The 104003-nt window shown below is 68.2% G+C and carries 94 protein-coding genes (1 of these 94 running past the window's edge); 54 read left to right on the forward strand and 40 right to left on the reverse strand.

All coding sequences use genetic code 11. The features are described from left to right. On the reverse strand, positions 1-948 hold the 5' portion of the coding sequence (locus OMP43_RS15750; protein ID WP_280280474.1) for a serine hydrolase. Its footprint begins 639 nt before the window's first position; 948 of the gene's 1587 nt are visible here — the first part of the coding sequence; its start codon is at positions 946-948; the stop codon falls past the left edge of the window. 160 nt (positions 949-1108) lie between these two features. Beyond that, on the reverse strand, positions 1109-1675 hold the full coding sequence (locus OMP43_RS15755) for an HNH endonuclease (RefSeq protein ID WP_280280475.1): 567 nt from the start codon (positions 1673-1675) through the stop codon (positions 1109-1111). A gap of 98 nt (positions 1676-1773) precedes the next feature. Between OMP43_RS15755 and gluQRS the strand changes: the two genes are divergently transcribed. From gluQRS to egtD, 6 genes are read left to right on the forward strand one after another with little or no spacing between them, the layout of a single operon-like run. Then, a complete protein-coding gene (gene gluQRS, locus OMP43_RS15760; RefSeq protein ID WP_280280476.1) occupies positions 1774-2625 on the forward strand; it encodes a tRNA glutamyl-Q(34) synthetase GluQRS in 852 nt (283 codons plus the stop codon). A 9-nt stretch (positions 2626-2634) separates the two neighbouring features. Continuing rightward, the gene (locus OMP43_RS15765; RefSeq protein WP_086127450.1) at positions 2635-2868 is read left to right on the forward strand and encodes a twin transmembrane helix small protein; all 234 of its coding nucleotides are present in this window, start codon (positions 2635-2637) and stop codon (positions 2866-2868) included. A gap of 55 nt (positions 2869-2923) precedes the next feature. Next, the gene (locus OMP43_RS15770; protein WP_280280477.1) at positions 2924-3559 is read left to right on the forward strand and encodes a LysE family translocator; all 636 of its coding nucleotides are present in this window, start codon (positions 2924-2926) and stop codon (positions 3557-3559) included. A gap of 33 nt (positions 3560-3592) precedes the next feature. After that, complete coding sequence (locus tag OMP43_RS15775; RefSeq protein ID WP_280280478.1) at positions 3593-4138, forward strand: cob(I)yrinic acid a,c-diamide adenosyltransferase; 546 nt, start codon at positions 3593-3595, stop codon at positions 4136-4138. Between the two features lie 52 nt (positions 4139-4190). Continuing rightward, positions 4191-5477 (forward strand): ergothioneine biosynthesis protein EgtB, encoded by a 1287-nt coding sequence (egtB, locus tag OMP43_RS15780; protein WP_280280479.1) that lies wholly within the window; start codon positions 4191-4193, stop codon positions 5475-5477. Between the two features lie 49 nt (positions 5478-5526). Beyond that, the gene (gene egtD / locus OMP43_RS15785) at positions 5527-6504 is read left to right on the forward strand and encodes an L-histidine N(alpha)-methyltransferase (protein ID WP_280280481.1); all 978 of its coding nucleotides are present in this window, start codon (positions 5527-5529) and stop codon (positions 6502-6504) included. A gap of 138 nt (positions 6505-6642) precedes the next feature. Here the strand turns inward: egtD and OMP43_RS15790 are convergent, their stop codons facing one another. Next, on the reverse strand, positions 6643-7320 hold the full coding sequence (locus tag OMP43_RS15790; RefSeq protein ID WP_280280482.1) for a queuosine precursor transporter: 678 nt from the start codon (positions 7318-7320) through the stop codon (positions 6643-6645). Between the two features lie 329 nt (positions 7321-7649). Here OMP43_RS15790 and OMP43_RS15795 point away from each other — a divergent pair, with 329 nt between their 5' ends. Next, on the forward strand, positions 7650-8945 hold the full coding sequence (locus OMP43_RS15795; protein WP_280280483.1) for a nucleoside transporter C-terminal domain-containing protein: 1296 nt from the start codon (positions 7650-7652) through the stop codon (positions 8943-8945). 507 nt (positions 8946-9452) lie between these two features. Continuing rightward, on the forward strand, positions 9453-10055 hold the full coding sequence (locus tag OMP43_RS15800; RefSeq protein ID WP_280280484.1) for a PilZ domain-containing protein: 603 nt from the start codon (positions 9453-9455) through the stop codon (positions 10053-10055). 77 nt (positions 10056-10132) lie between these two features. On the opposite strand, the gene OMP43_RS15805 is transcribed toward OMP43_RS15800, so the two are convergent. Continuing rightward, on the reverse strand, positions 10133-11002 hold the full coding sequence (locus OMP43_RS15805; protein WP_280280485.1) for a 3-hydroxyacyl-CoA dehydrogenase NAD-binding domain-containing protein: 870 nt from the start codon (positions 11000-11002) through the stop codon (positions 10133-10135). A gap of 32 nt (positions 11003-11034) precedes the next feature. On the opposite strand from OMP43_RS15805, the gene OMP43_RS15810 reads away from it, so the two are divergent. From OMP43_RS15810 to OMP43_RS15840, 7 genes are all read left to right on the forward strand, one after another. Next, entirely contained in the window at positions 11035-12060 is a 1026-nt protein-coding gene (locus OMP43_RS15810) for a DUF1176 domain-containing protein (protein WP_280280486.1), read from the forward strand. Positions 12061-12099: 39 nt separating this feature from the next. Then, the gene (gene argB / locus OMP43_RS15815; RefSeq protein WP_280280487.1) at positions 12100-12996 is read left to right on the forward strand and encodes an acetylglutamate kinase; all 897 of its coding nucleotides are present in this window, start codon (positions 12100-12102) and stop codon (positions 12994-12996) included. Between the two features lie 148 nt (positions 12997-13144). Next, positions 13145-13441 (forward strand): YggT family protein, encoded by a 297-nt coding sequence (locus OMP43_RS15820; RefSeq protein ID WP_280280558.1) that lies wholly within the window; start codon positions 13145-13147, stop codon positions 13439-13441. A 7-nt stretch (positions 13442-13448) separates the two neighbouring features. Further along, complete coding sequence (locus OMP43_RS15825; RefSeq protein WP_280280488.1) at positions 13449-13757, forward strand: DUF167 domain-containing protein; 309 nt, start codon at positions 13449-13451, stop codon at positions 13755-13757. Then, positions 13747-14622 (forward strand): bifunctional methylenetetrahydrofolate dehydrogenase/methenyltetrahydrofolate cyclohydrolase FolD, encoded by an 876-nt coding sequence (folD, locus tag OMP43_RS15830; protein WP_280280489.1) that lies wholly within the window; start codon positions 13747-13749, stop codon positions 14620-14622. Before OMP43_RS15825 ends, folD begins: the two co-directional genes overlap by 11 nt. Further along, positions 14619-15233 carry a hypothetical protein gene (locus OMP43_RS15835; RefSeq protein WP_280280490.1) on the forward strand — a complete coding sequence of 205 codons (615 nt, stop codon included), beginning with the start codon at positions 14619-14621 and terminating at the stop codon, positions 15231-15233. Before folD ends, OMP43_RS15835 begins: the two co-directional genes overlap by 4 nt. Further along, the gene (locus tag OMP43_RS15840; protein WP_280280491.1) at positions 15230-15871 is read left to right on the forward strand and encodes a MarC family protein; all 642 of its coding nucleotides are present in this window, start codon (positions 15230-15232) and stop codon (positions 15869-15871) included. Before OMP43_RS15835 ends, OMP43_RS15840 begins: the two co-directional genes overlap by 4 nt. A 15-nt stretch (positions 15872-15886) precedes the next feature. Here OMP43_RS15840 and OMP43_RS15845 read toward each other — a convergent pair whose 3' ends face one another. Next, a complete protein-coding gene (locus OMP43_RS15845) occupies positions 15887-17725 on the reverse strand; it encodes an AcrB/AcrD/AcrF family protein (RefSeq protein WP_280280559.1) in 1839 nt (612 codons plus the stop codon). Between the two features lie 172 nt (positions 17726-17897). On the opposite strand from OMP43_RS15845, the gene OMP43_RS15850 reads away from it, so the two are divergent. Both OMP43_RS15850 and OMP43_RS15855 read left to right on the forward strand, forming a co-directional pair. Continuing rightward, positions 17898-18269 carry a GtrA family protein gene (locus OMP43_RS15850; protein WP_280280492.1) on the forward strand — a complete coding sequence of 124 codons (372 nt, stop codon included), beginning with the start codon at positions 17898-17900 and terminating at the stop codon, positions 18267-18269. A gap of 1 nt (position 18270) precedes the next feature. Beyond that, the gene (locus tag OMP43_RS15855; RefSeq protein WP_280280493.1) at positions 18271-18999 is read left to right on the forward strand and encodes a class I SAM-dependent methyltransferase; all 729 of its coding nucleotides are present in this window, start codon (positions 18271-18273) and stop codon (positions 18997-18999) included. A gap of 79 nt (positions 19000-19078) precedes the next feature. Here the strand turns inward: OMP43_RS15855 and OMP43_RS15860 are convergent, their stop codons facing one another. Continuing rightward, on the reverse strand, positions 19079-20101 hold the full coding sequence (locus tag OMP43_RS15860; RefSeq protein WP_280280494.1) for a glycosyltransferase family 2 protein: 1023 nt from the start codon (positions 20099-20101) through the stop codon (positions 19079-19081). 177 nt (positions 20102-20278) lie between these two features. Here OMP43_RS15860 and OMP43_RS15865 point away from each other — a divergent pair, with 177 nt between their 5' ends. Together OMP43_RS15865 and OMP43_RS15870 are read left to right on the forward strand one after the other, a co-directional pair. Continuing rightward, positions 20279-22504 carry a TonB-dependent hemoglobin/transferrin/lactoferrin family receptor gene (locus OMP43_RS15865; RefSeq protein ID WP_280280495.1) on the forward strand — a complete coding sequence of 742 codons (2226 nt, stop codon included), beginning with the start codon at positions 20279-20281 and terminating at the stop codon, positions 22502-22504. Positions 22505-22525: 21 nt separating this feature from the next. After that, positions 22526-23488, forward strand: coding sequence for a DUF6607 family protein (locus tag OMP43_RS15870; protein ID WP_280280496.1), 963 nt, complete (start codon positions 22526-22528; stop codon positions 23486-23488). Positions 23489-23841: 353 nt separating this feature from the next. Here the strand turns inward: OMP43_RS15870 and OMP43_RS15875 are convergent, their stop codons facing one another. Next, the gene (locus OMP43_RS15875; RefSeq protein WP_280280497.1) at positions 23842-25878 is read right to left on the reverse strand and encodes a hypothetical protein; all 2037 of its coding nucleotides are present in this window, start codon (positions 25876-25878) and stop codon (positions 23842-23844) included. 351 nt (positions 25879-26229) lie between these two features. Here OMP43_RS15875 and OMP43_RS15880 point away from each other — a divergent pair, with 351 nt between their 5' ends. Together OMP43_RS15880 and OMP43_RS15885 are read left to right on the forward strand one after the other, a co-directional pair. After that, positions 26230-27651, forward strand: coding sequence for a radical SAM protein (locus OMP43_RS15880; RefSeq protein ID WP_280280498.1), 1422 nt, complete (start codon positions 26230-26232; stop codon positions 27649-27651). A 127-nt stretch (positions 27652-27778) separates the two neighbouring features. Beyond that, positions 27779-28825, forward strand: a complete 1047-nt coding sequence (locus OMP43_RS15885; RefSeq protein WP_280280499.1) for a hypothetical protein — start codon at positions 27779-27781, stop codon at positions 28823-28825. 101 nt (positions 28826-28926) lie between these two features. Here the strand turns inward: OMP43_RS15885 and OMP43_RS15890 are convergent, their stop codons facing one another. From OMP43_RS15890 to OMP43_RS15900, 3 genes are all read right to left on the reverse strand, one after another. Further along, the gene (locus OMP43_RS15890) at positions 28927-29121 is read right to left on the reverse strand and encodes a hypothetical protein (RefSeq protein ID WP_280280500.1); all 195 of its coding nucleotides are present in this window, start codon (positions 29119-29121) and stop codon (positions 28927-28929) included. Between the two features lie 156 nt (positions 29122-29277). Then, positions 29278-31368 carry a bifunctional (p)ppGpp synthetase/guanosine-3',5'-bis(diphosphate) 3'-pyrophosphohydrolase gene (locus OMP43_RS15895; RefSeq protein WP_280280501.1) on the reverse strand — a complete coding sequence of 697 codons (2091 nt, stop codon included), beginning with the start codon at positions 31366-31368 and terminating at the stop codon, positions 29278-29280. A gap of 111 nt (positions 31369-31479) precedes the next feature. Next, positions 31480-31791 (reverse strand): hypothetical protein, encoded by a 312-nt coding sequence (locus tag OMP43_RS15900; protein ID WP_280280502.1) that lies wholly within the window; start codon positions 31789-31791, stop codon positions 31480-31482. A gap of 149 nt (positions 31792-31940) precedes the next feature. Here OMP43_RS15900 and OMP43_RS15905 point away from each other — a divergent pair, with 149 nt between their 5' ends. Further along, a complete protein-coding gene (locus OMP43_RS15905) occupies positions 31941-32441 on the forward strand; it encodes a helix-turn-helix domain-containing protein (protein WP_280280503.1) in 501 nt (166 codons plus the stop codon). Positions 32442-32507: 66 nt separating this feature from the next. Beyond that, on the forward strand, positions 32508-33248 hold the full coding sequence (locus OMP43_RS15910) for a hypothetical protein (protein ID WP_280280504.1): 741 nt from the start codon (positions 32508-32510) through the stop codon (positions 33246-33248). On the opposite strand, the gene OMP43_RS15915 is transcribed toward OMP43_RS15910, so the two are convergent. The 3 genes from OMP43_RS15915 to OMP43_RS15925 all read right to left on the reverse strand — a co-directional run bounded on the left by OMP43_RS15915 (position 33245) and on the right by OMP43_RS15925 (position 35958). Then, positions 33245-33766 carry a thioesterase family protein gene (locus tag OMP43_RS15915; protein WP_348538607.1) on the reverse strand — a complete coding sequence of 174 codons (522 nt, stop codon included), beginning with the start codon at positions 33764-33766 and terminating at the stop codon, positions 33245-33247. The genes OMP43_RS15910 and OMP43_RS15915 overlap by 4 nt on opposite strands. 196 nt (positions 33767-33962) lie before the next feature. Then, the gene (locus OMP43_RS15920; RefSeq protein WP_280280561.1) at positions 33963-34739 is read right to left on the reverse strand and encodes a sulfite exporter TauE/SafE family protein; all 777 of its coding nucleotides are present in this window, start codon (positions 34737-34739) and stop codon (positions 33963-33965) included. Positions 34740-34752: 13 nt separating this feature from the next. Next, positions 34753-35958: an LL-diaminopimelate aminotransferase gene (locus OMP43_RS15925; RefSeq protein WP_280280505.1), complete on the reverse strand. Its 1206-nt coding sequence runs from the start codon at positions 35956-35958 to the stop codon at positions 34753-34755. Positions 35959-36086: 128 nt separating this feature from the next. On the opposite strand from OMP43_RS15925, the gene phaC reads away from it, so the two are divergent. The 3 genes from phaC (at position 36087) to clpS (ending at position 39266) form a co-directional block, all read left to right on the forward strand. Further along, the gene (gene phaC, locus OMP43_RS15930) at positions 36087-37829 is read left to right on the forward strand and encodes a class I poly(R)-hydroxyalkanoic acid synthase (RefSeq protein ID WP_280280506.1); all 1743 of its coding nucleotides are present in this window, start codon (positions 36087-36089) and stop codon (positions 37827-37829) included. 120 nt (positions 37830-37949) lie between these two features. After that, positions 37950-38702: a TIGR01841 family phasin gene (gene phaP / locus OMP43_RS15935; RefSeq protein ID WP_280280507.1), complete on the forward strand. Its 753-nt coding sequence runs from the start codon at positions 37950-37952 to the stop codon at positions 38700-38702. Positions 38703-38933: 231 nt separating this feature from the next. Then, a complete protein-coding gene (gene clpS, locus OMP43_RS15940) occupies positions 38934-39266 on the forward strand; it encodes an ATP-dependent Clp protease adapter ClpS (protein ID WP_086128377.1) in 333 nt (110 codons plus the stop codon). Here clpS and OMP43_RS15945 read toward each other — a convergent pair. Beyond that, positions 39263-39748, reverse strand: coding sequence for a hypothetical protein (locus OMP43_RS15945; protein WP_280280508.1), 486 nt, complete (start codon positions 39746-39748; stop codon positions 39263-39265). The genes clpS and OMP43_RS15945 overlap by 4 nt on opposite strands. Before the next feature lie 167 nt (positions 39749-39915). After that, the gene (locus OMP43_RS15950; RefSeq protein ID WP_280280509.1) at positions 39916-40650 is read right to left on the reverse strand and encodes a Crp/Fnr family transcriptional regulator; all 735 of its coding nucleotides are present in this window, start codon (positions 40648-40650) and stop codon (positions 39916-39918) included. A gap of 121 nt (positions 40651-40771) precedes the next feature. On the opposite strand from OMP43_RS15950, the gene murA reads away from it, so the two are divergent. Further along, positions 40772-42055, forward strand: a complete 1284-nt coding sequence (murA, locus tag OMP43_RS15955) for a UDP-N-acetylglucosamine 1-carboxyvinyltransferase (protein ID WP_280280510.1) — start codon at positions 40772-40774, stop codon at positions 42053-42055. A 29-nt stretch (positions 42056-42084) separates the two neighbouring features. Further along, the gene (locus tag OMP43_RS15960; protein ID WP_280280511.1) at positions 42085-42939 is read left to right on the forward strand and encodes an alpha/beta fold hydrolase; all 855 of its coding nucleotides are present in this window, start codon (positions 42085-42087) and stop codon (positions 42937-42939) included. On the opposite strand, the gene OMP43_RS15965 is transcribed toward OMP43_RS15960, so the two are convergent. After that, positions 42936-45302 carry a GH92 family glycosyl hydrolase gene (locus tag OMP43_RS15965; RefSeq protein ID WP_280280512.1) on the reverse strand — a complete coding sequence of 789 codons (2367 nt, stop codon included), beginning with the start codon at positions 45300-45302 and terminating at the stop codon, positions 42936-42938. The genes OMP43_RS15960 and OMP43_RS15965 overlap by 4 nt on opposite strands. 117 nt (positions 45303-45419) lie before the next feature. Between OMP43_RS15965 and OMP43_RS15970 the strand changes: the two genes are divergently transcribed. Continuing rightward, on the forward strand, positions 45420-46439 hold the full coding sequence (locus OMP43_RS15970) for an SGNH/GDSL hydrolase family protein (RefSeq protein WP_280280513.1): 1020 nt from the start codon (positions 45420-45422) through the stop codon (positions 46437-46439). Here the strand turns inward: OMP43_RS15970 and OMP43_RS15975 are convergent. Together OMP43_RS15975 and OMP43_RS15980 are read right to left on the reverse strand one after the other, a co-directional pair. Then, complete coding sequence (locus OMP43_RS15975) at positions 46419-48140, reverse strand: hypothetical protein (protein WP_280280514.1); 1722 nt, start codon at positions 48138-48140, stop codon at positions 46419-46421. The genes OMP43_RS15970 and OMP43_RS15975 overlap by 21 nt on opposite strands. Positions 48141-48325: 185 nt before the next feature. Then, the gene (locus OMP43_RS15980) at positions 48326-49636 is read right to left on the reverse strand and encodes a cystathionine gamma-synthase family protein (protein ID WP_167300424.1); all 1311 of its coding nucleotides are present in this window, start codon (positions 49634-49636) and stop codon (positions 48326-48328) included. A 191-nt stretch (positions 49637-49827) separates the two neighbouring features. Between OMP43_RS15980 and OMP43_RS15985 the strand changes: the two genes are divergently transcribed. Further along, the gene (locus OMP43_RS15985) at positions 49828-50967 is read left to right on the forward strand and encodes an N-acetylmuramoyl-L-alanine amidase (protein ID WP_280280515.1); all 1140 of its coding nucleotides are present in this window, start codon (positions 49828-49830) and stop codon (positions 50965-50967) included. 15 nt (positions 50968-50982) lie between these two features. Here OMP43_RS15985 and pgeF read toward each other — a convergent pair whose 3' ends face one another. From pgeF to lgt, 4 genes are all read right to left on the reverse strand, one after another. Further along, the gene (gene pgeF, locus OMP43_RS15990) at positions 50983-51750 is read right to left on the reverse strand and encodes a peptidoglycan editing factor PgeF (protein ID WP_280280516.1); all 768 of its coding nucleotides are present in this window, start codon (positions 51748-51750) and stop codon (positions 50983-50985) included. Further along, a complete protein-coding gene (locus OMP43_RS15995; protein ID WP_280280517.1) occupies positions 51747-52250 on the reverse strand; it encodes a GNAT family N-acetyltransferase in 504 nt (167 codons plus the stop codon). The genes pgeF and OMP43_RS15995 overlap by 4 nt, the downstream gene beginning before the upstream one ends. Beyond that, positions 52247-53248 carry an SAM-dependent methyltransferase gene (locus OMP43_RS16000; RefSeq protein ID WP_280280518.1) on the reverse strand — a complete coding sequence of 334 codons (1002 nt, stop codon included), beginning with the start codon at positions 53246-53248 and terminating at the stop codon, positions 52247-52249. Before OMP43_RS16000 ends, OMP43_RS15995 begins: the two co-directional genes overlap by 4 nt. Before the next feature lie 92 nt (positions 53249-53340). Next, entirely contained in the window at positions 53341-54210 is an 870-nt protein-coding gene (lgt, locus tag OMP43_RS16005) for a prolipoprotein diacylglyceryl transferase (protein ID WP_280280519.1), read from the reverse strand. A gap of 110 nt (positions 54211-54320) precedes the next feature. Between lgt and OMP43_RS16010 the strand changes: the two genes are divergently transcribed. The 5 genes from OMP43_RS16010 (at position 54321) to OMP43_RS16030 (ending at position 60012) form a co-directional block, all read left to right on the forward strand. Beyond that, the gene (locus OMP43_RS16010; protein ID WP_280280520.1) at positions 54321-56561 is read left to right on the forward strand and encodes a molybdopterin cofactor-binding domain-containing protein; all 2241 of its coding nucleotides are present in this window, start codon (positions 54321-54323) and stop codon (positions 56559-56561) included. Beyond that, a complete protein-coding gene (hemH, locus tag OMP43_RS16015) occupies positions 56558-57583 on the forward strand; it encodes a ferrochelatase (protein WP_280280521.1) in 1026 nt (341 codons plus the stop codon). The genes OMP43_RS16010 and hemH overlap by 4 nt, the downstream gene beginning before the upstream one ends. A gap of 32 nt (positions 57584-57615) precedes the next feature. Further along, positions 57616-58338 carry an acetoacetyl-CoA reductase gene (gene phbB, locus OMP43_RS16020; RefSeq protein ID WP_280280522.1) on the forward strand — a complete coding sequence of 241 codons (723 nt, stop codon included), beginning with the start codon at positions 57616-57618 and terminating at the stop codon, positions 58336-58338. Between the two features lie 188 nt (positions 58339-58526). Continuing rightward, the gene (locus OMP43_RS16025; RefSeq protein ID WP_280280523.1) at positions 58527-59525 is read left to right on the forward strand and encodes an esterase-like activity of phytase family protein; all 999 of its coding nucleotides are present in this window, start codon (positions 58527-58529) and stop codon (positions 59523-59525) included. Between the two features lie 37 nt (positions 59526-59562). Next, positions 59563-60012, forward strand: a complete 450-nt coding sequence (locus OMP43_RS16030; RefSeq protein ID WP_280280525.1) for a hypothetical protein — start codon at positions 59563-59565, stop codon at positions 60010-60012. Between the two features lie 96 nt (positions 60013-60108). On the opposite strand, the gene rpmB is transcribed toward OMP43_RS16030, so the two are convergent. After that, positions 60109-60405 (reverse strand): 50S ribosomal protein L28, encoded by a 297-nt coding sequence (gene rpmB, locus OMP43_RS16035; protein WP_086127409.1) that lies wholly within the window; start codon positions 60403-60405, stop codon positions 60109-60111. Positions 60406-60578: 173 nt separating this feature from the next. On the opposite strand from rpmB, the gene OMP43_RS16040 reads away from it, so the two are divergent. The 4 genes from OMP43_RS16040 to OMP43_RS16055 all read left to right on the forward strand — a co-directional run bounded on the left by OMP43_RS16040 (position 60579) and on the right by OMP43_RS16055 (position 63584). Beyond that, on the forward strand, positions 60579-60875 hold the full coding sequence (locus OMP43_RS16040) for a hypothetical protein (protein ID WP_137861594.1): 297 nt from the start codon (positions 60579-60581) through the stop codon (positions 60873-60875). 223 nt (positions 60876-61098) lie between these two features. After that, positions 61099-61530 carry a nucleoside deaminase gene (locus tag OMP43_RS16045; protein ID WP_280280562.1) on the forward strand — a complete coding sequence of 144 codons (432 nt, stop codon included), beginning with the start codon at positions 61099-61101 and terminating at the stop codon, positions 61528-61530. Between the two features lie 252 nt (positions 61531-61782). Next, on the forward strand, positions 61783-63090 hold the full coding sequence (locus OMP43_RS16050; RefSeq protein WP_280280526.1) for a hemolysin family protein: 1308 nt from the start codon (positions 61783-61785) through the stop codon (positions 63088-63090). Next, on the forward strand, positions 63087-63584 hold the full coding sequence (locus tag OMP43_RS16055) for an STM3941 family protein (RefSeq protein ID WP_280280527.1): 498 nt from the start codon (positions 63087-63089) through the stop codon (positions 63582-63584). Before OMP43_RS16050 ends, OMP43_RS16055 begins: the two co-directional genes overlap by 4 nt. Before the next feature lie 340 nt (positions 63585-63924). Here OMP43_RS16055 and OMP43_RS16060 read toward each other — a convergent pair whose 3' ends face one another. Beyond that, positions 63925-64734: a helix-hairpin-helix domain-containing protein gene (locus OMP43_RS16060; RefSeq protein WP_280280528.1), complete on the reverse strand. Its 810-nt coding sequence runs from the start codon at positions 64732-64734 to the stop codon at positions 63925-63927. Between the two features lie 241 nt (positions 64735-64975). Further along, positions 64976-66238 (reverse strand): phosphoribosylamine--glycine ligase, encoded by a 1263-nt coding sequence (purD, locus tag OMP43_RS16065; RefSeq protein WP_280280529.1) that lies wholly within the window; start codon positions 66236-66238, stop codon positions 64976-64978. On the opposite strand from purD, the gene xseA reads away from it, so the two are divergent. From xseA to OMP43_RS16085, 4 genes are all read left to right on the forward strand, one after another. Next, complete coding sequence (xseA, locus tag OMP43_RS16070) at positions 66237-67613, forward strand: exodeoxyribonuclease VII large subunit (RefSeq protein ID WP_280280530.1); 1377 nt, start codon at positions 66237-66239, stop codon at positions 67611-67613. The two genes, purD and xseA, sit on opposite strands and share 2 nt — an antisense overlap. A 58-nt stretch (positions 67614-67671) precedes the next feature. Beyond that, positions 67672-67872 (forward strand): DUF2093 domain-containing protein, encoded by a 201-nt coding sequence (locus tag OMP43_RS16075; RefSeq protein ID WP_167300438.1) that lies wholly within the window; start codon positions 67672-67674, stop codon positions 67870-67872. After that, positions 67872-68774 (forward strand): M23 family metallopeptidase, encoded by a 903-nt coding sequence (locus tag OMP43_RS16080; protein ID WP_280280531.1) that lies wholly within the window; start codon positions 67872-67874, stop codon positions 68772-68774. Before OMP43_RS16075 ends, OMP43_RS16080 begins: the two co-directional genes overlap by 1 nt. Before the next feature lie 267 nt (positions 68775-69041). Beyond that, entirely contained in the window at positions 69042-72194 is a 3153-nt protein-coding gene (locus OMP43_RS16085) for a TonB-dependent receptor (RefSeq protein WP_280280532.1), read from the forward strand. Between the two features lie 105 nt (positions 72195-72299). On the opposite strand, the gene clpB is transcribed toward OMP43_RS16085, so the two are convergent. The 4 genes from clpB to OMP43_RS16105 form a co-directional block, all read right to left on the reverse strand. Next, entirely contained in the window at positions 72300-74879 is a 2580-nt protein-coding gene (gene clpB, locus OMP43_RS16090) for an ATP-dependent chaperone ClpB (RefSeq protein ID WP_280280533.1), read from the reverse strand. A gap of 89 nt (positions 74880-74968) precedes the next feature. Beyond that, positions 74969-76933 carry a DUF4157 domain-containing protein gene (locus OMP43_RS16095; protein WP_280280534.1) on the reverse strand — a complete coding sequence of 655 codons (1965 nt, stop codon included), beginning with the start codon at positions 76931-76933 and terminating at the stop codon, positions 74969-74971. Between the two features lie 35 nt (positions 76934-76968). Further along, a complete protein-coding gene (locus tag OMP43_RS16100; protein ID WP_280280535.1) occupies positions 76969-78456 on the reverse strand; it encodes a DUF4157 domain-containing protein in 1488 nt (495 codons plus the stop codon). A gap of 50 nt (positions 78457-78506) precedes the next feature. Next, positions 78507-80333, reverse strand: a complete 1827-nt coding sequence (locus OMP43_RS16105; RefSeq protein WP_280280536.1) for a DUF4157 domain-containing protein — start codon at positions 80331-80333, stop codon at positions 78507-78509. Between the two features lie 239 nt (positions 80334-80572). Here OMP43_RS16105 and OMP43_RS16110 point away from each other — a divergent pair, with 239 nt between their 5' ends. After that, complete coding sequence (locus OMP43_RS16110; protein WP_280280537.1) at positions 80573-82918, forward strand: TonB-dependent receptor; 2346 nt, start codon at positions 80573-80575, stop codon at positions 82916-82918. A gap of 101 nt (positions 82919-83019) precedes the next feature. On the opposite strand, the gene OMP43_RS16115 is transcribed toward OMP43_RS16110, so the two are convergent. Next, positions 83020-84843, reverse strand: a complete 1824-nt coding sequence (locus OMP43_RS16115; protein ID WP_280280538.1) for a DUF4157 domain-containing protein — start codon at positions 84841-84843, stop codon at positions 83020-83022. 76 nt (positions 84844-84919) lie between these two features. Continuing rightward, entirely contained in the window at positions 84920-86605 is a 1686-nt protein-coding gene (locus OMP43_RS16120) for a M20/M25/M40 family metallo-hydrolase (RefSeq protein WP_280280539.1), read from the reverse strand. 130 nt (positions 86606-86735) lie between these two features. Between OMP43_RS16120 and OMP43_RS16125 the strand changes: the two genes are divergently transcribed. From OMP43_RS16125 to OMP43_RS16135, 3 genes are all read left to right on the forward strand, one after another. Further along, entirely contained in the window at positions 86736-89606 is a 2871-nt protein-coding gene (locus OMP43_RS16125) for a pitrilysin family protein (protein ID WP_280280540.1), read from the forward strand. Positions 89607-89620: 14 nt separating this feature from the next. Continuing rightward, entirely contained in the window at positions 89621-89920 is a 300-nt protein-coding gene (locus OMP43_RS16130; RefSeq protein ID WP_280280541.1) for a hypothetical protein, read from the forward strand. A 327-nt stretch (positions 89921-90247) separates the two neighbouring features. Continuing rightward, positions 90248-91186 (forward strand): DUF808 domain-containing protein, encoded by a 939-nt coding sequence (locus OMP43_RS16135; protein ID WP_280280542.1) that lies wholly within the window; start codon positions 90248-90250, stop codon positions 91184-91186. A gap of 36 nt (positions 91187-91222) precedes the next feature. Here the strand turns inward: OMP43_RS16135 and OMP43_RS16140 are convergent, their stop codons facing one another. Together OMP43_RS16140 and purE are read right to left on the reverse strand one after the other, a co-directional pair. After that, the gene (locus tag OMP43_RS16140; RefSeq protein WP_280280543.1) at positions 91223-92299 is read right to left on the reverse strand and encodes a 5-(carboxyamino)imidazole ribonucleotide synthase; all 1077 of its coding nucleotides are present in this window, start codon (positions 92297-92299) and stop codon (positions 91223-91225) included. Then, on the reverse strand, positions 92296-92751 hold the full coding sequence (purE, locus tag OMP43_RS16145; RefSeq protein WP_280280563.1) for a 5-(carboxyamino)imidazole ribonucleotide mutase: 456 nt from the start codon (positions 92749-92751) through the stop codon (positions 92296-92298). The genes OMP43_RS16140 and purE overlap by 4 nt, the downstream gene beginning before the upstream one ends. A gap of 145 nt (positions 92752-92896) precedes the next feature. Between purE and OMP43_RS16150 the strand changes: the two genes are divergently transcribed. Then, entirely contained in the window at positions 92897-93226 is a 330-nt protein-coding gene (locus OMP43_RS16150; protein ID WP_280280544.1) for a hypothetical protein, read from the forward strand. A 4-nt stretch (positions 93227-93230) separates the two neighbouring features. Here the strand turns inward: OMP43_RS16150 and gpmA are convergent, their stop codons facing one another. After that, on the reverse strand, positions 93231-93917 hold the full coding sequence (gene gpmA, locus OMP43_RS16155) for a 2,3-diphosphoglycerate-dependent phosphoglycerate mutase (protein ID WP_280280545.1): 687 nt from the start codon (positions 93915-93917) through the stop codon (positions 93231-93233). Positions 93918-93985: 68 nt separating this feature from the next. Here gpmA and OMP43_RS16160 point away from each other — a divergent pair, with 68 nt between their 5' ends. The 3 genes from OMP43_RS16160 to OMP43_RS16170 all read left to right on the forward strand — a co-directional run bounded on the left by OMP43_RS16160 (position 93986) and on the right by OMP43_RS16170 (position 96969). Continuing rightward, complete coding sequence (locus OMP43_RS16160) at positions 93986-94708, forward strand: dienelactone hydrolase family protein (RefSeq protein ID WP_280280546.1); 723 nt, start codon at positions 93986-93988, stop codon at positions 94706-94708. A gap of 7 nt (positions 94709-94715) precedes the next feature. Next, a complete protein-coding gene (locus OMP43_RS16165) occupies positions 94716-95804 on the forward strand; it encodes an FUSC family protein (RefSeq protein WP_280280547.1) in 1089 nt (362 codons plus the stop codon). 175 nt (positions 95805-95979) lie between these two features. Then, the gene (locus tag OMP43_RS16170) at positions 95980-96969 is read left to right on the forward strand and encodes a sigma factor (RefSeq protein WP_280280548.1); all 990 of its coding nucleotides are present in this window, start codon (positions 95980-95982) and stop codon (positions 96967-96969) included. Positions 96970-96996: 27 nt separating this feature from the next. On the opposite strand, the gene OMP43_RS16175 is transcribed toward OMP43_RS16170, so the two are convergent. Genes OMP43_RS16175 through OMP43_RS16190 form a run of 4 tightly spaced genes read right to left on the reverse strand, consistent with a single transcriptional unit; the run spans position 96997 to position 100249 of the window. Further along, positions 96997-97455 (reverse strand): GNAT family N-acetyltransferase, encoded by a 459-nt coding sequence (locus tag OMP43_RS16175; RefSeq protein ID WP_280280549.1) that lies wholly within the window; start codon positions 97453-97455, stop codon positions 96997-96999. Then, entirely contained in the window at positions 97452-98510 is a 1059-nt protein-coding gene (locus OMP43_RS16180; protein WP_280280550.1) for a hypothetical protein, read from the reverse strand. The genes OMP43_RS16175 and OMP43_RS16180 overlap by 4 nt, the downstream gene beginning before the upstream one ends. 24 nt (positions 98511-98534) lie before the next feature. Further along, a complete protein-coding gene (locus OMP43_RS16185; RefSeq protein WP_280280551.1) occupies positions 98535-99653 on the reverse strand; it encodes a M14-type cytosolic carboxypeptidase in 1119 nt (372 codons plus the stop codon). Further along, entirely contained in the window at positions 99650-100249 is a 600-nt protein-coding gene (locus OMP43_RS16190; RefSeq protein WP_280280552.1) for a DUF4136 domain-containing protein, read from the reverse strand. The genes OMP43_RS16185 and OMP43_RS16190 overlap by 4 nt, the downstream gene beginning before the upstream one ends. 172 nt (positions 100250-100421) lie before the next feature. Between OMP43_RS16190 and ykgO the strand changes: the two genes are divergently transcribed. Then, positions 100422-100547, forward strand: coding sequence for a type B 50S ribosomal protein L36 (ykgO, locus tag OMP43_RS16195; RefSeq protein ID WP_086130464.1), 126 nt, complete (start codon positions 100422-100424; stop codon positions 100545-100547). Between the two features lie 5 nt (positions 100548-100552). Continuing rightward, on the forward strand, positions 100553-101164 hold the full coding sequence (locus OMP43_RS16200) for an HAD-IA family hydrolase (protein ID WP_280280553.1): 612 nt from the start codon (positions 100553-100555) through the stop codon (positions 101162-101164). Positions 101165-101419: 255 nt separating this feature from the next. On the opposite strand, the gene pyk is transcribed toward OMP43_RS16200, so the two are convergent. Continuing rightward, positions 101420-102898 (reverse strand): pyruvate kinase, encoded by a 1479-nt coding sequence (gene pyk / locus OMP43_RS16205; protein ID WP_280280554.1) that lies wholly within the window; start codon positions 102896-102898, stop codon positions 101420-101422. A gap of 76 nt (positions 102899-102974) precedes the next feature. Between pyk and OMP43_RS16210 the strand changes: the two genes are divergently transcribed. After that, positions 102975-103352 carry a DUF1244 domain-containing protein gene (locus OMP43_RS16210; protein WP_280280555.1) on the forward strand — a complete coding sequence of 126 codons (378 nt, stop codon included), beginning with the start codon at positions 102975-102977 and terminating at the stop codon, positions 103350-103352. Here the strand turns inward: OMP43_RS16210 and OMP43_RS16215 are convergent. Next, the coding region (locus tag OMP43_RS16215; RefSeq protein WP_280280556.1) for an SGNH/GDSL hydrolase family protein at positions 103315-104003 on the reverse strand (689 nt) is incomplete at its 5' end. The two genes, OMP43_RS16210 and OMP43_RS16215, sit on opposite strands and share 38 nt — an antisense overlap.

A 104003-nucleotide genomic window follows, 5' to 3' on the forward strand; every position in this document is an offset into this window, starting at 1 on the left:
CGGCCCGTCGCTCGCCGCGGTGATGGTCTGCGGCTTCCACATCTCCTTGGCCTGTTCGGGCGACCAGAGCTGCTTGCCGTCGGGCAGCTTGCCCTGGGCCAGCTGCACCTGCAGCCATTTCGCCATGTCGCTGATGCTGGCGTTGATCCCGCCCGCGGCGTCGACCATCGGGCCCTCGTCGGGCTGGACCACTTCGAGCTTGCCGATCCCGCGCACCGGCGGCCCCAGCCGGGCGTGCCGGCCGGCGACATTGTCGGTCCGGAGCGACTGGCGCGATCCCACCGCGTCGGCCATGCCGAGCGGCACGAACAGCCGCGCCTCGACGAACTTGTCCCAGGCCATGCCCGCCACCCGCTCGATCAGCAGGCCGGCGACGATGTAGAGGATGTTGTCATAGTCATAGCCGGCCCGGAAGCCGCGCGCCGGCTTCAGATAGGGCAGCGCCTTGAGCACGTCCGCGGCGACATGGGTGCCGGCGGGGAAGAACATCAGGTCGCCGGCGCCCAGGGGCAGTCCGGAGCGGTGCACGAGCAGGTCGCGCACCGTCATCATCCCGGTGACGGCGGGATCGGACATGCGGAACTCCGGCAGGTGCTGCACCACCGGGTCTTCCCAGCCGAGCTTGCCCGCGTCGACGAGCAGCGCCAGCGCGGCGGCGGTGAAGGCCTTGGAGTGCGAGGCGATGCCGAAGCGGGTATGCGCGTCCACCGCGCCGGGCTTGCCGAGCGTGCGCACGCCATAGCCCTTCACGAACGCGGGCGCGCCGGGGCGGACGATCGCCACGGCGATGCCCGGCGTCTCGAACGCGGCCATGAAGGGCCGGACGATCGCGTCGACCGCCGCCTCGTCGAGCGCGGCGGCAAGGGCCAGCCGCGGAAAGGCGACCGTGGCGGCGCCGCCCAGCGAAAGCGCCAGCGCCGTGCGCCGGTCGATGGTGAAGCCGCTCATATCTCTATTCCCCGCAAGACCTTGTTGCGGGAATGCTAGCGTGCCCCACCAACTTCGTCACCCCGGCCTTGAGCCGGGGTCCCGCTGCCTTGCCCGCGAAAGAAGAAGCGGGATCCCGGCGCAAGGCCGGGGTGACGAAGGAAGAATATGAGTCCTCAACCTAGGCCAGCAGCTCCACGTCCCAGTAGAGCCAGTCGCGCCAGGTGTCGTGCAGGTAGTTGGGCGGGAAGCGCCGGCCATGCTCCTGGAGCTGCCAGCTGGTCGGCCGGATCGGCTGGAGATAGAGGGGCATCGCGGCCTGCTGGGGAGTGCGCCCGCCCTTTTTGAGGTTGCACGGCGCGCAGGCGGTGGCGACATTTTCCCAGGTGGTGCGCCCGCCCTGGGCGCGGGGAATGACATGGTCGAAGGTGAGGTCGCGATGGCTGCCGCAATATTGGCAGGAGAATTTGTCGCGAAGGAAGAGATTGAAGCGCGTGAAGGCGGGGAATTGCGAAGGCTTCACATATTGTTTGAGCGCGATGACCGAAGGGAGCTTCAGCCTCGCGCTGGGACTTCGCACTTCCCGTTCGTAATAGGAGACGACGTCCACCCGTTCGAGGAACAGCGCCTTGACCGCCGTCTGCCAGGGCCACACGCTCAGCGGATAATAGCTCAGGGGCGTATAGTCCGCATTGAGCACAAGGGCGGGGCAGCTGTCCGGATGGCGGATCAGATCGGGATGATACATGCGCTCCCTCGCCCAAACTATGGTGCCCCGCCTCTCGCCGAGAAGCGTGACGCGCTGATGACAGCATATGCCGCGACTCGCGGTCAAGGGCCGGTTTGATGGTTATCCACACGCGTTTCGCGCCGAGCCCGACGGGGCGGCTGCATCTCGGCCATGCCTGGTCGGCGATCCAGGCGCACGACTATGCGCGGCAACATGGCGGGCGCTTCACGCTGCGCATCGAGGATATCGACGGCACCCGCTCGCGGCCCGAGCATGTCGACGCGATATTGCGGGACCTGGAATGGCTCGGCCTGGGCTGGGACGGCGAGCTGACCTGGCAGTCCCGGCGGCTGCATCTCTATGCGGAAGCGCTCGACCGGTTGCGCGCGGCGGGCCTGCTCTATCCCTGTTTCTGCACCCGCGCCGACATCGCCGCCAGCGCATCGGCGCCGCACGGGCCGGAAGGCGCGCTCTATCCCGGCACCTGCCGCGGGCTGGAAGCGCCGGACCTCTCCCGGCCGCATTGCTGGCGGCTCGACATGGCGAGGGCCATCGGGATCCTCCCCGACGGAGAGGCTCTCTGGTGGCACGATGCCCATGCCGGCCGCGTCCGCGCCGATCCCGCCGCCGCGGGCGACGTCGTCCTCGCCCGCAAGGACGCGCCCGCCAGCTATCATCTCGCCGTCACCGTCGACGACGCCGCCCAGGGCATCACCCATGTCGTGCGCGGCGTGGACCTGTTCGCGGCCACCCATGTCCACCGCCTGCTCCAGGCGCTGCTCGGCCTGCCGACGCCCGAATATCGCCATCACCCGCTCCTGGCCGGCCCCGACGGCACTCGCCTGGCCAAGCGGCACGGCGCGCCGAGCCTGGAGGCGATGCGGCTGGCCGGCGAGGACGGCCGCGCGCTCGCCGAGCGATTGCGCGCGGGGCAACTGCCGGTTGGCATCGCCGCCGCGGGGGCGTAAGCTGGCGGGATGTTCTTCCTCGCCATCCTGCTCGTCGCCGCGATGTTCGCGACTCTGTTCGTCCTCATCAAGGGGCTGGTGAACATGGCGGGCACCACCAGCCAGGACCTGGAGGGGCATGGCGACGGCCCGAGCCCGCGCGCGCTCAAGTCGCAGAAGCTGATGCAGCAACGCATCCTGCTCCAGGCGGTGGCGATCGCGGTGGCCGCGATCATCCTGTTCGTCATGTCGGCCAAGGGCTGACGCGCCGGGGCCGGCGGGCCCCTTTCCAAGACCCCCGATCGCGAAGGCTTCCGCGATGACTCTCCAGACCTGGTGGCTGTTCGTCATGGCCGTGTTCCTGCTCTCGGGAACGCCCGGCCCCAACATGCTCCATATCCTCCAGCGCAGCGTCGATTTCGGCGTGCGGCGGACCGTGGCGGCGATGGCCGGCTGCCTGGCCGGGCTGATGACGATCCTCACCGCTTCCGCCGCCGGCCTCACCGCGCTGCTGCTCGCCATCCCCGGCGCGTTCGAGGTGCTGCGCTGGCTCGGCACCGCCTATCTCGTCTGGCTCGGCATCAAGGCCTGGCGGGCCGATCCGACCCCGCTCGATATCGGCGACGACGCCGCGCTCGCCGACAGGCGCCTCGGCCCGGCCCAGCTCTTCCGCGGCGGCTTCGCGATCAGCATCTCCAATCCCAAGGCGCTGCTGTTCGCGGCCGCCTTCTTCCCCCAGTTCGTCAGCGCCGCCGCGCCCAAGCCGCCCCAGTTCGCGATCCTGGTGCTCACCTTCGCGGTGGTCGAGTGCTTCTGGTACGCCGTCTATGCGCTGGGCGGGCGGGGTCTCGCCCGCCATCTTGCCCGGCCCGCGCTCAAGAAATGGTTCAACCGGCTGACCGGCACGATCTTCATCGGCTTCGGCGTGCTGCTGCTGAAGTCGAAGGCAGCGTAGAATTCGGCCGGCGCGCGGCGTAAACCCCGCCCCATGGTCAAGCTCAACAAGATCTACACCCGCACCGGCGACGACGGCACCACCGGCCTGGTCGACGGCTCGCGCATTTCCAAGGCCGATGCGCGCATGGCGGCGATCGGCGATGTCGACGAGGCGAATTGCGCGATCGGCGTCGCCCGCGCCACGCTCGGCCATCATGCGTTCGGCGGCATGCTCGCGCATATCCAGAACGACCTGTTCGACCTCGGCGCCGATCTCGCCACCCCGGACGGGATCGAGGGCGCGCTGCGCATCACCCCGGCCCAGGTGACCTGGCTCGAGGAGCGGATCGACCACATCAACTCGGCGCTCGCGCCGCTGACCAGCTTCGTGCTGCCCGCCGGCGCCCCGGGCGCGCCCGAGCTCCACCTCGCCCGCGCCGTCACTCGCCGGGCCGAGCGCGCCGCGGTCGCCGCCGGCGCGGGCGGGCTGCCGCTTTCCTATCTCAACCGCCTGTCCGACCTGCTCTTCGTCGCCGCCCGCGCAGTGAACCAAAGCGAGGCCGGCGACGTTCTATGGGTACCGGGGGCGTCCCGCTGACCTATATCTTCTCCGGTTGACGGGCGGAGGCCAGTTGGACTAGGAGAACATAATGCGAACGGAAACGGGATCCGCGCCGGCTTCCAGCGCCCTGGGCGCGAAGTTCCTCCGCACCCGCGCGCTGAGCGAGGCGCTGGTCCGGCCGCTCTCCGATGCCGATGCGACGATCCAGTCGATGGACGATGCCTCGCCCGCCAAATGGCACCTCGCGCATACCAGCTGGTTCTTCGAGACCTTCGTGCTGCGCGACCATGTGCCCGGCTATGCGCTGTTCGACGCGCGCTGGCCCTTCCTGTTCAACAGCTATTACGAGGCGGAGGGCCGGCGCCATGCGCGCCCGCGCCGCGGCATGCTGTCGCGCCCCACGCTGGACGAGATCCGCGCCTGGCGCGCCCATGTCGATGCCGCGCTCGCCGATGCGCTGCCCGATCTTCCGCCGGCGGCCCGGGCCCTGGTGCTGCTCGGCTGCCATCACGAGGAGCAGCATCAGGAGCTGCTGCTCACCGACATCCTCCACCATTTCTCGGTCAACCCGCTCGAGCCCGCCATCTGGCAGGGCGCGCCCAAGGTGCCGGTGGCGATGCCCGGCCCGATCGGCTGGATCGCGGGGCTGGAGGGGCTGGTCGCGGTGGGAGTCGATCCGGCCGGGCCGATGGCCGCTGCCGCGGACGGCGGCTTCGCCTTCGATTGCGAGGGGCCCCGCCACCAGGTGCTGCTCGCGCCCCATGCCATTGCCGATCGCACCGTCACCAATGGCGAATGGGCGGCCTTCATCGCCGATGGCGGCTATCGCGATCCGCGCCACTGGCTGTCCGATGGCTGGGCCTGGGTGCAGCAGGAAGGCGTGGAGGCGCCGCTCTACTGGCGGCGGGAGGGGGATGTGTGGACCCGGTTCGGGCTCGACGGCCGCCGCCCGGTCGATCCCGCCGCGCCGGTCACCCATGTCAGCTTCTTCGAGGCGGATGCCTATGCCAGCTGGGCGGGCGCGCGCCTGCCCACCGAGTTCGAATGGGAAGCGGCCGCCGCGGCGCATGATCCGGCCGGCGGCAACCAGCTCGACGCCGCCGGCCCGGTCGAGCCGCGTCCTTCGGCGGGCGGCCCCGCCTTTTTCGGCGATGTCTGGGAATGGACCGGCAGCGCCTATCGCCCCTATCCCGGCTTCCGGCCGGCGGCGGGCGCGGTGGGCGAGTATAACGGCAAGTTCATGAGCGGCCAGTTCGTGCTGCGCGGATCCTCCTGCGCCACGCCGCGCGGCCATTCCCGCGCGAGCTACCGCAATTTCTTCTACCCCCATCAGCGCTGGCAGTTCACCGGCGTGCGCCTGGCGAAGGACCTGTGATTCCCCTTCGCCACCTCTATTCCGAACCGCTTGGAAAGGCCGGCCAATCATGCTGAAGCAGGAACTTGAAGACGGCCAGACCAGCCTGGCCGATCCGCATTTCCGCGCCGACGTGTTGAGCGGCCTCGCGGCGCGGCCGCGCGCCATTCCCGCGCGCTGGTTCTATGATCGCCGCGGTTCCGAGCTGTTCGAGGAAATCACCCGGCTCCCCGAATATTATCCCACGCGCACCGAGACGGCGCTGCTGCGCGAGACCGGGCCCGAGCTCGGCGCGCTCGCGGCGCGGGGGGCGGCGGTGGTCGAGTTCGGCTCGGGCTCCTCGGTGAAGACGCCGCTGCTGCTGCGCGCCATCGATCCGGCCGCCTATGTGCCGATCGACATTTCGGGCGATTTCCTCCGCCAGTCCGCCGCCGAGCTGGGCCAGGCCTTTCCGGGCCTGCCGGTCTATCCGGTCGAGGCCAATTTCCTGCGCCCCGTGCCGCTGCCCGGGCAAGTGGCCGGCATGCCCAAGCTCGGCTTCTTCCCGGGCTCGACGATCGGCAACATGCAGGCCTTTCACGCGGTCGACCTGCTGCGCGCGATGCGCGACTGGCTGGGCGAGGGCGCCCGGCTGCTGATCGGGATGGACCGGGTGAAGCCGGCGGAGGTGCTGGTCCCGGCTTATGACGATGCCCAGGGCGTCACCGCGGCGTTCAACCGCAACCTGCTCGCGCGGATCAACCGCGAGCTGGGCGGCACGATCCCGGTCGAGGCGTTTCGCCATGTCGCCTTGTGGAACGACGATGCCGCCCGGATCGAGATGCACCTGGAGGCGGTGCGCGACGTGGAGTTCACTGTCGAGGGGCGCGGCTTCGCGATGGCCGCGGGCGAGACGATCCATACCGAGAACAGCCACAAATATGGCCGCAACGGCGCCCGCATGCTGCTGCGCGCCGGCGGCTGGACGCCGATCCGCGAATGGACCGATCCGAACGACTGGTTCGCGCTGATCCTCTGCGAGGCCCAGCCGCTGCGGATGGCGCCTTAGGTCGGGGTCAGCGCAGGAAGAAGCGGGATCCCGGCGCAGGGCCGGGATGACGGTAGAAAATCAGATACTTGTCCGCGTTCTCGGCTTGAGCTTCCAAATTCCTCCCCGAGCAAGCTGGGGGAGGAATTGCAAAGGCCCTCAGTTCAGCCCGCGCCGCCCGTCGAGCATCCGGCCCAGCGCCACGAACAGGTAGATGGCCGGCGGCACCAGCACGACGCTCAGCACCACCTTGGTGAGCATCTGGCCGACCAGCAGCTCGCCGATCGGGAACACGCCGTAAAAGGCGACGGAGATGAAGATCAGCGTGTCGGCGATCTGGCTCAGCACCGAAGCGATCGCGGCGCGGAGCCAGAGCAGCCGGCCGCCGCCGCTCTTGAGCGCCGAGAAGATGGTGACGTTGAGGATCTGCGAGATGCCATAGGCGATGATCCCGCCCAGCCAGATGCGCGGCGTGCCCGCCATCATCAGCTCGAAGGCGTGGAGCCGGTCGGGCTCCATGCTCGGCGAGGCGGGCAGGCCGAGGACGAGGATCGACAGCAGGACCGACGTGACCAGCGGCACGAAGCCGAGCAGCACCAGCCGCCGCGCGGTGTCCGGCCCGTGCAGCTCGGCGACCGCGCTGGAGACCGAGACGAGCAGCAGGAAGGCGAAGATGCCGGCCTCCACCGCGAGCGGGCCCACGCCCACCCAGTTGCCGATCTGCGAGATCGGCCCGAGCGAGACCTGCTTGTTGCCGAGCACGCCGGCGATGCAGACCATGCCGCCATAGAAGATCGATAGGAAGAAGAGCGAACGCGGGATGCGGATAGTGTCCATGGCCGGACGCTAGCGGGAAATGTCCGCGCCGCAAGTCCCCGGCACCGGCGCGCGATGAATTCGGCTTGACATTGTTCTATATTTGTTCTAATCCGGGTCCGGACGTCCGCTCATCTCGATTCCGCAATCTCCTGCCGGCTGCTCGCGCCGCGCGGGGACGCGAAGCATATGCGAGCGCGGGCGCGGGGGTGCGCCCACGCGAGAGGTTCCGAACTTTGTGACCTTCCGTGGCAAGGCGCTTGCGGGGAATGGAATCGGCTGCCTCTGGCCATGCCGTATCGAGCGTGTATGCTGGGAGACTTGGGCGTACGCCTTGGGGGAATAAGCAGTTGAATCAGTTTCCGATCGGCATCTTCGGCGTGGTCGCGATCCTCGGCATCGCCTTCCTGCTCTCGTCGGACAAGCGCGCGATCAACCTGCGCATCGTCGGTGCCGCCTTCCTGCTGCAGGCGGGAATCGCCGCGCTGGTGCTGCGCACGAGCTGGGGCCAGGCGGCGCTGCACGGCCTGTCCAACGGCGTTTCCGCGCTGCTCGGCTATGCGGGCGCCGGCACCAGTTTCCTGTTCGGGCCGCTCGCCAAGCCCGAGCTGGGCGGGCAGAGCTTCGCGATCGCCGCGCTGCCGGTGATCATCTTCTTCGCCGCGCTCGTGTCGATCCTCTATCATCTCGGCGTGATGCAGTTCGTGATCCGCTGGATCGGCGGCGCGATCGAGAAAGTGGTGGGCACCACCAAGGTGGAATCGCTGTGCGCGGCGGCGAACATCTTCGTCGGCCAGAGCGAATCGCCGCTGGTCATCCGCCCCTATCTCGCCCGGCTCACGCCCTCGCAGCTCTTCGCGGTGATGAGCGTCGGCATGGCGGGCGTCGCCGGCACGATCCTCGCCGCCTATGCCAGCCTGTTGGGGCCGACGGCGCTCCCCTATCTGCTGGCCGCCTCGTTCATGGCGGCCCCGGGCGGCCTGCTGATGGCCAAGATCATCATGCCCGATGCGCCGGCCAAGGATGGCGAGCTGCCGCTCGGCGACCAGGCCGAGGACGAGGCGATCCGGATCGCCGAGCACGATATCGAGGAAGAGCGCGCGGCCAATATCATCATGGCCGCGGCGACCGGCGCCTCGACCGGCGTGAAGATCGCCGTGGCGGTGGGGGCGATGGTGCTCGCCTTCGTCGCGCTGGTGGCGCTGGCCAACGGCCTGCTCGCCGGCGCGGGCAACTGGATCTACGAGCTGAGCGGCCATGCCGCCTGGGCGGAGGTTTTCCAGAATCTCAGCTTCCAGAAGATCATCGGCACGGTGTTCGCGCCGGTGATGTACCTGCTCGGCATCTCGTGGCACGAGGCGACGGCGGCGGGCGGGCTGTTCGGCACCAAGGTCGTGCTCAACGAGTTCGTCGCCTTCATCGATCTGGGCGCGATGACCGATCTCGCCCCGCGCACCCGGGCGATCATCACCTTCGCGCTGTGCGGCTTCGCCAATTTCAGCTCGATCGCGATCCAGATGGCGGCGACGGGCAGCCTGGCGCCGAACCAGCGGCCGATGATCGCCAAGCTCGGCATCCGCGCGCTGATCGCGGGCAGCCTGGCGAACCTGATGAGCGCGGCGCTGGCGGGGCTGCTGCTTCCGTGATCCGGGCCGGCCGCGTTAACCTTTTGGTTACCGGCCGCTCGGTAGAGATCGGGTAAATCCGCGGGAACAACGCTGCGCCGGGGGCGCGCTGGGCCCGCGATAACAACCGACATCGGATGGAGAGCGGGTCGCGCGCCATCGAACGTTCGTGCCGCGTGCTTCGTCGCGGAACGATCGCCCGATATGCGTTCTCCAGGCATCCTGCTGGAGTGCTGCGTGACCAGTTTGCTTGCTTCGGGCCCGGACGTTCGTCCGCTGCGTATCCTGCGACGATCCCCGCCGACGCCCGGCGAGGAAGCGCTCGGCCGGGTGGGGAGCTGCCTGCAAATCGCCTTCCCGCAGGCCGATGCCGCCGGAAGGCCGGCGCGCCCGCATTTACCACGGATCGTTGTGGCTTCGAAACGTTACAGACATCTGCCGGACGCATGTTCTCCGCGGGTCACCATCATCACGCCGTCGGAGGCAGACATCCGCACTGAAATCTCCTTCCAGCCCGAAGTGCCCGTCATGGAACGTCGAATCGACGATCGCTCGAAAATCTCGGTCTATCGGTCCGCGATGCTGCGGTGGGGCGGCTATGAGGCGCTCTGCCTGATCCGCAACATCTCGCCCGGCGGCCTGATGGGCAAGCTCCATACCGACCTGCCGCCCGGCGAGCCGGTGACGGTGGAGATCCGCTCGGGCAACAGGATCTCCGGGCGCATCGCCTGGTCGGCGGACGGGATGATCGGCGTGCAGTTCGACGAGCGCATCGACGTGCTCGAAGTGCTCCACGCGCCGGTGCATGGCGAGCCGGGGCTGACCCAGCGCATGCCGCGGCTGCGCATCGCCTGCCCGGTGAGCCTGGTGGCCGAGGGCATGCGGGTGAGCGTCACGCTGATCGACGTGTCGCAGGGCGGCGTGAAGGTCGAGGCCGATTTCCTCCGCGAGGGCGACGCGGTGACCGTGGGGGTCCATGGGCTCGATCCGCGGCGCGGCGTGGTGCGCTGGGCGCATGACGGCCGGGCGGGGATCGGCTTCCTCGCCGCGATCCCCTTCGACACGCTCGCCAGATGGGCGCTCGATCGCCAGGCCGAACTGGCCGCCGCCGAGGTCGAGGCCCAGATTTAGGACGATGTCCTTCCTTCGTCACCCCGGCCTTGCGCCGGGATGACGGTGGAGAACGGATACTTGTCCGGGTTCCCAGCCTAGCGCGTCGGCACCGGCTCCGCGCCCGTATAGTCGTAGAAGCCGCGCTTGGTCTTGCGGCCATACCAGCCGGCTTCGACATATTTCACCAGCAGCGGCGCCGGGCGGAACTTGGGATCGCCCGTGCCCTCGAACAGCACGCGGGTGATCTCGAGACAGGTATCGAGCCCGATGAAGTCGGCGAGGGTGAAGGGGCCCATCGGATGGTTGAGGCCGAGCTGGCAGGCGGCGTCGATGTCCGGGATCGTCGCCACGCCTTCGCCCAGCGCGAAACAGGCTTCGTTGAGCATCGGCATCAGCACCCGGTTGACGATGAAGCCCGGCGCGTCATTGGCATGGACGATGCGCTTGCCGAGCGACTGGCCAAAGGCCTCGACCGCCGCGACGGTGCCGTCCGATGTCGCCAGGCCGCGGATCAGCTCGATCAGGCCCATCACCGGCACCGGGTTGAAGAAATGCACCCCCATGAACCGGCCGGCATCGGGCGCGGCCTGGGCGAGGCGAGTGATCGGGATCGATGAGGTGTTGCTGGCCAGGATCGCCTGCGGGCCCAGCACCTTGCCGACATTCTCGAAGATCTGGCGCTTGATCGCCTCCCGCTCGGTCGCGGCTTCGATGACGAGGTCGCAGGGGGCAAAGCCATCGGTGCCGCCGACACAGGTGATCCGGCCGAGCGCGGCTTCGGCGTCGGCCTGGGCGATCTTCTCCTTCTCCACCGCCCGGGCGAGCTGCCTGGCGATCCCCGCCTTGCCGGCCTCGGCCCGCGCCTGATCGACGTCCGACAGCAGCACCGCATAGCCCGCCTGGGCCGAAACCTGCGCGATGCCCGCGCCCATCTGCCCCGCACCGATCACGCCTACCGTCTTCATCATCTGTCTCCTTCGTCGTAGGCTCCTACCCGGTGATCGCCGAATCGGCTAGGCTCGCCGCCATGTCGATCCTCGCGCTCCTCCTCGCCATGCCGGTCCCGCAGGACGGTCCGGAAAAGCTCTATGGCGACTGGGCGGTCGCCTGCGACAATCTGCACGGGTGCGAGATGACCTCGCTCTATCCCGGCGACCAGGCCGTGCCCGAAGAGGGTTCGGGCTATGACGCGAGCATGGCGCTTACCCGCGCTGCCGGCCCGGCGGGCGGGTTCACCGTGGAGGTCTGGCCCTCCGGCAAGCTCGACGGCAAGGCGACCCTCCAGGTCGACGGGGTCGCGATCGCCGCCACGGCCGGCGGCGGCGACAGCGTGACCTTTCGGGGCGCCGATGCCGCGAAGATCGCCGCCGCCCTGCCCAACGGCAAGGAAGCGGCGCTGGTCGGTGCCGCCGGCCAGGTCGTGGCCCGCATCTCGCTCGCCGGCTCCTCGGCCGCGCTGCGCCATATCGACGCCGATCAGGGGCGGGCCGGCACGGTGACCGCGGTGGTGGCCAGGGGCGGCAAGCCCGCCGGCGCGGTGCCCGCCGCCCGGCCGCCCGAGCGCATAGCGGCCCTGCGTCCTTCGGGGACTCCTGCCGGCGTCTCCAGGGCCCTGCGCGCGACACTGGAGAAGCAGGGCGATTGCGACGGGCTGTATGACGGGGCCGAGACCGTGCCCGAAGTCGCCACCTATGCGCTGGGCGGCGGCAAGACGCTGGCGCTGATTCCCTGCGGCGCGGGGGCCTATAACTACAGCACCGTCGCCTTCGTGCTGGCGGGCGGCAAGGCGGTGCGCGCGGCGTTCGACGACGGCAATGACGGCATGCTGGTCAATGCCGGCTTCGACAAGGCGGGCGTGCTCTCCACTTTCGCCAAGGGGCGCGGCGTCGGCGATTGCGGCCAGAGCCAGGCCTATGTCTGGGACGGCGCGCGCTTCCGGCGGACCGAGGAGCGGGTGATGCGCGAATGCCGCGGCTCCGCCAACTGGCTTGCCACCTACCGCGCGACCGCGGTGTTTCGCTGACAAGTTGCGGGACCCGCCCACCGGCCCTATGGGCCGCGCATGACCAACGCCCCCGATCCCGCGCTGCTCGCCAAGGCCGAAACGCTCGTCGAGGCGCTGCCCTATCTGCAGCGTTATGCCGGCGCGACCTTCGTCGTGAAATATGGCGGCCACGCAATGGGCGATCCCGAGCTGCAGCGTGACTTCGCCGAGGACGTGGTGCTGCTGAAGGCCGTGGGCATCAATCCGATCGTCGTCCATGGCGGCGGGCCCCAGATCGGTGCGATGCTCAAGCGGCTGGGCGTCGAATCGAACTTCGTCGGCGGGCTCCGCGTGACCGATTCGGAGACGGCGAAGATCGCCGAGATGGTCCTGGCCGGATCGATCAACAAGGAGATCGTCAGCTGGATCGGCGCCGCGGGCGGCCGCGCGGTCGGCATTTCGGGCAAGGATGCCGGGCTCGTCACCGCAGAGAAGGTGACCGGGCGCGAGGCCGATCCGCTTCAGGGCATCGAGCGCCATGTCGACCTGGGTTTCGTGGGCGAGCCGGTCGGCGTCAATCCGGCGATCCTCCACTCGCTGGCGGCGCAGGGCTTCATCCCCGTGGTCGCGCCGATCGCCCTGGGCGCGGACGGCCACACCTACAACATCAATGCGGACACCATGGCGGGCGCGATCGCCAGCGCCTGCGGCGCCTCGCGCTTCTTCCTGCTCACCGACGTGGCCGGCGTGCTCGACAAGTCGGGCGAGCTGATGACCGATCTCGATCCGGCGCGCATCGCCGCGCTCAAGGCCGACGGCACGATCAAGGGGGGCATGATCCCCAAGGTCGAGACCTGTGTGAACGCCGTCGAGCAGGGCGTCGACGCGGCGGTGATCCTCGATGGCCGCGTGCCGCACGCGATGCTGCTGGAAATCTTCACGCGGCGCGGCGCGGGCACGCTCGTCCACGCCTGATCCATGGGGCGCGCCGGCCGGCCCGGCGAACCGCGCGCGCCTGTGCATTGAACCCGCGCAAGCGCGCGCCGGGGTTGTTGCGGGGCGCGGCATTCCCTAATCTGTGGCGCAAGAGACCTCGGAGAGCGCTTTGATCCCCTTCCTACTCATGATCCTCGACATCATCGGCTTCCTGCTGTCGGCGTTGAGCATCGTCATCATCGTCCAGGCGATCCTGTCGTGGCTGATCGTGTTCAACGTGATCAACCTCTACAACGAGTTCGTCCGCTCGGTCTGGCAGGCGCTCGAAGTGATCACGAAGCCGATCTATCGCCCGATCCGCAGGATCCTGCCCGATTTCGGCGCGCTCGACCTGAGCCCGCTCGTGGCGCTGCTGATCATCTACGTCCTCAGCAACTTCGTCCTGCCCACGCTCGCGGCGCAGCTGGCCTCCGCGGCCTATTGAGCCTGGGATGCCGGCCTGGCGGCGCCTGGCGGACGGGATCGAGATCGCCGTCCGGGTGACGCCGCGCGCGTCGCGCGATGCCCTTGCGGCGGGCACCGGCGAGCATTTCGCCGCCCGGCTCGCCGCGCCGCCGGTGGACGGCGCGGCCAATGCCGCGCTGGTGCCGCTGGTGGCGAGCGTCTTCGGCGTGCCGAAGCGCGCGGTTACGCTGATCGCGGGCGATACGGCGCGGCATAAGCGGCTTCGCGTGGCGGGCGATCCCGCGGCGCTGGAAGATATCGCGCACAGGCTCTATGGCGGGGCGCATGACGGCTGAGATCATCGACGGCAAGGCGTTCGCCGCGGGCCTGCGCGCCCGCGTGGCGGAACTGGTTCCCGCGTTCCGGGAAAGGGCGGGCCGCGTGCCCGGGCTCGCCGTGGTGCTGGTGGGCGAGGATCCGGCGTCCGCCGTCTATGTCCGCTCCAAGGGCAAGATGACGCGCGAATGCGGCATGGAGAGCTTCGAGCACAAGCTGGGCGCCGACACGACCCAGGCGACGCTGATCGCGCTGGTTGACAAGCTCAATGCCGATCCGGAGGTGGACGGCATCCTCGTCCAGCTGCCGCTGCCCAAGCATATCGACGAGCAGGCCGTGCTCACCCGGATCGACCCGGACAAGGATGTCGACGGCTTCCACCCGGTCAATGCCGGGCGGCTGGCGACCGGGCTGCACGGCTTCGTGCCCTGCACCCCGCTCGGCTGCCTGATGCTGCTCGAGGATCGGCTGGGCGATCTGAGCGGGCTCGACGCGGTGGTGATCGGCCGCTCGAACATCGTCGGCAAGCCGATGGCGGCGCTGCTGACCCGGGCGAGCGCGACGGTGACGCTCGTCCACTCCAGGACGCGCAACCTGCCGCATTATCTGAAGCATGCCGATATCGTCGTCGCGGCGGTGGGCCGGGCGCATTTCGTCAAGGGCGAGTGGCTGAAGCCGGGCGCGACGGTGGTCGATGTGGGCATCAACCGGACGGACGAGGGCCTGGTCGGCGATGTCGACTTCGACAGCGCGGCGAGCGTGGCGGGCGCGATCACGCCGGTGCCGGGCGGCGTCGGGCCGATGACGATCGCCTGCCTGTTGCGCAACACCCTGGTCGCGGCGCACCGCAATGCCGGCGTGCCGCTGGCCAAGGGCGCGATATGATCCTTGCCGCGCTGATCCTCCAGGCCGCGACGCCGCAGAGCGCGGTCGATGCCGAGCGCGCGTTCAACGCGGCGGCGCAGGCCAGGGGGCAGTGGACGGCGTTCCGCGAATATGCGGCGGCGGATGCGACGATGTTCGTGCCGCAGCCGGTGACGGCGCGGGAATGGCTGAAGGATCGCAAGGATCCGCCAAGGTCCATCACTTGGTGGCCGACGGAGAGCTATGTTTCATGCGACGGCAACTATGCGGTGAACAGCGGCGGCGTGCGTTGGCCGGGCGGTAAGCTCGGTTATTTTACGACCGTCTGGAAGCGCCAGGTAGATGGCAGCTGGCAATGGCGGCTCGACCATGGCGACAAGCTGAAAAGCGATCGCGGCCGCCCGGTCGAGCCGAAGCTGGTCCGGGCATCCTGCGCACCGTTGCCGCAGCCGATTATGTCGTCGATCCTCGCGACCCCGGGTGCGAAGCTGGGGGATGGTGCTTCATCCGACGGGACGATCCGGTGGCATTGGCAGGTTACGCCCGATGGCGCGCGCATATTCACCGTGTGGATCTGGAATGGCGACGCGTTCGAGGTATGCGTTTCCGACGGAGTGGCTGCACCGAAATGATCGAGCTGTTCATTTCCGCCTTCGTCACCTTCTTCGTGGTGATCGATCCGCCCGGCTGCGCGCCGATCTTCGCGGGGCTCACCGCCGGCACCAGCGCGGCGCATCGCCGGGCGATGGCGGTGCGCGCGGTGGTGGTCGCCGCGGCCATCCTGTTCGGCTTCGCGCTGTTCGGCGAGGTGCTGCTGCGCGCGCTCGGCATCAGCCTCAATGCCTTCAAGATCGCGGGCGGCATCATGCTGTTCCTGATCGCGCTCGAAATGGTGTTCGAGAAGCGCACCGAACGGCGCGAGGACCGGGCCGAGAAAGTGAAGGCCAGCGAGCCGACCGACATCTCGATCTTCCCGATGGCGATGCCGATGATCGCGGGGCCGGGCTCGATCGCCTCGGTGATGCTGCTGATGTCGCAGAACAATGGCGTCGAGCGGACGACGGTGGTGCTTGCCGCGATGGCGGCGATCCTGCTGCTCACCATGCTGGCGCTGCTCGCCGCCGGTCCGCTGATGCGGGTGGTGGGGGCGAAGATCGAGGCGGTGGTGTCGCGGCTGCTCGGCGTGCTGCTGGGGGCGCTGGCGGTGCAGTTCGTGATCGACGGGATCAGCGCGGCGCTGGTCGCGGGGCGGGCGGCGACGGGGCACTGAGGCCCCGGAAGGCGTTCAGCGTCTTGCGGGTTCCGCCGGCATTTCCGGCAGGTCGTAGCGGATCCGCCACAGCTTGAATGGCAGCGGCTTGCCCGGCTGGACCTCGCGCAGGGGCACCGGTTCGAGCCAGTTCGGCACGTCGCCCTTGGCCAGTTGCGCATAGAAGCCGTTCGGCCCGCGGCTGCGGTAGAGCGTCGTCTCCGACAGGTTCGGGCAGATCAGCAGATACTGGGCCTTGTGCGCGGCGGCGATCGGCCGGAAGTTCGGCGTCGTCCAGGTGAAGGCGTGGTGCACGTCGAGGATCGCTCGGCCGTTGCGGTGATAGGGGCCGGCGATGCCGCTGTGATGGGTGACGGTGATCAGGCGCGGGCCCAGATCGACATGCGTGAAGACGATCCCGGCCGGCACGTCGTCGAGCACGCGCAGGTTGCTCATCCGCGCACAGGCGGCATTGGCGGCGGCGACCTTGTCGGGCGGCGCCGGCTTGCCCGGCTTGGCGTCGTTGCCGGCGGAGAAGAAGGGCACGACCAGCCCGGCCCACAGGCCCGAGAGCAGCAGGAAGGCGAAGACCGTGCCCAGCACGCGGACGAGGATGCCGAGCAGCCGGGCCGGGCCTTCGCCGATCCAGCGCGCGAAGGGCGCGCGGATGCCCAGGAACCACGGAATGGCGACGACCAGCAATGCCACCGATCCCGGCACCGCCAGCAGCTGCGCGGCGGGCGCGGCGCGCACCTGCCAGAGGAGCATCGCGCTCGCGAATGCAGTGAACAGCGCCACCGCCGCCCAGCCGACCAGCGCCTCGCCGCGGCGCGCGCGCCAGGTGGCGAAGAGCGCGCCGAGCGTGCCGATCACCGGCAGCACCGCCATCGGAAAGGCGGTCTTGAAGGCGTGCTTGTAGATCGGCCGCGCCTCGCGGACATTGTTGAGCCAGGTGTTGGCGAGCTCGTCCGAGACTTGCTCGGGCCGGCCCAGGCATTGCGGGAACAGCAGGGCGAAGCCGGCGACGATCGCCGCGCCGGCCAGCGCGGCAAGGGCGAGGCGGACCCGGCGGTCGGCCGGGTTGCGCAGCGACAGCGCGAAGAGCAGGGCGCCGGCGGCGACCATCACGGTCAGCCATACGGGCGTGAGCGCGTCGCAGCGCATCGCCTGGTTGGCGTTCGAGGCGAAGAGCGCGAAGCCGAGCGCGGAGCCGCCGCCGAGCGTCAGGCCATAGACCTGCATGCGGCGCACATCGTCGCGATCCCAGATCCAGCGCAGCGCGATGATCGCGCCGGCCATCGCGCAATAGGGCAGCATCTCGAGCCCGATGGTGAGCGAAGCGGCGCTGGACAGGCCGACAACGGCGCCGCCGCGGGCCCGGCGCGGATCGGCGAGGCCGGCGACCGTCATCGCCAGGAACGCCAGCTGCCAGCCATGATGGTCGATCCGCATCGGCGCGAACATCGACATGGTCGAGGCGCAGCCCATCAGGACGATCAGCGCCACCGGCCAGGCCCAGGGCGCGACGAGCCGGCGCACGGCGAGCGAGAGCCCGGCCATGGCGAGCGCCAGCGGCAGCAGCGGCGCGAGACCGCACGCCCATTTCTCTGCCGTGGCGGTGCCGACGAACGGCTTGAAGGCGAGGATCAGCCCGGCGATCGGCAGGTCGACCAGGCGCGACCAGTGGATGTCGAACCCGCCCAGCGCCGGATCGAGGCGATATTGCCGCAGATCGTACCAGCCCTGGCCCGCCAGCCAGGCGCGGACCTGCATCAGGCGCATATTGTCGTCGGTGTCGCCGAGCAGCAGCCAATAGATGTTGCCCTGCCGGTCATGGAGGAACCAGGCGACCACGCAGAGCCAGAAGAGCGCCATCCAGCGCAGCCAGTTGCGGTCCAGTTCTCGGTCGAGGCGGAACCCGCCCTTGGCTTCTGGCGTCAAAATCGCTTCCCTCGCTCCGCGCCACGCATTAGGGCGACCGGCGGTTCTTGGGCAAGCGATTGTGACGGCGGTAATCAGGCGATTCGAAGAGATGTGGGCGAATGGCGTGTTCGGGCAGCTCGTGCGCTTCGGCATCGTCGGGCTGGCGTCGACCTTCGTCTATGCCCTGGTCTATTGGCCGCTCGCCACCTATGCGATCCCGCCGGTGCTCGCGTCGATCGCGGGCTTCCTGGTCGCGGTGGTGTTCGGCTATGTCTTCCACAGCCGCTGGAGCTTCAAGGGGCATGAAGCGGAAGGCGGCGTGGGCACCCAGTCCAAGTTCGTCGCGGTCCAGTCGGTCGGCATGGCGATGAACGCCGGCTTCACCTGGGTGATCACCGGGCCGCTGCACCAGCAGACCTGGGTGCCGCTGCTTCCCGTGGTCTTCGTGACGCCGCTCGTTACCTTCGCGCTCAACCGCTATCTGGTGTTCAAATAAGATGGACCGCATCGTCTACGAGCGCATGGCCGCGCACGACACCACCCATTGGTGGTATCGTGCGCGCCGCGAGATCCTTTCCGACTATCTGAAGCGCTATGCCGCCATTCCGGGCGGCGCGCGCATCCTCGAGATCGGCTGCGGCACCGGCCACAACCTGCCGATGCTTGCCCAGTTCGGCGAGATCGACGCGATCGAGATCGACGAGATCGCCGCCGCCAAGGCGAGCGAGCGGCTCGGCAAGAAAGTGGGCGCTTCGCCGCTCCCGGAGCTGACCGGCGTGGCGGACGACAGCTACGACATGGTCGCGGTGCTCGACGTGATCGAGCATGTCGAGGACGATGTCGCGGCGCTGCGGGCGATCGCCCGGGTGCTCAAGCCCGGCGGCAAGATCCTGATCACCGTGCCGGCCCATCAATGGATGTGGAGCGCGCACGATGTCGTGAACCACCACAAGCGCCGCTATTCCAAGGCGACGCTGACTGCCTCGCTGCACAAGGCCGGGCTTGGCTGGCGGAAGCTGCGCTGGTTCAACTCGCTGCTCTTTCCGGTGGCGGTGGCGGCGCGCTTCGTCGGCAAGCTTACCGGCAAGGACGACAGCGACGATTCGCCGCCGCCCCGGCCGCTCAATGCCGCGTTCGAGACGGTGTTCGGGCTGGAGCGTCACCTGCTCGGCCGGCTGCCGATGCCGCCGGGCCTGTCGATCATCGTGCTGGCGGAACCGAAGTAACCGTCATCCCGGCGAAAGCCGGGATCTCATGCCGTATCGCGCCATCGTCCGAGACCCCGGCTTTCGCCGGGGTGGCGGCTCAATTCTCGCCGCGCGGCGTGACCGGCGAGACGCTGACCTCGCCCGAATCGGCATAGCGATAGCCGAGCGAGGCATGGCCCATCACCGGCCCGGCGACGTCCGCGACGATGTAGAGCGGCCGGCGCTTCGATTCGACATAGAGCCGGCCGAGATATTCGCCGATCATGCCGAGCACGAACATCTGCACTGCGCCCAGCACGACGACGACCAGCATCAGCGAGGTCCAGCCGGGGATCGCCGCGCCCATCAGGAAGCCGGCGACGATGTAGAGCACCAGCAGCGCCGACAGGCCGGTGAGCACCAGGCCGACATGGCTGGCGAAGCGCAGCGGCGCGGTCGAGAAGCCGGTGATCGCGTCCAATGCGAAGCGGATCATCTTGCCGAGCGGGTATTTGCTCTCGCCGGCATGGCGCTCGTGCCGGTCATAGGGGAAGGGCACTTGCTTGAAGCCGACCCAGGCGACCATGCCGCGGATGAAGCGCGCCTGTTCGGGCAGCGACAGAAAGGCGTCGAGCGCGCGCCGCGTCATCAGGCGGAAATCGCCGGTGTCGAGCGGGATCGGCGTGTCGGTGATCCGGTCGAGCATGCGGTAGAAGAAGGCGGCGGTGATCTTCTTGAAGATCGTCTCGCCGTCGCGCTTGCGGCGCACCGCATAGACCACGTCGGCGCCCTGTGAGCGCATCGCGGCGCGCATGTCGGTCAGCAGTTCGGGCGGGTCCTGCAGGTCGGCGTCGATGATCAGGATCTCCTCGCCCGCGCACAGGTCCAGCCCGGCGGTGAGGGCGAGCTGATGGCCGTGGTTGCGCGAGAGGTTGATCGCGACGAGGCGCGGATCGCTTGCCGAGAGGCGCTGCATCACGTCCCAGCTCCTGTCGCGCGAGCCGTCGTTGATGAGCACGATTTCATAGTCGTCGCCCACCGCGGCGCGGGCGGCGCCGGAGACGCGGCCGTGCAGCATCTCGAGGCATGCCTCTTCATTGTAGCAGGGGATGACGACGGAGAGTTTGGGCCGCTTTTGCATGACCGGACGCTCTAGCGTCGCGACGAGCCGCCGTCGAGCGGCATGGATGCCTAGCCCCGCAATGCCGCCGCGCTTGCCCGCGCTTCTCCTCGTTACGGGGTTGACGTTCCGCGGCCATGGCGGCTAACGCCCATCGAGATTGAGAATCACTTGCATTAGCAGAAAGGATTTCGGGGCATGCGGCGTACCATCGGGGCGGGGATCAGCCTTTGGGTGCTGGCGGCGGCGCTGCCGGCCCAGGCGCAGGAGAAGAAGGGCGCCGAGCAGCAGGATTCGACGATCACCGTCACGGCCACGCGCATCCCGACCGACGTGAAGGAAGTCCCCGCCACCGTTACCGTGATCGACGAGCGGAAGATGGCCGATGAGCTGACTACCGATATCAAGGATCTGGTCCGCTACGAGCCGGGTATCAGCGTGCCGCGCGGCCCGACCCGCTTCGGCGCGGCGCTGGGGACCACCGGCCGTGCGGGAAATGAGGGCTTCGTCGTTCGCGGCATCGGCGGCAACCGGGTGCTGATCCAGGTCGACGGCGTGCGCGTGCCCGACGGCTTCACTTTCGGCGCGCAGTCGACCGGGCGGGGCGACTATGTCGATCTGGGCCTGGTCAAGTCGGTCGAGATCCTGCGCGGCCCGGCTTCGGCGCTGTACGGCAGCGACGGCCTGGCCGGCGCGGTGAGCTTCACCACCAGCGATCCTTCAGACTTCCTGCGCGACGGCAAGAAGGTCGGCGGGCTGGCGCGCGCCGCCTATAGCTCGGCGGACGACGAATTCTCCGAGACCGGCGTGATCGCCGGCCGTTTCGGCGACTTCTCGGCGATGCTCGCCTATACCCGCCGCGACTATCACGAGCTCGACAACAAGGGGACGACCGGCGGCATCGGCACTGCCCGCACCGAGCCCAATCCGCAGGACGGCCATTCGAACGCCGGGCTCGCCCGGCTGGTCTATGAGCCCGACGCGCGCAACCGCTTCCGGATCACCGGCGAATATGTCGACAGCCGCCTTGCCACCAATGTGCTGACCGGCCTGACTCCGCTTCCCGCCACCGGCACCACCATCGACCTGTTGCAGGCGCGCGACACCAGCAAGCGCGGCCGCATCGCCGGCGACTGGACCTGGAGCGGCGAGGGCACGCTGGAGTTCGCGCGGCTGAGCGGCTATTGGCAGAACAGCAAGGATCGCCAGTTCACCGACGAGGACCGTAGCCCGGTTGCCGATCGCGAGCGGCTCAACACCTTCGAGAACCGCGTCTATGGCGCCTCGGGCGAAGTGCGCTTCGGCTTTGGCGAGGAGCACGGGCTGCGCGCCAAGCTGACGCTGGCGGGCGATATCAGCTGGACCAACCAGAAGGGGCTGCGCGACGGCGTGACGCCGCCGCCGGGCGAGACCTTCCCGACCCGCGCCTTCCCCGAGACCGACTATATGCTGGCCGGCCTCGTCGCCGCGGCGGAAGTCTCGTTCGGGCCGCTGACGCTCTACCCGGCGCTCCGCTTCGACGCCTACAAGCTCACGCCCGAAAAGGATCCGCTGCTGCCGACCTTCGCCGCATCGGGGCAGGACGGCTCGCGCGTCTCGCCCAAGGTCGGCGCGGTGATCAAGCTGTCCGAAGGCGCCCGGCTGTTCGCCAACTATGCGCAGGGCTTCAAGGCGCCGGAGCCGAGCCAGGTCAACAACTTCTTCGCCAACCCGCCGGTCGGCTATACCAGCATCGCCAATCCCAACCTGAAGCCGGAGAACAGCGAGAGCTTCGAGGGCGGCTTCCGCTATTTCAACGATCTGGTCTCGTTTGACCTGACCGGCTTCTATGCCCGCTATCACGACTTCATCGACCAGGTGGAGACGACCGGGCGCCCCTTTCCGTCGCCGGCCAATCCCTGGATCTACCAGTGGCGCAACCTGGGCGGCGTGAAGATCCGTGGCTTCGAGGCGCGCGCCACGGTGCGCCCGGCGCGGGGGCTGAACGCCACGCTGGCGCTGTCCTATGCCCATGGCGACACGATCGGCACCAACGGCGCCAGGCTGCCGCTCCAGTCGATCGATCCGCTGAAGCTGGTCGGTGGCATCGGCTATGACGCGGCCGACCGACGCTTCGGCGGCCGGCTGATGGCGACCTATGGAGGGCAGAAGGAGATTGCCCGGACGCGCGGATCGAGCTGCTATGCCGCCACCGCCAATGCCGCGCCGAACTGCTTTACTGGCAATGATTTCGTCACGCTCGACATCACCGCCTATGTGCGCGTGACCGACGGCGTGACGGTGCGCGGTGGCGTGTTCAACCTGACCGACCGCAAATACTGGCTGTGGCAGGACATTCGCGGTCTCGCCGCGACCTCCACGGTGCGCGACGCCTATACCCAGCCGGGCCGCAACGGCTCGGTTTCCATCAGCTATCGTTTCTAACCGCTTCTGAGGACCAAGATCATGAAGCTGCTTCTTCCGATCCTTCCGATTGCCCTTTCGTTGCTGGCGCCGGTGCCCGCGCTTGCCCAATCGGCGTCCGCCCCGGCGGCCAGATCGGCCTTCGAGGCCGACCGCGCCGACATCCTCGCCATGGCGGGGACGTACAAGGTGAAGTTCGACATGCAGGAGAGCACTTCCTGGCGCGCCGACTATACCCCGATCCCGGCAAAGGTCTCGGGCGGCGACGAAGTCGTCCGGGTGATCGAGGACAAGGGCTCGACGATCCGGCTCCAGCATCTGCTCGTCGTCGACATGGGCGACGGCAAGAAGATGGTGATCAAGCACTGGCGCCAGGATTGGCAGTACGAGCCGGCCAGGGTGCTGGTCTATTCGGACCGCGATGCCTGGACCTGGGCCGAGGTGCCCGTCGCCGAGCGCCGGGGCGCCTGGTCGCAGACCGTCTACCAGGTCGATGATTCCCCCCGCTATGGCGGCTGGGGCAAATGGACCGAGGTCGGCGGGGTGCGGCGCTGGGAATCGAACCGCAGCTGGCGGCCGCTCGCCCGGCGCGACGCGGTGCGCGGGCCGGTCTATGACCGCTATCTGGGCGTCAACCGCCACGCGATCGCGCCGGCCGGCTGGATCCACTGGCAGGACAATCTGAAGATGGACGGCAGGACCGTGCCCGTCGTCCAGGAATATGTCCTCAACAGCTATACGAAATTCGCAGGCTTCGACGTGAAGGCTGCGGACGATTACTGGGCGGCGACCAAGGGCTATTGGGCCGCGATCCGCGCCGAATGGGACCGGATCGCCGCGGCCAAGGGCGGCATCCGCATCACCGAGGAAGCCGATCACGGCACGGTGATCGCCGGCCGCGTGCTCGAGATCGCCGACGAGATCCAGCAGGGCAAGACCAGCGAGGCCGACGGGATCAGGAGCGCCCGGGCGCTGATGGACCAGGCGACCAGGGCCGCACGGTAGATTCCCCCTCGGGAAAGGCCCGCTTTCCTTGGTCGGAGCGGGCTGGGGGCGAGCACGGTTCCCAAGCCCGTGCCCGCCCCCTTTTTTATCCGCGGAGGGGAAGGTTCGACCGGATGGTCGCGGGATTCATTGAATCCGTTGACTCGCCGCGCGGGGCGACATGCCGCCGGATGGTCGAAGGCCGGGTTGAGTCCGGCCCTTCCCCGGGGCGTGGGCGAGTGGCGAAGGTTCGACGGTGAGAAAGAGCCCGTCGAGCCTGGCAGGGCAAATCCTACATTGGAAGGGCAGTCTCGAAGCCCGGCGGCGCGTGCGTGGCCCGCCCTGGCCGCGAAGGACCGGGGCGGGCTTGCCGGCTATTGCGCGAAGAACTGCTGCACCACCAGATAGCTGGCGCGGGGCGTCAGCGCGTCGGCGACGCCGCCGGTGAGCCAGCCGTCGCTGGCGATCGCCGGGTCGGTGGAGCTACGGTCGACGGGCAGGACCGAGCAGAGGCCGAACCATTCCTCTTCCCAGGTCGTGTAGAATTGCGCGTTCGCCGGGCCCCAGGGGGCGATGGCGGTGTCGCGGAAATCATGCACGCCGGCCGCCGTCTGGATCGTCGCCGGGCTGGTCACCGTCGGATCCATCCATTTGTACCATTCGTCGGAGAATTCGAAGACCTGGACGCCCTGGAGGAGCTGATCGGCCGCGGCGACCGACGGGCTGCCCACCTGGAAGCCGGCCGCCGCCTGGAGATAGGCATAGAGCGCGACCGCCGGCCCGGCCGCCGCCGGCGGCGTCGCCGCGGTCCGCAGCCCGTCGAGCAGCGTGCCGTAGATCGTCGCGTCCAGCTGCATCCAGCTCGGCGATGGCAGCCCGGGATTGGCGGGATCCTGGGGCACGCCCTGGAAGAGCCAGTAATTCCCGGTATCGCTGTCATAGGCGACCAGCCCGCCGGCATTATAGGTGGGATTGTCGGTGAAGAAGGTCGACGACGTCCGCGCCGTGCTGGTGGTGGTGACGACCGCCAGGCTTTCCTGGCCCAGCACCGTGCCCGGGATATAAGACGAGAGGACCGCCTGATTGGAGGTCGCATCCCAGGTCGCCACTTCCCCGTTGGGATTCGCCACATAGGGATCGTTGCCGCCCAGCGTGCCGAAGCCGACACCTGCGACCTGGGTGAAGCGCATCGCCTGCGGAATGCCGATCTCGCTCAGCACGACCGGCGCCATCGGCTGGCCGGCGGCCTTGCGCGCGCTGAGATAGGCGATGATCGGCGTGCTCGCGATGGGGGCCGCGTAGAGATTCCAGCCCCATAGATCCAGGTCGTAGACATCGGTGGCATAAGCGGGGCGGTTGGTGCCGGCCGTCGTCGTGATGTTGCCGTTGCTGTCGACATAGAGCGGCTGGGTGGCCGGCGGGCTGATCGGTGGCGGGTTGGTCGGGACCGGTGGCGATTCATATTGGATCAGCTGGGTCGTCAGCGTGGCGATGTCGTCCTGCATCGCGGCGATGGTGAGCTTGTTCGGCGCGCCCTGCTTCAGCGCCGCGCCCACCGCGTTCAGAAAGTCCCAATATTCGCGATATTCATAGGTGCCGTTCGGGCCCGGCTGGTTCGTCTCGTTGGTGACGTAGAAGCCGGCCAGGGCCGGGTGATGGCCATAGCTCTGGCCCAGCCAGGTCGCCGTATCGAGATAATATTGCTGGATCTGGGTATATTGATAACCCTGTGCCGGCGCCGTGTTCGCCGAATAGAAGGCGGCCGTCGACACGCCGACCGACAGGAACACGTAGATCGGATCGACGCCGCCGTTCCAGCACATGTCGAGAAAGACGTCGTGGCAATAATGATACCAATAGGGCGGGGCCTGCTTCACGTCGGCGCCCTGGGGCATATAGGTCGGATATTCGGTGCCGTTGGCCGCGACGTAGCGGATCGGGCCGAGCGCGGTCCAGTCGATCGTGCTGTTGTCGGCGGAGGGGACCACCGATCCGGTGCCGTCCGGGTTCGACATGGTGGAGGGCGGCATGTTGAAGCTGCCATAGACGCCGATATTGTTGGCGCCGAGCTGGCGGATCAGGCCGTTCGGGCCGACATCGCGGTTCCAGATCGGCTGGTACATGATCATGGTCGTGGCGTCGGGGCCGGGATTCTGCATGCCGATATAGTAGAAGTCGCCCATCGGCGATCCGGCGGCGCCGCCATTGATGTCGAGCGGAGTCGGCTGATAGCGGACGCCCTTGAAGACGAAGGGCTGCGGGGTTCCCGCGACGCCGGACGTGACCTGGGCGACCATCACCTGGCCGTTCGCGATGCTCCACGCGGTATCGGCGTCCGGATAGAGGCCGGAATAGCCGACGGGCTGCTGGGGCGGCAGGGTGGGCGGCGGTGGGGATGGAGGCGTGGCCATGATCTTCCTCTCGCTGTCGCCGGACGCTCGCGGCGAGCGCCGGTCCGGATGGGCGAGCGGAAGGGCGCGCGAGATTCATCGGGGTTCTGACGTCGCTGGCATGTGAAGTCGGCCCCCGCCGCTCCTCGCCAGTCTAGCCGGGCGCGGCACGGATACGAAACGAAGTTGGCAGCGAAATGGTGGCTTATCGCAGCGGAATCGGCGCGATCCCGGCCCTTGCCGGCTGGGCGACGGGAAGGTGACGGGCATCCCGCGCCACGGGAAAATCCGCCCCAGGCCGGATCGGGGACAAGGCATTCGTCTATAAGGGGAACATCCAGTCTGCCCTGCGGACGCATCCGGGGAACGTGATTGTCTATCCAGGAAGACACGATCGATGGCGCCGAGGCGATGGTCGTCGACGGCGAGACCGCCGCCTGGCAGGCGATCGATCTCATGCTGAGCGTCCTTTCCGATGGCCTCGACCATCCGGAGCTCTGGGCTCTCATTCCGTCGATCGTGGCGGAGAATCCCCTGGTCCCGGAAGCGTTGCTGCGGCGTACCGCGGCGGAGCCGAGTCCCCGGTTGCGCGTCCAGATGCAAATGCTGCTCGGGCTTTGCGCCGCGACACTATCGGCGCCGCGTGACGCTCTCGACGCGCTGATGCCGCTCTGCTCGACCGAGAGCCAGAATGTCCAGCTCCAGGGCGCCCTGTTCCACCTCGAAGGCCTGCTGGATCCCGGCAATCCGAAATACCGGCTGGCGGGCAAGCTCTGCCTCCATCCGTTCGTCGAGCTCGACGTCCTCGAGAATTCGACGCATCTGTGCTGCGCCAGCTTCCTGCCCACCTCCACCGGCAACCTGACCCATACGCCCTGGCAGGACGTCTGGAACGGCGGCGCCGCCCAGGCAATCCGCGCGAGCATGTTCGACGGCTCCTTCCGCTTCTGCAACAAGCGCACCTGCCCCAAGATCCAGAGCAACCAGCTGCGGGACGCCGGGGAACTCGCGGCCGAGCCCGAATGGCGGGAGATCATCGCGCGCGGCGACACCCTGATGCAGCGGGGCCCCGAGACGCTCAATCTCTCCTATGACCGCACCTGCAACCTTTCCTGCCCGAGCTGCCGGGTCTCGCGCTATGCGGCGGACGACGCGACGCGCGCGCGCTTCGACGCGATGCAGGAGCGGGAGATCCTGCCGCTCCTCAAGACCGCCAGGACGGTGTTCGTGACCGGTTCGGGCGACCCGTTCGCCAGCAAGAACTTCCGCGGGCTGATGGAGCAGCTGGACGCGGACGGCTATCCCGAACTCAAGTTCATCATCATGACCAACGGCATGTTGTTCACCCCGCGCCAATGGGCCGCGTTTCCCAGCCTTCACGGCCGCGTGGAATCGCTGCGGGTGAGCCTGGACGCCGCCACCGGCCCGACCCATGAGCTTCTGCGCCGCGGTGCGCGCTGGCCGGTGATGGAGGAGAATCTCAAGTTCGCCGGCGCGTTGCTGGCGGATGGCCTCATCGACGATTTCATGATCACCTTCACGGTGCAGACCGAGAATTTCCGCGAGATGGGCGATGCCGTGGATCTGGCGCACCGGATCGGTGCGAGCCATGTGTATTTCGGCCGCATCACCAACTGGGGCACCTTCAGCCCCGACCAATATGCCGAGACCGCGGTTTTCCTGCCCGGCCATCCCGATCATGCCGAGTTCCTCGCCGCGTGCCGCGATCCGCGCTTGCGCGACCCGATCGTGTGCCCGAGCGATCTGGACGAGTTCATCCATGGGCAGGCGTGAGCGACTCCGCGCCCGCTGACGTTCGGGAAGGGAGCGCCGGGATCCTGCATTTTGTTGGATATTTGTAGGATTCCGGAAGCGAGTTCCTCATTTGTTCCGCTGTCCGGCGGATCGAATGGAGGAATATATGTCTGTCGAGAAATTCATGCTGCCGTCGAACCAGACGGATAACGACCTTGCGGTTCTCGCCCGCATCGCCGCAGCCTTTGCGCCGCATGCTACCGACCCGCTCATGCTGGCGCTCGTCGTCGACCGGGGCCATCTCATGGCGGCGGGCAGCCTGATCGAAACCCCGTCCCAGCTGGTTGACGGCTTCACCGCGCCGGTCGCGCAGCCGCGCATCGACCGGGTGGTCATCAATGCCGGCGGCTCGGCCTCGGTCGTGACCGGGGCCGAAGCGGCGAATCCGGTAGCGCCGTCCTTGCCCGTCGGCGCGATCCCGGTGGCCCAGGTCAGGCTCGAGCCGGCTGCCGCGGTCATCACCAATGCGATGATCACCGACGAACGCGATTTCTCGGGGCTCGCCCAGGCGCGTGGGACGGTGATCACGGTGCAGCGCTTCACGAGCAGCGGCACCTACACGCCCACCCCGGGCACGACCGGCGTCATCGTCGAGCTGGTGGGCGGCGGCGGCAGCGGCGGATCCTGCGCCGCGCCTCCCGCTGCCCAGGGGGCGTGCGCAGGCGGCGGCAGTGCGGGCGCCTTTGCGCGCGCGCGGTTGACCAGCGGCTTTGCCGGAGTCGCGGTAACCGTGGGCGCGGGTGGTGCCGCGGCGGCGGCCGGCGCGAATTGGGGCAATGCCGGCAGCGCATCGAGCTTCGGCACGTTGCTCACCGCCGCGGCCGGCAATGGCGGCGCGGCGGGCGGCGCCTATGCCGCACCGGTGATCGCGGGTGGCGGCAGTGCCTCGGCCGCACCGACCGGAGCCAATCTCGTGACGGCAGCCGGGGGCCCCGGCGGGCACGGTTATCTCCTGTCGCAATATACCGTGGTCGGCGGCAATGGCGGCGACTCCTTCTACGGCGGCGGTGGCAATGGCGGTGGCAACGCGGCCGGCTTCGCCGCGCAGACGCCGGGGGCCGGCGGTGGCGGGGCGAGCTCGATCGGCGGGGCGGCGGCCCGACAGGGCGGAGCGGGCGCCGCCGGCATGGTGACGGTCTACGAGTTCAGCTGAGCCTGTCTCGAGGCGATAATGGGGGGTGGCCCGGCGGCCACTCCCTTATCGGCATCCCCGGCAAGGGCCGGATGCCGGCAAGTCCTTGCGGCCTCGCTTTCTCAGGGCGTGCCCGGGCCTTGCTCGGCGGCGGCATCGAGATAGGCATCGACGCGGGCAATCGTGGCTTCGCGAGGTCGCCGCCCATTGTGCAGGTCGAAGACGAACCGGGGATCGCCCAGCACCTCGCGACCGAAGCGCGCCGGCGAAACGCGATGGATACGCAAATGATCTTCAATCCGGCGCAACAGGCGCATGGCGACAGCCCGATTCTTGTGTTCGCCTTATGTTCGCAAGCGATTTCCTACTTGTATCCAACGAAGTGAGAGGGCGGCACCGGAGGGAGCATCTCGGTGAGCGCGGCAATGTCGTCGGCGACCAGCCGGGAGCGGCCTTGGGCGCGCTCCGGCGCCTCAGGCCCGCTCCGCCGAGCTGACTGCGTCGGCCGCGCGCAGCGCCGCGAGCAGGCGCATCAGGTGCGCGGCGTTGCGCACCTCCAGGTCCATCGTGTTGGTGTGGAAAGTGGTGTCGCGATTGTCCATGCGCAGGCCCAGGATGTTGGCCTTGTGCTGGCCGATCAGCGTGGCGACGGCGCCCAGCGCGCCCGGCTCGTTCTTCAGCGTGATCTCGATCTGGGCGATGCCGCCCTCCGCCTTGTCGCCCCAGGTGAGGTCTACCCAATCCTCCTCGGTGGTGTCGGCCAGGCTGGGGCAATCGATCCGGTGCACCTCGATCGGCTCGCCGGGCCGGCGGATGCCGACGATGCGGTCGCCCGGCACCGGGCGGCAATCGACCGAGAAATGGAAGGCGACGCCCGGGGTGAGGCCCTTGATCTCGATCGCATGCTGCTGCGGCGGCAGGTCGTGCTCGTCCTCGCCCTCGGTCGAGCCGGGCATCAGCGCCTCCATCACCTGGAAATCGGTGAACTGGCGGCGGGCGATCGCTTCCATCAGCGAGGCTTCGTCCTGCAGCTTGAGGCGCTTGAGCGCATCGGGGATCGCGCCCTCGCCCGGCGGCGTCGGCAGCCGCAGCACGATCTCGTCATAGAGCTTGTGGCCGAGCGCGATCGTCTCCTCGCGCTCCTTGTAGCGGATATGGCGGCGGATCGCCGCGCGCGCCTTGCCGGTGATCGCGAAGTTGAGCCAGTTGGCCTGGGGCTCCTGCGCCTTGGAGCGCAGGATCTGGACCTGGTCGCCCTGCTCGATCTCGGTGCGTAGCGGCACGACGCGGCCGTTGATCTTCGCGCCCACCGCCTGGTCGCCCAGGTTCGAATGGACCGCATAGGCGAAGTCGATCGGCGTCGCGCCCTTGGGCAGCTGGATCAGCTCGCCCTTGGGAGTGAAGGCGAAGATGCGGTCCTGGTACATCGCCATGCGGGTATGCTCGAGCAGCTCCTCGGGGCTCTCGGCATGCTCCAGGATCTCGATGAGATCCTTGATCCAGCTGACCTGGGTATCGGGCCGGACATTGCTGGCCTTGTAGGCCCAATGGGCGGCGAGGCCATATTCGGCCTGGGCGTGCATGTCGCGCGTGCGGATCTGGATCTCGATGCGGGTGTCGCCGGCATGGATGATGCTGGTGTGGAGCGAGCGATAGCCGTTGCGCTTGGGCGTGGAGATATAGTCCTTGAACCGGCCCGGCACCATCGGCCAGCGCCGGTGGATCACGCCGAGCGCCCGGTAGCATTCCTCCTCGGTGTCGACGATCGCGCGAAAGGCCATGATGTCGCTCAATTGCTCGAGCGACACATGGCGTTCGGACATCTTCTTCCAGATCGAATAGGGATGCTTTTCGCGCCCGGTGATCTCGGCGTCGATGCCGCCCCGCGAGAGGAGTAGCTTCAGGCCCGAGGCGATCTTGGCGATGCGGTCCTCGCCCTCGATCTTCAGGCTGTCGAGCCGCTTCTCGATCGATTCATAGGCTTCGGGCTCGAGCTCGCGGAAGGCGAGCGTCTGCATCTCCTTCATGAACTCGTACATGCCGATCCGCTCGGCGAGCGGGGCGTAGATGTCCATCGTCTCGCGGGCGATGCGCTTGCGCTTGTCCGGGTTCTTGATGTGGTGAAGCGTGCGCATGTTGTGCAGCCGGTCGGCCAGCTTGACGAGCAGCACGCGGACATCGTCCGACATGGCGAGCAGGAACTTGCGGAGATTCTCGGCGGCGCGCTCGCTCTCGGTCTGCGCCTCGATCTTGGAGAGCTTGGTGACGCCGTCGACCATGCGCGCGACATTGTCGCCGAACAGGCGCTGGATGTCCTCGGGCGTGGCCACCGTGTCTTCCACCGTGTCGTGCAGGATGGCGGTGACGATCGTCTCGTCGTCGAGATGCAGGTCGGTGAGGATGCCGGCCACTTCGATCGGGTGGCTGAAATAGGGGTCGCCGCTGGCGCGCTTCTGGGTGCCGTGCGCGTTGACCGAGAAGACATATGCCCGGTTGAGCATCGCTTCATCGGCATCGGGGTCGTAGCTCAGGACCCGGTCGACAAGTTCATATTGGCGCAGCACGGGATCTAGATGGGCCCCGGTGCTGTTGCTTTGCAATAATTTTGAGCGCGTTGCGGCGCTTTTCGTGCGGAGCCGGCCACTTCGAGGGCGAAGCGGCCGGCCCCGATCAACTCAGTTCGCCTTGGCGTTGCACTTTTCGAGCGCGGCCGCGTCGAAATCGGCACCGTTGGCGCGAAAGGCCGAGAGCTTGCCGACTTCGCGGGCGACGAGCTCGCAGACGATGCCGTCGCGCGCGTTCGCCTTGGCGGCGACGCAAGTGCCGGCATCGCACTTCCACAGCGTCGAGCGCGTGACGAGGCTGGTCTTGGCCGGCGCGCTCACCGGCGTGGCGGAGTAATAGCCGTTCGGGGCACCCTGCGCGATGCCGGCGGCGGGGACGAGGGCCAGCGTGGCCGCGGCCGCTGCGGCGAAGAAGCGGGTCATGGGAAATCCTCCTGGGGTCAGAACCTGCAGCCTGGGCTGCGATCCGGTTTTTAATTGACATAGAAGTAAGTTGCAACGAGAAACTTTTGCTGCGGCGCAAGAAGTTACGGCATTCCGTAGCGTCGGCTTTTACGGTAGGGTGACAAGTTATGGGTGGTGCCATTCGAGAGTCGCTGCGCCAGCTGGCGAATGACTGCAGCCTGCCGGCGGCGCTGGAAGCGATGGGCGAACGCTGGTCGTTCCTGATCCTGCGCGGCTCGTTCAACGGGCTGCACCATTTCGAGGAATTCCAGTCCGAGCTGGGCATTGCGCGCAATATCCTGGCGAACCGGCTGGCGCGGCTGGTGGACAAGGGCATCCTGCAGCGCCAGCCCTGCGCCGACGATCGCCGCAAGATCGAATACCGCCTGACCGACAAGGGCTATGCGCTGCTGCCGGTGATGGTGTCGCTGCGCCAATGGGGCGAGCGCTGGGAGACGGGGGTGCCGGCCTATCCGGTGCTGGTCGACGCGCGCGACAGCCGCCCGATCCGCGCCGTGCAGGTGCTGAGCCATGACGGACGCGCGCTGGGCAAGGGCGACCTGCTCTGGGCGCTGCCGGAGGATGTGGTGGCGGAGGAGGACGCGGTCGAGGTGAAGGCGGCGGAGTAGGTCTGCCCTTGCCGGCCCGATCCAATTGCGGCATTATTGTGTCGTAATATGGGCGGGGCGTGGCTGATGGCGTTGCGTGGACTGATCGTGGCTTTGCTGTGTGCCGGATCGCTGGCCGGCTGCACCCTGGGCTCGGATCAGCCTTTCGTCCCGCATGGCGATATCGTGCCCGGGCTGGCCGATGGCGACTATCAGCGCCTGGTGATCGCTGATCCCGCCAGGGTGCCAACCGCCATCCGCCAGGATTGCGTGACGCCAGGCTATGTCTTCCGGCTACCTAACGAGAAGGGCCAGCCCCGGAACCGCAAGGTCCGGCCGGTCTATTGCCCCTATGACGGCGAGCAGCGGCTACCGCTCGTCCGGCTCGCGCGCGAAAATGACGGCTATTGGCTTGCGGCGCAGGGCCGGCGATTGAACGTCCGTTTCAAGCTGTTCCGCAAGGGAATCTATCTCGTGCAGTCCGACGATCCGGAGAGTGATGGCCTGCGCTATGGTTATGCCCTGACACGCGAGGCGCCTGGCGGGATCGATATGGCGCTGCTGAGCTGCGACTATTTCCCCGCGCTGAAGTCCATCCACGATACGGAGGCCGCCAATATGGCGGAGACCGTGACGCCGGAGGCCGAGCCGGAACCCGGGGCATCGCCCGCATCGGTGGCGAAATGGGGGAGCGAGATACTGCCCAGCCAGCGCGGCGATTGCCGGGCGCCTTCCCTGGCCGCGATCCAACCCGAGCTCGATGCGGTGATCGACCGGTTCGTGCAGGGACGCGAGATCGTCTGGCTGCTGTTGCGGCGGACGCGCTAGCCCCCCAGCCCCTCCAGCCGCACGCGCACATTCTCCGGGATCGGCTTCGACTTGCGCGTCGCCAGGTCGACATGGACGCTGACCATCTCGATCTCGGTGTGGAGCTCGCCGGTATCGGCATGGCGGAGCTCGACGCGCATCGTCATGCTCGACGTGCCGACTCGCTCGACCCGGGCAAAGCCCTCGACCATGTCGTCGAACACGAACGGCTTCTTATAGTCGATGGCGGCGCGGACGACGTTGAACTCGGCGTCGAGCCAGTCCGGGCCGATATCGCCCAGATCGGCCCAGCGCCAGAATTCGCCGAGCGTGACGTCGGCATATTCGAGATAGCGCGAGTTGAAGACGATCTTCTGCCCGTCGATCTCGGAATAGCGGACGCGGAAGCGGGTGGAGAATGGGAAGCCGGGACGCATCGCGGCGGGGTGGCGCGAGGAGCGGCGCGCGTCAACCGTCCCTTCGCCGTCGCCGCGCAGGCCAGGTCGCCCGGGCTGGGGGCTCATATCCACCACTGTCATCCCCGCCATTCTCCCTCGTCATCCCCGCGACTCCCTTCGTCATCCCCGTAAAGGCGGGGATCCAGGGCCAGGGGCGGATTGCGCGCGGTCAAGTCCCGCGCGCTCCGGGGAGCGCTCGCCTGGTGGCATCACTGTCCCGCGCTACCCTGGACCCCGTCCGCGCGGGACGACGGAATTTGCTGGTCGAGGCGTGATCCTAGCTCAGCAGCCTGATGCCGACGATCGCCAGCACCGTCGCCAGGATCGGCACCAGCACCCGCTCGGAAACGCGCGTCGCGATCAGGCTGCCGATCACGATGCCGGGGATCGAGCCGAGCAGCAGCGCGACGAGCAGGCCCGGGTCCACCGATCCCATCGTCCAATGGCCGATGCCGGCGATGAAGGTGAGCGGCACCGCATGCGCGATGTCCGAGCCGACCAGCCGCGCCACCGGCGCGCCGGGATAGAGGACGAGCAGCGCCGTCATCCCCAGCGCGCCCGCGCCCACCGAGGTGAGCGAGACGAGCACGCCCAGCACCGCGCCCAGCACGATGGTGAGCGCCGCGATGGCGCGCGCGTCGAGCCGGGCGAAGCGCTGCCCCGCCGCGTGCACGATGCGGGTGCGGAAGAACAGCGCGATGGCGGTGAGGATCAGCGTGACGCCGAGGATGGCCGAGATCAGATGCCCGGTATCCTGCGCGCCGCGATGGGCCGCGCTGAGGAACAGCAGCGTGGCGGTGGTCGCCGGCACGCTGCCCGTCGCCAGCCGCCGCACCACGCGCCAGTCGACCGATCCGCGCCAGCCATGGACGGCGGTGCCCACTGCCTTGGTGCCCGAGGCATAGAGCAGGTCGGTGCCGACGGCGGTGGCCGGATGAAAGCCGAAGACGAGCACCAGCAGGGGCGTCATCAGCGATCCGCCGCCGACGCCGGTCAGCCCGACGAGCAGGCCGACGAGCACGCCGGCAAGCGAATAGAGCGGATCGACGTGCAGCACCGGCCCGGGCTCAGCCTGCCTTTGCCGCGGTGTTGACGCCCATCGACTTGAGATATTGCTTCACGTTGCGCGCCGCCTGGCGCAGGCGCTGCTCGTTCTCGACCATCGCGATGCGCACATAGCCCTCGCCATTCTCGCCATAGCCGACGCCCGGCGCCACCGCGACCTTGGCATGGGTGAGCAGCTGCTTGGAGAATTCGAGGCTGCCGAGATGCGCCAGCGCCGGGGGCAGCGGCGCCCAGGCGAACATCGATGCCGGCGGCGAGGGGATTTCCCAGCCGGCGCGGCCGAAGCTCTCGACCAGCACGTCGCGGCGCTTGTGGTAGAGCTGGCGATTGGCCTCGACGATGTCCTGCGGGCCGTTGAGCGCGGCGCAGGCGGCGGCCTGGATCGGCGTGAAGGCGCCGTAATCGAGATACGACTTCACTCGCGTCATCGCCGCGATCAGCTGCTTGTTGCCCACCGCGAAGCCCATGCGCCAGCCGGCCATGGAATAGGTCTTGGAGAGCGAGGTGAACTCGATTGCCACGTCCTTGGCGCCCTTGACCTGCAGGATCGACACGGTCGGCTTGCCGTCGAAATAGAGCTCCGAATAGGCGAGGTCGGAGAGGATCCACACCTTGTTCTCGCGCGCCCAGGCGACGAGTCGCTCGTAAAAGGCGAGGTCCACCGTCTCCGCCGTCGGGTTCGACGGATAATTGACCACCAGGATCGAGGGGCGCGGCACGGTGAACGCCATCGCGCGCTCGAGGCTCTCGAAATAATGCTCGTCCGGCGTGGTCGGCACCGCGCGGATCGTCGCGCCCGCGATGATGAAGCCGAAAGTGTGGATCGGATAGCTGGGGTTGGGCGCCAGCACGACGTCGCCCGGCGCGGTGATCGCGGTGGCGAGGCTGGCCAGGCCTTCCTTCGAGCCCATGGTCACCACGACCTCGGTCTCGGGATCGATCTCGACGCCGAATCGGCGGGCATAGTAATTGGCCTGGGCGCGGCGCAGGCCGGGAATGCCCTTGGACTGGGAATAGCCGTGCGCGTCGGGCTTCTGCGCGACTTCGACCAGCTTCTCGATCACGTGCGGCGGCGGCGGCAGGTCCGGATTGCCCATGCCGAGATCGATGATGTCCTCCCCCGCCGCACGCGCCGCTGCCCGCATCGCATTGACTTCGGCGATGACATAGGGGGGCAGGCGCTTCATGCGGTAGAATTCTTCGGACATTTCCTCGTCTCTCAGGGGTTGGAGCGCGGCACGAACTTGTGCCGTGCGCCCGTCCTACGCCATGTTCGCGCCTGCGGGAATGACGAGTTGCCTGTGGTGCGCTAAAGCGGCGCTTGAAGAGGATGAGCATGGCCGAAACGACCACACCGCCGATTCCCGATCTCGAGGACCTGCAGCACTGGACCTGGGTGCTCGGCCGCGCGCAGCAGATGATGCTCGAGCACGGCCTCGACATGATGGAGCATCTGCCCGGCGCGCCGCCCTTCGGCGCGCTGCTCGATCCCGCCGCGGCGGTGAAGGCGACCACCGATTTCTGGTCGGACACGATGAAGCTGTGGCAGCGCTTCCTCGATCCGCAGAATGCGGCGCCCTTCGAGGAGACGCCCGAGCAGGCGCGCGACAAGCGCTTCAAGGCGCCGCAATGGCGCGAGGAGCCGGTGTTCGATTTTCTGCGCCAGAGCTATCTGGTCATCGCCGACCATATGCTGCGCGGCGTCGACGCGCTGGAGGGGATGGACCCCAGGCAGAAGGACCAGGTGCGCTTCGCGACCCGGGGCTTCCTCGACGCGGTGAGCCCCACCAACTTCCCGGCGACCAATCCCGAAGTGCTCGAGAAGATCGTCGAGACCAAGGGCGAGAGCCTGCTCAAGGGCCTGTCCAACATGCTGGGCGACCTGGCCAAGGGTCAGATGACCCAGACGGCCGAGGGCGCCTATGAGCTGGGCCGCAACCTGGCGATGACGCCGGGCAAGGTGGTGAAGCGCACGCCGCTCTACGAGCTGATCCAATATGCCCCGGCGGAAGGCGCGAAACAGGTCTATGCGACGCCGCTGCTGATCTTCCCGCCCTGGATCAACCGCTATTACATCCTCGATCTCAATCCCGAGAAGAGCTTCATCCGCTGGGCGGTGGAGCAGGGGCTGACTGTGTTCGTGGTCTCGTGGAAGTCCGCCGACACCACGATGAAGGACGTGGTGTGGGACGATTTCGTCGAGGGCGGGCAGATCGACGCGATCGACACGGTGCGCGACCTGCTCGGCGTGGAGGCGGTGCACGCGATCGGCTATTGCGTCGCCGGCACCACGCTGGCCGCGACGCTGGCGGTGCTGCACGCCAGGGGCGAGGCCGAAAAGGTCAGGAGCGCGACCTTCTTCACCGCCCAGGTCGATTTCTCCGAGGCCGGCGAGCTCGGCATGTTCGTCGACGACGACCAGCTGGCGATGATCCGCAGCCTGGGGGCCGAGGGCTTCCTCGACGGGCGCTACATGGCGGCGACGTTCAACCTGCTGCGCGGGCGGGACCTGATCTGGAACTACGTCACCAACAACTATCTGATGGGCAAGGAATATGCCCCGTTCGACCTGCTCCACTGGAACTCGGACGTCACCAACCTGCCGGCGCGCTGGCACATGAGCTATCTGACCGACCTCTATCGCGACAACAAGCTGGTCCAGCCCGGCGCGCTCGCGATCGGCGGCACGCCGCTCGACCTCTCGAGCGTGGCGACGCCCACCTATGTCCAGGCCGGGCGCGAGGATCACATCGCCCCGGCGCAGAGCGTCTGGAAGATCACCCATTATTTCAGGGGGCCGCTCAAGTTCGTGCTCGCCGGATCGGGGCACATCGCCGGCGTGGTGAACCCGCCTTCCGCGCAGAAATATCAATATTGGACCAATTCGGAGAAGGCCGCGACGCTCGCCGAGTTTTTCGCGGGAGCAAAAGAGACCAAGGGGAGTTGGTGGCCCGACTGGATCGGCTGGCTCGACGCGCTCGATGCCGCCAGGGTTCCGGCCAAGGGCGCGCGGATTCCGGGCAAGGGCAAGCTCAAGCCCCTGGAGGATGCGCCGGGAAGCTATGTCCGGATGCGCTGATTTCCCGCGCAATCCCAGGCTTTTACCTATTTTTGTGCACTGCACAAAAGTCACTTGCATTGCAGTGCAAGAAGAGCTATATGCTGCATCGCAGCAATAGCTTTATGGGGAAGGCACATCATGGCCACCAAGGGACCGAAGCCCGTCGCTCCGAAGCCTGCGGCGCGCGCCAAGCCCGCGCCGAAAGTTGCTGCGCCCAAGGCTGAGAAGCCCGAGCCGGTGAAGGCTGCCGAGACGATCGTCGAGGCTCCCGTCGTCGCCGAGCCGGTCCCGGCCCTTGAGGCAGCACCGCAGGAAGTGACCGAAACCGAAACCGTCGAAGCCGTGGCCGAGACCCCCGTCGAGCAGATCGCCGAGGTTGCCACGGAAACCGCAATCACCGTCGTCGAAGCCGTCGAGGAGACGGTCGCCGCGCCGGAAGTGAAGGGAAGCTGGAAGATGACCACCATCGAGAACGCCACCGACAAGGCCCAGGCTCTGTTCGCCGAGTGGAACGACCGCACCAAGGCCGCCGTCGAGAAGTCGACCAAGCTGGTCGAGGAAGCCAATGACTTCGCCAAGGGCAATGTCGAGGCGCTGGTCGAATCGGGCCGCATCGCCGCCAAGGGCTTCGAGGGCCTGGGCCAGGACGCCGCCGAATATGGCCGCAAGTCGTTCGAGAGCGCGACCGCCGCGCTGAAGAACCTCGCCGCCGTCAAGTCGCCGACCGACTTCTTCAAGCTGCAGAGCGACTATTTCCGCGGCGCGTTCGACTCGTATGTCGCCGAGGCGTCGAAGAACACCGAGGCGCTGATCAAGCTCGCCAGCGATGCCGCGCAGCCGCTGTCGAACCGCGTCGCCGTCGCCGCCGAGAAGGTGAAGACCGCCGCGTAAGCGAGGGCTTCCGGCTCGCCGGAAGAAGAGATCAGGGCGGCCGTCCCCCCGGGGGGGCGGTCGCCCTTTCCTTTGCCGCCTCTCTTTTGCTCCCTCTCTTCTGCCCCTCTCTTCTGCCGGCGTCTTATCGGGGCGCACGCATGGCCGCCGGCCTTGCCCTCGAGGGCGCGAACCCATATTTTCGGCGGCGTGACAGATCCCGTTAAATTCGACACCAGCATGCCATGGCGCATGGCCGAGGACGGCAATGACGACGATCGGGGCAATGATCCCTCGGTCGGCATCGCCACGCGCACCCGCACGCGCACCAAGAAGCCCACGCCCTATCGCGTCCTGATGCTCAACGACGATTATACGCCGATGGAGTTCGTCGTGCTCGTCCTGCAGCGCTTCTTCCGGATGAACATGGAAGAGGCGACGCGGGTGATGCTCCACGTCCATCAGCGCGGCGTGGGCGTGTGCGGCGTGTTCAGCTACGAAGTCGCCGAGACCAAGGTGGCGCAGGTGATCGACTTCGCCCGCCAGAACCAGCACCCGCTGCAATGCACGCTGGAAAAGGCCTAGTCGGCGGGGTCTGCCGGAGGGCCGTTCTCGCCATCGAGTGAATTTCTCCGAGCCTCCGCCTTCGCGGCGCGACGTTCCTGCTCGCGTGCACGAACTCCGTTCCAATAAGCCCGTTGCCGCTTGGCCCAGCGATAATTGCGCACCGCGAACAGCACCGATACCCAGATCGCGGCGAACAACAGCCACCCGGAGGAGGGGCCGCGCAACAGCAACGGGCTGCAGGGTATCGCCACGAGCATGCGGATCACCGCGCCGCCGCGGCCACCATATTGTAGCGGATCGCCGAGGCACTGTACGAAAAGCATCGAATCGAAGGCTGCCCAGCCCAGCGCAAGGAAGATCGCGGGGACCGGCCACCAGCGGGTGAACGGAATCCCGCTCCCTTGCCGGATCTCGCGCTCCTCCCTGGTCAATCGCCGCCGCATGCGGCCGATGCTGGCACGGCCGCCAGGTGCACGCAATCCGGCCGGATCGTTTCGCACCGGCCTAAGGTATTCCACGCATAGGCGTTTTTCCGGGCGATACGGGTTCCGGCCGAATCGGTAGGAGCCATTCCGTTCCTGGGAACCGGGGGGGTCGGGCGGGAACAAGGGCCGGACGGCGCGACTTGTCATCGCAGACGTCCGGCCCCTTTCCTCTTACGCGAAGCTCAGCGCGCCTTGGGCAGCCAGCCGAGATCGAGCCCTTCGTAGCGATTGACGTAATTGGCCGCGCGGACGAGCGCGCGCTCGTCGAGCAGCGTGACGCGGCCGCTTTCCCGGGCGATCATCCCTTCCTCTTCGAGCTGGCGCAGCATGCGGTTGACGTGCACCGCGGTGAGGCCGGTGGCGTCGCCCACTTCCTCCTGCGTCAGCCCCAGCGGAAAGACGTTGGCAAGGCTCTTGTCGGCGGCCCGCAGGCGATTGCGCAGCTCGAGCAGCAGCGCCGCGACCCGGGCCTTGGCGCTGGTGCGGCCGAGCGCGGCCAGCCGGTCGGTGAGGGCGACGCGCTCGATCTGCGAATGGACCAGCACCATCGCGGCGAGGCGCGGGTGATCGAGCATCAGCTCCGACAGCGCGCCGCGATCGAACGGGCAGACCACGCAGTCGGACAGCGCGGCCAGCGTCTCGGGCGCTTCGCGATAGACCGCGCTGGACACTCCCAGCATGTCGCCGGGGAAGAGGAAGCGCAGGATCTGGCGGCTGCCGTCGTCGAGCAGCACATAGCTCATCATCAGGCCCTTGCGCAGGATGTAGAGTTCGTTGCCGCCCTCGTTCTCGCGCTGGAGCACCGCCCCGCGGCGCAGGTGGCGCTGGCGTTCTTCCAATCTTTCGAGCGCTTTCCACTCGACCTCTGATAAGTCGATCAGCTCGCTCAGCCTCTCCGCGAAACAACTGCCGGACACGCGATGGCTTCTCCCCACGCGCAATGCAAAGCAGTGCAACTGAATCAATGCATTAAAATCGATCAAGGGTGCGAAAAACGCCTGCCCTTGCGCGTGGCGGGACAAAGATTAGAAGCCCGGCATGGACCGTATTCTCATTCGCGGCGGCAATCGCCTTTCCGGCAGGATTCCCGTCTCCGGCGCCAAGAACGCGGCGCTCACGCTGATGCCCTGCGCGCTGCTGACCGACGAGCCGCTGACCCTGCGGAACCTGCCGCGCCTGGCGGATGTCGACAGCTTCGGCCACCTGCTCAACGAGCTCGGCGCCTCCACGGCGATCGAGGGCACGCGGCCCAGCGATTTCGGCCGGGTGATGACGGTGCGCGCGGGCAAGCTGACCTCGGCGGTCGCGCCCTATGACATCGTCCGCAAGATGCGCGCCTCGATCCTGGTGCTCGGCCCGCTGCTCGGCCGCGCGGGCGAGGCGACGGTGTCGCTGCCCGGCGGCTGCGCGATCGGCAATCGGCCGATCGACCTGCACCTGAAGGCGCTCGAGGCGATGGGCGCCGAGATCGAGCTGGCCGCGGGCTATGTGAAGGCCACCGCGCCGGGCGGCCGGCTGCCCGGCGGCCGCTACAGCTTCCCGGTGGTCTCGGTCGGCGCGACCGAGAACGCGCTGATGGCGGCGGTCACCGCCAAGGGCACCACCATACTCGACAATGCCGCCCGCGAGCCCGAGATCGTCGACCTGTGCAACCTGCTGGTCGCGATGGGCGCGAAGATCGGCGGCATCGGCACCGAGCGGCTGGAGATCGAAGGCCGGGATCGCCTGCACGGCGCGACCTATGCCGTGATGCCCGATCGGATCGAGGCGGGCAGCTATGCCTGCGCGGCGGCGATCACCGGTGGCGATATCGAACTGGTCGGCGCGGCGGCGGAGGACATGCGCGCCACGCTGGACGCGCTCGTCCAGGCGGGCGTGACCGTGGAGGAGACCAAGGCCGGCATCCGGGTGGCCGCCAATGGCCCGCTCAAGCCGCTGACCCTGTCGACGGCGCCCTTTCCGGGTTTCGCGACCGACATGCAGGCGCAGTTCATGGCGATGCAGCTGGTTGCGGAGGGCGCCAGCGTGTTCACCGAGACGATCTTCGAGAACCGCTACATGCACGTGCCCGAGCTGACCCGCATGGGCGCGCATATCGATGTGCGCGGGCGCACCGCCGTGGTGCACGGACCGGCCAGGCTGGTCGGTGCGCAGGTGATGGCCACCGATCTGCGCGCCTCGATGAGCCTGATCCTCGCGGGGCTTGCCGCCGAGGGCGAGACGCAGGTCAACCGTGTCTATCACCTCGACCGCGGCTATGAGCGGCTCGAGGAGAAGCTGCAGGCCGTGGGCGCCGATATCGAGCGGGTCGGCGACGGCTAGCGGCGATGCGGAGGCGCCGCGCGCGACTGTTGATCGGGACGGCGGCGCTGCTGTCGATCCTGGTGCTCGCGACAAGCTGGTTCCTCGCATCGAAGATCGCCGCTGGACATGCCTCCGCGGTCGCGCCGGTTCCGCCGCCCGCCGAGCCGGTGCGCCTGAGGGCGCGGGACGGCGTTGCGCTCGCCGGTACCTACTGGCCTGGCAGGCGCCCCGATGCGCCGGCCGTGCTGCTTCTCCACGGCGTCGGCGCCTCGCGCAACCAGACCGCGCCGATGGCCGAGGCGCTGGCGGCGCAAGGCTATGCGGCGCTGGCGATCGACTTGCGCGGGCACGGTGCCTCGACGATCACCGATCACAGCTATGGGCTCGACGAAGGGCTGGACGCACGCGCGGCGTTCGACTGGCTCAAGGCGCGGCAGCATAGCGGGAAGGTGGCGGTGATCGGCGTCTCGCTGGGCGGGGCCGCCGCGCTGATCGGCCGCGACGGCGCGGTCCCGGCCGATGCGCTGGTGCTGGTCGCGGTGTTTCCGGACATTCGCCATGCGATCTACAACCGGCTGGCGGCGGTGCTGACGCCGGCGGGCGGGGCGCTCGCCGAGCCGCTGCTCAGCTTCCAGTCACTGCCGCGCCACCGCGTCTGGCCCGGGCGGATCGCGCCGATCGCGGCGATCCGGGACTATGCCGGGCCGGTCTTCGTTATCGGAGGCGCGGAAGACCGCTACACGCCGCCGGCGGAGACTCGCGCGCTCTACGCGGCCGCGCCGAATCGCAAGGCGCTGTGGCTGGTGCCGGGGCTGTCGCATGGCGAGGTGAGCAATCTGCATGACGCCGAATGGGCGCGGCGGATCGGAGCGTTCCTGCGCGAGACGATCGGGATGCCCTAGCGCACGGTGCTCATGGAATAGGGCCGCGCCGCCTTGCCCGTCGCCCAGCTCCTGTTCGGCACTGCCTGCATGCCGAAGCGCAGTTCGCCGCCGGCGACGATCTCCTCATGTTTCAGATAGCCGCGGGCCAGCGGCCTGCCGTTGAGCAGGACCTTGCCGACATATTTGTTCGTGTCCGACAGCCCGTCCGCGACGATGGTGAAACGCTTGCCGTTCGGCAGGTTGAGCGCCGCGCGGTTCAGGAACGGCCGGCCGATCACATATTCGTTCGAGCCCGGCGCGACGGGGTAGAAGCCGAGCGCGGTGAACACGAGCCAGGCCGACATCTGGCCGAGATCGTCATTGCCCGAGAGCCCGTCCGGCCCCGGCTTGTACTGGCTCTCGACGATCTGCGTCAGCCGTTCCTGCGTCCGCCAGGGCTGGCCGGCATAGGCGTAGAGATAGGCGACATGGTGGCTCGGCTCGTTGCCATGGATATACTGGCCGATCAGGCCGGCAATGTCCTCGGCATGGCTGTAGTCGAGCTTCGAATTGTCGAAGTCGAACATGGCGTCGAGCTTCTTCACCGCCGCCGCGTCGCCGCCCAGCAGCGCGAACATGCCGGCCTGGTCCTGGGGCACGAACCAGGAATATTGCCAGGCATTGCCCTCGGTATAGTCCGAGCCATAGTTGATCGCGGTGGGATCGAAGGGGGTGCGGAAGGTCCCGTCCGCCTTGCGCGCGCGCAGGAAGCCGGTCTTCGCATCGAAGCTGTTGCGCCAGTTGCCTGCACGCTTCGCGAAGGCGGCGGCGATATCGGCCTTGCCCATTGCCTGGGCCATGCGCGCGATGGTCCAGTCGTCATAGGCATATTCGACTGTCTTGGAGGCTGCTTCCGGCTCCTTGTCGATCGGGACGTAGCCAAGCTGCATATAATGGTCCAGGCCACCATAGGGACCGTAGGTGGCGCTCTTCACCATCGCGTCGAGCGCGGCTTGCGCGTCGAAGCCGCGAATGCCCTTGAGATAGGCGTCGGCGATCACGGGCACGGCATGATAGCCGATCATCGTCCAGGTCTCGCGGCCGTGGAACTGCCAGACGGGCAGGATGCCGAAGGGGCTCGCCTGCTGGCTGGCGATCAGCGAGTCGACGATGTCGGCGTTCCGCTTCTTCGGCTGGAGCAGCACCAGCAGCGGATGCTCGGCGCGGAACGTGTCCCATAGCGAAAAGGTCGAGTGGAAGGTGAAGCCCTTTGCCGCATGGACCTGGTCGTCCGGGCCCCGCCAGCGGCCGTCGGCGTCGGAAAAGACGCTGGGGGCGATCATCGTGTGATAGAGCGCGGCATAGAAGGTCTTCACGGTAGCCGGCGCGCCCTCCGCCTGGACAGCGCCCAGGGCATCGCGCCAGGCGGTCGTGGACCGCGCATAGATTTCCCTGAAGCCGCCCGCCTCGCTGTCGAGGTTGGCGATCGCGCCGTCCTCATCGACCGAGGAGATCGCCACCTTCACTTCCAGCGGCTTGTCGAGCATGCCGAAGTCGAGCCGTGCCACCAGCGCGCGGCCGGCAAGCTGCGCGGCATCGTCCGCGCCGCGGCTTGGGCCCTGGAAGCCCTGATACGCGACCTTCTCTTCCTTGTTCAGAAAGGCATGATCCGTCAGCGACGCCGACGGGCGGATCGCGAAGAACAGCTTGCGCGCCGGCGCCCAGCCCCGGGTTTCGCGCGAACCGGTGATCGTGCCGTCGGCGCGGATGCGGATCGACGACCAGAGCGTCTTGCCCGGATAATCGTAGAGCGAGCTGCGCAGGTCGAGCACCAGATGCGCCGCTTTCCCCGCGGGGAAGGCGTAGCGCTGGACGCCGACGCGCGTGCCCGCGGTGAGATCGGCGGTGATGCCCGAATCGTCGAGGACCACCGAGTAGAAGCCCGGCGTCGCCAGCTCGCGGTCATGGCTGAAGCGCGAGCGATAACCCGATCCGGGTTGCCTGGGGTCGCCGGGCTCGAGGGGCACCACGTCGCCCGCCACCGGCATCATCAGGAAATCGCCCAGGTCCGAATGGCCGGCGCCCGAGAAATGCGTCATCGAGAAGCCCTGGATGGTCGGGTCCTCGTAACGATAGCCGGCGGCGTGCGCATAGCATTCGCGGATCCGGCAGCTGGTATCGGTGTCCGGGCTGAGCTGGATCATGCCGAACGGCGCGACGGCGCCGGGGAAAGTGTGCCCCTCGCCGCCGGTGCCGACCAGGGGAGCCTCGAACCAGGGCGGCGGCACGGGCTCGGCTTCTCGCGCCGCGTCCCGCCCGGGGGCGATCTGCGCCGACGCCGGCGCGGTAGCGAACGACAGGGCGGCGAGCACGGCGAGGCCGGTGCGAAGGGGCATGGTCATGCCCCCGTTAGAGCAGAGCCATGGCGCGCCTCCAACCCGGATCGGAGCCGAATGCCGGCCGGCGATCGATCCGATGCCGCGATTTCGCGGGCGGGCGAGAGGGGCTACGGTGGCGCGATGAAGCCCCTTGCCCTTGCCCTGCTCGCCCCGCTCATCCTCTCCGCCGCGACCGTGCAGGAAGGCAGGCGGCTGGCCGTCCATGTCGGCGGCCGCGCGGTGGAGCAGGGCGGCGAGATGCGGTTCGGCTGGCCGGGCACCTATGTCGAGGCGCGCTTTCGCGGCACCGACGTCATCGCCCGGGTCGAGACGCGGGGCGACTTCCTGCGGGTGAGCCTGGACGGCAAGCCGTTCCAGACCCTGGTGACGCCGGGCCCCGCGACCGTGAAGATCACGGGGCTCAGGCCCGGCGTCCATGCCATCCGGATCGACAAGCTGACCGAGAGCCAGTCGGGCGGCAGCAGCTTTTTCGGCTTCTTCACGCACGGCGCGCCGCTCCCCGCGCCCGCCCGGGCCGGCGGGATCGAGTTCATCGGCGATTCGCACAGCGTGGGCTATGGCAACCTCTCCGCCACGCGCACCTGCACGGCGCAGCAGGTCCATGACATGACCGACACCAGCCAGGCCTTCGGGCCGCTCCTCGCCCGGCGGCTGGGCGCCGATTACCGGGTGATCGCCTATTCGGGCTATGGCGTCGTTCGCAACTATGCCGGCAAGTTCCCGGGCGAGAGCCTGCCCTTTCTCTATCCCCGCGCGCTTCCGGGCGAACCGGCGCCGGCCGCGCCCGATCCGGGCTGGAAGCCTTGGGCGATCGTCGTCAACCTCGGCACCAACGACTTCTCGACGCCGCTCCACGCCGGCGAGACCTGGGCCGACGAAGCGGCGCTGCGGGCCGCCTATCGCGCCCGCTATATCGACTTTGTGAAAGAGCTCCGGCGCCGCCAGCCCCAGGCCCGGCTGGTGCTGATGGCCGCCGGCAATTTCCACGCCGAGGTCGCCGCGGTGGCGGCGGCCACCGGCGCGACGGCGGTGCGGGTGCCCGCCCTCGCGATGACCGGATGCAACTGGCACCCCTCGCTCGCCGACCATCGCGTCATGGCCGATCTTCTGGCCGCGGCGCTAAAAGGCCGGCGCGGCTAGCTTCACGTCCGCCCGGTTCCAGGCGGCGGCGAAGTCCTTCTCCGCCGCGCCCGCATCCTTGCCTTGCGCCTTCAGCGCCTGGGCGAGGCCGAGCAGGGCCCAGCCGTTGCGCGGATTGCGCCGGGGATCCAGGTCTTCGCGGAACACCGCCTCGGCCTCGGCCGCCTTGCCGCCGTCGAGCAGGGCGGCGCCGAGCAGGTGGCGGGTGGGGAAGAATTCGTCCGACGGCTCGTTGTACGACAGCCCGTCCTCGACGGTGACCGCTTCGCGCAGCAGCGCGAGCGCGCGGGGGCCGTCCTTCCGGGCGAGCGCGATTCGCGCCTCGGCGCGCAGCGCGGCGATGCGGAAGAGCGGCGCGGCCAGGTTCATGCCGGCCAGCGCATCGGCGGGCGCGGCGGCGATCCTGGCCTTGAGCCCGGCCAGCTCGGCCTCGGCCTCCGGGAGCTTGCCCGTGGCGGCGAGCGCGATGGTGCGCGCCGACAGCCAGTTGACGGTCAGGTCGAGCAGCCGCGCATCGGGCCGGGGCTCGGCCAGCATCTCGTCCCAGCGGCCGAAGCGGACCAGCGCCTGGTAGAGATAGCCGATCCCCCAATCCATGCCGGGCATGGCGGCGGCCTGATCGTCGGTGAACACCAGCCGCACGTCGCGCAGCGCCTTGATCGTCTCGGCGCTGCGCCCCTCCATCGCCGTCGAAGCGGCGAGGAACTGGAGATTGTGCGCCGAATACATCGGATAATAGTCGATCGCCGCGGTCCGGGCGTAATAGGCCTTGTCCGCCGCATCGGCGCGGCGGTTCGCCTCGGCCGATTCCGCATAGCGGCCGACGCGCTGGAGGATGTGCGAGGGCATGTGCACGACATGGCCGGCACCGGGCATCATCGTGCCGATCCGCTCGGCCGCGCCGACGGCTCGGGCCGGCTCGGTCGATGCCTCGACGGCATGGATGTAATAATGGTTGGCGCCGGGATGATGCGGGTTGCGGGCGAGCACCGTCTCCAGCGTGGCGACGATCTCGGGCGTGTCGCGGGCCGGAGTGCCGTCGCCGTTCCACAGCTTCCACGGGTTCCGGTTCATCTGCGCTTCGGCGAAGAGGGTGAGGATGTCGTCGTCCTGGGGAAAGGCCCTCGCCGCGCCGCGCATCGCGTCGCCGAACGCGGCGAGCAGGGGCGCGCTGTTGCTCGCGTCGACCGGCTGCGGGCCGGTATAGCGCCGGGTGAGCGCCTGGATCAGCGCGCGGTTGGCGGGCGTGGCGCCGGGTGCCAGCGCCTCGGCCCTCTTCAGCGATTCCCATGCCACCCGGGCGCGGGCCGCCGCCATCATCGGCATGTTGTAATTGGGCCCGAGCGTGAGCGCGACGCCCCAATGGCAGATGCCGCACCGGGGATCGGCCTCCGCCGCCCTGGCGAAGCTGCGCGCCGCCTCGTCATGGTTGAACGCCCAGAGCAGGCGCATGCCCTGGTCGAAATAGGCCTGGGCGGCAGGCACCCTCGTCCCGGCGTCGCGGTGGAAGGTGCCGAGATCCGGGAAGAGCTGCGCGCCATGCGCCCAGTCGGCGAGCGTCTGCGGAAAGCCGTGCCCCGCATGCATGCCGGCCATGTCGCCGGCGGCATTGCCGGGCTGCGCCGCGGCGGGCTGCGCCGCGGCGGGCAGCGCGAGCAGCGGCGCCGCGAGCAGAGCCAGGAAGCGTGAAAGTCCGATCATGACCGAGTTCCCCCTCGGGCCGGCAAGATATACCTGCCGGCCCTTGATCTCAATCAACTCTCGCGGACCTTGCGGTTCCCCGGCAAAGGCCCGATGCAATGTCGTTCGAGAGGTTTTCCCGCCGCGTCAATTGCACCGATACTGGGCGCCGGCCTTTGCCCGGGCCGGAAGTTCCTGATTCTCGCTCAGACTGCCTTCAGCGCTTCCTCGAAATCGGCGATCAGATCGTCGGCATCCTCGACGCCGATCGAGATGCGGACGAGATTGTCGGTGATGCCCAGCGCCTGCTTGCGCGCGTCGGGCACCGAAAGATGGGTCATGCCGGCCGGGTGGCTGGCCAGCGTCTCGGTGCCGCCCAGCGACACCGCGAGCTTGGCGATCTTGAGGCTGTCGAGAAAGGCGAACGCCTCCTTCTCGCCGCCCTTGAGATAGAGCGAGAAGGTCGAGCCCGCGCCCGTGCAGTGGCGCCGATAGATATCGGCCTGGCGCGAGCCTTCCTCGAGGAAGCCGAGATAGCCGACATGCTCCACCTTGGGGTGGGTGCGCAGGAACTCGCAGACCTTCACGGCATTCTCGCCGGCGCGCGACATGCGCAGCTCCAGCGTCTCGAGGCTGCGGAGCAGCATCCAGGCGGTGTTGGGATCGCAGATCGTGCCGATCGTGTTGCGCATCAGCCGGATCGTGTTGATGTGCTCCTTCGAGCCGAGCACGCCGCCCGCCACCAGGTCCGAATGGCCGCCGGCATATTTGGTCAGCGAATAGACGACGATATCGGCGCCCTGCTTGAGCGGCTGGGCCCAGAGCGGGCCGAGGAAGGTGTTGTCGATCGCGATCGGCGGCTTGTTCGGCCCCTTGAAGATCGCGTCGCGGCTGGCGGCCACGGCTTCGACGTCGACCAGCGCGTTGGTGGGGTTGGCCGGCGATTCGAGATAGATCAGCGCGACGTTGCCGCTGGCGGCCTTGCCCAGCACCGCGTCGATCTCCTCGCGCGTGGCGCCGGCGGGGAAGTCGAGCCAGTGCACGCCGAAGCGGCCGAGGATGCGGGCGATCAGCGTCTCGGTCGCGGCATAGAGCGGTCCGGAATGGACGATCGTGTCGCCGGGCTTGACCATCGACAGGAACAAGGTGGCGATCGCCGACATGCCGCTGGAAAAGGCCAGCGCGTCCTCCGCGCCTTCCCACACGCCCAGGCGATCCTCGAGGATCTCCTGGTTCGGGCCGTTGAAGCGCGAATAGACCAGGCCCTCGGCGCCGCCCGGGCGCTTGCCGGTGACGCCCTCGAAATGGCGCTTGCCGGCGGCGGCATTGGGGAAGACGAAGGTGGAGGTGAGGAAGATCGGCGGCTTGAGCGAGCCTTCCGAGAGCATCGGGTCGAAGCCATGGCCCATCATCAGGGTGGCGGGCTTGAGCTTGCGTCCGCCGACCGTGTCGACATCCGCCTTGGGGCGGCGGCGCGGGGTTGCGCCGGTCAGGTCGGCTTCGGTCTCGTCGGTCATGCAGTCTCTCCGGTCAGGGGCGTGAGCGCGCGCGCTATGCCGCACTTTAGTTGCATCTGTAACGGAGTAGATGGCGAAGGACAGCCCCGCTTCCAACCCGTGTAGCCCATCCGTTACGGAGATTGTGCCGCTTGCCGATGCATTCACGATTATGAAGGTTCGTCCGATCGATTTCGGACGAGGGGCAAGAGATGCCGGACACCATGCTGATGAATCGCGTCGCCGAGCTCTATGCCGGGGAGGCTATCCGCCATCCTCAGCTCAAGGCGATCACGCTGGCGCAGTGGATGCTCGAAAGCGGGCGGATGACATCGGAGCTGGCGCGGCAGCACTACAATTTCGGCGGCCTGAAATATCGCCCGGAAATGGCGCCCTATGCCACGCGCGTCATGTATAACGCGCATGACGGCCTGGACGCCTATTGCAAGTTCGCCACGCCGGAGAATTTCATCAGCGGCTATTGGGCCTTCATTGCCCGCGCGCCTTACTCGGGATGGGAGATGCGCGCCGACAGCGCCGAGGAATATATGCGCTTCATCGGCGGGATCTACACGCCCAGCGCCGGCTATGCGGACAAGGTGCTCGCGCTCGAGGCCGAAGCGGCCGCGCTGCTTGCGAAATTCGCGTCGGGCAAGGTGAAGGCGTCGAGCAGCGGGACGACCGATATCGGCACCATCGTCCTCGACCCCGGCCATGGCGGGACGCAGAAGGTCGAGGGCAGCTCGCCCAATAACGCGACCAGCGTGAGCGGCGTGAAGGAAAAGAAGCTGGCGCTTGATTTCTGCATGATCCTGCGGGACCTGCTGATCCAGAAGGCCGGTGCGGCGAACCTCAAGATCAACGTCGTGCTCACGCGCACGGCCGACGTCAATCTGGGCCTCAAGGCCCGCGCCGGCTTCGCCAAGACGCACAAGGCCAAGGCGCTGCTCTGCCTCCATTTCAATGGAGATGGGAGGCCGGAAACATCGGGTGCGGAAACCTATCATGCCGATGCCGCGCACGGGAACCAGAACCTGACGGAGGACAAGGCATTCGCCGGTGCCGTCCACGCCGCCTGGGTGAAGGGCATGCGCCGCTTCCATCCCCAGGCCAAGGATCGCGGCCTCAAGCCCGAATCCGTCTCGGGGCCCGGCGGGTTGACCATCCTGACCGACGCAAATCTGGGCAACACGGCGGCCCGCAGATGCGTTGGCGCCTATGTCGAGGGCGAGTTCATCACCAATCCGACAATCGACAATCTGCTGATCTCCGGCCCCGATGCAGTGCCCAACCGGCACTTGCTGCTGGGCAGCGTGGCGGATGCGCTGATCGCCCATATGCGGGCCAGCTGATGCGGCGCCGAACCGTCAGGCCAGTCCGATGATCGAGATCTGCCGGCCATAGTCCGGCTCCCGCCGGTGCGTCGCGCGGCGATAGGAATAGAAATGCCCGGCCTGGGCATAGGTGTCCTGCCCCAGCATCTCGACGGTGCGGACGCCCGCCGCGGCCAGCCGGTGCGCGACATAGGCCTCGAGATCGAACTGCCAGTGATCCGCGCGGCGGCCTTCGGTGAAGAAACGCTCGTTCGCCGGATCGGCCTCGGCGAACCGGGCGAGGAAGCCGGCATCGACTTCGTAGGAGGCGCGGGCGATGCACGGGCCGACCGCCGCGACGATCCGGTCGCGGCGGGCGCCCAGCGTCTCCATCGCGGCGACGGTCGAATCGGTGACGCCGCCGATCGCGCCCTTCCATCCCGCATGCGCGGCGCCGACCACGCCGGCTTCGGTGTCGGCGAACAGCACCGGCGCGCAATCGGCGGTCAGGACGCCTAGGGCCAGGCCCGGCCGGTCGGTGACGAGCGCGTCGGCATGCGGGCGCAGCCGATCCTCCCAGGGCGCGGCCACGGTGACGCAGTCGGCGGAATGGACCTGATGCACGGAGACGAGGCGCCCGCCGGGCAGCACCGCCTCCACGGCGCGGCGGCGATTCTCGGCGATCAGCGCGGGCTCGTCGCCCGAGCCCAGCCCGACATTGAGGCTGGCCATGTCGCCCGTCGAGACGCCGCCCTTGCGGCCGAGAAAACCGTGCGCCACTCCGGCCAGCGCCCGCGCGCGGAAGATTTCGATCTCGCTCACAGCATGCGCCTCATCAACCGGTCCTCATCGGCATGCGCGCCGACCATGAAGGCATAGCGGCCGCGATCCTCGAACCCGTTCCGCGCGTAGAAGCGCCGGGCGCGGTGATTGTCGACATAGACCGAGAGCCACATCTCCCCGGCGCCCCGGGCCCGGCCCTGGTCGATGGCCCAGTCGAGCAGCGCCTGCGCCGCGCCGCTGCCCTTGGCCCGCTCGTCGAGATAGAGCTGGCGGAGCTCATAGGTGCGCGCGCTGGTCTCGGCGGGAAGGGTGAGGTTGCTGGTCTTGGCGAAGCCGGCCAGGCCTTGCTTGTCCTCGGCGAGCCGGAAGCACAGGTCCGGCGTGGCGAACTCCCCTGCCCAGGCCTCGGGCGTGAAGCCGGCCAGGAAGTCGGCAAGGTCCTTTGGGGCGTAGAGATGGCCGAAGGTCGCGACGAAGCTGGCGCGGAACAGCGCGTCGATCGCGGGCAGGTCGGCGGGGGTGGCGTCGCGGTAGATCATTCGAACCCCGCGGGCACCGGCCAGCCCGGCGCGGTGAAGGCGATCACCTTGAACAGCTCGCCCATCTGCTCGGGATCGGTCAGCCGGTCGCGATCGATGGCGAGCTGGCCGGCGCGGTCGGGCGCGGCGAGCGAGAGGCTGGCGGTGCGCTCGGCGATGCCGAGCCGCATCAGGAACGCGCCCTGCGGCACCGGGCCGTGGACGACCAGGCCCTCCGCCCGCGCGGCTTCGGCGAGCGTGCCGAAATCGACATGGGCGGTAAGGTCCGCCTCGCCCGGCATGTCGAAGGGATTGGCATAGGCATGGCCCTTCACCGCCTGGAGCGTGTCGCCGATCGCGGGCCCCATATAGCCATAGTCGATGATCAGCGCGGCGCCGCCCTGTTCGGTGAGGCGCCGGGCGAGCTGGCGCAGCACCGCGACGCTGGCGGGCGAAGTCTCGAGGATCGAGCCGGGCGCCGCGTCCTTGAAGTCGCACGGGATGATCATGTCGAAGCCGCGGTCGCCGTGAATGGGCAGGAACAGCATGTCCTGGCAGGCGACCAGCCGCTCCCGCCAGCCTTCCCGGGTGGCGATGAGCTGGCGGATCGGCAGCGCGTCGAAGAATTCGTTGGCGACGAAGATCAGCGGCGCGTCGTCGGGCAGGCCGACCAGGTCGAGATGGAATTCGGCATGCGCCACGCGCTCCGCCTGGGCGGCGCGCAGCGTCGGGCTGGTCTCGACCAGGTCGACCGGCGGCGCGAGCCCTGCCCTGGCCATGGCGCGCAGCGCATCGGCGGCGAGCGTGCCGCGGCCCGGGCCGAGCTCGACATAGCGGACGGGCGGTTCGCCGGCGCGCTGCCACAGGTCCGCCATCCACAGGCCGATCAGCTCGCCGAACATCTGGCTCACTTCGGGCGCGGTGGTGAAGTCGCCGCGCGCGCCGAGCGGGTCGCGCGTAGCATAGTAATGGGCGTTGGCGGCGCCCATGAACTGCGACAGCGGGATCGGCCCGGCCATGGTGATGGCGCGGGCCAGCCGCTCGGCGAGCAGGGGCTCGGCGGCGTTGGCCGCGCGTTCCCCCGCCGGCGCGTCGAGGGGATTCTCGCTGCTCAGGCGACGCTCTCCGTGCCCGCGATCGGCTCGACCCGCTGGCGGCGCTTCTTCGCGGTGACGATCAGATAGATGCCGCCCGCGATCATCGGCAGGCACAGCACCTGGCCCATATGGATGACATGCTCGAAGATCGTGCCGGCGAACTGCGAATCCGGCTCGCGGAAATATTCGACGAAGAAGCGGAAACAGCCATAGCCGAGCAGGAAGATGCCGACGAGCCTGCCCGGCTCGTAGCGCGCCTTGGTGCGCCAGAAGGCATAGGCGAGGATGGCGAAGAGGAGCACGCCTTCGAGCGCCGCCTCGTAGAGCTGGCTCGGGTGGCGGGCCAGCGGCCCGGCGCCCGGGAAGACGATCGCCCAGGGCAGGTCCGCCGGCTTGCCCCACAGCTCGCCGTTCACGAAATTGGCGAGGCGCCCGAAGAACAGGCCGAAGGGCGCGCAGCAGGCGACATAGTCGTGCACCCGCAGCCAGTTGAGCCCCTGGCGCCGGCACATCAGGATGATCGCCAGCGTGGTGCCGATCACGCCGCCATGGAACGACATGCCGCCGTCCCAGAGCCGGATGATGCGCATCGGATCGAGGAACATCTCGGGCGCGTAGAAGATCACATAGCCGAGCCGTCCGCCCAGGATGATGCCGAGCGTGGCGTAGAAGACGAGATCGTCGGCATGGCGCTTGCTCATCGGCGCGCCCGGCTGGCGGAGCAGGCGGAGAAGATACCACCAGCCGACCAGGATGCCGGCGATATAGGCCAGCGAATACCATTTGATCTCGAAGAAGCGGAGATTGAGCGCGACCTTGTCGAGGCCGAGATCCTTGAACTGGATATGGTCGGCCGCGGCGGCGGCCAGGGTGGAAAGCAGCACGGGTGGTCCCTCCGGATATCCGGCTCCGATAGAGCAGGCTCGTTGCAAACCCAATAGCCCCTGGAGGGCGCGGGGTGACAGGCTTTCGCCCGCGCGATAGAGCGATGGCGATGAAGGTCGATTTCGGCAAGCTCCAGAAGCTGGATCGGCGCACGCTGCTGATCGGCGGCGGCGTGGGCGTGGGGCTGGTGGTCGCCTGGGCGGTGTGGCCGCGCACCTATCTCCCCAATCTCACCGCGGCACCGGGCGAGAGCCTGTTCGGCGCCTGGATCAAGATCGGCACCGACGGGCACGTCTCGGTCGCCGTGCCGCAATGCGAGGAGGGGCAGGGCGTGTTCACCGCCATGCCGCAGATCATCGCCGACGAGCTGGGGGCGGACTGGAAGCTGGTGGGCGTCGAGCCGGCGCCGCTCAACCCGCTCTACGCCAATCCGCTGGCGGCCGAGGAACTGTTCGAGCTGGCGCTGGGCGGGCTGCCCGAGCAGCTGCGGCGCAGCCATGCCGCGCGCACCGGGCTGGTGCTCACCGGCTGCTCGACTTCGATCCGCAGCTTCGAGGACCAGCTGCGCCACGCCGGCGCCACCGCGCGGGTGCTGCTGTGCAAGGCGGCGGCGCGGCGCTGGGGCGCCGAATGGCAGAGCTGCGACACTGCCGGCGGCCAGGTGATCCACGGCAATTCGAAGCTCGGCTTCGGCGCGCTGGCGGCGGAGGCGGCGGACGAGCGGGTGCCCGGCGACGTGCCGCTGCGCACCGGCGAGGCGAACCGGCTCTATGGCCAGGACCTGCCCCGGCTCGACGCGCCGGCCAAGGTGGACGGCAGCCTGCTCTATGCGGCGGACGTGCGGCTGCCGAACATGGTGTTCGCCTCGATCCGGATGGGGCCGATCGGCGATACCGAGCTGGTGAAGCTCGACCGGGCGGCGGCGAACAGGATCCCGGGCATGCTCTCGATCGTGACCACGAAGGACTGGGTGGCGACGATTGCCAATAATGGCTGGGCGGCGGAGCGGGCGATCGACGCGATGCGCCCGCGCTTCAGGACGCCCGAGGAAGTGATCAACAATGATTCGATCGCCTCGGCGCTGAGCGACGCGCTGAACGCCGATGGCGCGCGGATCCACGAGGCCGGCGACCTGGCGGCGGATTTCCGCGGGGCGAAAGTGGTCTCGGCCGAATATCGCGTCGACGTGGCGCTCCACGCCGCGCTCGAGCCGATGACCTGCACGGCCAATTATCATGACGGGCACCTTTCGCTGTGGCTGCCGACCCAGGCGCCGGGGCTGGCGCGGGCGGCGGCGGCGCGGGCGATCGGCATTTCCGAGAACTCGGTGACCGTGCACGCGACGATGGCGGGCGGCTCGTTCGGGGCGAAGCTGGAACATGCGGTGGCGGAGCAGGCGGCCCTGCTCGCCGAGCGGATCGGCCGGCCCGTGCAGCTCACCTGGCCGCGCGGCGAGGACATGCGGCACGACCGCTATCGCCCGCCCGCGATCGGCCGGATGACCGGCAAGCTGAACCCGCGGGGCCAGGTCTCGGGCCTGCTCGCCAAGGTCGCCGCGCCCGAGACCGGCCGCGAGCTGGCGACGCGGCTGCTGGGCGGCGATCCGGTGGTGCAGGCTTCGCTCGCGCTGCCCGGCAAGGGCGATCCCTCGGCGGTGGCGGGGGCGCGGCCCTTCTATGCCATCCCCAATTACGCGGTCGATCACCATGTCGCCGCGATCGGCGTGCCCACCGGCTATTGGCGCTCGGGCGCGCACAGCTACAATTGCTTCTTCGTCGAGAGCTTCATGGACGAGCTGGCGCATGCCGCCGAGCAGGATGCGGTGTCGTTCCGCATGGCGATGCTCGGCGGCGAGACGCGGCTGGCGCGCTGCGTGCAGATGGCCGCCCAGCTGGGCGGCTGGCAGGGTGGCCAGCCGGGCGGCGGCCAGGGCATCGCCTGCCACGCCTTTCGCGGCTCCTATATCGCGGTGATGGCCGAGGCCCGGCTCGAGGGGCGCAAGGTGAAGGTCGAGCGGCTGGTCGCGGCGGTCGATTGCGGGCGGGTGGTGAACCCGGACCTGGTGACGCAGCAGATCGAGGGCGGGCTGCTGTTCGGCATGGCCGCGGCGCTGGCCGGGTCGACCGGCTTCACCGAGAATGTCGCCGACGTGCGCGATCTCTCCGAGCTCGGCCTGCCGACCCTGGCCGATGCGCCGGACATCACCGTGGAGCTGATCCGCAACGCCGCCGATCCGGGTGGCGTGAGCGAGCTTGCCGTGCCCCCGGTCGCGCCCGCCATCGCCAACGCGCTGCAATCGGCGAGCGGCGTGCGCTTCCGCGTGCTGCCTTTGCTTTCGGACGTCGAATGAGCATTCCCGACGGGCATCCGCCCTTGCCCGCGCCGGCCGGAACCGGCGTGCTGCTGATCAATCTCGGCACGCCCGGCGCGCCCGACGCCGCATCGGTGCGGCGCTACCTGGCCGAGTTCCTCTCCGATCGCCGTGTCGTCGAGATCCCGCCTTTGGTCTGGCAGCCGATCCTGCATGGGATCATCCTGCGCACCCGGCCGAAGAAGTCCGCGCATGCCTATCAGCAGGTATGGCGGCCGGACGGATCGCCGCTCGCCGCGATCACCAGGGCGCAGAGCGAAGCGTTGCAGGGGGCATGGGGCGACGACGTGCTCGTCGATTGGGCGATGCGCTACGGCAAGCCGGCGATTGCCGACCGGCTCGCCTCGATGCAGGCCGGCGGCGCCCGGCGCATCCTGATCGCGCCGCTCTATCCGCAATATTGCGCGGCGACCACCGCCACCGCCAACGATGCCGCCTTCGCCGCGCTGGCGAAGCTGCGCTGGCAGCCGGCGGTCCGCACCCTGCCGCCCTATCACGATCACCCCGCCTATATCGCCGCGCTCAAGGCATCGGTGGAAGCCGGCCTCGCCCGGCTCGATTTCGTGCCCGATGCGATCCTGGCGAGCTTTCACGGCATGCCGCAGCGGACGCTCGACCTTGGCGATCCCTATCATTGCCATTGCCGCAAGACCGCGCGCCTGCTGGGCGAGGCATTGGCGGAAACCCTGGGGGGGCGTGAGCTCATCGTCACCTTCCAGTCGCGTTTCGGCCGGGCGAAATGGCTGGAGCCCGCCACCGACGCCGTGCTCGCCGCGCTGCCGGCCAAGGGCGTGAAGAAGGTCGCGATCGTCGCGCCGGGCTTTTCGGCCGACTGCCTCGAGACGCTGGAGGAGCTGGCGATTCGCGGGCGCGAGACGTTCCTCGCCGCGGGCGGGGACCGGTTCGCCTATCTGCCCTGTCTCAACGACAGCGCCGGCGGCATCGCGATGCTGCGCACAATTTTGCGTGAGGAGCTTGCGGGCTGGATCGAGCCTGCCTAGCGTTTCGGTCCACCACGAAGGAGAGGAAGAGCATGGCACGCGTAGCGATCGTGACGGGCGGCACCCGCGGTATCGGCGAGGCGATCAGCCTCGCGCTCCAGGATGCGGGAATGATCGTCGCCGCCAACTATGCGGGCAATGAGGAGAAGGCCCGGGCCTTCACCGACCGCACCGGCATCGCGGCGTACAAATGGGACGTGGGCGATTATGACGCCTGCCACGAAGGTGTGGCGAAGGTGACGGCCGAGCTCGGCCCGGTCGACGTGGTGATCAACAATGCCGGCATCACCCGCGACGGCACGATCCTGAAGATGAGCCGCGACATGTGGGAGGATGTGATCCGCATCAACCTGGGTGGCTGCTTCAACATGGCGCATGCGGTGTTCCCGGGCATGCGCGACCGCAAATGGGGCCGTATCGTCAATATCGGCTCGATCAACGGCCAGGCCGGCCAATATGGCCAGGTCAACTATGCCGCCGCCAAGTCCGGCATCCACGGCTTCACCAAGGCGCTGTCGCAGGAAGGCGCGCGCTTCGGCGTGACGGTGAACGCGATCGCGCCCGGCTATATCGATACCGACATGGTCGCCGCGGTGCCGCCCGAGGTGCTGGAGAAGATCGTGGCGAAGATCCCGGTGGGCCGGCTCGGCCAGGCGCACGAGATCGCGCGCGGCGTGGCGTTCCTCTGCTCGGACGAGGCGGGTTTCGTCACCGGATCGACGCTGTCGATCAACGGCGGCCAGCACATGTACTGACGCGATGAGGGCCGCCCCTTTCAGGGCGGCCCCCAACCCCTCGATACGCTACGCGAGGGAAACTCTTGTTCGAACAACCAACGTCCCAATAGGCGGGTTCCCTTTAGTTTCTTCTGAACGGGCTGGTCACCTGGCGTTCATCTTTCGGGCGCTGGTCCTTCCGCCGCCAGCCGCTATGAGCGGAGGCGATGCTGCTCCGCCCCGTGATCGCCCTGTTCTCTCTCGGTTCCATCCTACTGCTCTCCGCATCGGGGCGCGACGGGCGCGACCTGCTGGGCAAGGTGCCGCGCATGACCGTGGAGCGCGTGCCGCTCGACGCGCGCGATCCCGGGCGGACCCGGGTGGGGGCGCTCACCTATCTGGGCGGCATCCGGCTGAAGAGCCCGGATCGCGCCTTTGGCGGCTTCTCCTCGATGCAGATCAAGGGCGATCACTTCACGCTGCTCAGCGACGGCGGCACCTTCATCCGCTTCCGCATGGGCGCCGACTGGACGCCGCGCGAGCTGGTGTTCGGCGACCTGCCCGACGGCCCGGGCACCGGCTGGTTGAAATCGGATCGCGATTCGGAATCGATGACGAGCGACCCCGCCACCGGACAGATCTGGGTGGGTTTCGAGCGATATAATGCGATCTGGCGCTACGATGCCGGGCTGACCCGCGCCGAGCGGAGCGCGGAGCCGGCGGCGATGCGCGACTGGTCCGTCAATGGCGGGCCCGAATCGATGGTGCGCCTCGCCGATGGCCGATTCGTGGTGATCGGCGAGACCTCGCGGCCCAAGGGGAGCCGGATCGGCCGCGAGGCGCTGCTCTTCCCGGGCGATCCCACCAGGCCGGGGATCGAGCCGATTCGCTTCGTCTACATGCCGCCCGGCGAGCTCTATGATCCGAGCGACGCCGTGCAGCTGCCCGACGGGCGGCTGATCGTGCTCAACCGGCGCTTCGCGGTGCCGAGCCTGTTCACGGTGAAGCTGACCCTGGTGGATCCGAGGGAATTCCGCCCCGGTGCCGTGGTGCGCGGCACGGAGATCGCGGCGCTGGCGGCGCCGCTGGTCCACGACAATTACGAAGCCCTGGCGATCACGCGCGAGGGCGACGACACGATCCTGTGGATGGCGTCGGACGACAACCAGCAATTCTGGGAATGGTCGCTGCTGCTCAAGTTCCGGATCGAGTTCGGGAAGCATTGAACCTTGCGAATCGCCGGCAGGCTCGCATGATAAGAACATGGCAAGCTTCATCCGGCATTTCCGCAGCCTGCCGTTTCCTGCGAAGGCGGTCGTGCTGTCGCTGGGACTATTGGTTCCATTTTACGCATATGCCTTGCATAGCGTTCGAGAATGGCAGTCGGGCGGTTCGCCTGCTGCTGCGCTGACCGCCCCCTATTTCTGGGCAATCATGTCGGGCCGTGCCGCCGGAGCCATCGCCTTGGCTGTTCTGCTCTTGTATCGCAGGCGTCCGACGTCGGTTGCAGTGACAGTCACGGCGGTGTGGCTGTGCGGGCCGCCTCTCACCTTCCTTTGGAGGGGTATCGAGGTACTGGCGGTCAGTGGTGGCAGAGCGTCGTGGGCGGGCGACCCGGTTTCCTGGATCATGTATGCGGGATTGCTTCCCGCCTGCATCACCCTCGCATTGCTGGTTCCGAAAAGCGTCCGCGCCGAGTTCGGTCTCGCTTGAACCGCTTCAGGTTTCTCTCAGCCAAACGAACATGCGAAAAGCCCGCCCTCCGCATGGAGAACGGGCTCGCATGGAGCCGTCAAAGGCCCGGGCTGGTTAGGCCGCGGTCTTCTCGGCCGACGCCTTGCGCACTTCGCGCTTCAGGCGGCGGGCGCGCAGCGACAGATCGTCGTCGCTGGTCTTGAGCAGCCAGTTGTCGAGGCCGCCATTATGCTCGACCGAGCGCAGGCCGTGGGTCGAGACGCGCAGGCGCACGCTGCGGCCCAGCGCATCGCTGATCAGCGTGACGTTCTGCAGGTTCGGCAGGAACGTACGCTTGGTCTTGTTGTTGGCGTGGGAAACGTTGTTACCCACCTGCCGGCCCTTGCCGGTCAGCTCGCAAATGCGCGACATCGCTTGATATCCTGGTTTGAGCCTCAGCGAACTGGGGCCGGAAAGGTGGCGCCGATAGCCGTAATGGGACGGTGCGTCAACCGATTCGCCCCAAGAAACGCCTTGTGCCGACGCAACCACCATGGTTGATGCGGCGTTGATTACGCAACCGATTCAATTGGGGAGATGAAGCGATGCGTGGAATTCTCGTTCTCATAGGCCTGATCGCGCTGGCCGTGGTGGTGCTCATGTCGGTCGGCATGCTGCGTATCGAGCAGCAGCAGGGCGCGACGATGCCGACGATCACGTTCGACGCCAAGGGCGGCCAGCTGCCCAAGTTCAAGGCGGAGACGGGATCGGTCGGAATCGGATCGACCAACACGACCGTGGCGGTGCCGACGGTCGAGATGAAGAACACCACCGTCACGCTGCCCACCATCGAAGTGAAGCAGGCCGGCGCCACGCCGACGCCCACGCCCGCCGCGAAGTAGGCGGCGGCGCGTGCCGGGCTGGCGGTGGCGGCGATTTCCCGCTGCCGCCGTCCCGAACCGTCACCCCCGCGAAGGCGGGGGGGGGGCAGCGCCACGCGCATCACATCCGTGCTCGCTCGTTGCTTGCTCGTTGCATCCGCACGAGACGGGGCCCCGCCTTCGCGGGGGTGACGCGCTGGCGGGGCTACGGTAGTCACGCTCGATGTTCCCGCTTCCCGAACCGATGCGCATCGCGCTCGACGCCGCCCGCGCGGCGGCCGAGGCGGGCGAGGTGCCGGTCGGCGCGGCGCTGGTGCACGAAGGCAAGGTGATCGCCGCGGCCGCCAATGCCCCGCGCACGCTCCACGATCCCACCGCCCATGCCGAGATGCGGGTGATTCGCGCGGCGGCCGAGCGGCTGGGTCGCGAGCGGCTGGAGGATTGCGACCTGTGGGTCACGCTCGAGCCCTGCGCGATGTGCGCGGGCGCGATCGCGCATGCCCGGATCGCGCGCGTCTATTACGGCGCCGGCGATCCCAAGGGCGGCGCGGTCGAGCATGGCCCGCGCTTCTTCGCCCAGCCGACCTGCCATCACCGCCCCGAAATCTATCCCGGCATCGGCGAGGCCGAGGCAGGCGAGATACTGCGCGAGTTCTTCCGCGAGCGGCGCGGCTAGGGTCCGTACGCTATCTTGCCAGCGCAAGCGCAAGCGGGATCCAGGGCCAGGAGCGGGCTGCGAGCAGTCGAGTCCCGTGCGCACCGGGGCGCTCGCGCAATGGCATCATTGTCCTGCGCTACCCCGGATCCCCGCCTGCGCGGGAAGGATGGGGTTTGCCGATTGAGTCGTGGCCCCAGCCTTACATTTCATTGCGCGGATGCAACGCCGGTTGCCGCGTGGCACCATCTGCGGATATGAAGGCGCCACACCATGTTGGCGCCTTTCCCCTGGATAGACGTAGCGATCATCTTCGCGCTGATCGTTCTGAACGGCCTTTTCTCGATGTCCGAACTCGCGATCGTATCGTCGCGCACGGCGCGGCTGGAGGCGATGGCGCGCGCCGGGCGCAGCGGCGCCGGCGCGCGCACCGCGATCCAGCTCGCCGCCGATCCGGGCAAGTTCCTTTCCACCGTGCAGATCGGCATCACTCTGATCGGCATCGTCGCCGGCGCCTATTCGGGCGCCAGCCTGGGCGAGCCGACGGCGCAGCGGATCGAGCTGCTCGGCGTGGGCGACGAGCTTGCCCATACGCTCGGCATCGCGATCGTGATCGGCCTCACCACCTTCGCGTCGCTGGTCGCGGGCGAGCTGGTGCCCAAGCAGTTCGCGCTGCGCTCGCCCGAGCCGATCGCGGTGCTGGTCGCGGTGCCGCTGCTCTGGACCAGCCGCGCGACCGCGCCGCTGGTGTGGCTGCTCGATTCGACCACGCGGCTCATCTTCCGCCTGATCGGCCTCAACCGCGAATCGGAGAATCGCGTCACCGCCGAGGAACTGCACCTGCTCGTCGCCGAGGCGAGCAAGTCGGGCGTGATCGAGGAGCATGAGCGCTCGATCATCTCCAGCGTGGTCCGCCTCGCCGACCGGCCAGTGCGCGAAGTGATGACGCCGCGCACCGAAGTCGACTGGGTGGACGTCAATCTGGACGCCGACGGCATCCGCGAGGCGCTGCTGCTCACCCCGCACACCCGCCTGCCGGTGGCCGAGGGATCGGTGGACACGGTGATCGGCGTGGTCCAGGCGCGCGACATCGCCGCCGCGCTGTTCCGGGGAGAGGCGCTCGACCTGCGCAAGCTGATGCGCGAGGCGCCGATCCTGCCCGACACCGTCGACGCGATGGACGCGCTCGGCGCGCTGCGGCGCGCGGAAGTGCCGATGGGGCTGGTGCATGACGAATATGGCCATTTCGAAGGCATCGTCACGCCCGCCAACCTGCTGGCCGCGATCGCGGGCGAGCTCGCCTCGGACGTGGAGCCTGGCGACAATCCCAATATCGTGACGCGCGAGGACGGTTCGCTGCTCGTCTCGGGCCAGATGGCGGCGGATCTGCTCGCCGAGCGGCTCGGCCTCGATCTCGACGAGGATCGCGACTATGCCACTGTCGCCGGCCTGGCGCTGGCGGTGTTCAAGCGGCTGCCCAACGAAGGCGATTATTTCGTCGAGCAGGGCTGGCGCTTCGAGATCGTCGACATGGACGGGCGCAAGATCGACAAGCTGCTGGTCCAGCGCGCGGCGGGGTGAGCGCGGCGCCTTTCGTGGCGCGCGTGTCGCCAGGCAAGCTGGCCGCGCTTCTGGTGCTCGGGCTGGTGATGGTCGCGGCCGCGCTGGTCGCGGCGCTGTTGCCCGACGTCGATGCCGTTTCACACGTCCTCGCCTGGGTGGGCGTGGCATTTTTTTCGCTTTGTGTGCTCGCCATCGTCCGGCAGCTGTTCCGGACCGGGCCCGTGCTGGAGATCGGGCCCGAAGGGCTGCTGTGGCGCCGCTGGTCCGCGGAGCGCATCCCCTGGGCCGCGTTCGTCCGCGCCGCGGAGACGTCGATGCAGCGCCAGCGCTTCGTCTCGCTCTGGTTGCGCGACCCCGAATGCCATCGCTCGACGACGGCGATGGGGCGGCTGGCCGGTGCCAACAAGGCGATCGGCTTCGGCGACATCACGCTGGCCGCGACGGGACTATCGTGCAGCCACGCCGAAATCCTGGCTGCGGTGCGCGCCAACGCGCCGCAGCTCTTCGCCTAGGGTCCGTATTCGCTACCGGCAATGGTCGTGGCGGAGCGGATTTGGGCGCGAAGATAGGTACGAGGAGGGCGCGATGCGGCGCATCGTGACCCCAAGGGACGTCGGCTCGCGAGGCGGCTGTACGCCATAAGCGAAGGGGTCGGCTCGGGAAGCATGGCAGTTGCCGGTATCGAATATGGGCCCCAGGTCGGGCCGACATTCGACCTGTCCTCCCCCGGAGAGAGAGGGAAGCCAGCGCGGCTGGTGGAGGGGGCTGGGCGCAAGCGGCGCCGCCAATGGCGGCCCCCACCCTCCGGGAGAGGAATGGATGGCATCTTGCATTGCTGAACGGCAATGCGGCCTAAAGCTTCCCGAACACGCCTTCGAAGCCGGCAATGTCTTCCTTCGCCAGGAAGCTCGCCTGCTCGATCCAGCGGTCGCGGTGAATGCGGCCCTGGAAGTCGCCCAGCCTGGCGTCGAGCGCGTCGGCTTCCTCGGGCGTGAGCGCCGCGAGCTGGGCGAAGCTGGTGATGCCGACGCTGCCCAGCCGCTCGGCCAGGCGCGGGCCGACGCCCTTCATCCGAGTGAGGTCGTCGGCCGCCGGGGTGGCGGGCGCCGGCTCCGGCTCCGGCTCCGGCGCGGCGGGCTCGCTTGGCGCGGGAGCCGGTGCGTGCACGGGCTCGGCGATGTCCGAGGCGAGCGAAGCGAGCGTGGCGTCGAGCGGCGCGGCGGCGGCGATCGGCTCGTTGGTCAGGGGCTCGGGGGCCAGCGGTTCGGGAGCGACGGGCGCGGGCGCCTCTTCTGCCGGCGGCGCGGCAGCCTCGGCAGCCGGCTCCGCTGCCGGTTCCGGAACGGGTGCTTCCTCGACGACGGGCGGGAGCGGCGCCGGCACGATCGCGGCGGCGGGCTCGGGCGGCGGCGCCAGCGGCGGCTCGGCGAGCGGCGGGGGCGGCGGAGCGACGGGCGGAGTGATCGGCCGGGCCTGCGCGGCGTCCTCGCGATACTCCTCGTTATATTCCTCGATCTCCGCGCGCGCATTGCGGCGGCGGCCGGCGAGGCGGGCCCCCCACCACAGGACGAGGAGCGCGAAGACGATGCCGATGGCGATCGCCGCGAAGGGGAGCGTCAGCCAAAGCGGGGCTCCCTGGAAGAGCGGTTCCGTGCTGTTCATCTGCGCCTGTCCCGTACCTGCGAAATTGCGATTCCCGGCAACTGCATACCGTGGTGCGGCGCAGCGCGACAAGCTGATCGCGCCATGCCGGGCGCCGAGTGTCCCGAAACGACAAGCCTTGCGGCAGGTCCGCGGCCGTTGAAGGGCGACGTCCGGGTCAAGTATCCAAGCGCGCTGTTGAGACCAATTCCGTCATCCCCTCCTGCGCGGGGAGGACGCCGGAGGCCATCGAGTCCGCAGCCTAGCCCTCGCGCGCGACTTCGCGCCAGCCGATGTCGCGGCGGCTGAAACCGGTGGGGAAGTCGATCGCGTCCACCGCGGCATAGGCCGCGGCCTGCGCCGCCTTTGCCGTTTCGCCCAGCGCGGTGACGTTGAGCACGCGGCCGCCGCTGGCGACGAGCGTGTCGCCGTCCATCCGGGTGCCGGCCTGGAAGACCTTGGCGCCGGTCGCTTCCGCCCGGTCGATCCCCGCGATCGCGCCGCCGGTCTCGGGCGTGCCGGGATAGCCGCTGGCCGCCATCACCACGGTGAGCGCGGTCCGGGCCGCGAAGGTGGGCGCGGGCTGGCCGGCCAGCTCGCCCTTCGCCACCGCCAGCATCAGCTGGAGCAGGTCGCCGGTGAAGCGCATCATCAGCACCTGGCATTCGGGATCGCCGAAACGGGCATTATATTCGATCAGCTTGGGGCCGGTGGGCGTCAGCATCAGTCCGGCATAGAGCACGCCCGAATAGGGCGCGCCCATCCGGGCCAGCGCCGCGATCGTCGGGCGGACGATCTCGTCGATCGCCCGGGCCTCCAGCGCGGGCGTGAGCACCGGGGCGGGGCTATAGGCGCCCATGCCGCCGGTGTTCGGGCCGGTATCGCCGTCGCCCACGCGCTTGTGATCCTGGGCCGAGCCGAAGGAGACGAGCGTCTCGCCATCGGTGAGCACGAACAGGCTGGCTTCCTCGCCTTCCAGGAATTCCTCGATCACCACGCTGGCGCCCGGCTCGGCGAAGATCGCCCGCACCGCGCCTTCGGCCTCCTCATGGGTGAAGGCCACCGTCACGCCCTTGCCCGCGGCCAGGCCGTCGGCCTTGATCACCACCGGCAGGCCGAAATCCTCGAGGCTGGCGAGCGCGCCGTCGCGGCTCTCGCAGCGGACATAGCCGGCGGTCGGGATCCGCTCGCGCGCGCACAGGTCCTTGGTGAAGCCCTTGGAGCCCTCGAGCTGGGCGGGCACCTTGTTCGGCCCGAACACGGCCAGCCCCATGGTGCGCAGATTGTCGGCCAGGCCGGCGACCAGCGGCGCTTCGGGCCCGATCACCACGAAGCCGATCGAGTGGCGCAGGCAGAAGTCGATCACGGCCCGGTGGTCGTTCACCGCGATGTCCACGATTTCGGCGTGCTCGGCTATTCCCGGATTGCCCGGCGCGGCGTAGAGCCGCTCGAGCAGCGGCGATTGCGCGAGCTTCCAGGCGAGCGCATGTTCGCGGCCACCGGACCCCAACAACAGGACATTCATGGCCGACCCCTTTCCCGATACGCCTGGGCGGCTCGTAGCCGAGCCGGTGCCGGGCGACAACGCGCCTGCGCTTTCGGTGAGCGAATTATCTTTGGCATTGAAGCGGATGGTCGAGGGCGAGTTCGGCCATGTCCGGCTGCGCGGCGAGATTTCGGGGTGGAAGCGGGCGGCGTCGGGCCATGCCTATCTGGCGCTCAAGGACGCGGACGCGGTGATCGACGGGGTGATCTGGCGCGGCGCCGCCAGCGCGATCCCGTTCCAGCCGCAGGACGGCATCGAAGTGATCGTCACCGGCAAGCTCACCACTTATCCGGGGCGCAGCAAATACCAGATCGTCATCGACCGGATGGAGCTGGCCGGCGAGGGCGCGCTGATGGCGCTGTTCGAGAAGCTGAAGGCCCGGCTGGCGGGCGAAGGGCTGTTCGATCGCGAGCGCAAGCAGCCGCTGCCTTATATGCCCAGGGTGATCGGCGTCGTGACCTCGCCCACCGGCGCGGTGATCCGCGACATCCTGCATCGCCTGGCGGACCGGTTTCCCAGCCATGTGCTGGTCTGGCCGGTGAAGGTGCAGGGCGACGGCGCCGCGCAGGAAGTGGCGAACGCGATCCGTGGCTTCGATGCGCTGGCGGAAGGCGGCGCGGTGCCGCGGCCCGACCTGCTGATCGTCGCGCGCGGCGGCGGCTCGATCGAGGACCTGTGGGCGTTCAACGAGGAAGTGGTGGTGCGCGCCGTCGCCGCCTGCCGCATCCCGGTGATCTCGGCGGTGGGGCACGAGACCGACACCAGCCTGTGCGACTATGCCGCCGACCTGCGCGCGCCGACGCCGACCGCGGCGGCGGAGATCGCGGTGCCGGTGCTGGCCGATGTGCGCCACACGCTGGCGACGCTGGCGCACCGCACCGAGCGCTGCGTGCGCCGCTATCAGGAGCGCGCCGGCGAGCGGCTGGCCGCCCTGGTGCGCGTGCTGCCGCGCCGCGACGCCCTGCTCGGGCCGCAGCGGCAGAAGATGGACGATCTGGGCGGCCGGCTCGACCGGGCGCTGGAGCGCCGGGTCACGCTGGCGCGCGGCCAGCTCGACCGTTCGGCGGGGGCGCTCCGTCCCGCGATGCTCGACCAGCGGCTCGCCGCGGCGAAGCAGCGGCTGGCGGGCATCGGCCGGCATCTCGAGCTGGTGCATCCCAATCGCCCGCTCGAGAAAGGCTATGCCTGGGTGGAGGCGCGGGGCACCCGCAAGGTGATCGGCACGGCCGAAGGCGCGCGCGCGGCGGGCGCCGTGACGCTCCATTTCATCGACGGTGCCGTCGATGCGCGGGTTGAGCGGCCGGGCGGCAAATCCTATGATGCGGCCAGGCCCGAACAGCCCAGCCTGTTGTGAGCCGGGCCGTCGTGAAGATGCCGGTCCCGAGATTGCCAGTTACGAGGATGCCGCGCTTATGCTGATGTCGAATCCCGTCGCCCGCGCGGCACGCCTCCACTTCATGGCGAACGGCTTTCGCGTGCTGACGCCCGGCGACCATGTCGTCTGCGCGGTCAGCGGCGAGAAGGTGCCGCTCGAGCGGCTGCGCTACTGGAGCGTCGCCGCCCAGGAGCCCTATGCCTCCGCGGCGCTGGCGATGCAGGCGATGCGCGGCTGATGGGACTCGCTGCCCGGCTGCCCGCCGCGATCCTCGGCTTCACGCTGCTGGGTAGCGCCCAGCTGCCCGCCGCGCCCGGCGGCGTGGTTTCCGCGGCGGCCGTGGCGGCGATTCCGCCGGCGCCCGACGTCGCGGGTCCCTTCGCCTTTCAGGGGCAGCTGGTCCAGGGCGGCGCCGTGATCGGCACCGCGCCGAAGGGCACCAGCCTGTTGACGCTCGACGGCGAATCGGTGCCGGTCACGCCCGACCGCCGCTTCCTGATTGCCTTCGATCGCGATCACGGCCCCGCCGCGACCCTGGTGGCGACCTTGGGCGACGGCACCCAGCAGCGCCAGGTGCTGGCGATCGCGCCGCGCGCCTGGGACATTTCGCGGCTCGATACCCTGCCCAAATATCCGGTGCCGCGCCCCGAGTTCGATCGGGTGCGCCCCGGCGAGCTCGCCCAGATCAATGCCGCGCGCAAGCTGCAGACCGATTCGGCGGGCTGGCGCCAGATGCCGTTCTTCTGGCCGGTGGTCGGGCGCATCTCCACGCTGTTCGGATCGCAGCGCTTCTATCGTGGCGAGCCCGGATCCTATCATTCGGGGATCGACGTCGCCCGGCCAACCGGCACGGTGGTGCTGGCGCCGGCCGACGGCGTGGTGATCCTCGCCGCCGCCAGGCCCTTCACGCTGGAGGGCAATCTGCTGATGATCGATCACGGCGCGGGGCTGAACAGCGCCTTCATGCACCTCTCGCGCATCGACGTGAAACTGGGCGAGCATGTGCGGCGCGGCCAGCCGATCGGCGCGGTGGGAATGACGGGGCGCGCCAATGGGCCGCATCTCCACTGGAGTCTCAAGTGGCGCGACGCGCGGATCGATCCGCTACTCGTTGCGGGGCCGATGCCTGTTACCGATTGAGGCGCGAATGTGTCGCGCTGCAACACAAAGAAACACGAATCACAGGCGTCGCGCAATATTACAAGCAACCTTGTGGCATTTTAGCTACAGTCCCGTTGAAAGCGCGCGCGCAGGGCCATGCGCGGTTTACAGTCGCGGGGCGGCGATCCACGATCCCGCCAAGCTCTGCCATCCCGATACGTGAGTTGCACACGAATGGATGGTGGAGCGGGGAGACAAACCCGGCTGTAAGCTTCCGCGAAACGGCCGGATACAAGAGGGATCAACATGAAGAACACGCAGATCACCCTGCGCGGGAGCACTGCGCTGTCCGCGCTCGTGCTCGCGGGTGCGCTCATCGCCACGCCGGCGATGGCGCAGGACTCGAGCAGCTCCACCACGACCACCAAGAGCACGAATGCCCAGGACGACCAGAGCGGCGGCGAGATCGTCGTCACCGGCTCGATCCTTCGGCGCACCGACACCGAGACTCCGTCGCCGGTGACCGTGCTGACCGCGGACACGCTGGAGCAGCGCGGCGTCAACACCGTCGCCGAAGCGCTGCAGCGCCTGTCGGCCAACGGTTCGGGCACCATCTCGGAAGGCTGGAACAACGGCAACAACTTCGCGGCCGGCGCCAACGCGGCCTCGCTCCGCGGCCTCACCGTGCAGAAGACGCTGACGATCTTCGACGGCCTGCGCATGGCGCCTTATCCGCTCGCGGACGACGGCCACCGCAACTTCGTCGACATGAGCACGATTCCCGACGCGATCGTCGACCGGATCGAAGTCCTGAAGGACGGCGCTTCGTCGACCTACGGCGCCGACGCGGTCGCAGGCGTGATCAACGTGATCACCAAGAAGCAGGTCAAGGGCATTCACCTGAACGCCTCGGCCGGCGTTTCCGAACATGGTGACGGCGGCGAGCAGCGCCTCGACCTGACCATGGGCTATGGCGACCTGCAGGAGCAGGGCTTCAACGTCTACATCAACGGCTTCTATCGCAAGAACGACGTCATCTGGGCCCGTGATCGCGAATATCCGTTCAACTCGGGCGATCTGAGCGGCATCTGCGAACCGGGCGCTCCGGCAAGCGGCCTCACCACCCAGTGCATGGCGAGCAGCACCCGCTGGGCGCAGTTCCTCGTCAACCGCAGCGGCTCGCTCGGCGGCACCACCATTCCGCTGAACCCGCTCGTGGCGCGCACCAACGGTCTGACCAACACCCGCGCGACCGAATATCAGCTGCTGAACACCGATTGCGGTGCCTTTGGCGGTACGCCGATCACGCTGCCGAACAGCGCGCGCGGCTTCAACCAGGCCGGCACGCTCGCCAGCTGGGCCACCAACCAGTGCACCGCGGACTTCCGCAAGCTCTATGCGACCATCCGTCCCTCGACGGAGCGCTATGGCTTCTCGACCCGCGCGACCTTCAAGGTCGGTGACAATGCCGAGGCGTACATCGCCGGCAACTACACCCATGTGAACACCTACTCGCAGCTCACGCCGCAGTCGTTCAACAACCAGACGGTTCCGTCGTCCGACCCGCTCGACCCGGTGGCCTTCTCGACCATCGTGCTGCCGAACTGGGTCTGCTCCGCCGGCGTCGGCACGATCAGCCGCACGAACGGCACCAACACCAACACCGGCTGCACCGCGGCGAACGGCATCCTCAACCCGAACAACCCGTTCGCGAGCGCCACGACGCCGAACAACGCGCTGCTGCGCGGCAAGTACGACCGTCCGCAGACCGTCGAGACCAATGCGCGCTCCCTGCGTGGCGCAGCGGGCATTGCCGGCAGCTTCGGCGAGAACAACGACTGGAACTACAACGTCGAGTTCACTGCTTCGCAGGTCGAACTGCAGCGTGTCAGCCAGGGCTATCTCATCCCGCAGCGTCTGGCCGACGTGATCGCGACCGGTGCCTACAACTTCGTGCAGCCCTGGCTGAACACGCAGGCCGTTCGCGACTATATCTCGCCGACCAGCATCAAGACCTCGACTTCGGATCTGTGGCAGGCATCGGCGACCCTGGGTCACGCGCTGTTCCAGCTCCCGGGTGGTCCGTTCCAGGCCGCCGTCGGCGTGTCGTATCGCCACGAGGCGATCAACGATCCGTCGGGCAACGCCGCGAACCCGGCGCACCCCTATGACCGCTATTACGGCATCAACGCCGTCGGCGCGGTGGGCAGCCGCAACGTGAAGTCGGCCTTCTACGAAGTGAGCGCCCCGATCATCGATCAGCTCGAGCTGAGCGCCTCGGGCCGCTACGACGACTATTCGTCGGGCCAGAACAACTTCTCGCCGAAGTTCGGCGCGAAGCTGAAGCCGATCAAGCAGGTCCTGCTGCGCGGCACCTGGTCGAAGGGCTTCCGCATCCCGTCGTTCAACGAGGCTTACGGCCTGCCGACGACCGGCTACACCACGCTGTCGATCGCCTGCGGCACCGATGCCAATCCGGGTCCGTACGCGGCGTTCTGCCGTTCGCACTCGCCGGACAACACGATCGCGAACGCGAACACCTATGCCACCGGTCAGTACAGCCTCGGCCGTACTTCGTTCGGCAACGTCAATCTGGCGCCGGAGAAGTCGACCAGCTGGACCCTGGGCGCGGTGTTCGAGCCGATCCGCAACGTCAGCTTCACCCTCGATTACTTCAACATCAAGGTGAAGGACGTCATCTCGGGCCTGTCGGCCGGGGATCAGGCGGCCGTGCTCGATGCGTATCTGCGCAACGGCACGCTGACCGGCGTCGTTCCGAACGTGACCCTGGTCCCGGGCGTGGTCGACGCGCAGTTCCCGAACGCGCGTGCGCTGCCCGCCTTCGTCCAGTTCCCGTTCTCGAACTCGGATGAGGAAGCGGTCCAGGGCATCGACATCGGCTTCGACATCCGTCACGACTTCGGCGGCGTGAAGCTCTACAGCTCGTTCGACGCGTCGTACCTGATCAAGTATCAGGTCACCCGCAAGGACGGCTCGGTCGAGCGTTATGACGGCTCGCTCAGCCCGTGCGACTACAGCTCGTGCTCGGGCTCGCCCAAGTGGCGCGGCACCTGGCAGAACACGCTGTCGATCGGCGGCTTCTCGCTCACCGGCACCGTCTACTACACCAAGGGCTACAGCCTCGGCTCGGTGGACTATGGCGGCAATCGCGGCACCAACGCCTTGGATTGCAGCAAGAACATCGGCCACTCGGTCGTCACCTATCAGGACGGCAACCCCGTGCTGTGCAAGGTCGGCGCGCAGTGGAACGCCGATCTCAGCGCCAGCTATCGGATCAATGACAACTTCATGATCTATGCGAATGCGCTGAACTTCCTGAACATCAAGGCGAACTTCGATCCGTCGGCCGCGTACTCGATCATGCAGTACAACCCGGCCTGGTCGCAGGCGAACGTCGTGGGCCGTTACTTCCGTCTCGGCACCAAGATCGACTTCTAAACCGGAAGAAGATCCAAGAAATCGGGGCGGTCTCGCGAGAGACCGCCCCTTTTTTGTTCCCGGGAATGATCGGAAGGCGGGGAGCGCGGGGCTCCGCCGCCGAAATCAGCCGACCGCGAGCGCAAGCGCTCCGTCGCCTTCGTCGATCCGGACGGTCGATCCGTCCTTCACGTCGCCGCGCAGGATCATGTCGGCGAGCGGGTCCTGCAGATAGCGCTGCACCGCCCGCTTCAACGGCCGCGCGCCATAGACGGGATCATAGCCCACCCGGCCCAGCCAGGCGCGGGCAGCATCCGTCAGGTCGAGCTGGATCTTGCGATCCTTGAGCAGCTTCGCGACGCGGCCGACCTGGATGTCGACGATCGGCGCCATGTGCTCCACGCCCAGCCGATGGAACAGGATGATCTCGTCCAGCCGGTTGAGGAACTCGGGGCGGAAATGCGCGCGGACGACTTCCATCACCTGCGGCTCGACGCTCTCGACCGGCTGGCCCTCGCCCAGATTGGTGAGGAACTGGCTACCCAGGTTCGACGTGAGGATCACGATCGTGTTCGAGAAGTCGACGGTGCGGCCCTGGCCGTCGGTCAGCCGCCCGTCGTCGAGCACCTGGAGCAGCACGTTGAACACATCGCCATGCGCCTTCTCGACCTCGTCGAACAGCACGACCTGATAGGGGCGCCGCCGCACCGCCTCGGTCAGCACGCCGCCTTCCTCATAGCCGACATAGCCGGGAGGGGCGCCGATCAGCCGCGCGACCGCGTGCTTCTCCATGAACTCGCTCATGTCGATGCGCACCATCGCGTTCGGGTCGTCGAACAGGAATTCGGCGAGCGCCTTGGTCAGCTCGGTCTTGCCGACGCCCGTCGCGCCCAGGAACAGGAAGCTGCCCAGCGGCCGGTTCGGGTCCTGGAGCCCGGCGCGCGAGCGGCGCACGGCGGTCGACACGGCCTTCACCGCATCGGCCTGGCCGATCACCCGCCTGCCGAGCATCTCCTCCATGGCGAGGAGCTTCTCGCGCTCGCCCTCCATCATCTTGTCGACGGGGATTCCGGTCCAGCGGCTGACGACCGCCCCGATGTCCTCGGCGGTCACTTCCTCGCGCAGCATCGCGCCCTTGGTGGTGGCCTGCGCCTCCTCCAGCTGCTTGGTCAGCTGCGGGATCACGCCATAGCTGAGCTCGCCGGCCCGGGCGAGGTTGCCGCCGCGCTGGGCCTGGTCGAGTTCGATCTTCACCGTGTCGAGCTGGGCCTTCAGGGTCGCCTCGGAATTGATCTTCTCCTTCTCGGCCTGCCAGCGCCCGGTCAGCTCGGCCGATTGCTGCTCGAGATTGGCGAGCTCCTCCTCGAGATTGTCCAGCCGGTCGCGCGAAGCCGAGTCGGTCTCTTTCTTCAGCGCCTCGCGCTCGATCTTGAGCTGGATGATCCGGCGATCGAGAGTCTCGATCTCCTCGGGCTTGGACTCGACTTCCATGCGGATGCGGCTGGCCGCCTCGTCCATCAGGTCGATCGCCTTGTCGGGCAGGAAGCGGTCGGTGATGTAGCGGTTGGAGAGCGTCGCGGCGCTCACGATCGCGGCATCGGTGATGCGCACGCCGTGGTGCAGCTCGTATTTCTCCTTGAGGCCGCGCAGGATCGAGATCGTGTCCTCGACCGTCGGCTCGCCGACGAACACCGGCTGGAAGCGCCGCTGCAGCGCGGGATCCTTCTCGACATATTTGCGATATTCGTCGAGCGTGGTGGCGCCGATGCAATGCAGCTCGCCGCGGGCGAGCGCGGGCTTGAGCAGGTTGCCCGCGTCCATCGCGCCCTCGGTCTTCCCGGCGCCGATCAGCTGGTGCATCTCGTCGATGAACAGGATGATGTCGCCTTCGCCGGCCTTCACTTCGTCGAGCACGCCCTTGAGCCGCTCCTCGAACTCGCCGCGATATTTCGCGCCCGCGATCAGGCTGCCCATGTCGAGCGACATGAGCGTGCGGTTCTTGAGATTGTCGGGCACGTCGCCATTGGCGATGCGCAGCGCCAGCCCTTCCGCGATCGCGGTCTTGCCGACGCCCGGTTCGCCGATCAGCACCGGATTGTTCTTGGTGCGCCGGGCGAGGATCTGGATCGTGCGGCGAATCTCCTCGTCGCGGCCGATCACCGGGTCGAGCTTGCCGTCCCTTGCCGCCTGGGTGAGGTCGCGGGCGAACTTCTTGAGCGCGTCATAGCGATCCTCGGCGCCCGCCGTGTCGGCGGTGCGGCCGCCGCGCAGCTGGTTGATCGCGGCGTTGAGCGCCTCGGGCTTCACGCCCGCGGCCTGGAGCGCCTTGCCCGCCGCGGTGTTGAGGCTCAGCGCGAGCGCGACGAGCAGGCGCTCGACGGTGACGAAGCTGTCGCCGGCGCGCTGGGCGATCTGCTCGGCCTGGTCGAGCACTCGCACCGCGTCATTGTCGAGCCCCGGCGTCTGCTGCGCGCCGCCGCCGGAGACGGCGGGAATCTTCGCAAGGGCGAGGTCGGTCTCGCCGAGCGCACGCTTCGGGTCGCCGCCCGCCGCCTGGATCAGGCCGCTCGCCATGCCCTGCTCATCCTCGAGCAGCGCCTTCAGAATATGTTCCGGAGCGATCCGCTGATGGTTCATCCGGATCGCGACGGTCTGCGCCGACTGGAGGAAGCCCTTGGCGCGGTCGGTGAATTTCTCGAGGTTCATGCTGGCCCCTTGTTTCGGTCAGCCCGGATGTAGTGTGGCATTTATGCAACGCAAGGCGAGCCGCGGCGCTCTTTCATTCGCCGCGGGGTTTAGCTTTGCCCTGCAAGGCGCCGCACGATGTTCCTGGCGGCCTGGACACAGGCCTGGAGTGTCGCGGCGAAGTCCGCATCCTCCGGATCCGCCGCTCGATATCGGCCCGCGATCCGCTGGAAACGCGCGGTAATGCGCTGCGAAAGGTCCTCCTCGTTTTCATACTCCGCTGCATATTCGAGCGCTTTTTCATAGCATCGCCGGATGATGTCGCGGCCGCGCCGGATATCCTCCGCGCTGACCTGGGGCTGCGGCACGTCCTCCTCCTCCTCTTCCGGCACGACGGGCTCGGGCGCCTGCACTTGCGGGACAACGGCCTGGGGCTGCGGCGGCACGACCGATGGGATGATCGACGGGACGACCGTTTCCCCCTTCGGGGGCACCGGCTTCGGGGGCTCGGGCTTCGGTGGGACCGGCTTCGGCATGCTGCTGGGCGGCTCGACCGCCGGCACGCTGCTCGCGGCCTGCTGCCGCTGCCGCAACCGGGCGAAGGCCTGTTCGAGCTCGTTGGGCTGCTCGACCACTTCCTTGCTCACCTTGGGGGGCGGCTTGAGCACCGGCTTGGTAGTGACGGGCGACACGCCCAGCGGTGGGACCACGTCCTTGCTGACCGTCGGCACCGGCTTCGGCTTCGGCGAGGACAGCGCGACGACGGGCGGCGCGAAGTCGTCCGGCGGCGGGGAACTGGACCGGGCGGAGGGCTTTACGGGCTTGAGCCTGGCGCTCAGCAATTCCTGCATGCTGACTCCGGAGCCCAGCGAAGCCATGCCGCCCGAACGCGCGACATAGGGCAGGACCGTCCCGGTCTTCGCCACCGAGTGGCTCTTGTTCAACTCCTGCTCGGCCGCCCATTGGATAAGGTAATAATGCTGGGCGATTGGATTGTTCTCCGGCACCGCCATGATCGTGGTGCTGGGATTCTTGAGATAGTCGCGCTCCCCCCAATCGGCTTCGACGACGCCATATTCGTCGATATTGCCGAGCATGTGCCCCACTTCGTGCGAGATGTTGGTGGTGTCGTGCTTGCCCCAGGTCATCATGTTCTCGGTGCCGAAATGGCCGCGCGCGCCCGATGAAAGCGCGCTTTCCGCGCTGCTGACGGTGATCGGATAATGCTCGCCATGCGTAACCTGCTGGAGTTGCACGACGATCGGATAGTTCTTGCCCTCGAACTGCAGCATGAAGCGGTTGCTCCATTGCCGCGCGACCTGGTTCGCCCAGACCTCCTGGAACAGTTCCGGCTCGATGGCCGCCTTGATCCTGATGGTCACCACCACCTTGTCGTTCTGGATGGTGACATTGAACTTCGAGTCCCACTCAAACGGAGTTCCGCCCAGCTTGCCGCCGTGCGTGTCCTTGATCAGCTTCTGGTGGCGTTTGACCTCTATCTCGATGCGCTGCGCGACCGCGCCGGAACGGTCCGGCGGCGGTGCCGCGAGTTCCCCGGTCCGCAGGGGCAGCGGCCCCGGCCGCGCGGCCCGGGCGCCCATGGTATCGGCTTCGCGCTCCAGCCCGGCATCGTCGTTGATGGCGGTGCCGCCGAGCTGCATCGTCGGGCGCACCCGGCCCTGTTTCTGCTGGACGACGTGCCAGGCCTCGTGCGGCAGGTGGCGTTCCTGGCCGGGGCCGAGATGGATCTCGCTGCCCTGGGTATGGGCGAGCGCCTGGAGCTGGGCCGGCCGCGCCGAATTGCGGTGGACGCGCACATCGTCCAGGGCAATGCCCGACAGCGATTCCATGCCGCTCTTCAGCCGGTCGGGAAGGCCGGTGCGGTTGACCGTACGTGCCTGGCTGCTGGCGCGCGCGGCGGCGTAGCTGGCGATACTCTCGCGCGGCGCGGCGCGCAGCTGCGCAGCCGGGGTGGAATCATGGGCGCGGAGCGTGTCGGGTGCCGCCGACGCGCTGCGTGCGGCCGGGGTCGCGGCGGCCGCGTTCGGGCGGTGTGCCGGAGCGGCCTGCCTCATCGCCTGCGCCTCGCTTCCGATGGCATGCGCATGGATCAGTCCATTCCGAACATCGTATAGATCTGCTTCGCGAGCGCGGCCAGCGGCTGCCAGCCGTCGGAAGTCAATGCCTCGATTTCGTCGGGCGCGATCAGCTGCCCGCGGATCAGCCGCACCGTCTTGTCCTTGCTGTGCACCGGATCCTCCTCCATCGCATCATGATATGCCTGGGTGATCGCGAAGCGCAGCAGCACCGGTTCGCGGGCCATCAACTCCTCTTCCGGAAGATCCTTGGCGGCGAACTCCTCGGCGGTATGCTCGGTGCGCTGGCTGGCATACATCTTGATGTTGGTCGCGGAGGTCGTGACCGCGACGACGCCGGTGGAATGCCGGAATGAATCCGTGGTGAGCTTCTCGTTCTTCATCACGGCGCTGGTTTCGCTCGCGCCGCCCTTGCCGCCCCCCTTGCTCGGATCGAGGCCGGTGGCGAAGATGCCCCGTTTCACGTCATTGGTATCGGGGGACATCATCAGGTTCCGCAATGTCGTGAGGTGATAGACATAGCGTCCGACATTGCGCGCCTGCTTGAGCGACGGATGCGTGTCGCCCGGTTTCAGCGCGCTGCCCGGCTTGCTGAAAGCGGTGCCGGTCGCCCCCTCGAAGGCATCCTGGTCGAGCTTCTCGTAATGGGCGGTGGAAACCTGGAAGCGGCCGCCCTTGAACGCATGCTTCACGGGTCCGAACACATAGGGCCGGTACGCCTTGGCGTTCATGCTGCTGCGATCCGGTGCGACGGGTGGACTTTCGTCGATCGAGCTGTCGGCTTCGATCGGCGAGAAGAGGCCGCTTTCCACCCATTGATCGAACGTCGCCAGGGTTCCTTGCCGCGGGATGACGTGCCGGTTCTGGGCGTTGGGATTCTCGACGATGAAATACATGTCCGGTCCGGTCTTGCTCAAATACCAGCGCAACCCGGCAAGCGGCTTGTCCCATTGATAATATTCTGCGTTCAAGCTGGTGTTGCGCCATACCGCCTGGAGCGGCGGATCGAGCGGTGCGCGTGCCTGCCGCGCAACTGCGCGCTGCGCCGGGGCTGCGGAAGAAAATGCCCGGGCGCCCATGGTATCGGCTTCGCGCTCCAGCCCGGCATCGTCGTTGATGGCGGTGCCGCCGAGCTGCATCGTCGGGCGCACCCGGCCCTGCTTCTGCTGGACGACGTGCCAGGCCTCGTGCGGCAGGTGGCGTTCCTGGCCGGGGCCGAGATGGATTTCGCTGCCCTGGGTATGAGCGAGTGCCTGGAGCTGGGCCGGCCGCGCCGAATTGCGGTGGACGCGCACATCGTCCAGCGCAATGCCCGACAGCGATTCCATGCCGCTCTTCAACCGGTCGGGAAGGCCGGTGCGGTTGCCGGCACGGGCAGTGCAATCGGCGTGCGACCGGGCGAACGCCGCCACCGCCCCTCCCGGATCGGCGGCGCGGAACTGGAGCGCCGTCCCGGTCGCCCATGGCTGCGGCGCACTGGATTGCGGTGACGGCGGATTCATGCGCGCCGCCGCCGGCGGTGCCTTGTGCGGCGGAGCGGGCTGCGCGTGCCTCATTGATAGAACACGCCCAAGGGCAGGGTATGCTGGAAATGGTCGCCGCCGGTATGGTAGATCGTCAGCGTCGGCGGGATGCCGATGATCGTCTCGTTGAGCGCGCCGCTGCCCACCGGATAGCGAACCAGTATCTGGTTGTTGATCCCCAGCACCTGCCGGATCACGCCGACCGTCTGCGGAGTGGCGACCATCATCTCGCCGACATTGTTGAGATTGAAGCGGATGTTGAGCAGCTCGATCAGCGTCGCGCTGCGCCCGTGCGCCGCCCAGCAGATTGCATTGATCAGGCAATTATTCTGCCACAGCGCCGCGCGGCCCTGCAGCTCCTTCGTCGCCTTGCTGGTTTCGTCGCGCAGCGCTTTGCGCTGGTCCTTCGAGCCGCCCTTGCGCGCCGGGAGGAAGGTCGAACCCGTCTTGCTGCCGAAGATCGCGTGGAAGCTCGTCTCGCCGCGCGCGCGGGCGCGCAGCTGGCGGATGAAGTCCCGCTCGGTGCGGCGCGAGTTGAATTCGGTGCGCATCGGGTCGGAAAGCAGCGCGACCGACAGCAGCCCGCCGAGCGCGGCCTTCTGCCGGCTGGTCATGTCGCTGAACTTCATCGTCTCGTCGTCGTTCAGGAAGGCGAGGATGTCGCGCGCGCGATCCTTCTTGTCCTCCTCGTCCTCGTCGCTGTCCGAGAGTTCGTCGGCCCAGTCGTCATAGTCCTTGCCGACCTTCTTGTGCTTCTTGCCATAGTCCTTGGCGCGGTAGCCGATCATGCCCTGGGGCTGCTTGGTCGTCTCGGAAGGCGTGTCGAACGCCTCGCCGCCGCGCGACATGGTCTTGCTGCCGAACGGATAGTGGAGCCGCAGCGTCCGCGGGACGACCCGGTAGCTGTTGCGGATCATCATCAGCGCAGTGCGCACGCTGACATTGTTGGCGCGGGCGATCTCGCCGATGTCGAACTCGCCATCGCTGGTCGACACGCGCGCGTTGCTATAGGTGATCGAGCTCGACGTGCCGCCCATGTCCTCGTCGTCGCTCGACTCCTCGACGTCCGAATCGCTGCCCGAATCCAGATCCGAATCGTCGGATTCCACCATGGCGCCGGCGCGGCCATGGATGTTGCGCTGGCCGCGCACCAGCCCGACGTCGAACAGATACCAGCCGCCGCCGCGTATCTCCTCCAGCTCGCCTTCCTGGCGGACGCCGTCGACCGTCGTCACGTCGAACGATTCGCCGATATCGTCCTCGTCGACCGTGATGCATTGCGCCACGGCGGCCGATGGCGACGCCATGGCGGGAGCGGTCGCCGTTGCCCCGCCGGGCGATGGGTGCGCGCGCGCCGCCTGCGCGCCCATCCTGTCGGCCTCGCCCTCGAGCGCGAGATCGTCGTTCACCGGCAGGTTGCCGGCCCGCGCCGTCGGGCCGACCCGGCCCTGTTTCTGCTGGACGATATGCCAGGCCTCGTGCGGCAGGTGGCGCTCCTTGCCCGGGGCCAGATGGATATCCGAGCCCTGGGCATAGGCGTGCGCCTTCAGCTGCGCGGGGCGCGACGAGTTGCGATGCACGCGGACATCGTCGAGCGAGATGCCCGAGAGCGTCTCGATCCCGTGCTTGAGCCCGTTGGGCAGGCCGGTGCGGTTGGGGCCGGCGGCGGTGCGTGCCACGCCGGCGGCATGCGAGCGGGCATAATCGGCGACCGTCTCGGACGCGGTGGCCATCTGCAGGACCGTGCCCGGTGCGCGCGGCTCGGCGCGCGGTGCGGCGGACGGCGCGCCGCGGAGCGGGCAGGATGGCCGGCCATGGGGCGATTGTCTGGGCCGGGGCTGCAGACGAGCATGCATCCGCTGCCTCCTCTGCGGACCGTCTCCCCGCTCACTATGGCGCACCCGGCCGCAAAGGGGAACGCCGATTTGCTTCGTTATGGGGCCGCTCGCCGCCATCGCCGCTTGCCCCGAAGTTGTAACTTCACGGTCGTGCAAATGACATCGCGGCTACGCGATGTTGCAACGCACAAATTCTAGCTCCCCGGCTGCCGGGCACCGTGCCCGCGCCGAAAACAAACCCTGGGGGGAACCCGCTCATGCGCAAGCTTTCCATTCTGCTCGCCGGCACTTCGATGCTGCTTTCCGGTGCCGCTTTCGCGCAGGACGCGCCGGCCGGCCCGGTGCCTGCCGCCGACGACGGCGCGGACCAGAACCATATCGTGGTGATCGGCCGCGGCGAGACGCGCCAGGTCCAGCAGCTCTCGAGCAGCGACATCGCCGAGCTCGCCGCCGGCACCAGCCCCTTGAAGGCGATCGAGAAGCTGCCGAGCGTCAACTTCCAGTCGGCCGATCCCTTCGGCGCCTATGAGTGGGCGACGCGCGTCTCGATCCGCAGCTTCAACCAGAACCAGCTCGGCTTCACGCTCGACGGCATACCGCTCGGCGATGCCAGCTATGGCAATGTCAACGGCCTCCACATCAGCCGCGCGATCACCAGCGAGAATATCGGCGAGGTCCGGGTGTCGCAGGGCGCCGGCTCGCTCGGCACCCAGGCGACCAACAATCTCGGCGGCACGCTGGAATTCTTCTCGCGCGATCCGTCGGACCAGTTCGGCATCCGCGCCGAGGGCACCTATGGCAGCGCGAACACCAAGCGCATCTTCGGCCGGATCGAGAGCGGTGATATCGGCGGCGGCGTGAAGGCCTATGCCTCCTATGTCTATTCGGACATGGACAAGTGGAAGGGCTGGGGCTCGCAGCGCACCAACCAGGCGAACGGCAAGATCGTCGCTCCCGTGGCCGACGATGTCCGCCTGGTCGGCACGATCAGCTACTCCGATCGCCGCGAGAACGACTATCAGGACCTGTCGCTCGGCATGCTGAAGCGGCTGGGCTATAAATGGGACAATATCTCGAACGACTATGCGCTGGCGGTGCGCGTCGCCGACGTCGCCAACAATATCGACAATGTGAACAACACCACCGGCGCGCCCGTCCCCGACGGCCTTTCGGACATCACCGGCCTGCCTCCGAGCAATCCGGCGGCGGGCAAGGTCTTCCCGGCGCCGATCGGCAGTCTGGACGATGCCTATTTCGACGCCGCCGGCCTGCGCCGCGACTGGCTGGGCTCGCTCGGCGTCGAGGGCGAGAGCGGCGGCCTGCGCTTCGCGCTCAAGGGCTATTACCACAATAATCACGGCCAGGGCCTGTGGTTCACGCCCTATGTGCCGAGCCCGGGCGGCACCTCGCCCATCTCGATCCGCACCACCGAGTACGACATCAATCGCAAGGGCGTGTTCGGCCATACCGGCGGGAAGCTCGGCGAGCATAACGACGTGACGATCGGCTTCTGGTACGAGCGCAACGATTTCCAGCAGGCCCGCCGCTTCTACGCCCTGTCGAGCCGCACCGCGCCGTCGCGCCGCAGCCTCGATTTCCAGGCGAACCCGTTCGCGACCCAGTGGGACTATGACTATACGACGGACACCTTCCAATATTACGTCCAGGACAAGCTGACCTTCGGGGACCTGACGCTGAACCTGGGCTGGAAGGGCTTCAAGGTGAAGAATGCGGCCGATCCGAACGTGGCCGGCACGCTGGCGCGCGGCAGGATCGACGTGACCGACTGGTTCCAGCCGACCGCGGGCTTCAACTATCGCCTCGGCGCCGGGGCCGAGCTGTTCGGCGGCTTCACCCAGGTGACCCGCGCCTTCGTCGCCTCCGCCACCAGCGGTCCGTTCGCCACTACCCAGGCCGGCTTCAACGCGCTGCTCTCGGGCTCGACCAGGCTCAAGCCCGAACAGTCGGACACCTGGGAACTGGGCGGCCGCATACGCTCGGGGCCGTTCACCGGCTCGCTTGCCGGCTATTATGTCAACTTCCGCAACCGTCTGCTCGGCGTCACGACCGGTGCAGGCATCGTCGGCAATCCGGTGACGCTGCAGAATGTCGGCGACGTCCGCGCCATCGGCTTCGAGGCGACGGGCGACCTTCGCCTGGGCAGCGGCTTCGGCGCGTTCGTCTCGTACAGCTACAATGACTCGACCTATCGCGACGATGTGCGCAACGCCGGCGGCACGCTGCTCGCAGCGACCAAGGGCAAGACCGTGGTCGATGCTCCCAAGCATCTGCTCAAGGGCGAGCTGACCTACGACCATGCCGGTTTCAATGCCCGGATCGGCGCCAACTATATGAGCCGGCGCTACTTCACCTATACCAACGACCAGTCGATCGCCGGCCGCGTGCTGGTCGATGCCATGCTCGGCTACAAGTTCGACCTGGGCGGCCATGGCCTGGAGATCCAGGCCAATGCGACCAATCTGCTCGACAAGAAATATGTCTCGACGATCGGCACGAACGGCTTCGGCAATTCGGGCGACAACCAGACGCTGATGGTCGGCGCGCCGCAGCAGTTCTTCGTGACGCTGAAGGCGGGATTCTGAGCGTCTCTTCCCCACGGACAGCAGGGGAAGAAACGGGAAGGGCCGGGGCGAAAGCTCCGGCCTTTCTCATGTCGCGTACCGCAGGCAGGCTGGCGACGGCGCTAGCCCAGCTCGGGCACATAATGGCCATTCTCGCCATCGTTGAAGAGGGCGACATAATATTTGTCGTCCTTCCTCGAATTATCGATGTCGCCGATGTCCAGGTAGCTCTGATACGTCAATGTGGTCAGGTCATAGGTGACGATCCGTACCCAGATTCCCTGCGCTTGATCCCGGTTCAGTTCCTCCACGAATTTGGTGATCTGCTGGACATTGACCGCCATATCCACCGTCAGGCTGGCGGCGGTGGCCGCCTCGCCAAGGCGCGCCTCGGAAAAGCCATAGGAGCGCATCGTGTCCCAGAAACATTCGCCGCCGTCGCGAATGCCGGGCGTGTTGGGGCTGAACCGATGGCCGTAAAAGGCCACGACATCCTCCACCGCTTTCGTCGACCTTGCCTTCTTCTTCGCGGACTTTCCGTCGGCACTGCTGCTGCTGCTATCGTCCAGGGCCTTGGCGGGACCGGGGGCCTTTTCCTTCCGCTTCTTCGGGTTCGAGGCCCTGGATTTGCGCGAATAGCTGCGTTCGCGCGCCGGAATCGCAGTGAAGGCGAAGGGCGTGGCGCCGTCCTTGGGTGCGTGATCCTCCTCTTCCTCATCCGACGAATGGAAGATGTCTCCCCGCGTTTGGAGATAGGTCTGGTATCCCTTGGCGCTTTTGAACCTGGCGCTCGAATCGAGCGTGTTCGATCCGAGCACGCCGTGGCGGTCTTCGCCGCGGTTGGTGGATTTGGGTCCGTTGTATGTCGTGTAGGGATTGAGCTGCAGCAGCTTGCGCGCCACCAGGTGGAAAGCGGAGCCGATGCCGAGATCGACATCGCCTTTCAGCCGCCTCAGGAACTCGTCATACAGGCTGCGATAATCCAGCATGTACCGCTTCAGCACGTCGCTGTCGTCGCCCAGGCCATATTCCGCCTGCATCATCGCCTCGGCCTGTTCCGGCGTTATGAGCTGATCGGCGAGCTCGGCCTGCTGGCCCTTGCGCAACCGGTTCTGCAGTCGCTGCTCGAAGGCGATGAACGACAGCGAATGCGGCCCCTGGTCCTGGTGGCGGACCTTGGCGGTGGGAAGCGTGTGGGTGTGGCCAAAGGGCGTGGGCACCCGGCGGTCCCGGTTCTGGCTGGTCACGATCGCCGAGCCCAAGGTCTTGGGCGAGGCCGCCAGCAGATCGTCGAATTTCTGCGCGGCGGCCTTGTCCTTGAAGGTCGTCAGCCGGCTGCCTCTCGCCACTATTTCGAGATCGGAATAATAGACGAAGTCGCCCTCGTCATTCTGGATGTGGAGAACGGAGCGCTGCACCACCGGCGCGGCGATACCGGCCCGTTGCACCGGCTTCGCGGGCTCGGCCGGCGCGCCGCCCGTCCGCTCGGCGCGCTCGCCCATCCGGTCGGCCTCGCCCTCCAGCCCGGCATCGGCATTGATCGCGGTGCCGTTCAGATCGAACATGGGGCGCACCCGGCCCTGCTTCTGCTGCACCACATGCCATGCCTCATGGGCGAGGTGATGTTCCTGGCCGGGGGCGAGGTGGATCTCGCTGCCCTGGGTATAGGCGTGCGCTTGAAGCGTCGCGGGCCGGCTCGATCCGCGATGCACGCGGACATCGTCCATCGGCAGGCCCGACAGGGCCTCGATGCCGTTCTTCAGCCGGTTTGGCAGGCCGGTGCGATTGGCCGGGCCGATCCCGACGCTGGCGGGAAGGGCATGATATGGCGCGGGTGCCGCCGCGCGCTGCACGGGTGGCGTGGACGCCACGCGCCGGGGCCGGGACGCGGCCGGGCGATCGGCAATCGGCTTGCGCTTGTCGGCCTGGTACACGGCGGGTCGCATCCTCGCACGGCTACCGCGCGAGCCTGCCGCCTTTCCGGCCGGCGGAAAAGCACAGAAAGCCCCGTTTCCGCGCCGCTCAGTTCTTCGCCGACGGCGCTACGGTGATCGAGAGCAGCTTTTGCGCGGCGGCGGCCGGCGCTCCTGCCGGCCGCGGCGCCTTGGGCGCGTCCTTGGCATAGCGCTCGCCGAAGCTGTTGCCCTGGTACCAGCGCGGCTCCTGATCGGCATCGGCGATCTCGCGCGCGATCAGATAGTTGATCTTGGCGAACTTGGCGCCGGCCTTCCAGTCGAACGGCTGGCGGATATCGTCGCTCACCTTGTGGTAGTGCGTCTTCAGGAAGTCGCGGAACGCCTTCTCGCCGCCATTGGCGAAGCCGGTGACCAGGAAGATCGACGGCACTCCCGCCTTGACGAAGCTATAGTGATCCGAGCGCAGGAACAGCTGCTCCTCGGGCATCGGATCGGGGGAGAGGGTCACGCCCATCCTCGCCGCCGCGCGCGCGACGATCGGCCCGAGCGTCGAATGCTCGGCGCCGAAGGCGACGACGTCCCGGAAGTCGTAGAGCAGGATCGGCATGTCGAGATTGACGTCGGCCACCACCTTGCCGCCGCCCACCACCGGATAGCGGGCGAGGAACTCGGAGCCGATCAGCCCATCCTCCTCGGCGGTCAGCGCGACGAACAGGATCGAGCGGCGCGGGCGCCTGCCGCTCTGGACGAAGGCGCGCGCGGCCTCGAGCATCGTCGCCACGCCCGCGGCATTGTCCATCGCGCCATTGTAGATCTTGTCCTCGCCCTCCAGTCCCGGATCGGTGCCCTCATGGTCGAGATGCGCGGAGAGCACGACATATTCATTGGCGAGCTTCGGATCGGATCCCGGCAGGATGCCGATCACATTCTCGCTCTTCTTCACCGTGACGATGCTGGTCCGTTGCAGCGTGAGCCGCGGCTTGAGCGCGAAGCTGCCCGGCGTGCCGCCCGGCGTCGCGAGCATGGCATAGAGCTGGTCGGCGCGTATCGGCGCATCCCGGAACAAGGACTCGGCGGCGGCGCCCTTCACATAGGCGCCGATCTTGAGCCCGGGATTCTCGCCCTTGGGAAAGCCGTCGGGGCTAAGCCAGTTGGTCTGCGGGTCCTGGAAATAGGTGACGGCCTGGGCCCAGGGGAAGGCGCCCTTCAGATTGTCCGGCGTGACGAGATAGATCAGGCCGAGCGCGCCGTGCCTGCCGGCTACGGCCGCCTTGTCGAGCTTGCCGGGCGCGGTGCCCGGCGGATTGCCGAGCAGCATGACGACGAACTTGCCGGCCACGTCGATCCCCACATAGTCCGCCTCGCGGCCATGGCCGACGAACACCGCGTCGGCCGTGAGGGTCTGGGTCTCGCTTCCATAGAGCGGGCTCGGGCCGAACAGCACGTCCCCGCCGCTCGCGAACCGTTTCGCGCCGACGGTGAGCGAGGCGGGTTTCCCGGCATCGAGCACATAGTCGGCGATGTTCACCGGCTGATACCAGCCTTGCGTTCCGCCGGGCCTGAATCCCATCGCGTCGAAGCGGCTGGAGACATAGCGCGCCGCGATCTCGAACCCCTGGGTGCCATTGTCGCGCCCGCCGAGCAGATCGTCGGCGAGGAACTCGACATGCGCGCGCACTTCGTCCGGGCTGAACACCGGTTCCCCGGCCCCGGCCTGCACCTCCGCCTGCGCCCATGCCGCGGCCGGCGCCAGGCCGAGCGCCAGCGCGATGAGAAACGGTCTGAAGTGCACGGATTTCTCCCCGGAATGGCGCAATCTTCCCCAGGCTAGAGCAAATGGATGCGGGCGCAACCGGCTTGCGGCGACCCTGCCCGGCGTTATGCTCGTCCCACCATCGTCTCTCTCTCGGGGTAACAGCAACATGAAATCGTTCCGGATGCTTTGCGGCGCGTCGATCTGCGCGCTGGCGATCGGCGCCGCCGTGCCCGTCTTCGCGCAGCAGGCGCCCACCGCCGCCGCCGCTGCCGCCGGGGCTCAGGCCAAGCCGGTTCCGGTGGCCGAGCTCGTGAAGAAGGTCGACATCCCCTATCAGGGCTTCACGCTCTCGAACGGCCTGCGCGTGCTGGTCCATACCGATCGCAAGGCGCCGATCGTCGCGGTCTCCACCTGGTATGATGTCGGCTCCAAGCACGAACCCGCCGGCAAGACGGGCTTTGCCCATCTGTTCGAGCATCTGATGTTCAACGGCTCGGAAAATGCCCCGGACGATTTCTTCGAGCCGCTCAAGCAGGTCGGCGCCACCGACTTCAACGGCACCACCAGCTTCGATCGCACCAATTATTTCGAGACGGTGCCGCGTCCGGCGCTCGAGCGCGCGCTGTTCCTGGAGAGCGACCGCATGGGCTATCTGCTCGGCGCGATCACCCAGGGCGTGCTCGACGAACAGCGCGGCGTCGTCCAGAACGAGAAGCGCCAGGGCGACAACCAGCCCTATGGCCTGGTCTATTACAAGGTGCTCGAGGAACTGCTCGGCACCACGCCCTATGGCCATAACGTGATCGGCTCGATGGCCGATCTCGATGCCGCCAGCCTCGACGACGTGAAGAACTGGTTCCGCGCCCATTATGGCCCGAACAACGCGATCCTCGTCCTTGCCGGCGATGTCGACGTGAAGGAAGCCCGGCCGCTGGTCGAGAAATATTTCGGCGCGATCCCGGCCGGCCCGAAGAGCGTGCTGCCGCAGGTCACCGTGCCGACGCTGGCCGCGCCCAAGACGGTGACGATCAAGGACAATGTCGCCGCCACCCTGATCCTGCGCAGCTGGGCGGTGCCCGGCCTGAACGACAAGGATGCGACGGCGCTCAACGTCTTCGCCTCGGTGCTGGGCGGCCTTGCCAGCTCGCGGCTCGACAATGAGCTGGTCCGCAAGGACAAGACCGCCGTCCAGGTGTCGAGCAACGTCCAGTCGATGGCGCAGCTCGGCATCTTCATGGTCCAGGCGGTGGTGAAGCCCGGCGTCGATCCCGCGGTGGTGTCGAAGCGTCTCGACGAGATCCTGGCCGATCTCCTCAAGAACGGGCCGACCGCGGATGAAGTGAAGCGTGTCGCCACCACCAACGTCTCGGGCCGCATCGCCGGGCTGGAATCGGTCGGCGGTTTCGGCGGCAAGGCCGTCGCGCTTGCCTCGGGCGAGCTCTATTCGGGCGATCCGCTCCACTTCAAGAAGGAGCTGGAGGCAATGGCCCGGGTCACCCCGGCCGAAGTGACCACGGCGGCCAACAAGTGGCTCAGGCGGCCCGCGCTCACCGTGATGGTGGTGCCCGGCCAGCGCGAGGCCTATCAGGAAGCGGCCGCCGTCGCCGCCAAGCCGGCGGAAGGCCCCAAGACCGCCCCGGTGAAGGGCACGCGCGGCGACATGCCTGCCGTCGCCCCGATCGGCGACCTCGTCTTCCCCAAGGTGGAGCGCACCCGGCTCTCGAACGGCATCGAGCTGGTCTATGCCCATCGCAACGCGGTGCCGGTCACCCAGATCGAGATGAGCTTCGATGCCGGCGTCGCCGCCGATCCGGCCGACAAGCTCGGCACCCAGCGCCTGACGCTCAACATGATGGACGAAGGCACCACCAGCCTCGATTCGACCGCGCTCGCCGAAGCGCGCGAGCGGCTGGGCGCGACCATCGGCTCGGGCAGCTCGGCCGATCGCACCTATCTGGGCGTCGATGCGCCGAGCCCGAACCTGGCCGGCGCGCTCGATCTGTTCGCCGACGTGGTCGAGCGGCCCGCCTTCGCGCCGGCCGAGATCGAGCGGGTGCGCGGCCAGGTGCTCACCGGCATCGCGCAGGAGCTGACCAGCCCGGCGGGCCTGTCCGGCCGCATGGTGCCGCGCGTGCTCTATGGCGCGGGCAGCCCCTATGCGAAGCTCGGCGCCGGCTCGGGCGATCCGGCGGTGGTCAAGACGATCACGCGCGACGATCTCGTCGCCTGGCACAATGCCTGGATCCGCCCGGACAAGGCCAAGATCTTCGTCGTCAGCGATCGTCCGCTCGCCGAGATCAAGGCCGCGCTCGACGCGCGTTTCGGCGGCTGGAAGAGCGAGGGGCCGGCCGGCACCAAGGCCTTCACGGCCTCGGCCCAGGCGATGACGCCGCGGATCATCCTGATCGACCGGGCCAATTCGCCCCAGTCGCAGATCGTCGCCGCGCAGCTGACCGGCGTCGATCCCTTCTCGGACACGCTGGCGGTGACGACCGCCAACCAGGCGCTCGGTTCCGGCTTCCTCTCGCGCATCAACATGGATCTGCGCGAGGCCAAGCATTGGTCCTATGGCGCGGGCGGCGGCTATACCTTCCTGGAGCACGCCGTGCCCTATACGATCAGTGCCCCGGTCCAGGCGGACAAGACGGGCGATTCGATCAAGGCGATCCAGCAGCAGGTGCGCGCGTTCCTCACCACCGAGGGCGTGACGTCCAAGGAGCTGACGCGCGAAGTCAATGGCTCGACTCGCGAGCTGCCCGGCCGCTTCGAAACGTCGGACGCCGTGCTCAACGCGATGCAGCAGAACGACCTGCGTCGCCGCCCGGACGATTATTTCAGCACCATCGCACAAAAATATCGCGCGCTCACCCTGGCCCAGCTTGACGCTGCGGCACGCGCGGCTCTCGACCCGAACAAGTTCGTTTTCGTGGTCGTCGGCGATGCCGCGAAGGTCCGGCCGCAGCTTGACAGCATCGGCCTGCCCGTCGAGGTGGTCCCCGCAGCGTCGCTGGCAAGCACCAAGCCGGCGGCCAACTAATCAGGAGAGTTCTCATGGCGAATGTGGACGGCAGCTGGAACACGGTCGTGAAGTCGCCGCTGGGCGACCAGGCGGCAGTGTTCACCGTGACGACCGACGGCGACACCTTCACCGGCACCTTCGCCGGCGCGATGGGCAATGCCGAAGCCAAGGGCGGCAAGGTCGATGGCGACAAGCTGAGCTGGACGATGGACGTCTCGGTTCCCATGCCGATGACGCTCACGGGCGAGGCGACGGTGGACGGCGACAGCATGGCCGGCACCGTCACCGCGGGGGCGTTCGGCGCCTTCCCGCTCACCGGCACGCGCGCCTGAGCGCACGCGCCCGGACAGGGTAACGAGGCGCCCGTCCCGCACCGCGCGGGGCGGGCGCCTTGCTGTTCGGAGAAGCGCGGAAGCGGGGGCGAACCGCTACCCCCGCTTCCGCAAGACGCGGAGCCGCCGGGCCAGGGGCCCCGCGCCTTCCCGGGCCGGCGCCCGTCGAGCGCACCAGAGCTGGACGCAGGCGCCGGCCGGGCCCGCTTTCTCGCAGCCGGCCGCGCAGTGCCGATGCGGCGGGCAAGGAGAAATGATGCAGGCGGGAGCGTTGCGTGGCTGCGCGGCTCCGCTATGTGCTGAACCCCAGTTCATGAAGGGGGAAACATGCCGGGCGGTCTGGTCGCATTGCTGGATGACGTTGCCGCGCTCGCCAAGCTGGCGGCGGCTTCGCTGGACGACGTGGTGGGGGCCGCGGGGCGTGCGGGCACCAAGGCGGCCGGGGTGGTGATCGACGATGCCGCGGTCACGCCGCGCTATGTCGTCGGCCTCACGCCGGATCGCGAGCTGCCGATCATCTGGAAGATCACGCTCGGCTCGCTCCGCAACAAGCTGCTCTTCATCCTGCCGGTAGCGCTCGCGCTCAGCGCCTTCGCGCCCTGGGCGGTGACGCCGCTGCTGATGATCGGCGGCGCCTATCTGTGCTTCGAGGCGGCCGAGAAGATTGTCGAGGCGCTGGCCGGCCACCATGCCGAGGCGGAAGTCGCGGAGATCGCCACGCCGGTCGAGCTGGAGAAGCGCCAGGTCGCCGGGGCGGTGCGCACCGATTTCATCCTGTCGGCGGAGATCATGGCGATCGCGCTGGCCGAACTGCCGGACGCCTCGCTCGGCATGCGCGCGGCGGCGCTGGCGGCGGTCGCGATCGCGATCACCATCGGCGTCTATGGCGTGGTCGCGCTGATCGTGAAGATGGATGATATCGGCCTGCACCTGAGCAAGCGCCCCTCGGCGATCGCGCAGCGGACCGGTGCGTTCCTGGTCAGGGCGATGCCGGTGCTGCTCCAGGCGCTGTCGCATGTCGGCGTGGCGGCGATGGTCTGGGTCGGCGGCGGCATCCTGCTGCACGGGCTGGAGGTGTTCGGCCTGAACGCAGCGCCGCATTTCGTGCACCACCTCGCCGAGGTGGCGGGCCATGCGGTGCCGTTCGCGCAGGGTTTCGTCCAATGGCTGGTCGGCGCGATCGGGGCCGGGATCTGCGGGATGATCGTCGGCGCGGCGATCGTGGGAGTGCTGCACCTGGTGCCGGGGAAGAAGGCCGCGCACTGAGCCCTGAACTCCCCGCCCTTGCAGGCAGGGGAGGAATCAGCCTCGCCGCACCCTGGTCACATGCCCCATCTTCCGCCCCGGCCGGGCATCGCCCTTGCCATAGAGGTGGAGATGCGTGCCCGGCTCGGCGAGCAGTTCGGGCCAGCGGTTCGCCTGGTCGCCGATCAGGTTCTCCATCTCGACGCCCGCGCCGGTGAGCGCGGTCGAGCCCAGCGGCAGGCCGCAAATGGCGCGGATATGGTTCTCGAACTGCGAGCATTCGGCGCCTTCGATCGTCCAATGCCCCGAATTGTGCACCCGCGGCGCCATCTCGTTGAACACCGGGCCATCGTCGGTCGCGAAGAACTCCAGCGTCAGCACGCCGACATGGCCGAGCGCCTCGGCGACGCGGCCGGCCAGCGTGGCTGCTTCGGTCCAGTGGCGGGCGATCTCGGCGGGGGCGGGCACGGTCGACTTGTCGAGGATGCCGTCCTTGTGCTCGTTCCAGGGCGGCGGATAGCTGGCCAGCGCGCCATCGACGCCGCGCACCGTGATGATCGAGAATTCGTGGCTGAACGTCACAAAGCCCTCAAGGATCGCCGGCCGCTCGCCGATTTCCTCCCAGGCCGAGGCCGCTTCAGCCGCGTCGCGGATGCGCACCTGGCCCTTGCCGTCATAGCCGAGGCGCAGCGTCTTCAGGATCGCCGGCGCGCCGATCTCCGCGATCGCGGCGTCGAGCTGCGCGCGGGTCTCGACCAGCGCCCAGGGCGCGGTGCGCCCGCCGAGCGCGGCGACGAACGCCTTTTCCCGCGCCCGGTCCTGCGCGATCGACAGGCTCTGCGCGCCGGGACGCACCGGCACCTTGCCGGCGAGGAACTCGACCGGCCCGATCGCGATGTTCTCGAACTCATAGGTGATCACGTCGCACTGGGCGGCGAGCTCGTCGAGCACGATGCGGCTGTGATAATCGGCGCGGGTGTAGCTGGAGGCGGTCTGCGCGGCGACGCTCTCTTCGTCGGGCGCGAGCACATGGGTGCGATAGCCGAGCTGCGCGGCGGCGACGGCGAGCATGCGGCCGAGCTGGCCCCCGCCCAGAATGCCGATCGTCGAACCGGGAGGCAGCGCGCCGCTCATTCGGGGTCGGTCGCCACGCTCTCGGTCTGCGCCGCGCGCCACGCCTGGAGGCGCTCGCTCAGCGCTTCGTCCGAAGTCGCCAGGATCGCGGCGGCGAGCAGGCCCGCATTGGTCGCGCCGGCCTTGCCGATCGCCAGCGTGCCGACGGGGATGCCGCCGGGCATCTGGGCGATCGAGAGCAGGCTGTCCATGCCCTTCAGCGCCTTGGACTCGACCGGCACGCCGAGCACCGGCAGATGCGTCATCGCGGCGGCCATGCCGGGCAGATGCGCCGCGCCGCCGGCCCCGGCGATGATCACCTTGAGGCCGCGCCCGGCCGCGCCGGTGGCATAGTCGTAGAGCCGCTGCGGGGTGCGGTGCGCCGAGACGACCTTGGTCTCGTGCGGCACGCCGAGCTTCTCGAGCATCTTGGCGGCGTGGTGCATCGTCTCCCAATCGGAAGTGCTGCCCATGATGATGCCGACCAGAGGTGCCACGTCTTGCCCCGTCTCGTGTGGAAGGCGCGTTCCTAGAGGGGAGGGGCGGGGAGGGCAACCCATCCCGGCTGCGAGAACCGGCCCGCTGGAAGAACCGGCCTCGCCATAATAGCATCGGCCGATGCTGCTCGCTCTCGCCCTGCTCGCCGCCGGTCAAACCCCTTTCCCGACACGGGCAGGGCAATGCCAATGGGTGCGGGGCGGCTTCTACGTGGCCAATGGCAGCGGCATCAACCGGCTCTGGGTCCGCGGCACGAAGCACGTGCTGAATCTGCACGATGCCGATAGCGAGAAAGAGGCGCCGCCGGCGATACGGCGGTTCTGGGACGGTCGCCCATTCGAGCGGCGGCTATGGGGCGAATTCTACGTCTGCGCCCGGGCACGCTATATCCCGGGCCACATGCAGCGCGTCCGCATTCTGCGCACGCGCCGCACCGTGATCACCGGCTGATCGCTCACCGCTCGCTGAGATAATAGCGATCCAGCGCGTTCAGCTGGTCGTCCAGCTCATAGACGATCGGCTGGCCGGTCGGGATCTCCAGGTTCACGATCTCGTCGTCGGGAATGCCCGAGAGATGCTTCACCAGCGCGCGCAGCGAATTGCCGTGCGCGGCGATCAGCACGCGCTTGCCGGCCTTGAGCTCGGGCGCGATCCGCTCGTCCCAATAGGGAAGCACGCGGGCGATCGTGTCCTTCAGGCTTTCGGTCTGCGGGATCGCCACGCCGCGATAGCGCGCGTCCTTGGCGAGGTCCCAGGGCGACCCTTCCTCGGGAAGCGGCGGCGGCACGTCGAAGCTGCGGCGCCAGATCTTCACCTGCTCGTCGCCGTGCAGCGCCGCGGTCTCGGCCTTGTTGAGCCCGGTCAGCCCGCCATAATGGCGCTCGTTGAGCTTCCAGCTCTTCTCCTCGGGCAGCCAGAGCCGGCCCATCGCCTCCAGCGCCAGGTGCAGCGTCTTGATCGCGCGGCTCTGGAAGCTGGTGAAGCACAGGTCGAAGTCGAGTCCCTTTTCGCGCATCAGCGTGCCGGCGGCCGTCGCCTCCTCCACGCCTTGCTCCGTCAGATCGACGTCCCACCAGCCGGTGAAGCGATTCTCGAGGTTCCAGGCCGATTGGCCGTGGCGGATCAGGACGAGCTTGGGCATGCGAACTCCTTGCAACCGGTTGCGAGCGTCCTTAGCGGCAGGAGCGGCGGGGACAAGGGAGACAGGCGATGGCGATCGTTCGGCAGACTCTGGTGTACCAAGGCCCTGGCGGCCCCTTCGAAGGGGTGATCGCCTATGAGGACGAGGTGACGACGCTGCGTCCGGGCGTGCTCGTCCTGCCCAATGTGCTCGGCCAGAAGGAAGCCGACAACGTCCATGCCGAGAACCTCGCCAAGCTTGGCTATGTGGCGCTGGCGGCGGACGTCTATGGTCAGGGCAAGCGCACCCGGCACGGGCCGGATGCGGGAGTCTATATGAACCAGCTCAACGCCGATCGTGCCCTGTTGCGCGACCGGCTCGCCGCCGCGCTCGCCGCGCTTGCCGGCTTCGACCGGGTCGATCCCGCGAAGCTGGCCGCGATCGGCTTCTGCTTCGGCGGCAAGTGCGTGCTCGACATGGCGCGTTCGGGCCTTGCGATCCTGGGCGGCGTCTCGTTCCACGGCGTCTATGACGCGCCCGATTATGCCAGCGTGTCGCCGATCGCGGCCCGGCTGCTCGTCTGCCATGGCTGGGAGGACCCGATCGCGCCGCCCGAAAAGGCCGTGGCGCTGGCCCGGGAGCTGACCGAAGCGGGCGCCGACTGGCAGATCCATGCCTATGGCGGTGCCGGCCACGCCTTCACCGACCGGGACCGCAGGACGGCCACCATCCCGGGCGTGGTCTACGAGCCCCGGGCCGATCGCCGCAGCTGGCAGGCGATGGCCAATTTCCTCGAGGAAGTCTTCGCCTGATCCGATGGTGAAGGCGGCTCCCCGCAAGCGCCTGATCGACCGGGTCACCGCCCGGACCGTCGACGAGGCGGAAGCTGCCGCCTCGGTGCTGCTCGCCATCGCCGCGGCGCACTGGATCGGCGCGGCGAGCGTCTATTGGGCCGCCTTTGCCGGCTATATGGTGATGCGCGGCCATGCGGCGGAGACGCTGGTGCGCGGGCTGCTGCGCATCGCCGGCACCGGCGCGGGCGGGCTGCTCGCGCTCGCCGCCGCGCCGTTCCTGGGCTGGTGGCCGGCCGCGGCGGCTGCGCTGTTCCTGGTCGGCGGCGGCGCCCTCTACGCCGCGATCACGGGCAAGCGCTCCTATGCATGGCTGTTCTTCGGGCTCACCTTCGCGATGGTGGTGCTCGATAAGCTCGCCCATCCCGATGTCGCGCTCGCGCGCTTCGTCGAGACGCGCGTGCTCGAGACGGTGGCGGGGACACTCGCCTGCCTGGCGGTCAGCCTCGCCTCCACGCTCACCCTGCGCCGACGCTGGCCGGCCCGGCCGAGCCCGCGTCCCGCGGCGCTCGGCTGGCATCCCGAGGCCGCGCGCCACGCGCTGCAGGCCGCCACCGCGCTCGCGCTCCTCGTCGGGCTCTCGGCCTGGCTGCGCCTGCCGGCGCTGTCCCAGGCCGCGATCGGGATCATGGCGGTGATGATCGTCCCCGCCGATTCGATCGGGACGAGCGGGCTGCTGCCGGTCAGCCGGCGGCTGGTCCAGCGCTTCCTCGGCTGTCTGGCCGGCGCCGCGCTCGCCGCGCTGATCCTGTTCGTCGCGCATGGATCGCCGATGCTGCTGATCCTTGGCACGATGCTCGGCGTGGTGATCGGCCGCCACCTGGAGAATGGCGACCATCCGCACCGCTATGTCGGCACCCAGTTCGCCCTCGCCATCCTGATCGCGCTGGTGCCGGACAGCTATGCCGATGCGCAGATCGGGCCGGCGCTGACGCGGCTCGCCGGCGTGCTGATCGGTTTCGCGATACTCGAGCCGGTGCTGCTCGCCTGGCACTGGCTCGCCCCGCGCAGGCCGAGAGCAGGGGCGGCGCGAGCCGGCGAGTCGATCGATATCTGAGCGAATGCGCGAGTCGCCGCGATGGTTAACGAAATGCCCCATGGGCAACCCGGATTCGTCCGTAAGGTGCGATTACCCTAAGGGTTCCCGCCAGATTGGCGGGCCCGTTGCCCCCGTTCATATTCCCCGCACGACAGCAGCAGCGCGGGCGCTGCGGCGGCAGGGGATTGCACACATGTCGAAGATCACGATCGCGCTGGAAGCAGCGGTGGCCACCGTCATCGAGAATATGCCGAAGGACGGCGCCGCTCGCACCAACCGCCAGCGCGTCTATGTCGACCGCGCCTTTGCCCAGATCCTCAAGCTGATCGCCCCGCGCATCCGCCACTTCGTCCGCCAGTACGGCCTGACCGCGCACTGGGAAGATGCCGAGCAGTGCTGCGCCATCGCCGTCCACCGCGCGATCGAATCCTATGATCCCACCAAGGCCCAGTTCACCACCTTCGTGAACTGGCAGATCCGCGGCGAGCTCCAGAGCCTGCGCTTCCGCCTGATGACCGACCAGCGACCTTCCGCCAAGAAGGTCGAGGCCACCACCGTCTCGCTCAGCGCCCTCGCCGCCACCGATGGCGACGAGATCGCCCCCGAGGCCATGATCGAGGACGAGGATGCCGTCGCCCGCACCGAGGCCGCCGCTTCCGACTATCTCGCCGAGGGCGCCGTCTCCCAGCTCATCGACGCCTATGTCGACCAGCTCCGCAAGGTCGGCGTCGAGGCACTCCGCCGCCGTCCGCGCTCCGGAGCGAGGGACCGTGGCGAGGGGCCGCGCTTCAAGCGGGCCGATCCCGCCGAGCTGGAGAAGCTCGAGGCCAGGTTGAGCCGCGACCGCGAGATCGTCGCGCGCCGCGTCTTCGACGGGGCCACGCTCGACGAGGTTTCCCTCGACACCGGCGCCACCAAGGAGTGCGTCCGCCAGATCGCCCGGCAGGCGACTAGGCTGCTCACCGGGATCGCCGCAGAGGCGCCGCGTTTCGAAATAATGGCCGACGATGCCCGCCGCGCGGTGCCGCCGGTCCGCCCGCGCCGCGCCGGCGCGGCGAAGGTGCCGCTGCTTCCCGACCCCGGCGCGCTCCACAACCGCCTTGCCCATGTCGAGGCGATCGAGGCGGAACGGGCGGCCTATGTCACGCCCGTCCTGCCGGTCGCCCAGCTGGTGCTGCACTGATCCGGCGCCGGACCCCGACGCCGCGGCCTATACCACGCGCGACAGGAACCGGCTGAACGGGTCCTCGCGATAGTCGCCGAACGGCCCGCATTCGGTGAAGCCGAACTGGCGGTAGAGCGCATGGGCGGCATCGAAGGCCTCGCCCGATCCCGTCTCCAGGCTCACGCGCCGATAGCCCCGCGAACGGGCGGTGCCCAGGATATGCGCGACCAGCCTGGCCCCGGTGCCGCGGCGCAGATGCTCCGAGGCGGTGCGCATCGACTTGATCTCGCCATGCTCCGGATCGAGCTCGCGCAGCGCGCCGCAGCCCAGCAGGTCGTCGCCGTCCCACACGGTCCAGAAGGTCACGTCGGGCCCGGCCAGACCGGAGAAGTCGAGGAAATGCGTGCTGTCCTTGGGCGAATTGGCCAGCATGCCGGCGAAATGCACTTCGAGCAGCGCGCGGACGCGCGCATCGTCGAGCCCGCCTTCGCGGATATCGGTCATTCGAAACGCACCTTGGCGAGATACCTGCTCTCCATCGGCAGGCCGAACACGTCGCTTGCCGGATTGAACCTGGCGCCGCGCATCGCCGCGCACAGCGCCACGTCCGCCGCGTCGCCGCCGGCGGAGAGCGATATCCGGCAATCGGTGACCGCGCCGCTCTGCGACAGGGTGAGCCACGCCTCCGCCGGCGATCCGGCCGCGCCGCGCACGACCAGCTCGCCGGCGCTCGCCGGTGTCGGGCGCTGATAGCTTTCCCGTATCGGCAGCATCGCCTGGGCACCGTCCCGGTTCCAGCGGACGAGCATGGGCAGCTGCGCATAGGTCTGTGCCGGCTCGATCGCATAGGCGCCGGTGCGCGCCGCGTCGCAGCTCGCCGCGTCCAGCCCGGCATCGCCGCTCGATCGCAGCAGCTTGCAGGAGAGGACGGTGCCCGACTCCAGCAACAGCGCGATCGCGCTCTGCCGCCCGTCGCGGACCTTGGAGAAGCGTCGCCACTCGGGCTGGCGAGTCATGGTGGCGATGCCGCGCGCATGGGTCACGGGCCAGCCCATCGGTGCCGGAGGCGCCGGGGGCAGGCCGATCTCCGCCCCCTCGCCTCCCACCGAGAACTGGATCGTCAGCGAGGCCGTGCCGGGCGCGGGCTTGCCGTCGAGGGTGAGCGCGTGGCGGAACTTGCCCCGGCGCCGCAGCACCTCGCAGAATTGCGGGGCGAGCGCGACATGGCCATAGGTGCCCCGGCAATCGGTGATCGCATCCCTGTCGTCGACCGACAGCTCGATCCCGATCTGCCCCAATATGTGCTGGAATCGCGGCTGGAGCTTCTCGCCGCGCGCCTCGGCGCGGAAGCGCTCGGGAATATCGGCGGGCAGGATCCAGCCCCGAGGCTCGCCGACCGCCATCACCGGGCGCAGCTCGCCGGGGCCCGCGACGGCATGTTCCGCCACATAGGTGGCGATCGCCGGCTCGGGCACCGCCCCCGCCTGTGCCTGCGCCTGCACCGGCGCGAGCCACGCGATCAGGGCGGCGGCCCCCGCCGCCATTCTCAGTTCGAGCATCCTTCCCCCGCGATTCCGCTTCCCTCAGATCTCGTCGATAAATCCTGCCAAAGTCTCAAGACAGGAATGCGCCAGCGTCTTGCAGCGCGCGGGCGACCAGGCGAATTCGGGATCGGCGTTCGCGGCATGGTCCTTGAACGGCATTTCCAGCGTCATCGAGACCGCGCCGAACCGCTCGGCGAGCTGGTTGGTCGACATCGAGAGATTCGCCTGGCCGGGCGCCGATTTCTCATAGCCCAGGTCGAGCTGGAAATCGGGCGTCGCCCCGGCGAGGCGGCGGGCATATTCGTAGAATTTCTCGCCATGCGCGTCGGTCCAGGACGCGATGCCTTCGAAGCCGGCGAGGAAGTTGGCGGGAATCGCCTCGTCGCCATGCACGTCGATCGCGAAATCGACGCCGGTCTCGTCCATCGCCGCGCGGACAAGGAACACCTCGGGGCTCTTCTCCATCGTCGGAGCATGCCATTCGCGGTTGAGGTTGATGCCCGCGGCGTTGGTGCGCAGATGCCCGCGGCGCGAGCCGTCCGGGTTCATGTTCGGCACGATGTGGAACACCGCCTTCTCGCGCAGGGCAAGGGCGATCGGGTTGGTCGGGTCGGTCAGGAACTCGAGCGCCCCTTCCATCCACCATTCGGCCATGGTCTCGCCCGGGTGCTGGCGCGCATAGAGCCACACCGTCTTCGGCCCGGTGCCGAGCGTCAGCAGGTCCATCGGCTGGCCGTCGAGCGTCTTGCCCAGCTCGCGGTGCGACACGCCGGGCATCAGCGCCATGCGGCTGACCAGATCGTGGTGCCGCTCCATCGAATAGGGCGCGAAATAGGCGAACCACACCAGGTCGGTATCGATTGCCTTGGTGAAGTGCAGCACGCCGTCGGCATAGGACGAATCGGCGGTGCGCCACGCCTCGCGATCGGTCGACCAGCGCGCCTGATAGTCCGGCCAGCCGAACGCATAGGCAGCGCCGCCCGCGTTCAGCAGGCGGAAGGTGAGCGTGCGCCCCTTCGCCCCGGCCACGCGGAAGTGGAACCACTGGTAGAAGTCCGAGAGGTGATCGGTGACGATCTCGAGGTCGACGCGGTCGCCCTCGATCCCCACGACGCGGATGTTGCCGGAATCGAAGCCGGAATTGATCTGGATGGTCATTTCACCGTGATAGTGATGCCGGACTCGCCGGGGAAGTCCTTGAAAAGCGCCTTGGCCATGCGCGCGGCCGCCGCGCCGGGCTGGTCGGGATCGGTGCCGCTCACGCTGCCGCTCTGCGCGCGGCCTTCCCACACAGTGGTGTTGTCGCTGCGGCGGCGCAGCTGCACCCACAGCTCGGTTTGATAGAGCTCGCGCGTCTTGCCGCCGATGCCGAAGCCGACATCGCCGCCGACACCCACGCCGCCGCGGCGCCCGCCGCTGAAGCCGCCCGCGCCCAGGCCGATGCTGACCGGCGACGGTTCCTTGAACGCGCCCTTGCTGGTGCGACGGAAGCCGACCGCGGCGATATAGCCCGAAGGCATGCTGCTCACCGACTGGACATAGCCCAGCCGTTCCAGCTCGGCGCGCACCGCATCGGCATAGGTCTGATATTCGGGGCCGAACGAATCGGTGTTGGCCATCGGCTCGACCGCGACGGTGGTACGCTCGATCGGCGCGCCCAGATGATAACGGGTGACGTCGATCGGCTGCGGGCGATAGCTGGGGGCACAGGCTCCCAGCGCGGCGAGCAGGGCGATGCTGAGCGGCTTCTTCACGCGGACGAACTCCTGTTTCGCGAACGGAACGTCTCCGTTTGCCCTCCAACACGGATCAGGTCGAGTCGGTTCCGCTGGGCCATGGGGCGACTCCCGCCTTGACTTGGCGGGCATCGGCCACTAGGCGAGCCCCTCTTTCCGGCATTCCTATAGTTTGAGAAGCGAATCGGTCATGAAGATCGTGAATTCATTGAAGTCGCTCAAGGATCGGCATCGCGACAACCGCGTGATCCGCCGTCGTGGGCGCATCTACGTCATCAACAAGACCCAGAAGCGTTTCAAGGCCCGCCAGGGCTGATTCGCGTGGTCCAGCCCCACACCGTCATCTTCGATGTCGGGAAGGTGCTGTTCGACTGGGAACCTCGGTTCCTCTACGAGCGCCTGATCGAGGACGATCGGGCGCTCGAAGCGTTTCTGGCGAGCGTCGTCACCCGGGAGTGGCATTTCCAGCACGACGCGGGGCGTCCGTTCGCGGAAACCTCGGCGGAGCTGGGCGCGCGCTTTCCGGAGCATGCGGCGCTGATCGCCGCCTGGGGGCCGCGCTTCAACGAGACGCTGGGGCTGGCGATTCCCGGCATGACCGCGCTCGTCGAGGCGCTCGACGCCGCCGGCGTGCCGCTGTTCGCGATCACCAATTTCTCCGGCGAGTTCTGGCCGCCGTTCCGCGCCCGCGAAGCCGCGCTGTTCGATCGCTTCCGCGACATCGTCGTCTCGGGCGACGAGAAGCTCGTGAAGCCCGATCCCGCGATCTACGCGCTCGCGCTGCGCCGATTCGGTCTTGAGGGGCCGGACGCGGTGTTCATCGACGACAGCCTGCCCAACGTCGCCGCCGCGGCGGACGCGGGCATCCATGCGCTGCACTTCACCGGCGCGGCCAAGCTGCGTGCCGATCTGGAAGGGCTCGGGCTGCTCTAGGACGAAAGCCCGAACAAGCCGTTGCCCCCGCCTGCGCGCGGATGACAGGGTTTGCTGATCGAGTCGTGACCCCAGGTTGGGAACCCGAACAAGTATCTGATTTTCCACCGTCATCCCGGCCTCGTGCCGGGATCCCGCTGCTTCTTGCCCTGCCGGGATAGCGGGACCCCGGCGCAAGGCCGAGGTGACGAAGGAAGAATAGGAGTTCGGAACCCGGTCTTCTCCCCTCCCTTTCCAGAGAGGGGAGCGCAAGGATCAGATCGCGTCCGGCCCCTCGCGGCCCGGATGGTTCTTCAGCTCGTCGCCGACCAGGGTCACCACGTGCAGCACGTTGGTCGAGCCGGGCGTCCGGAACGGCACGCCGGCGCACAGCACCACGCGGTCGCCCGCTGCGGCGATATGGTGGCGCAGCGCCATCCGCTTCGACTTGGCGACCATCTCCTCGAACGAATCGACGTCGCGCGTGTGGACCGCATGCGTGCCCCAGAGCAGGCCGAGCCGGCGCGCCGTATCGATCTTGGGCGTGAGCACCAGGATCGGCACCGACGGGCGCTCGCGCGCGATTCGCCGCGCGGTCGAGCCGGAGCTGGTGAAGCAGGTGATGCCCGAGGCGGAGACGGTGCGCGCGATGTTCTTCGCGGCTTCGGCCAGCGCGTCGGCGGTGGTGGGATCCGGCCGGGTCACGGTGAAGTGGACGCGGTCGCCATGCGCGGGGTCGCGCTCCACCGCATCGGCGATCGAGTTCATCATCGCCACCGATTCGACCGGCCATTTGCCCGCGGCGCTCTCGGCCGAGAGCATGATCGCGTCGGCACCGTCATAGACCGCGGTGGCGACGTCGGAGACTTCGGCGCGCGTCGGCGACGGGCTCTCGATCATCGATTCGAGCATCTGGGTGGCGACGATCACCGGGCGGCCCATGCGGCGCGCGGTCTCGACGATGCGCTTCTGGAGCGGCGGCACGCTCTGCGGCGGCAGCTCCACGCCCAGGTCGCCGCGCGCGACCATCACGCCGTCGCACTGCTCGACGATCTCGTCGAGGCGGGCGATCGCGCTCGGCTTCTCGATCTTGGCGAGCAGGGCCGCCTTGCCGCCGATCAGGCGGCGGGCCTCCATCAGGTCCTCGGGGCGCTGGACGAAGCTGAGCGCGATCCAGTCGGCGCCCTGCTCCACCGCGAAGGCGAGGTCGCTGCGGTCCTTCTCGGTGAGCGCGGCGAGCGGCAGCACCATGTCGGGCACGTTCAGGCCCTTGTTGTTCGACAGCGCCCCGCCGACCTCGACGATCGTGGTCAGGCGATCCGGCGCGACCGAGACGACGCGCAGCACCAGCTTGCCGTCGTCGAGCAGCAGGCGGGCATTCTCGTGCGCCGCCTCGAAGATCTCGCGGTGCGGCAGCTCGACGCGGGTGGCGTCGCCGGGCGTCTTGTCGCGGTCGAGGATGAACTCGTGGCCGGTGACCAGCTGCACCTTGCCGTCGGCGAACTTGCCGACACGCAGCTTCGGGCCCTGCAGGTCCGCCAGGATCGTGGTCGGGCGGCCATATTTCTGCTCGAGCCCGCGGATCGCCGCGAACAGCGGCACCTTCGATGCCTGGTCGCCATGGCTCATGTTGATCCGGAACGCATCGGCGCCCGCTTCGAACAGCTTGGCGATCATCTCGGGCGTCGCGCTGGCGGGGCCGAGCGTGGCGAGGATGCGAACCTTGCGCGTGCGGGGGCTGATTGCCTTTGTCATCGTTGTCATATCCTCGGCTTGTGCCTCGGTGCCTCTAGCCTCATATCCCGGAGGATCAACCGTGGAGGTGCGATAAATGGACGAACTCGACCAGCTGGACGACGCCGTGGCGGCCAAGGCGTTCCGCAGCGTCGTCCGCCATCTCCGCCACCGCGCTGATGCGCAGAACATCGATCTGATGGGCCTGGCGGGCTTCTGCCGCAACTGCCTGGCCGACTGGATCGTCGAGGCCGACCCGTCGATCGCCCGGGACGATGCGCGCCGCATCGTCTACGGCATGCCCTTCGCGGAGTGGAAGGCGCGCCACCAGGGCGAAGCCACGCCCGATCAGGTTGCCCGGATGGAAGCGAGCCTGAAGCGCAACGCCGCGCTCGACCAGGCGGCGCTCGACGAGGCGCTGGACGAGAGCTTCCCGGCTAGCGACCCGCCTTCGATGACCGAGCCGGGGCGCTGACCGCCGGCCTGGCCGGGTTGGCGGCCGGCGCCGGGAGCTTCCACTTCATCGCCTTGGCCACCGCGGCGCGCCAGATATCATAGCCTGCGCGGGTCATGTGCAGGCCGTCCTCGCGATAGAGCTCGGGGCGCGGCTTGCCGTCGGGGCCCAGCATCGCGGGGAAGATGTCGACATAGCCGAGCCGCCGGTCGGTCGCGACATAGTCGCGCACCAGCGTGTTGGTCGTGCGGATCCCGTCGATCAGCCGCCAGCGCGACGGGCTGGGCTTGATCGCGACGAACAGGACGCGGGTGCCGGGAAGGCGGAAATGCACCTTGGTCACCAGCGCCTCGAAATCGGAGAGCACTTCCTCGGGCGTGTGCCCGGCCTCCAGGTCGTTGTCGCCGGCATAGAAGACAATGGTCTTCGGCGCATGGGGCATCACGATCCGGTCGAAATAGCGGACGCTGTCGGGGATGGTGGAACCGCCAAAGCCCCGGTTGACGACATTGTGGCCGGGGAAATCGCGCGCGAGATCGGTCCACATCCGGATGCTCGAGCTGCCGAGGAACAGCACCCCGCCCCTTGCCGGCCTGGCCGCGGCATCGCGGGCCTCGAACGCGGCGATCTCCGCGGCGAAGGGCTGCTTGTCGGCCGGGGCCGGGGCTGGGG

The organism is Sphingomonas sp. CBMAI 2297, from assembly GCF_029870595.1.
Taxonomy (GTDB): Bacteria; Pseudomonadota; Alphaproteobacteria; order Sphingomonadales; family Sphingomonadaceae; genus Sphingomonas.

Excerpts from the sequence above, each read along its gene's own strand:
- OMP43_RS15755 (WP_280280475.1), bottom strand. The coding sequence starts at position 1,675 with ATGTATCATCCCGATCTGATCCGCCATCCGGACAGCTGCCCCGCCCTT.
- gluQRS (WP_280280476.1), top strand. The coding sequence starts at position 1,774 with ATGGTTATCCACACGCGTTTCGCGCCGAGCCCGACGGGGCGGCTGCAT.
- OMP43_RS15765 (WP_086127450.1), top strand. The coding sequence starts at position 2,635 with ATGTTCTTCCTCGCCATCCTGCTCGTCGCCGCGATGTTCGCGACTCTG.
- OMP43_RS15770 (WP_280280477.1), top strand. The coding sequence starts at position 2,924 with ATGACTCTCCAGACCTGGTGGCTGTTCGTCATGGCCGTGTTCCTGCTC.
- OMP43_RS15775 (WP_280280478.1), top strand. The coding sequence starts at position 3,593 with ATGGTCAAGCTCAACAAGATCTACACCCGCACCGGCGACGACGGCACC.
- egtB (WP_280280479.1), top strand. The coding sequence starts at position 4,191 with ATGCGAACGGAAACGGGATCCGCGCCGGCTTCCAGCGCCCTGGGCGCG.
- egtD (WP_280280481.1), top strand. The coding sequence starts at position 5,527 with ATGCTGAAGCAGGAACTTGAAGACGGCCAGACCAGCCTGGCCGATCCG.
- OMP43_RS15790 (WP_280280482.1), bottom strand. The coding sequence starts at position 7,320 with ATGGACACTATCCGCATCCCGCGTTCGCTCTTCTTCCTATCGATCTTC.
- OMP43_RS15800 (WP_280280484.1), top strand. The coding sequence starts at position 9,453 with ATGGAACGTCGAATCGACGATCGCTCGAAAATCTCGGTCTATCGGTCC.
- OMP43_RS15805 (WP_280280485.1), bottom strand. The coding sequence starts at position 11,002 with ATGAAGACGGTAGGCGTGATCGGTGCGGGGCAGATGGGCGCGGGCATC.
- argB (WP_280280487.1), top strand. The coding sequence starts at position 12,100 with ATGACCAACGCCCCCGATCCCGCGCTGCTCGCCAAGGCCGAAACGCTC.
- OMP43_RS15820 (WP_280280558.1), top strand. The coding sequence starts at position 13,145 with ATGATCCTCGACATCATCGGCTTCCTGCTGTCGGCGTTGAGCATCGTC.
- OMP43_RS15825 (WP_280280488.1), top strand. The coding sequence starts at position 13,449 with ATGCCGGCCTGGCGGCGCCTGGCGGACGGGATCGAGATCGCCGTCCGG.
- folD (WP_280280489.1), top strand. The coding sequence starts at position 13,747 with ATGACGGCTGAGATCATCGACGGCAAGGCGTTCGCCGCGGGCCTGCGC.
- OMP43_RS15835 (WP_280280490.1), top strand. The coding sequence starts at position 14,619 with ATGATCCTTGCCGCGCTGATCCTCCAGGCCGCGACGCCGCAGAGCGCG.
- OMP43_RS15840 (WP_280280491.1), top strand. The coding sequence starts at position 15,230 with ATGATCGAGCTGTTCATTTCCGCCTTCGTCACCTTCTTCGTGGTGATC.
- OMP43_RS15845 (WP_280280559.1), bottom strand. The coding sequence starts at position 17,725 with ATGGCGCTCTTCTGGCTCTGCGTGGTCGCCTGGTTCCTCCATGACCGG.
- OMP43_RS15855 (WP_280280493.1), top strand. The coding sequence starts at position 18,271 with ATGGACCGCATCGTCTACGAGCGCATGGCCGCGCACGACACCACCCAT.
- OMP43_RS15860 (WP_280280494.1), bottom strand. The coding sequence starts at position 20,101 with ATGCAAAAGCGGCCCAAACTCTCCGTCGTCATCCCCTGCTACAATGAA.
- OMP43_RS15865 (WP_280280495.1), top strand. The coding sequence starts at position 20,279 with ATGCGGCGTACCATCGGGGCGGGGATCAGCCTTTGGGTGCTGGCGGCG.
- OMP43_RS15870 (WP_280280496.1), top strand. The coding sequence starts at position 22,526 with ATGAAGCTGCTTCTTCCGATCCTTCCGATTGCCCTTTCGTTGCTGGCG.
- OMP43_RS15875 (WP_280280497.1), bottom strand. The coding sequence starts at position 25,878 with ATGGCCACGCCTCCATCCCCACCGCCGCCCACCCTGCCGCCCCAGCAG.
- OMP43_RS15885 (WP_280280499.1), top strand. The coding sequence starts at position 27,779 with ATGTCTGTCGAGAAATTCATGCTGCCGTCGAACCAGACGGATAACGAC.
- OMP43_RS15890 (WP_280280500.1), bottom strand. The coding sequence starts at position 29,121 with ATGCGCCTGTTGCGCCGGATTGAAGATCATTTGCGTATCCATCGCGTT.
- OMP43_RS15900 (WP_280280502.1), bottom strand. The coding sequence starts at position 31,791 with ATGACCCGCTTCTTCGCCGCAGCGGCCGCGGCCACGCTGGCCCTCGTC.
- OMP43_RS15905 (WP_280280503.1), top strand. The coding sequence starts at position 31,941 with ATGGGTGGTGCCATTCGAGAGTCGCTGCGCCAGCTGGCGAATGACTGC.
- OMP43_RS15910 (WP_280280504.1), top strand. The coding sequence starts at position 32,508 with ATGGCGTTGCGTGGACTGATCGTGGCTTTGCTGTGTGCCGGATCGCTG.
- OMP43_RS15915 (WP_348538607.1), bottom strand. The coding sequence starts at position 33,766 with ATGACAGTGGTGGATATGAGCCCCCAGCCCGGGCGACCTGGCCTGCGC.
- OMP43_RS15925 (WP_280280505.1), bottom strand. The coding sequence starts at position 35,958 with ATGTCCGAAGAATTCTACCGCATGAAGCGCCTGCCCCCCTATGTCATC.
- phaC (WP_280280506.1), top strand. The coding sequence starts at position 36,087 with ATGGCCGAAACGACCACACCGCCGATTCCCGATCTCGAGGACCTGCAG.
- phaP (WP_280280507.1), top strand. The coding sequence starts at position 37,950 with ATGGCCACCAAGGGACCGAAGCCCGTCGCTCCGAAGCCTGCGGCGCGC.
- clpS (WP_086128377.1), top strand. The coding sequence starts at position 38,934 with ATGGCCGAGGACGGCAATGACGACGATCGGGGCAATGATCCCTCGGTC.
- murA (WP_280280510.1), top strand. The coding sequence starts at position 40,772 with ATGGACCGTATTCTCATTCGCGGCGGCAATCGCCTTTCCGGCAGGATT.
- OMP43_RS15965 (WP_280280512.1), bottom strand. The coding sequence starts at position 45,302 with ATGACCATGCCCCTTCGCACCGGCCTCGCCGTGCTCGCCGCCCTGTCG.
- OMP43_RS15970 (WP_280280513.1), top strand. The coding sequence starts at position 45,420 with ATGAAGCCCCTTGCCCTTGCCCTGCTCGCCCCGCTCATCCTCTCCGCC.
- OMP43_RS15975 (WP_280280514.1), bottom strand. The coding sequence starts at position 48,140 with ATGATCGGACTTTCACGCTTCCTGGCTCTGCTCGCGGCGCCGCTGCTC.
- OMP43_RS15980 (WP_167300424.1), bottom strand. The coding sequence starts at position 49,636 with ATGACCGACGAGACCGAAGCCGACCTGACCGGCGCAACCCCGCGCCGC.
- OMP43_RS15985 (WP_280280515.1), top strand. The coding sequence starts at position 49,828 with ATGCCGGACACCATGCTGATGAATCGCGTCGCCGAGCTCTATGCCGGG.
- OMP43_RS15995 (WP_280280517.1), bottom strand. The coding sequence starts at position 52,250 with ATGATCTACCGCGACGCCACCCCCGCCGACCTGCCCGCGATCGACGCG.
- OMP43_RS16000 (WP_280280518.1), bottom strand. The coding sequence starts at position 53,248 with ATGGCCGGGCCGATCCCGCTGTCGCAGTTCATGGGCGCCGCCAACGCC.
- OMP43_RS16010 (WP_280280520.1), top strand. The coding sequence starts at position 54,321 with ATGAAGGTCGATTTCGGCAAGCTCCAGAAGCTGGATCGGCGCACGCTG.
- hemH (WP_280280521.1), top strand. The coding sequence starts at position 56,558 with ATGAGCATTCCCGACGGGCATCCGCCCTTGCCCGCGCCGGCCGGAACC.
- phbB (WP_280280522.1), top strand. The coding sequence starts at position 57,616 with ATGGCACGCGTAGCGATCGTGACGGGCGGCACCCGCGGTATCGGCGAG.
- OMP43_RS16025 (WP_280280523.1), top strand. The coding sequence starts at position 58,527 with ATGCTGCTCCGCCCCGTGATCGCCCTGTTCTCTCTCGGTTCCATCCTA.
- OMP43_RS16030 (WP_280280525.1), top strand. The coding sequence starts at position 59,563 with ATGGCAAGCTTCATCCGGCATTTCCGCAGCCTGCCGTTTCCTGCGAAG.
- rpmB (WP_086127409.1), bottom strand. The coding sequence starts at position 60,405 with ATGTCGCGCATTTGCGAGCTGACCGGCAAGGGCCGGCAGGTGGGTAAC.
- OMP43_RS16040 (WP_137861594.1), top strand. The coding sequence starts at position 60,579 with ATGCGTGGAATTCTCGTTCTCATAGGCCTGATCGCGCTGGCCGTGGTG.
- OMP43_RS16045 (WP_280280562.1), top strand. The coding sequence starts at position 61,099 with ATGCGCATCGCGCTCGACGCCGCCCGCGCGGCGGCCGAGGCGGGCGAG.
- OMP43_RS16050 (WP_280280526.1), top strand. The coding sequence starts at position 61,783 with ATGTTGGCGCCTTTCCCCTGGATAGACGTAGCGATCATCTTCGCGCTG.
- OMP43_RS16060 (WP_280280528.1), bottom strand. The coding sequence starts at position 64,734 with ATGAACAGCACGGAACCGCTCTTCCAGGGAGCCCCGCTTTGGCTGACG.
- xseA (WP_280280530.1), top strand. The coding sequence starts at position 66,237 with ATGGCCGACCCCTTTCCCGATACGCCTGGGCGGCTCGTAGCCGAGCCG.
- purD (WP_280280529.1), bottom strand. The coding sequence starts at position 66,238 with ATGAATGTCCTGTTGTTGGGGTCCGGTGGCCGCGAACATGCGCTCGCC.
- OMP43_RS16075 (WP_167300438.1), top strand. The coding sequence starts at position 67,672 with ATGCTGATGTCGAATCCCGTCGCCCGCGCGGCACGCCTCCACTTCATG.
- OMP43_RS16080 (WP_280280531.1), top strand. The coding sequence starts at position 67,872 with ATGGGACTCGCTGCCCGGCTGCCCGCCGCGATCCTCGGCTTCACGCTG.
- OMP43_RS16085 (WP_280280532.1), top strand. The coding sequence starts at position 69,042 with ATGAAGAACACGCAGATCACCCTGCGCGGGAGCACTGCGCTGTCCGCG.
- clpB (WP_280280533.1), bottom strand. The coding sequence starts at position 74,879 with ATGAACCTCGAGAAATTCACCGACCGCGCCAAGGGCTTCCTCCAGTCG.
- OMP43_RS16095 (WP_280280534.1), bottom strand. The coding sequence starts at position 76,933 with ATGAGGCAGGCCGCTCCGGCACACCGCCCGAACGCGGCCGCCGCGACC.
- OMP43_RS16100 (WP_280280535.1), bottom strand. The coding sequence starts at position 78,456 with ATGAATCCGCCGTCACCGCAATCCAGTGCGCCGCAGCCATGGGCGACC.
- OMP43_RS16105 (WP_280280536.1), bottom strand. The coding sequence starts at position 80,333 with ATGCATGCTCGTCTGCAGCCCCGGCCCAGACAATCGCCCCATGGCCGG.
- OMP43_RS16110 (WP_280280537.1), top strand. The coding sequence starts at position 80,573 with ATGCGCAAGCTTTCCATTCTGCTCGCCGGCACTTCGATGCTGCTTTCC.
- OMP43_RS16115 (WP_280280538.1), bottom strand. The coding sequence starts at position 84,843 with ATGCGACCCGCCGTGTACCAGGCCGACAAGCGCAAGCCGATTGCCGAT.
- OMP43_RS16125 (WP_280280540.1), top strand. The coding sequence starts at position 86,736 with ATGAAATCGTTCCGGATGCTTTGCGGCGCGTCGATCTGCGCGCTGGCG.
- OMP43_RS16130 (WP_280280541.1), top strand. The coding sequence starts at position 89,621 with ATGGCGAATGTGGACGGCAGCTGGAACACGGTCGTGAAGTCGCCGCTG.
- OMP43_RS16135 (WP_280280542.1), top strand. The coding sequence starts at position 90,248 with ATGCCGGGCGGTCTGGTCGCATTGCTGGATGACGTTGCCGCGCTCGCC.
- OMP43_RS16140 (WP_280280543.1), bottom strand. The coding sequence starts at position 92,299 with ATGAGCGGCGCGCTGCCTCCCGGTTCGACGATCGGCATTCTGGGCGGG.
- purE (WP_280280563.1), bottom strand. The coding sequence starts at position 92,751 with ATGGGCAGCACTTCCGATTGGGAGACGATGCACCACGCCGCCAAGATG.
- OMP43_RS16150 (WP_280280544.1), top strand. The coding sequence starts at position 92,897 with ATGCTGCTCGCTCTCGCCCTGCTCGCCGCCGGTCAAACCCCTTTCCCG.
- gpmA (WP_280280545.1), bottom strand. The coding sequence starts at position 93,917 with ATGCCCAAGCTCGTCCTGATCCGCCACGGCCAATCGGCCTGGAACCTC.
- OMP43_RS16160 (WP_280280546.1), top strand. The coding sequence starts at position 93,986 with ATGGCGATCGTTCGGCAGACTCTGGTGTACCAAGGCCCTGGCGGCCCC.
- OMP43_RS16170 (WP_280280548.1), top strand. The coding sequence starts at position 95,980 with ATGTCGAAGATCACGATCGCGCTGGAAGCAGCGGTGGCCACCGTCATC.
- OMP43_RS16175 (WP_280280549.1), bottom strand. The coding sequence starts at position 97,455 with ATGACCGATATCCGCGAAGGCGGGCTCGACGATGCGCGCGTCCGCGCG.
- OMP43_RS16180 (WP_280280550.1), bottom strand. The coding sequence starts at position 98,510 with ATGCTCGAACTGAGAATGGCGGCGGGGGCCGCCGCCCTGATCGCGTGG.
- OMP43_RS16185 (WP_280280551.1), bottom strand. The coding sequence starts at position 99,653 with ATGACCATCCAGATCAATTCCGGCTTCGATTCCGGCAACATCCGCGTC.
- ykgO (WP_086130464.1), top strand. The coding sequence starts at position 100,422 with ATGAAGATCGTGAATTCATTGAAGTCGCTCAAGGATCGGCATCGCGAC.
- pyk (WP_280280554.1), bottom strand. The coding sequence starts at position 102,898 with ATGACAAAGGCAATCAGCCCCCGCACGCGCAAGGTTCGCATCCTCGCC.
- OMP43_RS16210 (WP_280280555.1), top strand. The coding sequence starts at position 102,975 with ATGGACGAACTCGACCAGCTGGACGACGCCGTGGCGGCCAAGGCGTTC.